The organism is Penaeicola halotolerans (assembly GCF_016464625.1).
Lineage (GTDB): Bacteria > Bacteroidota > Bacteroidia > Cytophagales > Cyclobacteriaceae > Penaeicola > Penaeicola halotolerans.
Window position 1 is genome coordinate 288,357 of sequence record NZ_JAEAGO010000002.1, and the last position, 114,718, is coordinate 403,074.

The 114,718-nt window shown below is 41.5% G+C and carries 113 protein-coding genes and 2 tRNA genes (2 of these 115 only partly in view); 54 read left to right on the forward strand and 61 right to left on the reverse strand.

The features are described 5' to 3' along the window. The 12 genes from I5349_RS05490 to I5349_RS05545 all read right to left on the reverse strand — a co-directional run. Positions 1-585: the beginning of a 3-hydroxyacyl-CoA dehydrogenase/enoyl-CoA hydratase family protein gene (locus tag I5349_RS05490; protein ID WP_226389739.1), read on the reverse strand. The gene continues 1,824 nt to the left of window position 1, outside the view; only the first 585 of its 2,409 coding nucleotides appear in the window; its start codon is at positions 583-585; its stop codon lies beyond the left edge, outside the window. Positions 586-592: 7 nt separating this feature from the next. After that, a complete protein-coding gene (locus I5349_RS05495; RefSeq protein ID WP_226389740.1) occupies positions 593-1,048 on the reverse strand; it encodes a MarR family winged helix-turn-helix transcriptional regulator in 456 nt (151 codons plus the stop codon). Between the two features lie 240 nt (positions 1,049-1,288). Then, the gene (locus I5349_RS05500; protein ID WP_226389741.1) at positions 1,289-1,840 is read right to left on the reverse strand and encodes a GNAT family N-acetyltransferase; all 552 of its coding nucleotides are present in this window, start codon (positions 1,838-1,840) and stop codon (positions 1,289-1,291) included. A gap of 5 nt (positions 1,841-1,845) precedes the next feature. Continuing rightward, entirely contained in the window at positions 1,846-3,606 is a 1,761-nt protein-coding gene (locus I5349_RS05505) for an AMP-dependent synthetase/ligase (protein ID WP_226389742.1), read from the reverse strand. A gap of 485 nt (positions 3,607-4,091) precedes the next feature. Then, positions 4,092-5,732: an Ig-like domain-containing domain gene (locus I5349_RS05510; RefSeq protein ID WP_226389743.1), complete on the reverse strand. Its 1,641-nt coding sequence runs from the start codon at positions 5,730-5,732 to the stop codon at positions 4,092-4,094. Continuing rightward, positions 5,729-6,616, reverse strand: a complete 888-nt coding sequence (locus I5349_RS05515) for a class I SAM-dependent methyltransferase (protein ID WP_226389744.1) — start codon at positions 6,614-6,616, stop codon at positions 5,729-5,731. Before I5349_RS05515 ends, I5349_RS05510 begins: the two co-directional genes overlap by 4 nt. A 3-nt stretch (positions 6,617-6,619) precedes the next feature. After that, positions 6,620-8,485, reverse strand: coding sequence for a tRNA uridine-5-carboxymethylaminomethyl(34) synthesis enzyme MnmG (gene mnmG / locus I5349_RS05520; RefSeq protein WP_226389745.1), 1,866 nt, complete (start codon positions 8,483-8,485; stop codon positions 6,620-6,622). Positions 8,486-8,585: 100 nt separating this feature from the next. After that, positions 8,586-9,005 carry an rRNA maturation RNase YbeY gene (gene ybeY, locus I5349_RS05525; RefSeq protein WP_226389746.1) on the reverse strand — a complete coding sequence of 140 codons (420 nt, stop codon included), beginning with the start codon at positions 9,003-9,005 and terminating at the stop codon, positions 8,586-8,588. A gap of 3 nt (positions 9,006-9,008) precedes the next feature. Continuing rightward, positions 9,009-9,410 carry an ATP-binding protein gene (locus tag I5349_RS05530; RefSeq protein WP_226389747.1) on the reverse strand — a complete coding sequence of 134 codons (402 nt, stop codon included), beginning with the start codon at positions 9,408-9,410 and terminating at the stop codon, positions 9,009-9,011. Between the two features lie 36 nt (positions 9,411-9,446). Further along, on the reverse strand, positions 9,447-10,208 hold the full coding sequence (locus tag I5349_RS05535) for an exodeoxyribonuclease III (protein ID WP_226389748.1): 762 nt from the start codon (positions 10,206-10,208) through the stop codon (positions 9,447-9,449). Beyond that, complete coding sequence (locus I5349_RS05540) at positions 10,205-10,567, reverse strand: hypothetical protein (RefSeq protein ID WP_226389749.1); 363 nt, start codon at positions 10,565-10,567, stop codon at positions 10,205-10,207. The genes I5349_RS05535 and I5349_RS05540 overlap by 4 nt, the downstream gene beginning before the upstream one ends. Then, a complete protein-coding gene (locus tag I5349_RS05545; RefSeq protein ID WP_226389750.1) occupies positions 10,564-10,911 on the reverse strand; it encodes a carboxymuconolactone decarboxylase family protein in 348 nt (115 codons plus the stop codon). The genes I5349_RS05540 and I5349_RS05545 overlap by 4 nt, the downstream gene beginning before the upstream one ends. Before the next feature lie 67 nt (positions 10,912-10,978). Here I5349_RS05545 and I5349_RS05550 point away from each other — a divergent pair, with 67 nt between their 5' ends. From I5349_RS05550 to I5349_RS05560, 3 genes are read left to right on the forward strand one after another with little or no spacing between them, the layout of a single operon-like run. Further along, on the forward strand, positions 10,979-11,695 hold the full coding sequence (locus I5349_RS05550; protein ID WP_226389751.1) for a ComF family protein: 717 nt from the start codon (positions 10,979-10,981) through the stop codon (positions 11,693-11,695). Positions 11,696-11,697: 2 nt separating this feature from the next. Continuing rightward, on the forward strand, positions 11,698-12,456 hold the full coding sequence (locus tag I5349_RS05555) for an SDR family NAD(P)-dependent oxidoreductase (RefSeq protein WP_226389752.1): 759 nt from the start codon (positions 11,698-11,700) through the stop codon (positions 12,454-12,456). Positions 12,457-12,466: 10 nt separating this feature from the next. Beyond that, positions 12,467-13,042 (forward strand): DNA-3-methyladenine glycosylase I, encoded by a 576-nt coding sequence (locus tag I5349_RS05560; protein ID WP_226389753.1) that lies wholly within the window; start codon positions 12,467-12,469, stop codon positions 13,040-13,042. Here the strand turns inward: I5349_RS05560 and I5349_RS05565 are convergent. Next, positions 13,039-13,698 (reverse strand): Tll0287-like domain-containing protein, encoded by a 660-nt coding sequence (locus tag I5349_RS05565; RefSeq protein WP_226389754.1) that lies wholly within the window; start codon positions 13,696-13,698, stop codon positions 13,039-13,041. The two genes, I5349_RS05560 and I5349_RS05565, sit on opposite strands and share 4 nt — an antisense overlap. An 88-nt stretch (positions 13,699-13,786) precedes the next feature. On the opposite strand from I5349_RS05565, the gene prfA reads away from it, so the two are divergent. Both prfA and I5349_RS05575 read left to right on the forward strand, forming a co-directional pair. Next, on the forward strand, positions 13,787-14,863 hold the full coding sequence (prfA, locus tag I5349_RS05570; RefSeq protein ID WP_226389755.1) for a peptide chain release factor 1: 1,077 nt from the start codon (positions 13,787-13,789) through the stop codon (positions 14,861-14,863). A 2-nt stretch (positions 14,864-14,865) separates the two neighbouring features. Further along, the gene (locus tag I5349_RS05575; protein WP_226389756.1) at positions 14,866-15,381 is read left to right on the forward strand and encodes a GNAT family N-acetyltransferase; all 516 of its coding nucleotides are present in this window, start codon (positions 14,866-14,868) and stop codon (positions 15,379-15,381) included. On the opposite strand, the gene I5349_RS05580 is transcribed toward I5349_RS05575, so the two are convergent. From I5349_RS05580 to I5349_RS05590, 3 genes are all read right to left on the reverse strand, one after another. Beyond that, the gene (locus I5349_RS05580; protein WP_226389757.1) at positions 15,375-16,031 is read right to left on the reverse strand and encodes a nitroreductase family protein; all 657 of its coding nucleotides are present in this window, start codon (positions 16,029-16,031) and stop codon (positions 15,375-15,377) included. The genes I5349_RS05575 and I5349_RS05580 overlap by 7 nt on opposite strands. A gap of 11 nt (positions 16,032-16,042) precedes the next feature. Continuing rightward, the gene (locus tag I5349_RS05585; RefSeq protein ID WP_226389758.1) at positions 16,043-16,942 is read right to left on the reverse strand and encodes an aldo/keto reductase; all 900 of its coding nucleotides are present in this window, start codon (positions 16,940-16,942) and stop codon (positions 16,043-16,045) included. Between the two features lie 83 nt (positions 16,943-17,025). Then, entirely contained in the window at positions 17,026-20,013 is a 2,988-nt protein-coding gene (locus I5349_RS05590) for a PAS domain S-box protein (protein WP_226389759.1), read from the reverse strand. A gap of 279 nt (positions 20,014-20,292) precedes the next feature. Here I5349_RS05590 and I5349_RS05595 point away from each other — a divergent pair, with 279 nt between their 5' ends. Beyond that, a complete protein-coding gene (locus I5349_RS05595; RefSeq protein ID WP_226389760.1) occupies positions 20,293-21,708 on the forward strand; it encodes a DASH family cryptochrome in 1,416 nt (471 codons plus the stop codon). Positions 21,709-21,762: 54 nt separating this feature from the next. Continuing rightward, positions 21,763-24,255 (forward strand): carboxypeptidase-like regulatory domain-containing protein, encoded by a 2,493-nt coding sequence (locus I5349_RS05600; RefSeq protein ID WP_226389761.1) that lies wholly within the window; start codon positions 21,763-21,765, stop codon positions 24,253-24,255. Here I5349_RS05600 and I5349_RS05605 read toward each other — a convergent pair. Genes I5349_RS05605 through I5349_RS05615 form a run of 3 tightly spaced genes read right to left on the reverse strand, consistent with a single transcriptional unit; the run spans position 24,233 to position 26,701 of the window. Next, positions 24,233-24,691, reverse strand: coding sequence for a PaaI family thioesterase (locus tag I5349_RS05605; protein ID WP_226389762.1), 459 nt, complete (start codon positions 24,689-24,691; stop codon positions 24,233-24,235). The genes I5349_RS05600 and I5349_RS05605 overlap by 23 nt on opposite strands. 1 nt (position 24,692) lies before the next feature. Next, entirely contained in the window at positions 24,693-25,271 is a 579-nt protein-coding gene (locus tag I5349_RS05610; protein WP_226389763.1) for a hypothetical protein, read from the reverse strand. A 23-nt stretch (positions 25,272-25,294) separates the two neighbouring features. Beyond that, positions 25,295-26,701: a pyridoxal phosphate-dependent decarboxylase family protein gene (locus tag I5349_RS05615; protein WP_226389764.1), complete on the reverse strand. Its 1,407-nt coding sequence runs from the start codon at positions 26,699-26,701 to the stop codon at positions 25,295-25,297. Positions 26,702-26,789: 88 nt separating this feature from the next. Between I5349_RS05615 and I5349_RS05620 the strand changes: the two genes are divergently transcribed. The 6 genes from I5349_RS05620 (at position 26,790) to I5349_RS05645 (ending at position 30,463) form a co-directional block, all read left to right on the forward strand. After that, complete coding sequence (locus I5349_RS05620) at positions 26,790-27,383, forward strand: LemA family protein (RefSeq protein WP_226389765.1); 594 nt, start codon at positions 26,790-26,792, stop codon at positions 27,381-27,383. A 6-nt stretch (positions 27,384-27,389) separates the two neighbouring features. After that, a complete protein-coding gene (locus I5349_RS05625; RefSeq protein ID WP_226389766.1) occupies positions 27,390-27,824 on the forward strand; it encodes a TPM domain-containing protein in 435 nt (144 codons plus the stop codon). Between the two features lie 9 nt (positions 27,825-27,833). After that, a complete protein-coding gene (locus tag I5349_RS05630) occupies positions 27,834-28,619 on the forward strand; it encodes a TPM domain-containing protein (RefSeq protein ID WP_226389767.1) in 786 nt (261 codons plus the stop codon). Between the two features lie 53 nt (positions 28,620-28,672). After that, a complete protein-coding gene (locus I5349_RS05635; RefSeq protein ID WP_226389768.1) occupies positions 28,673-28,909 on the forward strand; it encodes a hypothetical protein in 237 nt (78 codons plus the stop codon). A gap of 3 nt (positions 28,910-28,912) precedes the next feature. Next, positions 28,913-29,377, forward strand: coding sequence for a TspO/MBR family protein (locus I5349_RS05640; protein ID WP_226389769.1), 465 nt, complete (start codon positions 28,913-28,915; stop codon positions 29,375-29,377). A 75-nt stretch (positions 29,378-29,452) separates the two neighbouring features. Continuing rightward, positions 29,453-30,463 (forward strand): flavin-containing monooxygenase, encoded by a 1,011-nt coding sequence (locus I5349_RS05645; RefSeq protein ID WP_226389770.1) that lies wholly within the window; start codon positions 29,453-29,455, stop codon positions 30,461-30,463. Position 30,464: 1 nt separating this feature from the next. On the opposite strand, the gene I5349_RS05650 is transcribed toward I5349_RS05645, so the two are convergent. The 4 genes from I5349_RS05650 to I5349_RS05665 all read right to left on the reverse strand — a co-directional run bounded on the left by I5349_RS05650 (position 30,465) and on the right by I5349_RS05665 (position 33,027). Next, entirely contained in the window at positions 30,465-31,076 is a 612-nt protein-coding gene (locus I5349_RS05650) for a trimeric intracellular cation channel family protein (RefSeq protein ID WP_226389771.1), read from the reverse strand. 113 nt (positions 31,077-31,189) lie between these two features. After that, positions 31,190-31,396, reverse strand: coding sequence for a hypothetical protein (locus tag I5349_RS05655; protein WP_226389772.1), 207 nt, complete (start codon positions 31,394-31,396; stop codon positions 31,190-31,192). A 100-nt stretch (positions 31,397-31,496) separates the two neighbouring features. Next, positions 31,497-32,117, reverse strand: a complete 621-nt coding sequence (locus I5349_RS05660; protein WP_226389773.1) for a class I SAM-dependent methyltransferase — start codon at positions 32,115-32,117, stop codon at positions 31,497-31,499. Continuing rightward, positions 32,107-33,027: a patatin-like phospholipase family protein gene (locus tag I5349_RS05665; RefSeq protein WP_226389774.1), complete on the reverse strand. Its 921-nt coding sequence runs from the start codon at positions 33,025-33,027 to the stop codon at positions 32,107-32,109. Before I5349_RS05665 ends, I5349_RS05660 begins: the two co-directional genes overlap by 11 nt. A 71-nt stretch (positions 33,028-33,098) precedes the next feature. Here I5349_RS05665 and I5349_RS05670 point away from each other — a divergent pair, with 71 nt between their 5' ends. Genes I5349_RS05670 through I5349_RS05680 form a run of 3 tightly spaced genes read left to right on the forward strand, consistent with a single transcriptional unit; the run spans position 33,099 to position 35,124 of the window. Next, positions 33,099-33,518 carry a VOC family protein gene (locus I5349_RS05670; RefSeq protein ID WP_226389775.1) on the forward strand — a complete coding sequence of 140 codons (420 nt, stop codon included), beginning with the start codon at positions 33,099-33,101 and terminating at the stop codon, positions 33,516-33,518. A 15-nt stretch (positions 33,519-33,533) separates the two neighbouring features. Continuing rightward, a complete protein-coding gene (locus I5349_RS05675) occupies positions 33,534-33,935 on the forward strand; it encodes a DoxX family protein (protein ID WP_226389776.1) in 402 nt (133 codons plus the stop codon). Between the two features lie 43 nt (positions 33,936-33,978). Next, positions 33,979-35,124 carry an MFS transporter gene (locus I5349_RS05680; protein WP_226389777.1) on the forward strand — a complete coding sequence of 382 codons (1,146 nt, stop codon included), beginning with the start codon at positions 33,979-33,981 and terminating at the stop codon, positions 35,122-35,124. Position 35,125: 1 nt separating this feature from the next. Here I5349_RS05680 and I5349_RS05685 read toward each other — a convergent pair whose 3' ends face one another. Further along, entirely contained in the window at positions 35,126-35,689 is a 564-nt protein-coding gene (locus tag I5349_RS05685; RefSeq protein ID WP_226389778.1) for a 2'-5' RNA ligase family protein, read from the reverse strand. Between the two features lie 83 nt (positions 35,690-35,772). Between I5349_RS05685 and I5349_RS05690 the strand changes: the two genes are divergently transcribed. After that, a complete protein-coding gene (locus tag I5349_RS05690) occupies positions 35,773-38,316 on the forward strand; it encodes a M14 family metallopeptidase (RefSeq protein ID WP_226389779.1) in 2,544 nt (847 codons plus the stop codon). 51 nt (positions 38,317-38,367) lie between these two features. Here I5349_RS05690 and I5349_RS05695 read toward each other — a convergent pair whose 3' ends face one another. Beyond that, complete coding sequence (locus tag I5349_RS05695; RefSeq protein ID WP_226389780.1) at positions 38,368-40,143, reverse strand: sodium:solute symporter family protein; 1,776 nt, start codon at positions 40,141-40,143, stop codon at positions 38,368-38,370. A gap of 59 nt (positions 40,144-40,202) precedes the next feature. Between I5349_RS05695 and I5349_RS05700 the strand changes: the two genes are divergently transcribed. Beyond that, complete coding sequence (locus I5349_RS05700) at positions 40,203-41,111, forward strand: sugar phosphate nucleotidyltransferase (protein WP_226389781.1); 909 nt, start codon at positions 40,203-40,205, stop codon at positions 41,109-41,111. Positions 41,112-41,157: 46 nt separating this feature from the next. On the opposite strand, the gene I5349_RS05705 is transcribed toward I5349_RS05700, so the two are convergent. After that, the gene (locus tag I5349_RS05705; protein WP_226389782.1) at positions 41,158-42,078 is read right to left on the reverse strand and encodes a M20/M25/M40 family metallo-hydrolase; all 921 of its coding nucleotides are present in this window, start codon (positions 42,076-42,078) and stop codon (positions 41,158-41,160) included. 153 nt (positions 42,079-42,231) lie between these two features. On the opposite strand from I5349_RS05705, the gene I5349_RS05710 reads away from it, so the two are divergent. After that, positions 42,232-43,212 (forward strand): hypothetical protein, encoded by a 981-nt coding sequence (locus I5349_RS05710; RefSeq protein WP_226389783.1) that lies wholly within the window; start codon positions 42,232-42,234, stop codon positions 43,210-43,212. A gap of 2 nt (positions 43,213-43,214) precedes the next feature. Here the strand turns inward: I5349_RS05710 and I5349_RS05715 are convergent, their stop codons facing one another. After that, entirely contained in the window at positions 43,215-43,682 is a 468-nt protein-coding gene (locus tag I5349_RS05715) for a pyrophosphohydrolase domain-containing protein (RefSeq protein ID WP_226389784.1), read from the reverse strand. A gap of 185 nt (positions 43,683-43,867) precedes the next feature. Between I5349_RS05715 and I5349_RS05720 the strand changes: the two genes are divergently transcribed. Further along, positions 43,868-44,224, forward strand: a complete 357-nt coding sequence (locus I5349_RS05720) for a hypothetical protein (RefSeq protein WP_226389785.1) — start codon at positions 43,868-43,870, stop codon at positions 44,222-44,224. 70 nt (positions 44,225-44,294) lie between these two features. On the opposite strand, the gene I5349_RS05725 is transcribed toward I5349_RS05720, so the two are convergent. The 7 genes from I5349_RS05725 to I5349_RS05755 form a co-directional block, all read right to left on the reverse strand. Continuing rightward, a complete protein-coding gene (locus I5349_RS05725) occupies positions 44,295-45,821 on the reverse strand; it encodes a GH3 auxin-responsive promoter family protein (protein ID WP_226389786.1) in 1,527 nt (508 codons plus the stop codon). 5 nt (positions 45,822-45,826) lie between these two features. Beyond that, the gene (lptB, locus tag I5349_RS05730) at positions 45,827-46,558 is read right to left on the reverse strand and encodes an LPS export ABC transporter ATP-binding protein (RefSeq protein ID WP_226389787.1); all 732 of its coding nucleotides are present in this window, start codon (positions 46,556-46,558) and stop codon (positions 45,827-45,829) included. 71 nt (positions 46,559-46,629) lie between these two features. Further along, positions 46,630-48,330, reverse strand: coding sequence for a single-stranded-DNA-specific exonuclease RecJ (gene recJ / locus I5349_RS05735; RefSeq protein WP_226389788.1), 1,701 nt, complete (start codon positions 48,328-48,330; stop codon positions 46,630-46,632). Between the two features lie 48 nt (positions 48,331-48,378). Next, the gene (locus tag I5349_RS05740) at positions 48,379-49,656 is read right to left on the reverse strand and encodes a DNA recombination protein RmuC (protein ID WP_226389789.1); all 1,278 of its coding nucleotides are present in this window, start codon (positions 49,654-49,656) and stop codon (positions 48,379-48,381) included. An 84-nt stretch (positions 49,657-49,740) separates the two neighbouring features. After that, a complete protein-coding gene (locus I5349_RS05745; protein WP_226389790.1) occupies positions 49,741-50,397 on the reverse strand; it encodes an Ezrin/radixin/moesin family protein in 657 nt (218 codons plus the stop codon). A 167-nt stretch (positions 50,398-50,564) separates the two neighbouring features. Then, on the reverse strand, positions 50,565-51,965 hold the full coding sequence (gene fumC / locus I5349_RS05750; protein ID WP_226389791.1) for a class II fumarate hydratase: 1,401 nt from the start codon (positions 51,963-51,965) through the stop codon (positions 50,565-50,567). Positions 51,966-52,110: 145 nt separating this feature from the next. Next, complete coding sequence (locus tag I5349_RS05755) at positions 52,111-52,641, reverse strand: RNA methyltransferase (RefSeq protein WP_226389792.1); 531 nt, start codon at positions 52,639-52,641, stop codon at positions 52,111-52,113. Positions 52,642-52,747: 106 nt separating this feature from the next. Here I5349_RS05755 and mutS point away from each other — a divergent pair, with 106 nt between their 5' ends. The 12 genes from mutS to I5349_RS05815 all read left to right on the forward strand — a co-directional run bounded on the left by mutS (position 52,748) and on the right by I5349_RS05815 (position 62,772). Beyond that, positions 52,748-55,357 carry a DNA mismatch repair protein MutS gene (gene mutS / locus I5349_RS05760; protein WP_226389793.1) on the forward strand — a complete coding sequence of 870 codons (2,610 nt, stop codon included), beginning with the start codon at positions 52,748-52,750 and terminating at the stop codon, positions 55,355-55,357. 128 nt (positions 55,358-55,485) lie between these two features. After that, positions 55,486-56,286, forward strand: coding sequence for a LuxR C-terminal-related transcriptional regulator (locus I5349_RS05765; protein ID WP_226389794.1), 801 nt, complete (start codon positions 55,486-55,488; stop codon positions 56,284-56,286). A gap of 22 nt (positions 56,287-56,308) precedes the next feature. Next, entirely contained in the window at positions 56,309-57,106 is a 798-nt protein-coding gene (locus tag I5349_RS05770; protein WP_226389795.1) for a LuxR C-terminal-related transcriptional regulator, read from the forward strand. 12 nt (positions 57,107-57,118) lie between these two features. Next, entirely contained in the window at positions 57,119-57,910 is a 792-nt protein-coding gene (locus tag I5349_RS05775) for a LuxR C-terminal-related transcriptional regulator (protein WP_226389796.1), read from the forward strand. Positions 57,911-58,036: 126 nt separating this feature from the next. Then, a tRNA-Gly gene (locus I5349_RS05780) sits at positions 58,037-58,112 on the forward strand. Between the two features lie 80 nt (positions 58,113-58,192). Beyond that, positions 58,193-58,276, forward strand: a tRNA-Leu gene (locus I5349_RS05785). Positions 58,277-58,318: 42 nt separating this feature from the next. Beyond that, positions 58,319-58,555, forward strand: a complete 237-nt coding sequence (locus tag I5349_RS05790; protein ID WP_226389797.1) for a GIY-YIG nuclease family protein — start codon at positions 58,319-58,321, stop codon at positions 58,553-58,555. Between the two features lie 530 nt (positions 58,556-59,085). Next, entirely contained in the window at positions 59,086-59,430 is a 345-nt protein-coding gene (locus I5349_RS05795) for a hypothetical protein (protein ID WP_226389798.1), read from the forward strand. A gap of 60 nt (positions 59,431-59,490) precedes the next feature. Continuing rightward, positions 59,491-59,835 (forward strand): hypothetical protein, encoded by a 345-nt coding sequence (locus tag I5349_RS05800; protein WP_226389799.1) that lies wholly within the window; start codon positions 59,491-59,493, stop codon positions 59,833-59,835. A 437-nt stretch (positions 59,836-60,272) separates the two neighbouring features. After that, a complete protein-coding gene (locus tag I5349_RS05805) occupies positions 60,273-60,980 on the forward strand; it encodes a YebC/PmpR family DNA-binding transcriptional regulator (RefSeq protein ID WP_226389800.1) in 708 nt (235 codons plus the stop codon). A gap of 48 nt (positions 60,981-61,028) precedes the next feature. Further along, the gene (gene yjjX, locus I5349_RS05810; protein WP_226389801.1) at positions 61,029-61,598 is read left to right on the forward strand and encodes an inosine/xanthosine triphosphatase; all 570 of its coding nucleotides are present in this window, start codon (positions 61,029-61,031) and stop codon (positions 61,596-61,598) included. A gap of 43 nt (positions 61,599-61,641) precedes the next feature. Further along, positions 61,642-62,772 (forward strand): AI-2E family transporter, encoded by a 1,131-nt coding sequence (locus I5349_RS05815; protein WP_226389802.1) that lies wholly within the window; start codon positions 61,642-61,644, stop codon positions 62,770-62,772. Between the two features lie 28 nt (positions 62,773-62,800). Here I5349_RS05815 and I5349_RS05820 read toward each other — a convergent pair whose 3' ends face one another. From I5349_RS05820 to I5349_RS05830, 3 genes are all read right to left on the reverse strand, one after another. Further along, complete coding sequence (locus I5349_RS05820; RefSeq protein ID WP_226389803.1) at positions 62,801-64,357, reverse strand: Rne/Rng family ribonuclease; 1,557 nt, start codon at positions 64,355-64,357, stop codon at positions 62,801-62,803. A gap of 181 nt (positions 64,358-64,538) precedes the next feature. Then, a complete protein-coding gene (locus I5349_RS05825; protein ID WP_226389804.1) occupies positions 64,539-65,360 on the reverse strand; it encodes a tetratricopeptide repeat protein in 822 nt (273 codons plus the stop codon). A 23-nt stretch (positions 65,361-65,383) separates the two neighbouring features. Further along, the gene (locus I5349_RS05830) at positions 65,384-65,695 is read right to left on the reverse strand and encodes an HU family DNA-binding protein (RefSeq protein ID WP_226389805.1); all 312 of its coding nucleotides are present in this window, start codon (positions 65,693-65,695) and stop codon (positions 65,384-65,386) included. Positions 65,696-65,850: 155 nt separating this feature from the next. Here I5349_RS05830 and mutY point away from each other — a divergent pair, with 155 nt between their 5' ends. The 8 genes from mutY (at position 65,851) to I5349_RS05870 (ending at position 74,971) form a co-directional block, all read left to right on the forward strand. After that, entirely contained in the window at positions 65,851-66,930 is a 1,080-nt protein-coding gene (gene mutY, locus I5349_RS05835) for an A/G-specific adenine glycosylase (protein ID WP_226389806.1), read from the forward strand. A gap of 50 nt (positions 66,931-66,980) precedes the next feature. Then, positions 66,981-67,412, forward strand: coding sequence for a single-stranded DNA-binding protein (locus I5349_RS05840; RefSeq protein ID WP_226389807.1), 432 nt, complete (start codon positions 66,981-66,983; stop codon positions 67,410-67,412). Positions 67,413-67,454: 42 nt separating this feature from the next. Beyond that, positions 67,455-68,807 carry a gliding motility-associated protein GldE gene (gene gldE, locus I5349_RS05845; RefSeq protein ID WP_226389808.1) on the forward strand — a complete coding sequence of 451 codons (1,353 nt, stop codon included), beginning with the start codon at positions 67,455-67,457 and terminating at the stop codon, positions 68,805-68,807. A 2-nt stretch (positions 68,808-68,809) separates the two neighbouring features. Then, complete coding sequence (gene gldD, locus I5349_RS05850; protein WP_226389809.1) at positions 68,810-69,391, forward strand: gliding motility lipoprotein GldD; 582 nt, start codon at positions 68,810-68,812, stop codon at positions 69,389-69,391. 84 nt (positions 69,392-69,475) lie between these two features. Continuing rightward, positions 69,476-71,569 (forward strand): ATP-dependent DNA helicase RecG, encoded by a 2,094-nt coding sequence (gene recG / locus I5349_RS05855; protein ID WP_226389810.1) that lies wholly within the window; start codon positions 69,476-69,478, stop codon positions 71,567-71,569. Between the two features lie 83 nt (positions 71,570-71,652). Beyond that, positions 71,653-73,038 (forward strand): phosphoglucosamine mutase, encoded by a 1,386-nt coding sequence (gene glmM, locus I5349_RS05860; protein ID WP_226389811.1) that lies wholly within the window; start codon positions 71,653-71,655, stop codon positions 73,036-73,038. A 61-nt stretch (positions 73,039-73,099) separates the two neighbouring features. Next, the gene (locus tag I5349_RS05865; protein ID WP_226389812.1) at positions 73,100-74,236 is read left to right on the forward strand and encodes a cysteine desulfurase family protein; all 1,137 of its coding nucleotides are present in this window, start codon (positions 73,100-73,102) and stop codon (positions 74,234-74,236) included. Positions 74,237-74,431: 195 nt separating this feature from the next. Beyond that, a complete protein-coding gene (locus tag I5349_RS05870; protein WP_226389813.1) occupies positions 74,432-74,971 on the forward strand; it encodes an SRPBCC family protein in 540 nt (179 codons plus the stop codon). A 57-nt stretch (positions 74,972-75,028) separates the two neighbouring features. On the opposite strand, the gene I5349_RS05875 is transcribed toward I5349_RS05870, so the two are convergent. The 5 genes from I5349_RS05875 to I5349_RS05895 form a co-directional block, all read right to left on the reverse strand. Further along, positions 75,029-77,467: a S9 family peptidase gene (locus I5349_RS05875; RefSeq protein ID WP_438865891.1), complete on the reverse strand. Its 2,439-nt coding sequence runs from the start codon at positions 77,465-77,467 to the stop codon at positions 75,029-75,031. 172 nt (positions 77,468-77,639) lie between these two features. After that, positions 77,640-77,990: a DUF3127 domain-containing protein gene (locus I5349_RS05880; RefSeq protein ID WP_226389814.1), complete on the reverse strand. Its 351-nt coding sequence runs from the start codon at positions 77,988-77,990 to the stop codon at positions 77,640-77,642. An 11-nt stretch (positions 77,991-78,001) separates the two neighbouring features. Next, positions 78,002-78,478: a hypothetical protein gene (locus I5349_RS05885; RefSeq protein WP_226389815.1), complete on the reverse strand. Its 477-nt coding sequence runs from the start codon at positions 78,476-78,478 to the stop codon at positions 78,002-78,004. Positions 78,479-78,547: 69 nt separating this feature from the next. Next, a complete protein-coding gene (locus tag I5349_RS05890) occupies positions 78,548-80,812 on the reverse strand; it encodes a helix-turn-helix domain-containing protein (RefSeq protein WP_226389816.1) in 2,265 nt (754 codons plus the stop codon). Positions 80,813-80,912: 100 nt separating this feature from the next. Continuing rightward, entirely contained in the window at positions 80,913-81,143 is a 231-nt protein-coding gene (locus I5349_RS05895; RefSeq protein WP_226389817.1) for a hypothetical protein, read from the reverse strand. Positions 81,144-81,223: 80 nt separating this feature from the next. Here I5349_RS05895 and mazG point away from each other — a divergent pair, with 80 nt between their 5' ends. The 4 genes from mazG to I5349_RS05915 all read left to right on the forward strand — a co-directional run bounded on the left by mazG (position 81,224) and on the right by I5349_RS05915 (position 85,372). Continuing rightward, a complete protein-coding gene (mazG, locus tag I5349_RS05900; RefSeq protein WP_226389818.1) occupies positions 81,224-82,018 on the forward strand; it encodes a nucleoside triphosphate pyrophosphohydrolase in 795 nt (264 codons plus the stop codon). 66 nt (positions 82,019-82,084) lie between these two features. Next, positions 82,085-83,863 carry a chloride channel protein gene (locus tag I5349_RS05905; RefSeq protein WP_226389819.1) on the forward strand — a complete coding sequence of 593 codons (1,779 nt, stop codon included), beginning with the start codon at positions 82,085-82,087 and terminating at the stop codon, positions 83,861-83,863. A gap of 411 nt (positions 83,864-84,274) precedes the next feature. Further along, positions 84,275-84,763, forward strand: a complete 489-nt coding sequence (locus tag I5349_RS05910) for a TlpA family protein disulfide reductase (RefSeq protein WP_226389820.1) — start codon at positions 84,275-84,277, stop codon at positions 84,761-84,763. A gap of 3 nt (positions 84,764-84,766) precedes the next feature. Continuing rightward, positions 84,767-85,372, forward strand: coding sequence for a thioredoxin family protein (locus tag I5349_RS05915; RefSeq protein ID WP_226389821.1), 606 nt, complete (start codon positions 84,767-84,769; stop codon positions 85,370-85,372). Positions 85,373-85,422: 50 nt separating this feature from the next. On the opposite strand, the gene I5349_RS05920 is transcribed toward I5349_RS05915, so the two are convergent. Then, positions 85,423-85,857, reverse strand: coding sequence for a hypothetical protein (locus I5349_RS05920; RefSeq protein ID WP_226389822.1), 435 nt, complete (start codon positions 85,855-85,857; stop codon positions 85,423-85,425). 52 nt (positions 85,858-85,909) lie between these two features. Between I5349_RS05920 and I5349_RS05925 the strand changes: the two genes are divergently transcribed. Both I5349_RS05925 and I5349_RS05930 read left to right on the forward strand, forming a co-directional pair. Beyond that, positions 85,910-87,598 carry an amidase gene (locus I5349_RS05925; protein WP_317194231.1) on the forward strand — a complete coding sequence of 563 codons (1,689 nt, stop codon included), beginning with the start codon at positions 85,910-85,912 and terminating at the stop codon, positions 87,596-87,598. 50 nt (positions 87,599-87,648) lie between these two features. Then, the gene (locus I5349_RS05930; protein WP_226389823.1) at positions 87,649-88,416 is read left to right on the forward strand and encodes a type III pantothenate kinase; all 768 of its coding nucleotides are present in this window, start codon (positions 87,649-87,651) and stop codon (positions 88,414-88,416) included. On the opposite strand, the gene I5349_RS05935 is transcribed toward I5349_RS05930, so the two are convergent. The 7 genes from I5349_RS05935 to I5349_RS05965 form a co-directional block, all read right to left on the reverse strand. After that, complete coding sequence (locus I5349_RS05935; RefSeq protein ID WP_226389824.1) at positions 88,404-89,108, reverse strand: phosphoadenylyl-sulfate reductase; 705 nt, start codon at positions 89,106-89,108, stop codon at positions 88,404-88,406. The genes I5349_RS05930 and I5349_RS05935 overlap by 13 nt on opposite strands. 4 nt (positions 89,109-89,112) lie before the next feature. Then, positions 89,113-89,349: a DUF2061 domain-containing protein gene (locus I5349_RS05940; RefSeq protein ID WP_226389825.1), complete on the reverse strand. Its 237-nt coding sequence runs from the start codon at positions 89,347-89,349 to the stop codon at positions 89,113-89,115. Positions 89,350-89,438: 89 nt separating this feature from the next. Further along, complete coding sequence (locus I5349_RS05945) at positions 89,439-89,855, reverse strand: RrF2 family transcriptional regulator (RefSeq protein WP_226389826.1); 417 nt, start codon at positions 89,853-89,855, stop codon at positions 89,439-89,441. Between the two features lie 75 nt (positions 89,856-89,930). Further along, positions 89,931-90,494 carry a DUF2064 domain-containing protein gene (locus I5349_RS05950; RefSeq protein WP_226389827.1) on the reverse strand — a complete coding sequence of 188 codons (564 nt, stop codon included), beginning with the start codon at positions 90,492-90,494 and terminating at the stop codon, positions 89,931-89,933. 110 nt (positions 90,495-90,604) lie between these two features. After that, positions 90,605-90,985 (reverse strand): DUF4890 domain-containing protein, encoded by a 381-nt coding sequence (locus tag I5349_RS05955; protein WP_226389828.1) that lies wholly within the window; start codon positions 90,983-90,985, stop codon positions 90,605-90,607. 95 nt (positions 90,986-91,080) lie between these two features. Further along, entirely contained in the window at positions 91,081-91,299 is a 219-nt protein-coding gene (locus I5349_RS05960) for a hypothetical protein (protein ID WP_226389829.1), read from the reverse strand. A gap of 80 nt (positions 91,300-91,379) precedes the next feature. Beyond that, positions 91,380-92,294, reverse strand: a complete 915-nt coding sequence (locus I5349_RS05965) for a helix-turn-helix transcriptional regulator (RefSeq protein WP_226389830.1) — start codon at positions 92,292-92,294, stop codon at positions 91,380-91,382. A gap of 201 nt (positions 92,295-92,495) precedes the next feature. Here I5349_RS05965 and I5349_RS05970 point away from each other — a divergent pair, with 201 nt between their 5' ends. Next, positions 92,496-94,082: a S8 family peptidase gene (locus I5349_RS05970; RefSeq protein ID WP_226389831.1), complete on the forward strand. Its 1,587-nt coding sequence runs from the start codon at positions 92,496-92,498 to the stop codon at positions 94,080-94,082. Between the two features lie 76 nt (positions 94,083-94,158). Here the strand turns inward: I5349_RS05970 and I5349_RS05975 are convergent, their stop codons facing one another. Next, positions 94,159-94,914 (reverse strand): hypothetical protein, encoded by a 756-nt coding sequence (locus I5349_RS05975; RefSeq protein WP_226389832.1) that lies wholly within the window; start codon positions 94,912-94,914, stop codon positions 94,159-94,161. 217 nt (positions 94,915-95,131) lie between these two features. Here I5349_RS05975 and polA point away from each other — a divergent pair, with 217 nt between their 5' ends. Next, positions 95,132-97,951 carry a DNA polymerase I gene (polA, locus tag I5349_RS05980; protein ID WP_226389833.1) on the forward strand — a complete coding sequence of 940 codons (2,820 nt, stop codon included), beginning with the start codon at positions 95,132-95,134 and terminating at the stop codon, positions 97,949-97,951. 7 nt (positions 97,952-97,958) lie between these two features. Continuing rightward, on the forward strand, positions 97,959-98,906 hold the full coding sequence (locus tag I5349_RS05985; RefSeq protein WP_226389834.1) for a pyridoxal-phosphate dependent enzyme: 948 nt from the start codon (positions 97,959-97,961) through the stop codon (positions 98,904-98,906). Positions 98,907-98,977: 71 nt separating this feature from the next. On the opposite strand, the gene I5349_RS05990 is transcribed toward I5349_RS05985, so the two are convergent. The 5 genes from I5349_RS05990 to I5349_RS06010 all read right to left on the reverse strand — a co-directional run bounded on the left by I5349_RS05990 (position 98,978) and on the right by I5349_RS06010 (position 102,815). After that, on the reverse strand, positions 98,978-99,751 hold the full coding sequence (locus I5349_RS05990; protein ID WP_226389835.1) for a LytR/AlgR family response regulator transcription factor: 774 nt from the start codon (positions 99,749-99,751) through the stop codon (positions 98,978-98,980). Further along, entirely contained in the window at positions 99,744-100,838 is a 1,095-nt protein-coding gene (locus I5349_RS14275; protein ID WP_226389836.1) for a sensor histidine kinase, read from the reverse strand. Before I5349_RS14275 ends, I5349_RS05990 begins: the two co-directional genes overlap by 8 nt. A 19-nt stretch (positions 100,839-100,857) precedes the next feature. Further along, entirely contained in the window at positions 100,858-101,598 is a 741-nt protein-coding gene (locus I5349_RS06000) for a hypothetical protein (RefSeq protein WP_226389837.1), read from the reverse strand. A 133-nt stretch (positions 101,599-101,731) separates the two neighbouring features. Then, on the reverse strand, positions 101,732-102,328 hold the full coding sequence (locus I5349_RS06005; RefSeq protein ID WP_226389838.1) for a DUF4468 domain-containing protein: 597 nt from the start codon (positions 102,326-102,328) through the stop codon (positions 101,732-101,734). 10 nt (positions 102,329-102,338) lie between these two features. Continuing rightward, entirely contained in the window at positions 102,339-102,815 is a 477-nt protein-coding gene (locus tag I5349_RS06010) for a hypothetical protein (RefSeq protein ID WP_226389839.1), read from the reverse strand. 215 nt (positions 102,816-103,030) lie between these two features. On the opposite strand from I5349_RS06010, the gene I5349_RS06015 reads away from it, so the two are divergent. Beyond that, positions 103,031-104,767 (forward strand): M14 family metallopeptidase, encoded by a 1,737-nt coding sequence (locus I5349_RS06015; RefSeq protein ID WP_226389840.1) that lies wholly within the window; start codon positions 103,031-103,033, stop codon positions 104,765-104,767. On the opposite strand, the gene radA is transcribed toward I5349_RS06015, so the two are convergent. Together radA and I5349_RS06025 are read right to left on the reverse strand one after the other, a co-directional pair. Further along, complete coding sequence (gene radA / locus I5349_RS06020; RefSeq protein WP_226389841.1) at positions 104,764-106,140, reverse strand: DNA repair protein RadA; 1,377 nt, start codon at positions 106,138-106,140, stop codon at positions 104,764-104,766. The genes I5349_RS06015 and radA overlap by 4 nt on opposite strands. A 66-nt stretch (positions 106,141-106,206) precedes the next feature. Beyond that, positions 106,207-107,463, reverse strand: coding sequence for a S41 family peptidase (locus tag I5349_RS06025; protein ID WP_226389842.1), 1,257 nt, complete (start codon positions 107,461-107,463; stop codon positions 106,207-106,209). A gap of 128 nt (positions 107,464-107,591) precedes the next feature. Between I5349_RS06025 and I5349_RS06030 the strand changes: the two genes are divergently transcribed. Genes I5349_RS06030 through alr form a run of 3 tightly spaced genes read left to right on the forward strand, consistent with a single transcriptional unit; the run spans position 107,592 to position 110,615 of the window. Next, on the forward strand, positions 107,592-108,281 hold the full coding sequence (locus I5349_RS06030; RefSeq protein WP_226389843.1) for a peptidoglycan DD-metalloendopeptidase family protein: 690 nt from the start codon (positions 107,592-107,594) through the stop codon (positions 108,279-108,281). A 19-nt stretch (positions 108,282-108,300) separates the two neighbouring features. Further along, positions 108,301-109,440: an amidohydrolase gene (locus tag I5349_RS06035; RefSeq protein WP_226389844.1), complete on the forward strand. Its 1,140-nt coding sequence runs from the start codon at positions 108,301-108,303 to the stop codon at positions 109,438-109,440. 23 nt (positions 109,441-109,463) lie between these two features. After that, complete coding sequence (gene alr, locus I5349_RS06040) at positions 109,464-110,615, forward strand: alanine racemase (RefSeq protein ID WP_226389845.1); 1,152 nt, start codon at positions 109,464-109,466, stop codon at positions 110,613-110,615. A gap of 17 nt (positions 110,616-110,632) precedes the next feature. Here the strand turns inward: alr and I5349_RS06045 are convergent, their stop codons facing one another. Further along, the gene (locus tag I5349_RS06045) at positions 110,633-110,926 is read right to left on the reverse strand and encodes a winged helix-turn-helix domain-containing protein (RefSeq protein WP_226389846.1); all 294 of its coding nucleotides are present in this window, start codon (positions 110,924-110,926) and stop codon (positions 110,633-110,635) included. A gap of 136 nt (positions 110,927-111,062) precedes the next feature. On the opposite strand from I5349_RS06045, the gene I5349_RS06050 reads away from it, so the two are divergent. Next, complete coding sequence (locus I5349_RS06050) at positions 111,063-111,458, forward strand: META domain-containing protein (protein WP_226389847.1); 396 nt, start codon at positions 111,063-111,065, stop codon at positions 111,456-111,458. Positions 111,459-111,464: 6 nt separating this feature from the next. Here I5349_RS06050 and I5349_RS06055 read toward each other — a convergent pair whose 3' ends face one another. Beyond that, complete coding sequence (locus tag I5349_RS06055; RefSeq protein WP_226389848.1) at positions 111,465-114,401, reverse strand: DEAD/DEAH box helicase; 2,937 nt, start codon at positions 114,399-114,401, stop codon at positions 111,465-111,467. A gap of 103 nt (positions 114,402-114,504) precedes the next feature. Continuing rightward, on the reverse strand, positions 114,505-114,718 hold the end of the coding sequence (locus I5349_RS06060; protein ID WP_226389849.1) for an ABC transporter permease. 1,013 nt of this gene lie beyond the right edge of the window; only the last 214 of its 1,227 coding nucleotides appear in the window; the start codon falls outside the window, past its right edge — the gene reads right to left on this strand; its stop codon occupies positions 114,505-114,507.

Genomic DNA, 114,718 nt, shown 5'->3' on the forward strand with positions numbered 1-114,718 from the left:
TAGATTCAATGAGCCATAATGCATCAGAAAATCTACCACATCCTGATCTGTATCAGGACTTGGGATGATTTCGAGAAGTTTTAAATATCTCGGAGGGTTAAAGAAGTGTGTTCCGCAGAAATTTTTCTTGAAGTCCTCACTTCTGCCCTGTGTCATCAGGTGCATCGGGATACCAGATGTATTGGATGTGATGAGTGTACCTGGCTTTCTATATTTTTCTACTTTTTCAAAAAGTGACTGCTTGATCTCAAGCTTTTCTACGACTACTTCGATCACCCAATCACACTCCTTAATTTTTGCTAGATCATCATCAAAATTGCCCGTAGTGATATAGTCTGCAAACTTGGTATCGTAAATCGGGGAAGGCTTAGACTTGAGTGCAAAACTCAAAGCATCATTGACTATGCGGTTTCTCACGATCGGAGATTCGATGGTAAGTCCCTTTGCTTTTTCTGCTTCGTTTGGCTCCTTTGGTACGATATCCAATAGCAACACCTCTACGCCAGTGTGCGCAAAGTGACAGGCTATTCTAGATCCCATTACTCCTGAACCCAATACGGCAACTTTTTTAATCGCTCTTTTCATTCGTCAATTATTGGTTTATTGTTTCTGATTCGTATATTTTATTTTCTTCAATCACTTGGCTGATTTGCTTTATCACTTCAAAAAAAACCTCCAGCTTTTCTCTAGGCACCAACTCGTATATTTTATTATTGAAGAGTTTGACTACTATCTTAGAAATCTCCTTTTTCTCTTTACCCAATGGGGTTAAAAAAATCCTCACTGATCGACCATCATTTGGATCTGGTTTCTTGTAAATAAGTCCTTTTTCCTCCATGCTCTTAAGCATTCTTGTCAGGCTACGTGCTTCCAATCCCATGAGGGGAGCTATCTTAGTTGCTGGAGTGCCAGCTTGTGAATCTATATTGAGGAGTACAAAGCCTATAGAGGTTGTGATGTCTTGTTTGACTGCTTGTTGATTATACATCCTGGCGATGGCATGCCAAGCTGCTTTGATATTGTAATCGATGCTTTCTTCTCTTTTCATAAAACACCTGTTCGTTATTTCGGGTAGATCAAATATAGAAAAATATATTATGCATGCATACTATTTAACGAAAATTTAAAGTGCTTGTTTACAAGAATTATGAGTGGGTAAAATGACTTATAAAGAATATTATTTCATTAATTTCATATTGAAAAAATAATTGCTCAATTATAAAAGCTTGCTTAAATCATATCGATATTTTCTTTTAAAAATCTTCCTGAAAAAAATTCTAGTGAATCATCAATTAGTATCAAAATCTTCCTTTTTCAATTCATATACAAAGTTTAGCTTATCAGGCTCGCCATAATAGGCGACTACTTCCTCTCCTATTTTGTGAGCACCTGTCTTGACGATGGAGCGCTGAGATCGAAGATTTTCCGCACCAATGTGAAAAAGAATACGTGCTACATACTCAAAAGCATGACTAGCCATGAGTTGCTTGATCGATAAGTTGTATCCCTTTCCCCAAAATAATCGATCGATGAAAGTGTAACCAATAAAAACACTGCTAGTATGAGCATCCCAATCATAAAACCTAGTACTACCGATCACTTGTCCAGTAGCTGCATCATGAATAAGAAATGCTCCACCAGAAGCCATAGCACCCTCAAAGAACTTTTCGAATACTGGCCTCTGATACCTGGACTTATTGGGATGCTGTTCCCATATCAGCGGATCACTCGCTACTGCATATAACTTATCGAGATCCTCTTTCTGGAGTGGAACTAGTTTGACAAGTGTGTTACTTAGTATTGGCTGAAAATCAAAAGACTTTCTCTCGCTCTCAATCATCAATATCAGCTGTACAGCTCTTCTATGTCCTTACCAAACTTATCCATGATCACCCTTCGCTTTAGCTTAAGTGTTGGTGTCAGTTCACCTGTGTCTATACCCCAAGGATGCGTGAGTACTTTGAACCTTTTGATTTGCTCCCACTTCCCAAAGTATTTATTATACTTATCCACTTCGGCTTGAAACTTATTGATCACTTCTGGTTTTTGGATCATTTCTTCATCCTCTGTGTAAGGGATCTGGTGGATTTTGCACCAGTCTTTAAGTCCATCAAAACTTGGTACGATGAGCGCCACTGGGTAATTTCTATTTTCTCCGATGATCATCAGTTGCTCGATGAGTAGTGACTCTTTGAATTTATTTTCCATCGGCTGAGGAGCTATATACTTTCCGCCAGAGGTTTTGAACATTTCCTTTTTACGGTCAGTGATTTTGAGATAGACGCCTTCTTGGATCTCTCCTATATCCCCTGTATGGAACCAACCGTCCTTGATCACCTCTGCTGTTAGCTCAGGCTGCTTGTAGTATCCCATCATGACATTAGGTCCTTTCACTAAGATCTCACCGTCTGCTGCTATTTTGATCTCCACATCCATGATTGGTTTTCCTACCATTCCTATTCGCATCTCCTCCTCATTAGCTACTGAGGCAGCGACTACTGGTGAGGTCTCTGTCAATCCATAACCCTCGCAAACGCGGATTTGCGCTGCCCAAAACACCCTTGCCAGTCTAGGCTGCAGTGCAGAAGCTCCTGAATTAATGGTTTGCACATTTCCTCCCAGTGCTTCTCTCCATTTACTAAATATTAATTTATTGGCTAGCTTCAGTTGACGATCATACCACCAGCCTTGAGGTTTATTAGGTTCGTATTTGAGACCAAGATTCAACGCCCAAAAGAAAAGTTTCTTTTTGATCCCACTAAGCTCGTATCCTTTGGCCACGATTTTGTCATAGACTTTTTCAAGGAGTCGTGGCACTGTATTGAACATGTGTGGTTGTACTTCTTTGAGATTTTCTCCAATGGTCTCCATGCTCTCCGCATAATATACGCTGACACCATTGTACAGATAAAAGTAAACACCCGTACGCTCATAGATATGACAAAGTGGTAAGAAACTCAATGCCTTACTTTTTCCCTTTTCTACCATCAGACGATCCGAGACAGACATCGTATTGCTGAGGACATTGCGATGACTCAGCATCACACCCTTAGGTCTGCCCGTGGTCCCTGATGTGTAAATAATTGTCAGGAGATCTTCCCCATTTATATTTTCTTTGATCGCCTCGAGATCTGCCAGATTTGACTCTTCTCCCTTTTCCAAAAGTTTTGTCCAGTGGTCTGCACCATCAATCTCATCAAATGTGTAAATCTTTTGTATCGTAGGTACTGAAGCTGCGGCTTCTTTAGCTTTCTCGTAGAGTTCTTGATCTCCTACAAAAACCATCTTGGTCTCCGAATGCTCAAAAATATAGATAAAATCATCTACAGTAATAGTAGGATACATAGGCACACTGACCACACCTATTTGCTGCATGCCTAGATCTACAAAGTTCCACTCCGGCCTATTGTTAGAAATGATCGCTATCTTATCTCCAGGTTTGATTCCTTCTGCTAGTAGACCCAAGCCGACATTTCGTGTGTACTCTAAAAGCATTTTACTAGAATATTGCTTCCATTCTCCGTCCACTTTGTAAGCGAGGGCATCTTTTAGCTTGTAAGTTCTCAGCTGGTAATCAATCAAATCAAAAACTCTAGTAATTTCCATTGCGATCTTATTTTAGGTTTATCTCAAGATTTACTTCATCAATTTAGAGAATGTCGCTGATTAATAAAAGTTCTATTCACTCTCCACTATCCACAGGGTAACAATCACTATTATTTTTATTTAAATAAAAAGGTATTATAAACTATTAAGATGTGGATACGTGGATAAGTTTTTCAAGTTTATTTCTCCACAGTGAATTCAGATTTTTAAGTTTTGATTTTACAATTTTACAAACAGTTTATCCACATCTAAGTATTTGAAAAATAAGTACTTGTAAGTTGTTCACTTTTTTAGCTTCCAATGTGTAGAAGTTTACTGAGGATAAGTATCAGTGGATAGTATTGTGTGTTGAATTGTGATAGTTTCCACTTTTGAGATTAGTGAATAAAAAGAAAGCTAAATCTGGGGATAGATTTAGCTTTTAGACGACTTATACTTACTGAACTCACACAAGATGTGGAAAAAAACTATGGATTATCCACAAATTAATTAGTGTCAACTGTGATATTGATGTCTATTACCTCCCAGTTTTCTCTTACTTGTATGTCTTGTTTACTGGTCTTGGGATCTACGAAGTATTGAATTTTTTCAGGTGTTTGCCATCTGTTGATGTTTCCTACATCCCATTTGCCATTGTTATTTTCATCTATGATCACTCGAATTTGATAGGAGCCAGCTGGTATCTCAGCAAAGTGATAGGTCTTTTGATTAAAGAGCTCTCTGATTACTTTGTCTTTATTGAGTAATTGGATGATAAAGTTGGGTGCTTCTATCTTTATATTTCCTTTGATATCACCCATTTTTTCTAGTAAAAATTTTTGATGTCTGATAGTCGTTTTTTCTAGTGTATCACCGTCTACAGCTATAAATGCCCCAGGTCTGATCTCTAAACTAAATTTGGTTATACTATCTAGAAGTGGAAGTTGTTGACTTATTGAAAGGGATGTTAGATTTTCATTCCATTCTATGGTTGCTTCTTTAAAATCAATTTTGGTCAATGAATCAAACTGAGCAAAGAGACTATCTGGATTAAAATATTTGATGGGTTTACTAAAGTTAAAGACATTGGAATAATTCGGTTTGACTGCACTGTTATCTGCATTTTCTGCTTTTAGAGTTAGACCTGATACCTTTTTATCAGTCTCTTCAAACTTCACATATACAAGAGTATCTAATGTACTTTTGATGGAATCTTCGAAATGTAAATTCAATCCTAAGCTGTCATAAGTGAATTGCTCACCCTTATAGAATCTAAGAATTTTACGGTCATCATTGAAAGAATAGTAGATTGATTGATTTAGCTGAGTTGTGTCAAATTTAACTTCGTTGACGCTTTTACTAAGTGTAATATCGAAATATTGATCTCTTGGTGCTGCTCTGCGTATTTCTATCTTTGAGATATCAGCTCTGATCATTTGTATATTTACATCTGTTGTATTTTCATTTAGTGATAGTGTGTCTTTGTAAAAGCCATACGGTTCTGATCTGAATTCAGCTTGTAGATTTTTATTTTTATCAGCAAACGCATAAAGTCTGTAGCTGTCAGGCTTTAGATTTTCAAACTTGTATTGACCAAAATCATCTACAATAGCGATATATGTAGGTTTACCAGTAAATACATCTAAAGTATCTGATGCTCTATATAGACCTACTATGATAGGGTCTTTTGTTGTTTGAGATATGGCAAAGTTGACTTTTCCCTCTAGACTTAGTGAATCTAAATAGTCTCCTGTACTAAATGTGATAATTAGATTTTCTGCGGGATTTGATTCTGAGATATCTTTTATGCTTTCCCTGAAGTTAAATGTATAAGTTGTGTTTTCTGATAATTCTTGTTCTAGTTTGATGATGACTGTTTGAAGTTTATCTCTTAACTCTGTTTGAATGATATTTTTGTCCAAATAGGGAGCTATGATTAATTGATTGTTTAAGTCATCAACTTTCACAGCTTCATCAAATGTTAGCGTGAGTTGTTCTGGTTTTACATTGGTAGATTGATGAGCTGGTGTAGCTACTTTGAGTACAGGTGGATCTTCATCTTTTGGTCCTCCTGTAGGTGCAGTTATTCTAGCACATGAATACAGTATAGATATTAATAAAATTATATATAATAAGTATTTTTTCATTTTTTTAATATATATATTAAACTTGAATAGTTTAATTTATTCTGTTTAGCCCAGTTATTAGACTTTAGGCCGTTTTGAAATGCTTTTAGGTAGTTTGATTTACCAGTTTTATATTTCTCACTCAGTAGACTGACATAAAATGCATCTAATTTCATAGGAATGATTTCTTTAATTTTCATTCCGTGAATTTTAGCCATTTGATGGATAGTATCTTGTTTGAAATGATAGAGGTGTCTAGGTACATCATATCCAGCCCAAAAGTTTTTATAATATTGTGCATCCCAACTCTCTGGATTGGGTACTGCTATGATGATATGTCCTTTTTTCTTAATCTTAGTTTTGATAAAATCTATCGTTTCATTAAGATCATAGACATGTTCTAGTACATGATATAGTGTGATGATATCATATTTTTTTTCTGCTTTACTGCTTTGAAGAGTAGGATAGATCAATTGATTGATTCTATTACTACTTGCGATTGCTGCCTGTTCGTTTGGTTCTACACCTACTACATTCCATCCATCTGATTTGGCTGTATACAATAAATGCCCAAGACCACATCCTATATCAAGCCATCTGCCTTTTTGATGATCATTGAGATGATTAGCTAATTTTAGTTTTTGTTTGAGCGTATAGTTTCTTGCTCTTTTATATACTTTAGCGATTAAAGTATTGTCATGATCATGATGAGAAAGGTATTGACTAGACTCGTAGTACTTACCTAATTGATCTTGATCTGGTCTCGGATTAGTAAAAATAAGACCACATTTTTTGCATTCTGAAAGGGCAAACTCCTCTTGTGAAATGCTATAGTCTTTGATGATTTGCTGGTTAAAAATTTGCCCACTTTGACAAAGTGGGCAGTTATCTAATCTTGTATACATATCTTATCTACCTAGATAAACCATGATGATGGAAATGTCAGCTGGATTTACACCACTAATACGTGACGCTTGTCCTATAGTTTCCGGTTTTATTTTTCGTATTTTTTCTCTTGCTTCTGTTGATAGTGCTTTGATATCATCTACGTTAAAGTTTGTAGGAAATTTTAAATCCTCCATTTGGCTGATTTTCTCTGCCATAGCTTTTTCTTTATTAATGTAGCTATCGTATTTGATTTGAATTTCTGCTTGCTCTAGTACATCATTACTATATTTGGCTAGATAGCTTTCTAATTCTTTATCCAAAGAACCTACCGATTTGATATCGATTTGTGGTCTTTTGAGTAGTTTTTCAACAGTTATTTTTTCTTTGATAGTTGCTGATGCTAGATGTTCTAGACCTTCATTGACATCATTTGGTTCTACTTTCTTTTGTTGTAGATCATTGATTAGTCTATTAAGATCATTCTTTTTATCTAGTAGTTTTTCTAGTCTTTGATCTGATGCCAGACCGATACGATGTCCTAGTTCAGTTAATCTCAGATCAGCATTATCTTGACGGAGTAGGATTCTAAACTCTGCCCTTGAAGTGAACATTCTGTAAGGTTCCTCTGTGCCCTTGTTGATCAGATCGTCTATCAATACACCGATGTATGCATCTGATCTCTTCAATATGAATGGCTCTAGTTCTTGTACCTTCCTGTGTGCATTGATCCCAGCGATTAGACCCTGACAAGCAGCTTCTTCATAGCCCGTTGTTCCATTTATTTGCCCTGCAAAGTATAGATTGTCGATTAGCTGAGTTTCTAGTGTTATTTTTAGTTGTGTTGGAGGAAAGAAATCATACTCTATAGCATATCCTGGTCTAAACATTTTAGCGTTTTCAAAACCAGGTATTTTTCTCATTGCTTCATATTGTACATCCTCTGGAAGAGAAGTGGAGAAACCGTTGACATAGATTTCTACTGTATTCCAACCTTCAGGTTCTACGAATATTTGGTGTCTATCTCTCTCAGCAAATCTATTGATTTTGTCCTCAATGGACGGGCAATATCTCGGACCTAGACCTTGGATGCGTCCGTTGAACATAGGAGATCTGTCAAAACCTGTTTCCAAGGTTTCGTGTACAGCCTTATTAGTATAGGTTATCCAACAGCTTCTTTGTTGTGTTAGGGGTTTAGTTTCATCAGAAAAGGAGAATTTTTCTGGAATTTCATCACCTAATTGTTCCTCCATTTTGCTGTAGTCAAGACTTCTTCCATCTACTCTAGGAGGTGTTCCAGTTTTCATTCGACCTGCCTCGAAGCCTAATTGAACCAATTGCTCTGTAATCCCTTTAGCGGCACCTTCTCCTGTTCTTCCACCACCCATTTGTTTTTCACCGATGTGTATGATGCCGTTGAGGAATGTACCATTGGTTAGCACTACTGCTTTGGCTTCAAACTCCATTCCTATACCAGTTCTGACACCAGTGACCCTACCATCTTTGACGATGATATTAGTGACCATTTCTTGCCAAAAGTCCACATTTGGTGTTTGTTCTAGTGCTAATCTCCACTCTTCAGCAAAGCGCATTCTATCATTTTGAGATCTAGGTGACCACATGGCAGGACCTTTAGACCTGTTTAGCATTCTAAACTGTATCATGGACTTGTCAGAGATGATTCCAGACATTCCACCTAGCGCATCTATTTCTCTGACGATTTGCCCTTTTGCCACACCTCCCATAGCTGGGTTACACGACATTTGAGCGATTGTATTCATATTCATAGTACATAGTAGGACCTTGGAGCCCATACGAGCAGCCGCATGCGCAGCTTCACAACCCGCATGTCCAGCACCTACTACGATAACATCATATTTTGGCAACATATCTTTGTTCCACGTGGAACGTTTATCTTATTAATTAATATTGTTTCACGTGGAACACTAGTATGTTCGAACTTTCAAACTGTTTCACGTGGAACATTGGTTATTGTCTTTTGCTTAAAGAGTTATTTTCCTTTAAGCGCATATTTATTTCTTCCTCTTCAGTTTTATCTTTGTATCCACATAAATGAAGCACCCCATGTATGAGAACTCTATCAAGTTCATCTTCAAAGGGAATGTCATGTGTCTTTGCGTTTTCTCTTACTCGATCTATACTGATGTAGATATCACTTTCTATGATCTTTTCACTTTCTGAATTGTCAAAAGTGATGATATCCGTATATGTATCGTGGTCGAGGTAGTTGATATTAATATCTAATAGATAATCATCTGAGCAAAAGACATAATTAATTTCCGCTATCTTATATCCTTCTTCTTCAGCAATTGATTTGATCCAGCTTTTTTTTGAACGTTTATTTTTTAAGTCAAACTTGATATCTTCTGTGAAAAAATGAATAGCCATCGATCAGTTGAGGTAAAAGGTCAATGAAACTTTATTTCCTTTATTCTCAAATAAGACCTCATCACATAAATGTTTGATGATGAATACACCCCTTCCTCCTATTTTTTCTAGATTTTCTGGAGCGGTTGGATCTTGTAGGTTTTCATAGTCGAAGCCTATCCCTTCATCTTCGATGATCACTCTGATCTGTTCATCATAAAACTCAATCGCTAAATCTACAGACTTGCTTGCATCCATTTTATTGCCATGTATGATAGAGTTGCTTACACACTCAGTCACTGATATCATGATGTTGCCATAGATATCATCGTTGATTTGGTACTTTTCCTTAGCATTGTCAATGAAGCTCTCTATGATCTTGATATTGTCAAGAATAGATGGAATAGAAATTTTGATTGAGTTCATAAGCTTTTTATACTAATGGCTTTAAATTTTTGAATATTATCTAAGTTCCACCATCAAAGGACAGTGGTCTGAATGCATCGCTTCTGGTAATATAATCGAACGTTTTACTTCATCTTTCATTGGCTCTGTGACCATATGATAATCTATACGCCAACCCAAGTTCTTCTTTCTTGCTCCTGCTCTGTAGCTCCACCATGTGTAGTGATGAGGGTTAGGATTGAATTGTCTGAAAGTGTCTACAAATCCACTTTCTGTAAATTGATCCATCCATGCCCTTTCTTCAGGCAAAAAGCCCGAAGAGTTTTTATTAGAGACAGGATTATGAATATCGATAGCTTTGTGACATATATTATAATCACCACTTATGAGTAAGTTCGGTATTTCTCTCCTCAAATCCTGCGTATATCCATAAAAATCGTCTAGCCATTGCATCTTAAAGGCTTGCCGCTCCTCACCACTAGAGCCTGATGGCATATAGACACTCATCACACTGTATCGATCAAAATCTACTCTGAGAACCCTGCCTTCATCATCATACTTATTTTGACCCATGCCATATTGTACATGTTTTGGTTTTATTCTAGTGAATATACCTACGCCACTATAGCCTTTTTTAACGGCTGGCATCCAATAAAGTTCATATCCTAAATCCTTGAAAACAGCTGTTTCTACCTGATCCTCAGTCGCTTTTAGCTCTTGTAGACAGATGATATCTGCATCTACTGCTTTGAGCCATTCAGCAAAACCTTTGGTAAGTGCCGCCCTGATACCATTTACGTTATAGGATACTACTTTCATTTTATTTCTGTATCAAATTCCTTTTCAAAATACTCCAATACGTGAAGTTGAAGTAATTTTTCCTGTTCTAGCATATCAAAGTGTGGAAGCTTTTTTACGGCTTTCCAGTGAGGCCAACCCTCTTCATCGAGCCCTTCTAATTCATAGAAACCTGAGTAACTTAGAACTTTGCATATAGCAATATGCATGAGATCTTGTTTTTCTTCCTTGCTGAAATGCTTTGGCCCTTTTCCCAACTCATGCACTCCTATCATAAAGAGTACAGCATTTAGATCTTTGGGCTTTTTGCCAAATATTTCAGTCAAAGCTAGAAGAAGTTTTCCCCAGCGTTTTTGTAAATCAAAATCTCTTTTGATCATGCTTTTTCATTTTCAAGCGCTTCCCAATAAGCTACTGCTCTGCGAAGGTGAGGAATCACGATAGACCCACCGATGAGTGTAGCGATAGAGAAGACTTCGAAGATTTCCTCTTTGGTCAAACCTACTTCATGGCATTTTCCAAGGTGATATTTGATACAGTCATCACATCTTAAGACCATCGAGCAAGAAAGTCCAAGCATTTCCTTTGTCTTCACATCTATGGCACCTGCCGCATAAGCATTGGTGTCAAGATTGAAAAAACGCTTGATGACCTTATTATCAGCCGCCATGATCTTTTCATTCATCTCGGCTCTGAAAGAATTGAATTCTTCTATTGGATTCATTAGATTAATAGATTATATTTTAACTAGCAAATATAAGGGCTATTCGCCAAATAGTCATTTCTTTAACATGTCGATCGCAAAGATTAGTTTGGATTTTTGGGAAGATTTTTTGAGTTTGATCTTTCCTCGCACATGCAAAGGCTGTGGCAACTCACTTTACAATTTTGAGGAGGTGCTTTGTGGTATTTGTGAGTCAAAACTGCCGATCATTTCTGAAGAGAATGAGTCGCTCAGATCCAGGATGTTACGGAAATTTTATGGATTGGTGAGAATAGCAGAGGTAGCTGTATTTTTGAAATTTACCCGAAAAGGAACCGTACAGCGACTAATGCATCAGCTCAAATATAAAAATAGTCCAGAGATAGGCCATGATCTAGGAAGGAGATTTGGGAAAGAGATGCTTAAGAATGGAGCTTTTGCAGATTATGACTTGATCGTACCAGTGCCTTTGCATCCCAAAAAACAATACAAAAGAGGCTATAATCAGAGTGAAGCTATCGCTAAAGGAATGAGTGAGGTGATGAATCTCTCACTTTCTAAGGATGCTTTACTAAGACGAAAATTCACAGAGAGTCAGACGAGAAAGTCGCGCTTTGATCGCTATCAAAATATGAATGACGTATTTCACGTGAAATCTGCAGAGATATTTGCTGGCAAAAAGGTACTTTTGGTAGATGATATCTTGACTACTGGTGCTACACTCACAGCTTGTGCACAGCAGTTGGAAAAGGTAGGTACATCGGAAATCAGCATAGCAGTACTAGCTGCAGGAGGAAGAATATGAGTATGAAAATAGATTTAAGTGGGAAGGTAGTGCTCGTCACAGGAGCGTCTAGAGGTATAGGAGAAGGTATCGCCCAAGGTCTAGCTGGGGCTGGTGCTAGAGTAGCTGTACATTACAACCATAATAAAAAAGAAGCTGAGAAAGTATCTCAAAATATTGGTAATCAAAGCTTTATCATCAATTGTGATCTAAGTGATCTTAATCAGACCACAGGATTGGTTGATGCTGTGATCCAAAAAGCGGGCAGGCTCGATGCGGTAGTTAATAATGCAGGTATAGCTATCTCAGTACCAGATACAGCCGATGATGAAACATGGACATCTGCTTGGCTTCAGACGATGAATGTTAATCTTAATTCTCTTGCGATCATTTGCAAGCAGGCTGTAGCTCATTTTAAACAGCAACAACAAGGACATATCATCAATATCAGCTCTCGCGCAGCATTCAGAGGTGATACAACGGATTATCTAGCCTATGCCGCCTCCAAAGGAGGGATCGTCTCTCTCACACGTTCCATCGCTCGCTATTATGGTAAAGATGGTGTCAAGGCATTCATCATAGCACCAGGATTTACCCGCACAGATATGGCGCAGGATTTCATGGATCAGTATGGTGAAGATTATGCCTTGAATGACATTGCACTAAATCAGCTGACCGAACCGAAAGACATTGCTCCGATGGTGGCTTTACTTTGCTCGGGTCTGGCGGATCATGCTACTGGCTGTACCATAGATATCAATGCAGGCAGTTATGTCCATTAAAGAGAATTTTATGAAAGAAGACAAAGAAAGATGTCCATGGTGCCTAGGATTCCCAGAGTATATCACTTATCATGATGAAGAGTGGGGTGTGCCAGTCTATGATGATCAGAAGCAGTTTGAGTTTTTGGTGCTTGAAAGTGCTCAGGCAGGACTTTCTTGGTCTACCATCTTAAAGAAAAGAGCTGGCTATAGGGAGGTTTTTGCAGAGTTTGACCCTACAGTGATCGTGGATATGGGTGAAGGATATGTCCTAGAACTGTTAGAAGATAAGCAGAAGAGAATCATTCGAAATAGAGCAAAAATTGAAGCCACAATACATAATGCCCGAATTTTTCTAGACTTACAAGCTAAGTTTAGCTCGTTTTCAGATTACATCTGGGATTTTGTCAATGGTAAGCCTATTGTCAATAAATGGAGAACACTGGCAGAAGTACCCGCTAGTACACCTGAGTCAGATAAATTGGCAAAAGACATGAAGAAAAAAGGCTTTAAGTTTCTAGGTTCTACTACCCTGTATGCCCACATGCAAGCTACTGGATTGGTCAACGACCATCTCGTGACTTGTTTCAGGCATAGCCAAGTTTAAAACTTAGCATTGATCACAGCGCTCTTTGGCAGTTTGATACTCCACATACCTCTAAGGCTATTAAGCTCATGTCCTGTAGCATTATCATTTGGATATAACTCATTGATCTTTTGGAGTGTTTCGGTGGATATTTCATCTTTGCCATGGCAGCTAAGGCATAGACCACTTCCTATTGTGATGGGTTTGGTATAGAGTAAAGTTTCTCCCCCATCTATTTTTTGTAGATTAGATTCACTCTTTAAGCCATTTTCTTCATTATAAACATAAGCTTCCAAGAGGATTTCTTCCATTTCTATCAGAGGAGCATCTGCTGGATTTCGGAGTTTATGACTAACTCTCCTGACAGTTACACCATAGGCATTACTAAGAGAGTCCATGAGTGGAAGTGCGGCTACATTGCAATATTCTACTGCTCCAACTGTTCCACGTGAAGCGATTGCTTCCTGAAGTGTGGTGAGTAGTGCTTTTTGAGCTTCTTGGGAGATTTCATCGCCCCACTCCATAGCTGCTTGTAAGATATCTGCTTCACGGAGGACTTTCACTTCCTGTTTTTTCATACCTTCTTGCAAGGATTCTCTATCGATGGCTCTTTCTGTACCTGCTCCGCATCCTACAAGGGTCAAAGAGAGGATTGTGCCCAAGATTTGCTTTTTCATATGACTTATCTGGATTATCCTTAAAATTAAATCATCTAACTGTAAATACGCAGTGAATTGTTAATTTTGCAAACTGATCAAAGAAGATATGTTAGATAAACTACAAGCGATAAAGGAAAGGTTTGAAGAAGTAGCACAACTCATCGTACAGCCAGATGCTATGAGTGATATGAGTAAATACACGAAGCTTTCTAAAGAATACAAAGACCTAGAGAAAATAGTTGTGAAATATGATGAGTATAAGCTCATCATGGAAAATCAGGCGAATACTAAGCAGATGCTAGCTGCCGAAAAGGACCCTGAATTTAGAGAAATGGCCAAACTTGAGCTTGACGAGTTGGCTGATTCGAGAGAGCGATTAGAGTCTGAGATCAAGCAATTGCTCATTCCTAAAGATCCAAATGATAGTAAAGATTGTATCCTCGAGATCAGAGGTGGTACAGGTGGTGATGAGGCGGCTATTTTTGCTGGGGATTTATTCAGAATGTATCAGCGTTTCTGCGAAAAACAAGGCTGGAAGCTGACCGTACTAGATTTGACTTTTGGATCGTCTGGTGGATATAAAGAAATCATATCAACTGTCTCAGGAGCAGACGTTTATGGTCAGCTAAAATATGAGTCTGGTGTACATCGAGTACAACGTGTGCCAGCTACAGAGACACAAGGTCGCGTGCATACTTCTGCAGCTTCGGTAGCAGTTCTCCCAGAAATGGACGAGGTAGAAGTGACGCTGAATATGAATGAGATCAGAAAAGACACCTACTGCTCATCAGGTCCTGGTGGTCAGTCAGTCAACACGACCTATTCTGCGGTGCGACTCACCCATGAGCCTACAGGCATAGTAGTTACTTGTCAGGATGAAAAGTCACAAATCAAAAACTTCGAAAAAGCACTCAAAGTACTTAGATCGAGAATTTATGAGATTGAGCTTGAAAAGCACAATGCCGAAGTAGGAGCTCAAAGAAGATCGATGGTAGGTAGTGGTGACAGGTCAGATAAGATACGCACATACAATTATTCCCAAAGTAGGGTGACAGATCATAGAATCGGCATGACTGTTTACAATTTGCCAGATGTGATGGAAGGTGATATTGGTGGATTTATAGAGGCCTTGAGGATAGCAGAAAATGCTGCTAAACTCAAAGATGGAGGTGTAGAAGACTGATCATGCTTCAAAAAGGAGCCATACAACTAGTCCGCTGGGAGGAGAAATTTGTGCAGGATTTGGCTCATATAGCCAATGATCCACGCATAGCTGATAATCTCAGAGATGCTTTTCCTCATCCCTACGAGATTCAGCATGCAGATGAGTGGATCATGGACAATGAGCGATTGGATCCAGCCCATAGTTTTGCGATTTTGTATGAGGATAAATTAGTCGGAGAGATTGGTTGTGAGATCGGAAGAGAAGAGCTGAGAGTAAATGCCGAGATAGGCTATTGGATAGGAAGCGACTATTGGGGACAAGGCATCGGTACTACCGCTTTATCACTCTTTGTTCCTTATTTATTTGAAACTTTTCAGGTTAAGCGTGTTTTCGCGCAGGTATATGATTTCAACCAAAACTCTGTCAAAATGCTTCAAAAAGCAGGTTTTGAACGAGAGGCCATCCTAAAAAATGCCTATATCAAACATGGAAAAATAGGTGATTTGGTACAGCTAGCCATATTTGCTCCTCAATAAAACTTAGAGATTTCTTCCAATGTCTTTCTCTTGAGATCAGGAACTTCTACTTGATCTGCCGGATAGCCTACAGGTAGTAGTAGAAAAGCTCTTTCATTCTCTGGACGCTTCAGTAGCTCAGCTAAAAAGTTCATAGGACTTGGCGTATGAGTCAGGGTGACAAGTCCTGCTTGATGTATTGCGGTGATGAGCATTCCAACTGCGATTCCTACAGATTCATTGACATAATAGTTTTGCTGTTTAGTGCCGCTATTATCTATATCATAAGGTTTTTTGAAAATGACTATAAGCCATGACGCAATCTCCAAGAAAGGCTTTTTCCAGTCTGTACCTATGGGTTTTAAGTCATTGAGCCATTCCTCGCTCATTCTCCCATGATAGCTTTTATATTCCTCTTCTTCTGCTTTGATGCGGATTTGTGTTTTCAGTGCAGGTTCTTGTACCGCACAAAAAGTCCAAGGCTGTTTGTGAGCTCCTGAAGGTGAAGTACCTGCTGTCTCGATGATTTTTTCGATGACTTCACGTGGAACAGGTCTATCTGAAAATGCACGAATACTTCTTCTTTTACTCATTTGTTGATAAAAAGCAACCGACCTCTCAAGCATTTCGTGTTCCGATACACTTTCATGATGATAACTTATCGTATTCATTTTATGGATTTTTATGGTACTTCATGACCTACGGCTGCAGTCCAAATCTCAAACCATTCTTGTCTTGAGAGTTTGATTTGATTTGCATCTACTGCCACTTGGATACGCGAAAGTTTTCCAGATCCTACGATAGGGATGATTTTAGCAGGATGTGCGTATAGCCAAGCATAGAGAATTTGATCTTCAGAAGTTTGATACTTGGCAGCAAGTCGTCCAACGGTCACTTTAAGTTTGGCAGATCCTTTGGCTTTTTCTTCGAAATATTTTCCCCCAGCTAGAGGAGACCAAGCCATTGGAGAGATTCTTTCTTTCATGCATTGATTGATCACGCCATTTTGAAAATGTTCCACGTGAAGTGCAGAGATTTCAATCTGATTGGTCACTAGAGGAAAGTCTAAATAGGACTGCAACAAGTCAAACTGATCGGTCAAGAAGTTAGAAACACCAAATTCAAGGACTTTTCCTGATTGTCGAAGCTCGGTAAATGCCTCAGCGACTTCTTCAGGATTCATGTAGGGATCAGGTCTATGGATAAGTAGCACATCAAGGTGGTCTCTTCTGAGATGACGAAGAGAGTTCTCTACTGAAAAAAGGATATGTTGATAGCTAGTATCATAGTGTTTGATGTAAGTATCAGGATACTTATCAGAGAGCAACTTGATACCACATTTACTGATGATTTTGAGTCTTTGGCTGAGTGATTTCTCCTCTGCCAGTGCATCACCAAACAGTCTTTCACAACTGTAGTCTCCGTAGATATCAGCATGATCAAAGGTGTCTATGCCCATCTCTAGACAAGCCGCTATTAGTTTGGTGGTTTCTGAAGTGTTGAGTTGCCAATCGGCCAATCTCCACACGCCATGCACGAGCCGTGAGACACTTACTTTTTCACTGAGTTTGATTTGCTCCATAGCTTCCAATATTCAAATAAATCCTTCAAAAACCTAACTTGAAGCCCATTTAACCAAAATATCAGAGAGTAGAGGCGCTTTGTTTATGGAGATTTTTTGAGGTAGACACTGAAGGTGGTACCGACACCTACTTGACTGCTTACCTCGATTTTTCCTCCCATCGATTCCACTTGATTTTTGGTGATGAAAAGACCTATCCCCTTTGCATCAGTGTTTTTGTGAAAGGTTTTATACATGCCAAAGAGTTTTTCTCCATGTCTGTTAAGGTCTATCCCCAAGCCATTGTCTTCAAAGGTGATCAATACATTTTCACCCACTTCTTGAGCAGTGATTTTTAAGGAGCATTGTGCCTTCTGAGGGTCTCGATACTTGATGCCATTGGTGAGAAAATTCAAAACTATACTATCCAAATAGGCAGGAATAGCACTGACTGAAAGCGATTCGGGTGATTGATAGTTAATGTTTACTTGGGCGTTTTTTGCGATGGTAGCGATACTATCTATATTTTTTTGAATGACGGGTTTTAGTAGAATATTCTCATGCTTTTCTTGTGCGTTGAGATTGACTTCTACGACTTCTGTGAGATGTTTGATCGTTTCAGAGAGGTTTTCTGAGGCACCTCTGAAAAGTTTGAAAACTTCCTCCTCAAATAAATCAGGCTTGTCTCCTTGTAGAAGATCCAAAAGCATGGAGATGCCTCCCGCATGGGATTTGAGGTTATGTGACACGATATGTGCGAAGTTCTTCAGTCGTGCATTTTGGTCTTGTGTGACGTTGAGGAGTGTTTTTACTTGTTGTTCGGCCTGCTTGAGTTCTGAAATATCCACGATCTGAGAAACAAAATACAGGATCTGACCTGATAAGTCTCGGACTACTGCCCCAGCTAAGATGATATTGATGATGTGGCCATCTTTGTGGATGTATCGTTTTTCTAATTGATAGTGAGTGCGTTTGCCGTCTTTCAACTCTTGAAATAAACCAAGGTCAACATCAAGGTCTTCAGGATGGGTGATCGCTTGAAATGTGAGTGCCTTTAGCTCATCAGAAGAATAGCCTACAATATCGCACAGTCTTTTATTTACTTCTATCCACTGTCCTTTTTCATTGAGGATAGCCATACCGATAGCCGCATTGTCAAAGTTGGCTTTAAAAGCTTTTTGGCTAATCAAAAACTGTTCTTCGGCTATTTTTTTATCCGTGATATCCTCCGTATACATGAGGATACCTCCGATATTTCCTTGGTCGTTTTTCCAAGGTTTCATTTTCCATTTGAGCCAATATACGCTGCCATCACTTTTGATAAATTTCTCTTCATCAGCACTATGAGTTTGCCCGTTTAGACAGGATTGGAAGTGATCATTCCAACTTTTTCTCACCTCTTTGGTCAAGTCAAAATAGCGTTTGCCATAGATCTCTTGACTTTCAAGATCATTTTGAAGGAGCCATTTTTCAGAGGCAGTGATATATCTCAGCTCCAAGTCAAACATGGCGATGGCTGATGGTGCCTGTTGTATGAAAGTACCAAGGAGTTGTGTGGTCTTTTTACTTTCGGTGATATCCTGATGTGTACCAAACATGAGTAAGGGCTTACCATCATTTGTCCAAATAAAGACCTTTCCTCTATCTTGAACCCACACCCAATGTCCGTCTTTGTGTCGCATGCGGCATTCACAGTCGTAGTATTCCGCAGTTTTGTCAAAGCAGGCTTGTAATTTTTTCTCTGATATTTTGAGGTCATCAGGATGCGCTAGTTTGAGCCACGTTTCTATGCTGATGGGTGCGAGTTCTTCTAATGTGTAGCCTACGATTTCAGCCCAGCGCTCATTGAAGATGGTTTCTCCAGTTTGCACATTCCATTCCCAAGTACCTACATTGGTACCTTCTATGACAGATTTATATCGATTTCTAGCATCTACTATTTCTTGGATAGGACGTCCTTCGGGGATGATGAAGATGACTTGACCATTTTGATCAAATACAGGCCGCAAGCTAAAAAGTATCGTCACAGGCTGTTTGTCCTTGATCCAGACAGGTACTTCATAGGCTATTTCCTGACCACTAGCGGCTATTTGGATGTTTTTACGAAGCTGTATTTTTGTTTCTTCTGATATCTGCCACCAGTAGCAGTCCCAGAAGTTTTTTCCGATCACATCCTCTGGCTTGAGTCCAGCCATGTTCATAGCAGTATGATTAGCTTCTAGTAGGACTCCTTCGGGAGTTAGAAAGCCGATAAAGGAAAAAGTAGAGTCAAATATGCCTCTAAACTTGCTTACGTTTTCTTGCAGGAGTTGCTGATTTTTTTTCTGCTCATCGATATCTTGAAATGTCCCATAGATCCCTATACACTTATTTTGAGAGATCTCTGGGATTCCTATGGTTTTCACCCATTTCCTTTGCCCGCTGAGGGTGATGATTTCCAATTCTGCTTCATAAGACTTATGTGAGTAGATGGCTTCATTGACCAGTTTTGTGATGAGATCTTCACTTTTGTCTTTTTCAAAAAATGAAATAGCACTCGTTAAATTCGGGGTGTAGTCATCAGGAACTCCATGAATTTCCTTGGTCATTTTACTCCAAGTAATGACATCATTGACCAAGTCCACCTCCCAGTAGCCGATTTTTGCCGCTGTATTGCACTGAGATAAGAACTGCTCTTTGCGCTTTAACTCGGTGATATTTATGTGTGCACTAAGTACTCTTGAAGATTTTCCTTGATCATCATGGATCGTCATACATCTGGAGCGGATCCACATGGTTTTACCAGATTTATGCTTGTAGCGTATGATATGATCCATGGTGGACATATCTTCATGGCAGTGTAGCTTGATGTGGTTTAGAGCGACCTGCTGATCTTCTGCGTAGATGAGATCGAGTGGATTTATTTGTTCATTTTGGTATTCTTCTTTTGAGTAGCCGAGCAGTTTCCAAAATTGCTCATTCATCCAGCGATTGCTTGGATTTTCGATATCTATATAGCTCATACCATCTAGCGCAGACTCTTGGAGAAAGTCCAAGACGCGCCTGTTAGAAATACTCAATTGGTAAAACTCTTTTTCTAATATATTCTTCATGTTTTCAAACTCAATAAGCAGCAGCTCAATCTAAGTGATTTGATTTTAAGGAAAAGTGACAAATGTCACTGTCAAATTGTATTTAACCAGAATAATCATTTAAAATCTCTGCTAATCTATTGTATTTTTTCTGATTTTTTTCTCTTCAAAAAAAATATAAAATACGCGCATCCCAGAGTGTGAAACTAGTGTTTAAGTAATCTTCTAAAGACTTTTTCAAAAGGAATAAAACAGATGCTTTACTGGGAGAGTTAGCCAAGGGTGATGAAGTAGAAGCAAATGAAAAAAAGAGCAATATATTGGTTTAGAAATGACCTAAGATTACATGATCAGGCTGGCTTGACGGAGGCGATGGCTAGTGCTGAAGAGATCTTGCCTGTTTACATTTTTGATACACGTCTTTTTGAGGAAAATGAACTTGGTTTAGTCAAGACTGGCAAATTTAAAACACAGTTCCTCATCGAGGCCGTAGCTGATTTGAGAGATAACCTTCAAAAGGCTGGCTCAAACTTGCTAGTCATGACAGGAAAGCCCGAGGAGCTTCTTGTCGATTTGGCTAAAGCGCATCAGATAGAAGCTATTTATGCCAGTCAAGAAGTCACTTATGAAGAACTAAAAGTAGAAAAGGCTTTAAAGAAAAAACTTCCCGCTACTTGTATACTTTCCTTGGTTTGGCAGCATACGCTATATCATTTACATGATTTGCCCTATGGAGTACAGACTTTACCAGATATTTTCACTCAGTTTCGCAAAGATGTCGAAAAGCAAAGTCGCATCAGAAAATGCTTGCCAACGCCCAAACACATTAAGACAATACCAATCAATGACTGGGGGCAAATCCCAAGCCTTGAAAGTTTTGATCTGACAGAGCCAAAAGCAGACCAGAGAGGAGTCATGCCTTTCAAAGGTGGAGAGACAGCTGGATTGGTAAGGCTGAAGCAATATTTTTGGAATCAAGACCTACTAAAAGCCTATAAAGAAACTCGAAACGGCATGCTGGGCGCAGACTATTCTAGCAAGTTTTCCCCTTGGCTTGCTCTAGGCTGCCTCTCTCCTAGATATATTTATGAGGAGGTGAAGCGCTATGAGTCAGAGCGCATCAGCAATAGTTCTACTTATTGGCTCATATTTGAGTTGATTTGGAGAGATTATTTTCGCTTTGTGGCTGAGAAGTATGGTAATAGTCTCTTTTTTACTAGCGGAGTGATGGGTAAGGAGCCGTATCTCAAAAATGACATTGGTCTATTCTTCAAATGGGCAGAGGCTAAGACAGGTGTGCCATTTATCGATGCCAACATGCGAGAGCTTAATGCTACAGGCTTCATGTCCAATCGCGGAAGACAAAATGTAGCTAGTTTTTTGGTCAAAGACCTCAAGATCAACTGGACTTGGGGAGCGATGTATTTTGAGACCATGCTCATAGACTACGATCCAGCGAGCAACTGGGGCAACTGGAACTATGCAGCGGGAGTGGGCAATGATCCTCGAGAAGATCGCTACTTCAATATCCTCACACAGGCATATAGATATGATGAGAATGGTGATTATGTCAGACATTGGCTACCGGAACTCAGTAGATTTGCAGGAAAGAGTATTCATGACTTAGGCGGAATGAGCTCAAGAGATTTTCAAAACCTTCAGATTGACTATCCAAATAGGCTCGTAGACTTTAATAAATGGAAGAAGGGTAAATAATCACAACATTTTTTAATGTTTAAAGTATATTTAGAAAATTAAAATTTCTACTATATGCGTCTACGCTTACTTTTTATCCTTTGCATTTGGACCATCAATACTTCAGCTCAGATTAGACTTTCTGGTAAGCTGATAGATGAGCAGACACAGGAACCTCTGGCGTATGCCTCGGTTAGATTGGCAGGGACTTCTCTAGGGACAAGCACCAATGCTGATGGTGAGTTTGACCTGAGGATCAATCAGTCAATAGAGCAGCGATCGCTCACATTTTCCTACCTAGGATACGCATCCAAGACAGTTCCTCTGACTGCTTTCATGACAGAAATCAATCAGTTAATCACCCTCCAAAGAGTTGATTTAGAGCTGGAAGAGTTTGTAGTCAAAAATCTAAGCCCTCAAGAGATCATCACTCAAGCTGTAGAAAAGATTCCTGATAACTATGGGAAAACTTCCTATAACATGCAGTCTTTTTACAGAGAGATGATCTATGTCAATGACACGCTCAGTGGACTGACAGAAGCCGTGCTTGAAGGATATCGCTCAGGATTTCATGTAGAGGCAGATGGCAATGCGGACCAATCTATTTTACTTTCTGGTAAAAACTTCGAAAATTTTTACGATTCGGAGCTTAGCTCTCAGATCGCAGCGGTAGTTACTCCTACTGCTATTTTGAACTTTGAGCCAGTCAGAAATAAGGGCTACTTTTTAGACAAGCGTAGTATCAAACTTTACAACTGGGAGCTGGTAGATGTCGTGAGTTTTGACGGTAGGGCAGTATATCACATCAAGTTTGATCATGATGACAAACCCGCCAAAGCGCTTTATGAAGGAGACCTTTACATAGACAAAGAGTCTTTTGCTTTCGTCAAACTGGATTATCAGTATTCTGAAAGAGGGATCGACTATATCAATAAGGAGCCTTTTTCGCTAACAAGTAAGCTTGCTAAAACAGCCTTAGGCATGAAGCTAGTCACTAAAGACATCAAGTTTAGTTTTGGGTACCAGTTTGTTCAAGATGTCTGGCGTCTTACGAGCTTTCAGATGATCAATTTCAGTGATTTTAGAAGCAACAAATTTGGAGAGAATAAGATCGCGTTGACGGTAGACTACCTGATCACAGAGATCACCAATTCTCCAGGGAAATTTTATGATAAATATGAAGCGCTGCCTATAAGAAAATCTATGGGAAGACTTGTTTCTCGTAAAGACGATCCCTTCTGGGAAAACTACAATGGACTCAAAGCTTCCAAAATACAGAATGAGCAAAGTCAGCAACTGATCCAGCAGATCAATGATAAGTTACTGGCAGAAGGGGCTTTTAACACCAAGATATCTGGCAAAGTCATCAATGAGGCCGATAAGGAGATTTGGATCACAGGCATATCAGATCCACTTGTAATGAACGAACAGCGTCTAGCAATTGCTCCAATTGAGAAAGGAGCATTTGAATTAAGCTTCGCAGCACCTTATTCAGGCTTATATAAGTTGGTGATAAATGATGAGGCGTACCCACTTTTTATCAAACAAGGAGAAAATAAAACTGTCACCCTCGATCCATCAAAAAGCCTTTTAGATCAAGAGCAAAGTTATGCTAGACTAGACACTGCGTTGTCCGAAAAGCGAGCTTTACTCAAAAGTGCTCATGTAGACTTCGATACTTGGATGGCGACACAACAGGCTTGGAAGGACACTTTAGACGCAGCTAAGTTGGATTATGATACGCGCGTATTTTGGCTAGGGCAATACCATGCGATGACATTAGATCTATTGACCGATAGCAGGGACAGGGAGTTTATCAAGACCTACTTACAGGCGCAGGATTTTAACAACAGTGCATTTATTTATACTTCAGGTTTTGCTAACTACTTCATCGCTACGCTAAAAAATAGTATTAGTGGAAATGACTTAGCGTCACTTAAAGAGTCCGAGAAGTTCATAGAACAAAACTTTGATCTGTCAATCAAGCCATTCTTGCTTGCTAAGCTTTATTATAATGCTTTTCAAATAGATGGTTTGGATGTAGTTGAATCTAACTCGCTGATCCAAGAGTATAAGAGTAATTATCCTACAGCTCCTTATCTAGCTTCTTTAGAGGAAGCATTTGCTCAGTACAAAGACTTAAAGTCTGGTAAGCCATTAATTGTAGAAGGGCTTTTGGGCGAAGACGGAAAGCCTTTTGCCTTGGACTCACTCAGTGGAAAAGTGGTGATACTTGACTTATGGGCTAGCTGGTGCTCGATTTGTCTGGAGGAGTTTAGAGATACATATCCTGACTTACAAGCAAATTTCGCTGAAGATGAAGTGGCATTCTTATTTGTCAATGTGGACGATGATCCTGATGACTGGAAGCGTACAAGAGCAAGAATCGCCCCTCCAGGAGTGCATGTCTGGGCGGAGGGTGGACTTCGATCTGCGATTGCTACTCAGTTGGGTCTAAGAGGTATCCCTAGGTATCTCATACTAGATCAGCGCAGTCGCGTGATCGATATAGACGCGAGTTTGGATGAGGCATTGACACCAAAGATCAAGGCTTTGTTGGCGCAGTGAGGTCACTGATCTTTACGGGCGTAGTGATCAAGTTACTACTTGCCTTGGCGATAAGCTTTCCCGCTTCTGACCTGATTTCTGCTTGCCAGTGGTTGACATTTTTGCCCTCTCGGACCAGCTGAGAAGTGACGAGTACGGTATCTCCCACTCTAGCAGGGCTGAGGAAGTCCACAGACAAGTTGATACTCGTCATGAGATACTCATTTCCTGTGAGAAAATTTGATGCACCGATCACTTCATCAAGCATCAGAGACATGATGCCTCCATGAAGTATTTTGCCAGGATTGGTCATCTCTTCACGCACTGTATAAGCCACGGTCACAGAGCCATGTGTAGCTTTGATGAGTTTACCTTTGAGCCAATTGCCTGCTTGAGAGGGTGATTGGTCTATGATTTTACCTTCGAGTTTTTGATAGCTAGCGAGAAATGGATGCATGTCAGTCATTGAGTTGATACTGTTCTGTCAGTCTAAAGTAGTCAAAAAAGGTTAGTCTAAGCGCTTCTCGTTGTTTTTCTTCCGTGAGAAATGGTCTCCACTCACTTTCTAGCAAGATCTCCAGCGGATAATCCGATTTGAGAGCAGGGTATATTTTTTGGACAAAATCTAAGTGTACTTCTTTAGGACCTGCGCTCCATTCGCAGGACACCTGTCCTTCTGTAGATTGATATCTAACTTTGATCGTATCTATAGTCGCGAGTTTTCCTTGAGGTTCTATGAAAATATAAGCCTTGTCTTTGAGCCAGTCCATCACAATGGCCGCTTGGATAGTAGTCACAGTGCTATCCTTAAGCCTTTTGTCTAGTCTGTATAGGGTGTAGTTAGCATCTTCTCTGTTTTCTACATCATAGTAGCTACTTCGGATATTTTTGAAGAAAAGTCTACTCGCATCTGTGATCTGACTAGGGTCTGATTCACTTTTTTCCTTTTGATTAAAAAAAGAAAGCACCAGCACCAAAGCGATTGTGCTTAGGCCAAATATTTTAAGCAAGCGCTTCATCTCTGGGCTAAATTCCATGAAGAGATAACTCTAGGAGGTGATCAATGTTGCGAATATGCTGCCTCTTGGATCAGTTGCCATACCATTTCGACATCTGTTTTTTTGACATTGGTCTGGGCGATCACGATTCGGATGGTAAAGGCTCCGTTGAGTTTTGTATGACTGAGAAAAGCTTTGCCTGAGTCATTGATCTTTTGCATCAATCGCTCATTCGCAGTATCGATATCCCCTGATGCTGGTAAGTATCTAAAGCAGATTGTATTTAGCGGCATCGGGGCTAGTAATTCAAACTGTGGATGTTCATCTAACTTCTCATAAAGCCATTGCGCTAGCTGCATGTGTTCGCGCAGTTTTTCTTGGATACCAGAGATACCATAGCTCCTGATGACAAACCAAAGCTTGAGCGCTCTAAACCTTCTCCCAAGCTGAATATGCCAGTCGCGATAGTTGTTTACCTCATCGTCTTGCTGGGTTTTTAGATACTCAGGCGTCATGCTAAAGGTATTGATCAGCGTTTGTGTGTCTTTGACATAGTAAGCAGTGCAATCAAAGTTGGTAAACATCCACTTGTGTGGATTGAAGACATAGCTATCAGCCTTTTCTATACCTTTGATCATCCACCTGTACTCTGGAAGTAGCAGTGCTGTACCCGCATAAGCAGCGTCTATGTGATGCCACACCTTGTATTTCAAACAGATGTCTCCGATGGCATCTATCGGGTCGATGGCTGTAGAACTGGTAGTGCCGATCGCAGTGACTACACAGAGCGGTGTAAAACCAGCCGCTAGATCGTCTTGTATGGCTTTTTCTAGAGCAGAGGGAATCATCGCAAAGGCTTCATCTACTGCTACTTTCACGATATTAGACTGACCGATACCTGCTATTTTGACGCCTTTGTCTATGGAGGAATGTACATGTTCTGAGCTATAAATCCTGTAGCGGTGCTCACCAGTGAAGCCATGTTGATTGATCGCAAAAGCACTGTGCCGCTCACGCGCAGAAAGAATCGCACTCAAAGTAGCAGAGGAAGCGGTGTCTTGGATGACACCTTTCCAAGAATTAGGGAGCCCTTTGGCATCTCGCAACCAGTCAAGTACCCGCTCTTCAAGCTCTGTAGCTGCTGGAGAAGTGAGCCAACTCATACACTGTGCGCCCATAGTGGCCATGAGCATCTCTGCGAGGATAGAAGGGCAACTATTATTAGCAGGAAAGTATGCCATGAATGTAGGACTTTGCCAGTGCGTCATGCCAGGAAGGATGATTTTTTCAAAGTCTTTAAAGATCTTCTCAAAACTTTCGCCTAGGACGGGGGCACTATCAGGAAGCTGTTTTTTGATGCTTCCTGGTGCTACTTGTGCCAAAACTGGATATTGAGAGACATTTTGCATATAGTCTGCCATCCAGTCAACTAGTCGATGTGCTTCTTGGCGAAATTCTTCAGGACTCATCTTTTCTATATTTGGTTTTAAAACGCAACTAATCTTTACAAAACGCGTCAATTTACGTAATTTGACAAAAATCTATTCTTAAACGGACATGAACAAAAAACTAATCATCACATTGGCCATCATTTTTGTAGTTGGCTTTATTATTTACAGAACTTTTGTGGGATCTTATAACAATATGGTTAACCGTGAAGAGGCGGTAAATTCTTCTTGGGCACAAGTAGAAAACGTCTATCAGCGTAGATCAGATTTGATTCCTAACTTGGTAAATACGGTAAAAGGTTATGCTGACTTCGAACAAGAAACGCTAACAGGAGTGATCGAAGCTAGGGCCAAAGCCACTTCGGTAAATATCAATCCAGAGAATCTAACTCCTGAGACCATTGCACAATTTGAGCAAGCGCAGCAGGGAGTGAGTTCTGCTTTAGGACGACTATTGGTTACGGTAGAGCGCTATCCAGACTTGAAAGCCAATCAAAATTTCCTAGAGCTACAAGCGCAGCTAGAGGGTACTGAGAATAGAATCACTGTTGAGCGTCAAAAGTTTAATGAAGTGGTCAATAGCTACAACGCTTACATTCGTCAATTCCCTCAAACCATGCTTGCTGGTATGTATGGATTTGAGCGCAAGGGATATTTCGAAGCGAGAGAAGGCGCAGATGTAGTGCCAGAAGTACAATTCTAAATCATCATGGCAGAAAAACTATTTAGTAAAGAAGACAAAGCGAAAATCGTAGCGGCTATCGTGCAAGCAGAGACAAGAACCTCTGGAGAGATCCAAGTTCATCTCGAAAATCACTGCAAAGCAGATGTCCTTGATAGAGCTTTGGAAGTTTTTGAGAAGTTAAAAATGCACAAAACCCGTTTTCGTAACGGGGTTTTGTTTTATATAGCTGTGGAAGATCATACGTTTGCCATTCTGGGAGACAAGGGCATCAATGATGTAGTACCAGATCACTACTGGGATGATATCAAAGATGCTATGCTAGTACATTTTAAAGAGAGACACTTTACAGAAGGATTGATCGAGGGTATCCATATGGCTGGAGAACAGCTGGCAGAGCACTTTCCTTATGATCAAAAAGGAGATACAAATGAACTATCGAATGACATTTCATTCGGGTAAACAGATTTTATGAAGCGAATTACATATTTGATATTTTTCACGTGGCTGAGTTTAGGCGTGGCCTGGGCGCAAGACATACCCGCACCACTCTCTCCTCCTCAGCTAGTCAATGATTTTACTAATACACTGAGTGCGGCAGAGCGTCAAAGCCTTGAGGCTAAGCTATTAGCCTATGAGGATACCACTTCTAATCAATTCTCTATAGTGATCGTCTCAACTACAGGCGGAGCTGACATCGCACAGTATGCTGCGAAACTTGGTGAACAATGGGGCATTGGGAAAGATCAAAAAGACAATGGCCTACTCATCTTAGTAGCACTTGATGACCGTAGGATGAATATTTCTACAGGTTATGGTCTAGAGGGAGCTATTCCAGATGCTTTGGCTAAGCGGATCATTGAGAACGTGCTCAAGCCAAACTTTCAACAGCAAGCTTACTACCAAGGGCTAGATGAAGCAACAAATGTACTGATGGGTTTGGCTTCAGGTGAGTTTACAGCAGATGAAGTCTCTAGTGGAGGTAAAAACCTTGGAGGGCTTTTGTTTTTACTATTGATCATATTTTTCATTTTCGTCTTGCCATTTTTGAAAAATAAAAGCGACAATGATAACCACATGGGTGGCAGAGGTGGAGGCGTAGATGTCTTTACTACTCTCATGCTGATGAACATGCTAGGCGGAGGCCGTAGAGGTGGCGGAGGCTTCGGTGGAGGCGGAGGATTCTCTGGTGGAGGTGGTTTTGGAGGCTTCGGAGGCGGTAGCTTCGGAGGTGGTGGAGCTAGTGGAAGCTGGTAATCGCTTAATATCAAGATTTCCTATATTACAGTCTCATCATTAGAAGTGCCGCTATGAAAACTTGGTATTTACGTTTGATCACGCTTTTATATTACATCTCTGCGATTGCGCATTTATTTGCTTTGATCAGGATACCGCCTTTGGTTTTTCTGCTCATGCCCATACCCAATGTCATCGCAGTGTTTCTTTATACCAAAAAGAATCCAGATAAGACCTTGAACAAAGCCGAGTGGATAGGCTTGGGTGTGCTCTTAATCGTGCATATATTTTTGATCTACAAACTCTTCTAAGCCATGTCAAAAATCACCAAACTGATCATATCATTAGTCTTGCCATTAGCCGTTGGTGCTCTGGGAGGGCTGGCTACGGCATCTTCTGTGGGGACTTGGTATCAGACCCTTGAAAAACCAAGCTTCAATCCACCGAGCTGGGTTTTCGGGCCAGTGTGGACTACGCTTTATATACTCATGGGCTACGCAGCCTATAGAGTATGGACTACCGAGAGTGAAGATCGACCTGGAGCCATGAAGCTTTATTGGTCATCATTGGTACTCAATGCCGCTTGGTCTCCTATATTTTTTGGTTTACAGTCTCCTCAGTATGCACTGATGGTGATTATTCCACTTTGGATGTGCATCTTGTTTATGATCATTGGTTTTAGGAGAGTAGATAAGCTCGCAGCGGGCTTGATCGTCCCGTATTTACTTTGGGTGACCTTTGCGACTGTGTTGAATGGAGCGATAGTAGGACTCAATTAAGCTTTTACATTTTCTTTGTCTCATTTTGGCTATGTATTTGTTTATCATGCCACATATTAGTTCAACTTTAGGCGTATGAAAAAGCAAATAGTCATCATAGGAGCAGGACAGGCTGGTCTCTCTCTAGGCAGGACGCTCCAGAAGTCGGGAAAGGATTTTTTAATACTTGAGAAAAATCCCTCGATAGGAGATAACTGGCGCAAGCGATTTGATTCTTTGGTGCTTTTCACTCCCGCACGCTACAGCGCACTTCCAGATTTGGAGATGGCGCTTCCACCGAAGTCGCAGCCTACCAAAAACCAAATAGCAGATTATTTTGAACGTTATGCGGCACATTTTGAACTGCCTATTTACCTCAATCATGCCGTAGAGTCTCTCACTAAAGAGGGAAATGGCTTTGCGATCAAAACCGCTCATGGGGAGATCTTTGCAGAGCAAGTAGTGGTGGCTAGTGGTTTCTGTGAACGACCTGCTATACCTAGTTGGGCAGCCGATTTGAGCATTCCATATATCCATAGTGCTTCTTATAAATCTCCTGTATCTGTCAAGGGTAAAAAGGTGCTTGTAGTCGGCACTGGAAACAGTGCAGCACAGATAGCCGCAGAGCTTACCAAATATTATGATGTCACTTGGTCGGTGAATAGAAAGCCAAACTTTGCACCACTGTATATTTTTGGGAGAAGTGTGCTTTGGTTTGCAGATAAGCTAGGTCTTATGGATAAATCGCTTTCAGAGAAAAAGCGAAAAAAGGGGGAGCAGATTTATCTTTTTGGTGACTTGAAGCAAAAACTAAAGCAAACAAAACGTAAAACTAAAATAGTTAGCGCAAGTGGTGCCTTAGTCATCGATACTAAAGGAAAGCAGGAGGTCTTTGACTTTGTAGTCTTTGCTACGGGCTTCCTGCCAAACTATGACTTTATTCAAATCCCAGGTTTTGAAAATAATCTAGATCAGCTAAGAGCGCAAGAGGGTTTTTCACTGGTAGAAGGATTGTATTTTTTAGGCATTCCACATCAGCGGACAAGAAGCTCTACTTTGATCTTTGGTGCACAGAAGGATGCTATTCATCTAGCCAAGCATTTATAAATCATTTCCACTTGCCAAGTGAAGGCAGGCTGAGTTTGTATCTGACAGCAAAGAGTCTGATCGTAATGATTAAACTCATCGAAGCGAGTAGGTTAAAATTACGCGTCACTTCAAAGTTGTCTAAAGTGATGTAAAGTATTGCTCCTGCTAGACATGCTGTGGCATAGATTTCTTTTCTAAAGATGATCGGCATCTCGTTGGTCAAAGTATCTCGTAGTACTCCTCCCATCACAGCTGAAAACATGCCCATGACGACAGCGATAGGTGGCTGCACACCTAGAGAAAGTGCCTTTTCAGTACCGAGTACTGTGAAAAATCCAATCCCAATCGTATCAAAAAAGAACATGGTCTTGCGCAGTCTTGCTACCAAGCTATAAAAAAGAAATGTAGTAACTACTCCTGCGATGATGGCATAAAAAAACCAAACGTCTCCAATCCAAACCAGCGGATAACTACCCAAGAGAATGTCTCTAAGACTACCTCCGCCAATAGCCGTGATGAACCCAGTGAAGCCCGCGCCAAACCAGTCTTGATCCTTGTCCTGCACGGCCAAAGCACCAGATATGGCAAATACATACACCCCGATCAATTCGAGTACATACTGAAGATCCATAATGCGAGATAGAAAAAAGACTTGCTGATGGCAAGTAAATGTGGGAAATACTCTAAACAAAAATAGTCCGCCACTGAGGACGGACTATCGTATCTTTTCAAATGCAACAAATATTACATTTGATCAGCTGCTGGCTCTTCTGTAGCTGGAGCTTCTTCAGTCATTGTAGTATCTTCTTCTACAACTTCGATTGGCTCTTCTACTACTACTTCTTCAGTAGCTTGAGTTTCTTCTACTGCTTGTTCTTCAGTAGTCTTTGTGCCGCAGCTAGCTAGGATAGTAGCAGCAGCAAACATCATCGCAAGGATGGATTTTTTCATAGTGGTAGTTAATTTTTAATTGTTTATTAACAGAGATATTAATCATAAAATGTGTGCCAACTTTTTCTAAAAATTCGAAACCAAAAAAATATTTTTTCGTTCAAGCCTCTTTGATGAGCATCAAGCTAGTCATTTCTCTTTGCCCTAAGACTAATACGCTTTTGGGGTTTTCTAAAAAACCGAGTTTAAACCGTTTTAAAAGCACATTTAAAAGATTTTCGGTCAAGACAAATCGTTCACTTCCATCTGGCAATAAAAATCTTCCTTCGCCTAAATTTTTTGATTGAGCACTGAGTCCTCCAAAATCTCCTACCGTTCGGATAAAGAGTGATCCTCCAGGCTTGAGTACACGGCAGAGTTCAGACCACATTTGGATGAAATGTTCCTCACTTTGGGCAAAATGTAGTACAGCACTACTGATCACCGCATCAAATGCACCCTCATGAAAGAGTAGGTCCTCAGCAGCACATTCTTGAAACCGAAGAATGTCATAGTCTTTTCGAATACTACGAGCTTGCATGCGGCACATTTGGATTGCTATGGGATCTTGATCCACCCCAAATATTTGATAACCCTCTCTTAAAAAATAAATGGTATTTCTCCCCTCTCCACAGCCTACATCTAAGATTTTCATCTCAGGAGTGTAGCGGCCTTTGAGGATTTGATCTAGGAGATAGAGGTCGATATTGCCAAAGAGTTGATTTAGTGCACTAATGTCCATTTTGCTGATCAAATTTTTCTAAATTTTCAAAAAAGGCTTCTTTACCTAATTCGATGAGTTCTTTGGCTTTATAAAACTCAAAAGTACCACACTGCTTTCTAGAGACTTCGACTAGGATATCTACCCGATTGCTAGCGAGTATGAGATCTGAAAGCTTGTCTTGGATGAGATCAAAGGATAAGTTCATCACATCTAAAAAGCTCATATTCTTAGATTTAGCCGCTTTTTTATCTGCTTTTTCCTTTTTCACTTTTGGAAAGACCCCACCTACCCTTTCTTTCAAATCACTCACCCAGCTTGGCAAGGCATTGAGAGCAGATTTATTTTCAGTGTATGAATGGTTTAATGGACGAGGTTTTATAGGGGCATTCACATCAACAGCTACTACTAACCGATCTTTTCTTATTTCGATGAGATTGACTGGAATAGGATTGAGCACACCGCCATCCACTAAGTCTACACCTTCGAAGGTAAGTGGTTTGATCACAGTAGGAATCGCAGCTGAAGCCCTAATCGCTGTGTATAAGCTTCCTTTTTCAAAGATATATTCACGGCTATTGGTGATATCAGTCGCTACCGCTTTGAAAGGGATGTTTAAGTCTTCTATCTGACAGTCAGGAATGACTTTTCGGAGTTCATTGAAGACTTTTTCCCCTCTAATAAACCCTCCAGAGCTAAAGGTAAAATCTAAGAGTGAAAATACATCTATGCGGTCTAAGTGGCTCACCCACTCTTTGAACGCATCCAAATGACCAGCAGCATACATCCCACCGATGAGCGCACCCATGGAGCAGCCAGTGATTTCTTTGATTTCGTAACCTTTTTCTAGAAGTCCTTCTATCACCCCGATATGTGCAAGACCCCGAGCACCACCACTGGATAAAACTAGCGAGACAGATTTCTTTTTCATGAGGGCAATTCGATCAAAAAGCGTTTAAATTTGTGATGAAGTTTCAAAAATCACTTAAAGATAAAGCGAATATGACGAATATCCCATTTCACCTAGCTTTCCCGATCAGGGATATCGAAGAGACTAGGTCTTTTTACGGAGGTTTGCTGGGTTGTGAGATCGGTAGAAGTACTGATAAGTGGATCGACTTTGACTTCTTCGGTCATCAGCTATCCGCACACATCAAGCCTGAGGAACTCGCCATGGCCAAAACAAATGAGGTAGATGGTAAAAATGTACCCGTAAGGCATTTTGGGGCAATACTTCCTTGGGAGACTTGGCATGAGCTTGCAGATAAGCTGAAGGCACATGACATAAAATTCGTGATAGAGCCTTACATCAGATTCAAAGGGGAAGTGGGTGAGCAAGCCACGATGTTTTTCTTAGACCCATGTGGCAATGCACTTGAGTTTAAGTCGTTCAAAGATCCAAGTCAGATATTTGCCAAATAAACTTTAAACCAAACCATGAAAAAATTCTTCTTTTCGACAAAGCAGCATTTTAGTGATATAGGTCTGCTGATTTTGAGAGTCGCTGCTGGTGCCATGATGATGACACATGGATATGCTAAGCTAGACAATTTCTCAACATTGAAAGATGTATTTGGAGATCCTATAGGTCTTGGACCTTTCGTCTCCTTGCTATTGACCATATTTGCGGAGTTCATATGCTCTATTTTAGTGATGGTGGGTTTTGCTACCAGATTTGCTTTGATTCCACTGATCATCACGATGGTTGTGGCGGTATTTGTTGTTCATGGAGGAGATCCATTTGCTAAAAAAGAATTGGGACTTATATATCTGAGCATGTACGGTACTCTAATGCTTTTAGGCCCGGGCAAACTGTCTATAGATAATATGATCAAGTAAATTACTTGGTCAATCTTTTACCAATTTCAAACCTATATACTTTATGAAGCAGAGAAAGCAGCATCGCATAGCGATCAGTGCGGTGTTTTTTCTTTATGGGTTGTGTTTTGCTTCTTGGGCGAGTCGCATACCTGACTTTCAGCAAAAATTTGCTTTGGGTGAGGCTGCTCTTGGTAATCTTCTCTTTGCACTTCCGATAGGATCGCTTTTAGCGATACCTCTCGCAGGATATTTAGTACATGTTTTTGGAAGCCGCAGGGTTGTCGTCTATGCAGGCCTTTTTTATGGGTTAGTATTAGCGACTTTAGGTTGGCTGGACTCTGTTTACCTGCTCTTTGGAGCCTTACTACTCTTTGGTATGGGTGGTAATCTGATCAATATTGCTTTAAATACCCAAGCCATAGCTGTGGAAGATATGTATCAGAGAAGTATCATGAATGCCTTTCATGGTCTGTGGAGCTTAGCAGGTTTTTTTGGGGCAGGGTTAGGCGCTTTGATGATCGCATATGATTTTCTTCCTGAGACACATTACCTCTTGGTACTGGCATTGGTACTGCTAATTCTTATTTTTTCAAAAAGCAGACTTATTCAAGATCAGAATGAAAGACAAGAATCCGGAAAGGCTTTCGGTAAACCAGATGGCCTTATCATCAAAGTAGGTTTGGTTGCTTTCTGTGGGATGCTTTGCGAAGGTTGTATGTTTGACTGGAGTGGCGTTTATTTCAAAGACGTAATCCGTGCACAGCCTGGATTAGTTGCTTTGGGCTATGTCTCTTTCATGGCAGCTATGGCGAGTGGTAGATTTATAGCAGACAAAGTAGCCAACCGAATAGGTAAATACAACATGCTTCGTCTGAGTGGTACGCTGATTTGTGCAGGCCTATTGATATCCGTTTTGCTACCTTCTTTGGTGCCTGCTATTATAGGCTTTTTATTGGTAGGCGTGGGTACTGCTGCAGTAGTGCCGCTTTCCTTTAGCATTGCAGGGAGATCTCAGACATTGGCACCGAGTGTTGCCTTGGCGATGGTTTCAAGTATTTCATTTTTTGGCTTTTTACTAGGACCACCACTGATCGGTTATATCGCTAGCTGGCTAGACTTGAAGGCTTCTTTTGCCATCGTAGCTGGAGTGGGTGCCATGATAGCAGTGCTTGTGACTTTATCCAAAAAAGAACTCAAAGCACTTTAGATTATTCATGGCCTAAAGTAAAAGTCTCGATTACTTGCCAATATTTGCCATCGTGTTTGAGCAAGCAGAGTTGGTTACAAATCCAGTTTTCATGAAAGCTTTTTTCCTTAAAATGTGCGAACGCCTGATCGAAATGTGCTTTTTTCAAATCTCTAAAAGCAATGGTCATGTGTGGATGAAAAGGTCGTTCTATGAAAGCATCATTGAAAATATGGAGCTTCAATCTCAAAGCTTTTTTCAGGTCAGCTTGCATCATTTTGAGAGGATTATTTTCTCCGACCTTGATGTAGATGACACGATCCCCAAAGTGTCCAAAGCCACCTAATCGGAGCTCTAGTGGTTTTTGTTCTAGGGAAAATGCATGAAGCATACCTGAGAGTTGCGCGTATTTTTTATTCTTCCAAAGAAATGGCATTTGCAAGGTGATGTGCGCGGGTGATCTGAGGGCCTGTTTGCTATTAAAAAGTGTAGCGACTTCATTTTTAAAAGCCATCACTTCTGCTTGAAGCACACCTTCTGGTACTAGTGCTATGAAATAGAGCGATTCATCCTTTGGGTTGGGCATCAGTATAAGATTAATTGTAAGTCGGTCAAATTAAGTGTATTTTTCACAATTAAATAAAAATCAAACTGAAGACCTTTTAGAAGATGATCAAAAAGATTTACACAGGCTTATTTGCGATGTGTCTTGCCTTGGGTGCGGTAGCACAGCAGCAGACCAAGAGTCCGGAGCAGTTTCTAGGCTATGCACTGGGTGAGCGATTCACGCCACACCACAAGATCGTGGCCTACTATGAGCACGTAGCTGCGACTAATTCAAATGTCAAACTAGAATACTATGGAGAGACAAATGAGCTGAGGCCTTTGATGGTAGCTTTTATATCCTCTCCATCCAATATTGACAACTTAGAGCAGATTCGTACAGATAACTTGAAGCGCACAGGCGTACTAGAGGGAAATCCAGTAGGTCCAAAGATGCCTATCGTATGGCTGAGCTATAATGTCCATGGCAATGAAGCAGTGTCTTCTGAAGCGACCATGCTGACATTGTACGAGCTAGTCAATCCTGCCAATCAGGAAACTAAGAAATGGCTAGAAAATACCCTCGTGGTAATGGATCCATGTATCAATCCTGATGGTAGAGACCGCTATGCGATGTGGTACAACCAAAAGATGCATGCTCAGATGAATGTGGATATCAATTCGACAGAGCACAATGAACCATGGCCAGGAGGAAGAGCTAATCACTATTTATTTGATTTGAATAGAGACTGGGCTTGGCAACAGCAAATAGAGTCTCAGCAACGTATGAAACTTTATAATAAGTGGCTGCCACAAATACATGTAGACTTTCACGAGCAAGGAATCAACAATCCATACTATTTTGCGCCAGCAGCTGAGCCTTTGCACAAGCAGATCACACAGTGGCAGAGAGATTTCCAAGAAGTGATTGGTAGAAATCACGCCAAATATTTTGATAAAAACAGCTGGTTTTATTTCACAGGGGAGGTTTTTGATCTGCTTTATCCTAGCTATGGAGACTCCTACCCTATCTTCAATGGTGCCATAGGGATGACTTATGAGCAAGGAGGTTCTGGCCGAGCGGGCATTGGCGTCTTGACCGCTGAGGGAGATACCCTCACACTAAAGGATCGAATAGCACATCACCACACTACGGGTCTCTCTACGATCGAAACATCTTCTGTCAATGCCACGAAGCTAGTAGACGAGTTTGAGAAATTCTTCAAAGAAAATGCTGCTGCGCCAAAAGGTAAGTACAAAGCTTTTGTCATCAAAGGCAACCAAAATGTGGATAACTTGAAATCCCTAGCAGAGCTAATGGACAAGCAAGGAATCAAATATGGTACTGCAGGAAGCAAGTCAGGACTGAAAGGTCTCAACTATCAAAGTGGGAAAGCAGCGACTTTTTCTCTTGAAAAGGGCGACATGATCATCAGCGCTTATCAGCCTAAGTCTGTATTGGCACAAGTATTATTTGATCCGAATCCTACGCTACAAGACTCGATCACTTATGACATTACTTCATGGGCACTTCCTTATGCTTATGGGTTGGAGGCTTATGCTTTAGAGACTAGACTTGATCCATCTGAGGCCTTGACTTTTGAGTCAATAGAAAATAAGCTGATCGCTGAAAAGCCCTATGCCTACATGGCAAAGTGGAATAGCATACAGGATGCACGTTTCCTTTCAGACCTGCTTAATGCAGGTATCAAGGTTCGTTTTGCAGAGTTGGCTTTTGAGCTAAAAGGCGAGAAATATGATGCAGGTACACTGCTGATCACTAGAAGAGGCAATGAAGTGATGGGAGATAAATTCGACCAAGAAGTTACAAGACTCGCTAATGCACATGCGCGTAAATTGACGCCTGCTTACACAGGTTTTGTGGATAAAGGTAAAGATTTCGGCTCATCAGATGTCAAGTTTATCCAAAAGCCAAAAGTAGCTGTACTTTCTGGTCAGGGTACTTCTTCGCTTTCTTATGGAGAGATCTGGCACTACTTCGAGCAAGAGCTAGGCTATCCGATGTCAGCGATTGAGTTGGGAGACTTTGCTAGAGCAGATATGAGTGAGTATAATGTGCTCGTGATGCCATCAGGCTATTACAGTGCACTTGGTGAAAGCGGAACCAAAAAGCTCCAAGCTTGGGTAAGAGAAGGAGGCAAAGTCATCGCAGTTGAAAATGCGACTTCTTTCTTTGCGGATAAGGAAGGTTTTGGACTGAAGAGATTTGCAAGCGACTCTGATAAGAAAGCTCTTGATGAAAAAAATAAAGCTTGGGATGAAAAGGAGCAGTTGATGGCCTACGACTTGCGTGAGCGACTTGGCATTTCTACCAGTATTTCTGGCGGGATTTTTCAGGTGACTTTAGATAAGTCTCACCCACTAGCCTTTGGACTGGGAGATCATTATTACACCCTTAAAAATGGAGCTAGCAGATATAGCTATCTTTCTGGAGGCTGGAATGTAGGAACTATAAAAGGGATGGAAGCACATAGAAGTGGTTTTGTCGGATATAAGGCAGCCGAATCTCAAGAGAGCACCTTGAACTTCGGTGTGGATAACGTAGGTCGCGGACAGGTCATTTACTTTGTGGATAACCCCATCTTTAGATCATTCTGGCATCAGGGAGAGTTCTTATTTGCCAATACCCTTTTCATGGTAGGACAATAAGCGTCACTAAACCTAAATCAAAAGAGCGACTGAATTTCAGTCGCTCTTTTTTTATAAGAACTTTATTTTTTTCCAGTTTTTGAGCAAATAAGCAGCCCCTAATAATGCCACGATAGTGGAGGGAATTGCTGCTGAGAGATTGCCATAGATCCAATATCCAGTGGCAAAGAGCGCTCCATAGACCATGAAGCAAGCTACAAACATCATCCCTATCTCAAATCCAAGCTGACTCTTTGAGGCTACAAGGCTTTTATCCTTGTCGATGACTTTTTGCCAACCCCATGCAGCAGGTTTTACTTTTTGATAAAAGCTAGCCAATACCTCTTGACGCTCAGGCTGTGTAAGTAGAGTGACGATCAGCCATGCGGCAGTGGTAATACCCACACTTAAGACAAGTGTAACATGGTCTGGGATGGCTTCAAAGCCAAATACTTGTCGGTGAAGAAGTTCAAAATAGATAGCCAGTAAAAAGGATACTACCATACCTGTAATCTCCGTGTAGGCATTGATCCTCCACCAAAACCAGCGCATAATAAAAACTAGACCAGTACCAGCACCGATTTTGAGCAGCAGGTTAAATGACTGTAACTGGTTTTCTAAAAGCAATGCAATCACGGCAGAAACGGCCATCATGATGACGGTAGATAACCTTCCAACTAGGACCAGCTCTTTATCAGAAGCACTCGGCTTGACAAAGCGCTGATAAAAGTCATTCACTACATAAGAAGAGCCCCAATTAAGGTGAGTAGATATCGTAGACATATAGGCTGCCACTAGTGATGCTATGACTAATCCCAATAGGCCTGTTGGTAAAAATGTCAACATAGCGGGATAAGCCAAATCATCATTCACTTTATCAGCAGGTAAGTTTGGATAGGCAGCTTGAAGAGATTCTATATTGGGAAAAAGCACCAAAGAAGCCAATGCGATAATAATCCATGGCCAAGGTCTCAAAGCATAATGCGCAATGTTAAAGAACAGGGTAGCTCCTAGTGCATTTTTTTCATTTTTGGCAGAAAGCATACGCTGAGCAATATATCCACCCCCACCTGGCTCTGCTCCTGGATACCATACTGACCACCACTGTACTGCGAGTGGTATGACTAGAAGCGGTATCAGCGTCTTGCTGTCGCTAAAATCTGGTAAAAGAGAAAGCTTGGCACTGACTGCTGGCTGAGCGACTAAAGCTGATAAGCTACCGATCTCAGGCATGTCTAAAACATACCAAGCGGCACCTATAGAGCCTGCCATTGCAATAAAGAACTGAAAGAAGTCTGTGAGTAAAACTCCCCTCAAGCCACCCAATGAACTATAGATGACAGTGACGGAGGAAGCGATGACAACCGTTTCTACAGGGCTGAGATTGAGCATGACCGCCCCGATCTTAATAGCCGCAAGAGAGACTGTTGCCATAATCATGATATTAAAAAAGACACCAAGGTAGATCGCTCGGAATCCTCTTAAAAAAGCAGCTGACTTGCCACCATAGCGGATTTCATAAAACTCTAGATCTGTGGCTACACCCGATCTCCGCCATAGCCGTGCATAGACAAACACAGTAAGCATACCGGTCAAAAGGAAAGCCCACCAAGCCCAGTTACCAGAGACACCATTTTTTCGCACGATATCTGCTACTAGTGTGGGCGTGTCGGCAGAAAAGGTAGTCGCTACCATGGAGATACCTAGCAGCCACCAAGGCATATTTCTCCCAGATAGGAAAAATTCTTTGGTGTTTTTACCAGCAGATCGGGCAGCATAGAGACCGATGCCCATAGAAACTAAGAAAAAAGCAGCGATGATCAGCCAATCAATCCTATCTAAAATCATATATTTGAAGGAGAAGTTTAAGCGCAACTATATTACTAAATTAATAGACAATTAACAGTATGAGTCAACAGAAACCAACACTTTTAGTCCTAGCCGCAGGGATGGGCAGTAGATATGGAGGCAATAAGCAGATAGATGGCTTCGGACCCAATGGAGAGACGATCGTAGAGTATTCTATTTTTGATGCGATTAGGGCTAGGTTTGGTAAGGTTGTCTTTATCGTCAGAGAAGAGATTTTAGACTTGGTCAAAGATAAGTTCGTCCCAAAGATAGAGGGAAAAATAGCTTATGACTTTGTGATCCAATCACTCCAAAGTCATGTGCCAGCAGCTTATCAAAATCCAGATAGGGTGAAGCCTTATGGTACTGCTCATGCAGTACTTTGTGCTAAGGATGCTATAAATGAACCTTTTGCAGTGATCAATGCAGATGATTTTTATGGCCAAGAGGCTTTTCAGATTTTGAGTAAGTTTTTGACCGAAAATAAGGATGCTAATAGACATGCGATGGTGGGCTATGCACTCAAAAATGTGCTTTCTGAAAACGGAACAGTTTCAAGAGGCATTTGTGATACGGACGCTGAAGGATTCTTAGCAGGCATGACAGAGCGAACCTCTATCGCTAGAGTTGGTGATAAAATCATCAGCAAGGAGAATGATGGAGAGTTGGTGCTTTCACCAGAAGTAGCTACTTCGATGAATTGTTGGGGATTCAAGTCATCCTTTTTTGATGCGGCCACAGCTCTCTGGGAAGACTTCTTGAAAGATAATCACACCAATATCAAATCTGAATTTTACATTCCAACGGTCGCTAATCATTTAATCAATTCTGGAAAATCAAAGATTGAGATTTTGAAAGGTGGGACTACTTGGTTTGGAGTGACCTATACAGAAGACAAACCTGAAGTCATCAGTTCTCTTAAAAAACTACATGATCAAGGTACTTATCCTAAAACGCTTTGGTCATAAAAAAAGGCTTCCTCATAATGAAGAAGCCTTTTTGTTTAATTGATGATTAAGGGGTTACTTTTTTCTTGTAATGCTGATCAAACTCAATGATACAGGCTAAAATCGCTTCTGCAGCACTGATAAAGAAGGCAGGCTTGATCTTGTCTACTGTATCGGTTGGTTTGTGGTAGTCTGGGTGGTCTTCTACACCAAAGTAGATGAAGGGAACTCCCTCTGCGAAAAAGGGGCCATGGTCTGAAGAATAAGACCAGTCGTTTGAACCGGTTCCTGGCTCATCATGACCCGTTTTCAGATTAATTTTGCTGACTGTGGCTGCGACTTTATCGATATGTGGCTTTAGCTCAGGAAAGTGGTATGTCCCTACAGCATAAAGTTCTTCTTTTTCACTTCTGCTCACCATGTCCATGTTGAGATTGAGCACTACCCGATCAAAGGCCACAGGAAAATCTGCTATCAAAGCTCTAGCGCCCTGCAGTCCCATCTCCTCTGCATCTAGTGCTGCGAAAACCAAGGTATGTTTAGGTTTTTTGTCTTTAAAGTACTCTGCAAAAGCCATTAGTGCAGCTGTACCTGAGGCATTGTCATCAGCACCATTGTAGATCTGTCCATCTCGTTCGCCTAAATGATCATAGTGGGCAGTTATCACGATCACTTCTTCACTTTCTCCTGGGATGAAGCCTACTATGTTGACGCAGCTATCCATCTTGGCACGTCTATTCTCGAAGTTGAAATATTGCTTATAGCCCTGATACTGTGTGAGCAAGCCTAACTTTTCAAATCGCTGGGCGATGTAGTCCTGAGCCATTTTGTTGCCTTCCGTACCAGGCTTTCTTCCTTTGAGCTCATCACTAGCGAGATAGTGGAGGTCTTTGACTAATTGATCCCCATCAATGCTACCTTGCTGTGCCCATGCAGAGATAGAAAGTAAACTGAAAATTAAGACTTGTAAAATGAGGTTTTTTCTCATGATCTTGATTGATTAGATTTGTTTGAGGTGAAGAGATTAGCGCTCAGCTTTCTTGCTTATCTAAAAAATGTTCGCCAGCTTTCACCGTTGTTTGTTTAGCAATTTAAGGTAAAAATGCATAAATCTTTCCTGACGAATCTTTTTATTCTAATAATGAGTGCTTCATCACTGATGGGGCAGTCTTACTTTCAAAGTCAACAAGTGCCCAGTACGGTGAGGAGTAGCAAGACGGCTGTGCTGATCTCTAGTAGTGGGGATAAATGGCAACAAATCGCAGCAGAGATTCATCCATATTTCAGAGAAGCTGGAATAGATGCTGTGGCCTACTATGATTTTGAATCAGTAGTGGTCTCAGAGCAGACTCGTAACAGCTATTCGGAGGCATTTAAGCAGAGACAGCTAGACAATATCGCTATTGTAACGGTGACCGAAAGTCCTAAAGGAGCCTATTTGCAGTTGGGGACTTTCACTTATAATAATACGATTTTAAATCCACAATCGGGACTGACGCTATCAAGCAGTAATGTAGAAGAACTAGGGGCGCTTTTACGAAACACCTTAGACAATACAAGCATCGCTAAAGAAAATCATTTGATCTTAGAAGTGCCAGAATTCTTTTCTGCAGAGACCAAAGTACAGGCAAATGCCATCTATAAGAACTACCCGTCTAATTTGCCAAGTTTTAAATTATCGGTAGAGCGGACCGCAGAAGTCAATGCAGCCAATGTGAGCCTAGCAAGCTTAAGTTACCGCTTGATGGGCAAAGATGCTCAAGCGATCAGCGCAGATCTAGAAAGAGAAAGTAGCTACCTATCCAATATCATGGATCGCTACCCTTATAACTTTGCCTATGTTCCTGCTGGGCTCACTTATGCTAATTTACGTGCTCAGGGCTTTCAGTTTGCTTTGGTCAAGGTCGAAGGTAAAGAATCTGATCTGATGAAACTCTTCAATATTCCAGCTGCTCAACGAAAAACCAAAGATGATGCCCTCGTGACCAAGTACTACGTCTACTCGCTCAATCAAAATGAGATATTCATAGGGCCAGTTTGGGATGTATCAGAGCAATGGTACGAAGCATTAGAAAATTTCCTCAAACCACTGCTCAGACAGCCAGCACCAGTAGAAGAGTAATATCAACTATTGACTATACTTGCCAAGTCCGCAGGCGAGTAGGCCACAGACTTGAGCGTTTTGTTGTCAGCCTTTCTAAAGACCAAGTACAAGTCCCCTTCTTGTTTGAAGTAGGCCTCTTCACCTTTGGCTTGATAGTGGGCTATAGTCGCTTCTGCTTCTGCTTGACTTTTACATGCTTTGCTCATATTGGAGCGCTGCACTTCGTCAAAGATCGCTTTGAATTTATCGGCAAGTCCAAACTCCAAAATCGCTCCAGAGAGTACATACTGTAAATCTGCTAGCGCATCAGCGACTTCTACGATATCCTTGTTTTCGATTCCCTCCTGAAGTTCTTTCAACTCTTCTGCCAGTAACGAAACACGCAGCTTGGCTCTTTGCTCAGCAGGGATTTGGGGAGTGGGTAAAATGGGATGTTTAAAAGTGCGGTGAAAATCAGCGACTGATTTTAGGCATTTAGGGTCTTCCATAGAGTGTATATTTAGAGATGCAGTCTAGTACATATTTATCAAAATTGAAAATGCTAAATAAATGATTCTCTACTTAAACACTTGTTTGATAAAGCCGTTCTAGAGAAGTGATTTCAAAAAAATTTTATATCTTAGATATCATTTTTAACTATTCGATTATTCACTGATTTTAAAACAAAAATTACATGAAAAAGCACCTAATAGTATGCGCAGTAATGATTGGTTCTGTTTTTACATCATCTAGCTTACAAGCAGCTACTGGAGATGGAGATCCTAAGGAAACCTCGAGCCTAGCCAGTGTAGTGGAGCGTATGGAAGAGATCAGGTCTATGGATATATCTATCCTTACTAAAGAGGAGAAAAAAGCACTCAAAGCAGAACTGAAGGCAATGCATAAAGAGGTGAAGAATAACTTCACAACTGCTGAGAATAAGGCAGAAATGAAAGAGATGAAAAAAGAACTAAAGGAAATGTCTAATGGTGTATATCTATCTACAGGAGCTATCATCATTATCCTTTTGATATTGATCCTGATTTTATAATTGATTAGATACCGAGAAGCATTAATCATCAAAAAGCCTCAGCAAATCACTTGCTGAGGCTTTTGTTTTTTTATGAGATCATCTTGAGTAGTTCATCGATATATTCTCGGGTATTGCTTAGCCTAGGGACTTTATTTTGTCCGCCTAGCTTACCACGACTACGCATCCATTCATTGAAGGTGTTTTCCTGAACACTGTGAATGATGGGCTTGACTAGAGCCAAATCTTTGTAACGCTTAGCATCATAGTCTGAGTTGATTGAGCGAAGGTGTGTATCCAAGTGATCAGTGAAAGTTTCGAGACTCTCAGGTTTTTTGATAAACTCGATGATCCACTCGTGCCCTCCTTTTGATTTGCTTTCTGCCCCTTCAAAATACACAGGAGCAGCCGTGAAATTACTCATGATAGCTCCAGTTTGTTCACAGGCGTAGGCGATAGCTTTTTCGGCATTTTCTACGATCACTTCTTCTCCAAAGGCATTGATAAAATGCTTCGTACGTCCTGAAATCTTAAACCTATAAGGTGTCTTAGAGGTGAATTTGATCGTATCTCCTATCATATAGCGCCATAGACCAGCATTGGTACTGATGACTACTGCATAGTTTTTGCCAATTTCGATTTCCTCTAGCGGAATCGCCTTAGGGTGCGTATCATCCAATGCTTCCATGGAGATAAACTCATAGAAGATCCCGTAGTCTAGCATCAAGAGCATCTCTCCTGAATTAGCCTGATCCTGTATGCCGAAGAAGCCTTCTGAGGCATTGTAAGTTTCTAGGTAATTCATGCCTTTCTTAGGGATTAACTCTTTGAAAAGCTGTCTATAAGGTCCGAAAGCTACTGCCCCGTGAATGAAAAGCTCTAAGTTAGGCCATACTTCTAGGATGTTTTTGGCACCCTTAAGCTCTACGATACGCTGGATCAAAACGATAGTCCAAGTAGGCACGCCAGCGATATTGGTGACATTTTCCTCAGAAGTCACTTTGGCCATTTTCTCTATTTTGGCTTCCCACTCATCCATGAGCGCGATCTCTAGGCTAGGTGTTCGAACAAACTGCACCCACAGGGGGAGGTTTTTCATGATCACGGCAGAAACATCTCCATAAAAGGAGTTGGCATTAACATCAAACTGATTGATCTGATGACTGCCCCCTATCGCAAGGCTTTTTCCCGTGAAGAGTTTCGTCTCAGGATTATTATTGCAGTAGATAGAGAGGAGATCTTTACCCCCTTTGAAGTGGCAGTCCTCTATGGCTTCTGGTGATACAGGGATGAACTTACTGCGTGCATTAGTAGTACCGGATGATTTGGCAAACCACTTAGTCTCGGTAGGCCAGAGGATGTTTTGCTCACCCTTCATGAGGCGATCTATATAGGGAAAAAGGTCTTCATAAGAAGAGATAGGCACACGCTCTTGAAAGTCGCGATAAGTTTTGATGTCTTTGAAAGCATACTTTCTACCAAACTCAGTGTCTTGAGCAGTAGATAGTAGCTTTCTGTGGAGCTCTTGTTGTACGTCTGAAGGATACTTCATGAAAAGCTCGATCTGATGGATGCGCTTTTTCATGATCCAGGTCATGAGAGAGTTGAGAATTTCCATGAATCTTAGATTTTTCGCTTCAGTTCAAAATGCTTTCCTAGATAAACTCTTCGGACTTGTTCATCACTGGCGAGTTCTTCAGCTGTACCCGCTTTGAGGAGTTTTCCTTCAAACATCAGGTAAGCACGATCTGTGATGGAGAGTGTTTCATTGACATTGTGGTCAGTGATGAGGATACCGATATTTTTTTCCTTGAGCTTGGCTACTATAGTTTGGATTTCCTCTACAGCTATCGGGTCAACCCCAGCAAAAGGCTCATCGAGCAGCACAAACTTAGGATCTACCGCCAGTGCTCTCGCAATCTCAGTACGCCTACGCTCACCACCTGAGAGCACGCCACCCTTATTTTTGCGCACATGCTTGAGACTAAACTCTTCTAGGAGTCCTTCCATTTTCGCTTTTTGCTCAGCCTTGCTCAATTTAGTCAGCTCTAGTACCGCCATGATATTTTCTTCCACAGTCAGGTTTCTAAATACAGAAGCTTCTTGAGCGAGATAGCCCACACCAAGCTTAGCTCTACGATACATAGGAAGAGACGTGATGTCTTCTTGGTCAAGATATATGTGTCCAGTATTTGGCTTGATCAGGCCTACGATCATGTAAAACGAAGTTGTCTTTCCGGCTCCGTTGGGGCCAAGAAGCCCTACGATTTCACCTTGTGCTACTTCTACTGAGATGTGATTGACGACCGTTCGGCCCTTGTATATCTTGACTAAGTTATCTGCCCTTAATATCATGTCTTAAAAATAAGGTTTTCTGATGCAATCTCTAGCCTTAAGTGTAAATAGAATGTAAGTGCGGCAAGAGATCATTCAAACTTGATATCTTTAACGCGCAATTGAATAGAAACTTTGTCCCGAAACCAATTTTCTTCAATATAAAAAGCCATTTGAAAGCGCATGCCACTAGCGATCATCTCATAATATGGGGCAAACTGAAATGCGATACAGTCTATCGCATTTCCTTGATGGTCTTGTCTGACAGTGAATTTTAAGTGCTGCTCTTTTAAGAGACGGACATTTTCAGCATAGAGATCTTGTGCATAGAAAAGTGGCATAGTGTTTTCAGGGCCAAAAGGCTGCATTTGCTCGATGATCTTGTACATCTTACTGTGGATTTGGTCTAAGCGCACCTTTTGATCTATGCTGATCTTTGGTGTGAGCATGTCTTCCGTGATGCGCTCAGAGACTACCGCTTCAAATTTCTCTCTAAAAGCAGGAATGTTTTCTAAAGGCATGGTTAGTCCTGCAGCATATTTATGTCCACCAAACTGATCTAGCAAGTCCGCACAAGCTTCTATCGCTTCATACACGTCAAAGCCATCTACTGATCGCGCTGAACCTGTCGCTTTTTCATTTGAGGCAGTCAAAATGATCGTGGGCTTGTAGTATTTCTCTATGCAGCGAGAAGCCACTATGCCGATGAGTCCTTTATGCCAGTCTTCTTTGAATAGGACGGTGCTTTTAGCTTGAACCGCAGCTTCATCTTGTTCGATGAGTTCGAGCGCATCTTTTGTGATACTTTGGTCAAAAACTCGCCTCTCCTCGTTACTTTTATTGATAGAGGCAGCCAGCGTGTCTGCTTCTGCTCTCGTATCGGCTAGCAAAAGTTCTACCGCAAAGTGTGCATGTTTGATACGGCCTGAGGCATTGATCCTAGGACCGATGGTAAAGACAATGCTATTGATATCTATAGACTTTCTATAATCGCTCAAGTCAATGAGCGCTTTGAGTCCAGGTCTTGGCTGATTGTTTAATTTGGTTAGGCCAAAGTGCGCTAAGACACGATTCTCCCCAGTGATCGGGACGATATCCGAAGCGATGCTCACTGCCAAAAGGTCCAGATAGTCTAAGGGAATACTTTCCTCCAACTGCAATTTCTTAACAATGGCCTGGATTAGCTTAAAGCCCACCCCACAGCCACTGAGTTCTTTGTAGGGATAGGAACAGTCTGTACGCTTAGGATCTAATACAGCGACTGCTTCGGGAAGTTGTTCTCCTGGTGTATGGTGATCACAGATGATAAAGTCTATGCCTTTAGACTTAGCAATGGTCACTTTTTCTACAGCTTTGATACCACAGTCTAAGCTGACGATAAGCTTGACACCTTGCTCCTCAGCAGTCTCTATGCCTCTGATAGATACACCATAGCCTTCCTTGTATCGATCAGGGATGTAATAGCAAACATTGTCATACTGGGACTTGAGGAAACTGTAGAACATGGCCACAGAGGTAGTACCATCTACATCATAGTCTCCATAGACCATGATTTTTTCACTTTTTTGCATGGCTTGCAGCACTCGATTGACAGCTGCCTCCATGTCTTGCATCAGAAATGGATCATGCAACTGATCTAGAGATGGCCTGAAAAATGCTTTGGCTTGATCAAAATCCTCAATGCCTCTATTAATCAAAAGGGCAGCAAGTATCGGACTGACATTGATTTCCTGAGCGAGCTGATCTACTTGTGCTGCTTCAGGTGATGACTTTATTTCCCAACGGTACTGCATAAATCTAAATTAATCAAAAAAAGGCATTTGAAGCATCAAAAAAGGACATTATTCAAATTTAGCGCTGTCCAAAGACTTCTTTGGGTTGACACCCAGCTCTTTAAGTTTTTCTGCACGATCGATGAGGTTACCCCTTCCTGTTTTTAGTTTATTTACTGCATCATCATAGCTTTTTTGACTTTGTTGGAGGCCTTTTCCTATCTTTTCTACATCTTCTACAAAGCCTACGAGCTTATCATAGAGTTTAGCGCCTTCATCAGCTATTTGTAGGGCGTTTCTTTGCTGCTTCTCATTCTTCCAGATAGAGGCGACCGTACGCAGTGTAGCCAGCAAAGTAGTAGGGCTAACAATGACAACCTTTCGCTCCCATGCGTAATTGAATAGATCATCCATGCCAGACTGAACAGCCACACTAAAGGCAGCTTCCATTGGTAAAAACAGCAGGACAAAGTCAGGCGTATTGAGTTTGCCCTGACTTTGATAGTACTTTTCAGAGAGGCCTTTTACATGGTCTTTGATAGATTTGACATGCAGGTTTAGCAATTTTTGCTTCTCAGTATCTGCATCTGAATTGACAAATCCTTCATAGGCTTTGAGCGATACCTTGGCATCGATGATCAGGTGCTTTTCATCAGGAAGTAAGATGATCACGTCTGGCTTCTGATGCTTCCCCTCGGCAGAGTAGAGAGACATGTCTTGACCTTGTGTGATGTATTCGGAGTTTTCGTGGAGGCCAGAGTTTTCTAAAATCCTTTCAAGCACCATCTCTCCCCAGTTACCTTGTGTCTTCTGATCTCCCTTGAGTGCAGAAGTCAAGTTCTTAGCATCTTCACTGATTTGGAGGTTGGCCGCAGCGAGTTTTTGGAGTTCCTCTCTGAGTAAGGCCGTTTTGAGAGAGTTGTCTTGGTGAGCGCTCTCTACTTTTTTCTCAAAGGAGGCAATTCTCTCTTTGAGTGGGTCAAGCAGTAGCCCAAGCTTCTCTTGGTTTTCTTGGCTGAGTTGTACTCGGCTATTGTTTAAGATGCGATTTGCGAGATTTTCAAACTGTTCGGTGAGTTGCTTATGGAGTTGTTCCAATTGTTGTTTTTGGGTGTTGAGCAGCGCTTGTTGGGCTTTTTCTCTCTCGCTAAGTGTTGCCAGTTGGCTTGTTTGATGACTGATCAGGAGTTCTCTTTTTTCAAGTGTAGCTTTGAGTTCTGAGAGGCTATTTTGCAGCCATTGGTTTTGCTCGGCTAGCTTTACTTGCTCTTTGTTTGCGGAGGATTTGAGGAGATATCCTAGTAGAAAACCAACGATGACTGCAATGATGAGATAGATTATTTCCATGCTAGAAACCCTTAATTTTTCAAATGAAGCAATAAAAAAGCAGTGTACTTGCGCACACTGCCAGTTTGTGTCTCAAAGATCACATTATTTTATTTCCTCTACAGGAGCTTCTGTGCCTTTACCCATTTTAGCATTTTCTTCTTTGAGTTGCTCTACTGTAGTGTCGAGCACTTGGTCTAGCGGTACACGCTGCCCATCTTTGAATGGCACTATCCAAGCATCTCCTACTCCTACTTTGCGGAGGTATTTTTTGAGTTCATTGGCATCGTTGTAGTTTCTGAAGTTACCTACGATATACTTTCTGATACCTTCGTCTTCTTCCCACTTGAGATCATCAGCACTACCGATATACTTCTCAAAGTTTACTTTCTTGAAAGCCCCAATCTGAACTCGGAAGGCTACACCTTTTTCCCAGTCTTCCTCTGGCACTTGCGCAGTAAGCTGCTGTCTGAGAGAGTTGAGACTTGCTTCAAGCGTACGGATTTCGTTTTGAAGGGCAGTGATACGACTATCCTTTTCACTGACACTGCTTCTGAGAGTGGATAGCTCGGCAGTCAGTGAGCTCGTCTCTGCTTGTAGCGTAGTGACTTGATCATTGAGCGCCTTGAAGTCCTCAGGGGTCATTTTTTTCTTTTTCTTCTTCCATTCTTTGCGCTCTTTTTTATCCATCTGCGCATGAGAAGTCTCTGCTACGAGTAGGCAGGCAAAAAGAATAGCGAGTCCTAAAATGTACTTTTTCATAGTTTTCAAATTTTCATTTCCATTAAATCTGCTCTAGCAATTCAAGGTTTTGTTTCAACTTTTGTCAAGAGACACGATTCTTTTTTAGAAAATAAATTAAAAAAGGAAGCATATCCGTACCAAAGTACAAAATATACTTCCTTCTGAAAACGAAATAAGACAAAATTTTATTTCAGGCTTCCAATCATGTCTTGTGGTTTTACCCACTCGTCAAACTGCTCTGAGGTCAATAGTCCCAACGCGATAGCTGCTTCTCTGAGAGATGTCCCCTCTTTATGTGCCTTTTTAGCAATAGCAGCGGCATTTTCATAGCCTATGTGCGGGTTCAAGGCTGTCACGAGCATGAGAGAATTCTCTAAGTGTCTCGCAATCATTGGGCTGTTAGGCTCTATACCTACTGCACAGTTTTTGTCAAATGAGTCACAAGCGTCTCCGAGCAACCTAGCTGAGTTGAGCAAGTTGAAGATCATCATTGGCTTGAAGACATTCAGTTCGAAGTGACCATTCATACCTCCTACAGAGACTGCTACATCGTTACCCATCACTTGTGCGCAGACCATGGTCATAGCCTCTACTTGGGTAGGGTTTACTTTGCCTGGCATGATAGAAGATCCTGGCTCATTTTCTGGAATAAGGATCTCTCCGATACCTGATCTAGGGCCAGAAGATAGCATACGGATATCATTGGCGATTTTCATCAAGCTTACTGCGATTTGCTTCAGCGCTCCGTGTGTCTCTACGATAGCATCATGGGCAGCGAGTGATTCAAACTTGTTGGGCGCGGTGACCATCGGCTGACCAGCATATTCTGCGATCTTTTTGGCTACGAGCTCTGAATAGCCCTTAGGTGTGTTAAGACCTGTACCTACTGCGGTACCTCCTAGCGCTAGCTCTGATAAGTGAGCTAGTGTATTTTTCAAGGCCTTGATCCCATGGTCTAGCTGTGCCACATAGCCAGAAAACTCTTGTCCTAAAGTAAGTGGTGTGGCATCCATAAAGTGTGTTCTACCGATTTTAACCACATCTTTGAAGGCCTTGGCTTTGGCATCAAGGGTATTTCTTAGTTTGAGGACATTCGGGATCGTATGCTCTACCACCATCTTGTATGCAGCGATGTGCATAGCAGTTGGGAAAGTATCATTAGATGACTGAGACTTGTTCACATCATCATTTGGGTGAATTTTCTTTTTCTCATCTTCCAAAGAACCACCTAACAATACGTGCGCCCTGTAAGCCACTACTTCATTGACGTTCATATTAGACTGCGTGCCCGAACCTGTTTGCCATACGACTAGTGGGAACTGATCGTCTAGCTTGCCTTCTAGGATCTCATCACATACTTTGGCGATGATATCTGCTTTGTCTTGTGCCAATACACCAAGCTCTGCATTGGTAATGGCAGCTGCTTTTTTGAGAATGGCAAATGCACGAATGATTTCGATAGGCATTTGGTTTTTGTCACCACCGATGGTGAAGTTGTTTCTAGAGCGCTCTGTCTGTGCACCCCAGTATTTATCTGCAGGAACCTGCACTGGACCCATCGTGTCCTTTTCTATTCTGTACTGCATGTGTGTTGGTTATGATTGATAAATATTCGCTCAAAATTTCTGATCGCTAAATTACATCCTCAAGTGTAGATTCCATAGAATCTGAGGATTAAATGTAGTAACATCAATAAGACGCAGTGAGGGAGATTTTGTTTTTAAAAGGATTTCATTGACTCAGTTTGGCTACCAAATCCCAAGAGACGATACCGATCGTGACAGCGATATTGAGAGAATGCTTCGTCCCAAACTGAGGGATTTCTATTACATAGTCACTGTTTTGGATGACCGCTTCTTCTACACCAAAGACCTCATTGCCAAAGACCAAAGCATACTTCTTGTTTTTCTCTGGGATAAATTTATCCAACATGATACTCTGATCGACTTGCTCGATACTACAGACCGTATAGCCTGCGGATTTGAGTTTTTGGATGGTTTCTAGTGTGCTTTCATGATGCTCCCAAGTGACAGTTTCGGTAGCTCCGAGAGCAGTCTTTTGGATATCTCTGTGTGGAGGAGTGCCCGTGATCCCGCAGAGGTATATTTTTTCTAAAAGAAAAGCATCTGCGGTTCGAAAAGCGGAGCCTACGTTATTGAGACTGCGGACATTGTTTAAGACGATCACTAAGGGATTTTTATCCGTTTCTCTGAATTCTTCGACCGAGAGCCTATTTAGCTCCTCCATACTCAATTTTTTCATTTGCTTTTTGCTTAGCTTTAGGACTTAGCGTAATTTCAAGTTTTAGAATCTATATCCACGCATATAGCTACAAAACTAAGCTAAATTTTCTCAAAAGAACTTCAAAATGGCCAAGACCAAGGCAGTAGATAGCAAAGAAACACCCCTCATGAAGCAATACAATGCAATCAAAGCCAAACACCCGGGGGCTTTGTTGCTGTTTCGTGTGGGAGATTTTTATGAGACCTTTGGAGAAGATGCCGTCAAGGCGAGTAAAGTACTTGATATCGTACTTACCAAGCGCGCCAATGGAGCTGCCTCACACATAGAGTTGGCGGGTTTTCCTCATCACTCGCTAGACAACTATCTGCCCAAGCTCGTACGTGCGGGCAATCGAGTGGCCATCTGTGATCAGTTAGAAGACCCCAAGTCTGTCAAAGGTATCGTCAAGCGTGGTGTCACCGAACTCGTCACTCCAGGACTGAGCTTCAATGATAATGTGTTGGACAAAAAGCGTAATAACTACTTGGCGTCTATCCACTATAGCAAAAATGAGCTGGGCATCGCTTTTCTAGACTTATCCACAGGAGAGTTTATGACTGCTCAGGGCAGTGCAAGCTATATAGAGAAGTTGGTACAGAGCTTTGCACCATCTGAGATCATCTACAGCAAAGCTTGTAAGGCCTATTTTCAAGATTTATTCAAAGACCGATACAATACCTATCACCTAGAGGACTGGGTATATGCTTATGATTATGCCCATCAGCGATTGATTGCGCATTTTGGCACCAATAGTCTCAAAGGTTTCGGTGTGGACAATATGCCCGAAGGCATCACAGCGGCTGGTGCGATCCTTTTTTACTTAGAAGAAACGGAGCACAAAGAGATTAAGCATATAGCATCTATCGCTAGGATAGCAGAAGAAAAATACGTGTGGCTAGATAAGTTTACGATTAGAAACTTAGAGCTTGTCTATCCGCAACAGGAAGGTGGTGTGCCACTCATAGACATCCTAGATCAGACAGTAACTCCAATGGGTTCGCGCATGCTCAAAAAATGGATGGTGCTTCCGCTCAAAGAAGAAGCTGCTATCCAAGAGCGCTTACTGATGGTAGAGGCACTGATCGCACAGTCTGAGTTACGGACACATGTGCTAGCACACCTCAAGCCGATTGGTGATCTGGAGAGACTGATCTCCAAAGTAGCAGTTGCGCGGATTAATCCTCGGGAGCTCAATCAGCTGAAACGAGCACTTAAAAACACACTGCCGATTAAGGAACAGCTTTTGGCAAGTGATAATGCTGCTCTGAGAAAGATAGCCGATCAGATGCATACCTGTGAGTTTTTGATCTCAGAGATAGAGAGAGTGCTCCAAGAAGATGCGCCTATGCTCGTGCACCAAGGCAATATCATCAAAGATGGCGTAGACCAAGAGCTTGATGAGCTGAGAGCTATCTCGACTTCAGGCAAAGACTACCTCGTGCAAGTCCAGCAGCGAGAGGTGCAGCGGACAGGCATTTCTACTTTGAAAATTGCGTATAACAAGGTCTTCGGTTACTACTTAGAAGTGACTAATGCACACAAAGACAAAGTGCCCAATGACTGGATCAGAAAGCAAACCCTCGTCAATGCCGAGCGATACATCACCCCAGAGCTCAAAGAGTACGAAGAGAAAATCCTTAATGCAGAGGACAAAATCTCTAGCATAGAGCTGCATTATTTCAATAAACTCGTCCTCGATGCTACGGAGTACGTGACGCAAATCCAGCTAAACGCCCGACTCATCGGTATGGTAGACTGCTTGCTGTCCTTTGCGGAAGTAGCAGTGCAAAATAAATATGTGAAGCCTCACATCTCTGATACAGATGCTCTAGAGATCAAGGATGGCAGACATCCTGTGATCGAGCGACAGCTACCCGTAGGAGAAGAATACGTACCCAATGATATCTACTTAGATGGGGATAGTCAGCAGATCATGGTCATCACAGGACCAAACATGGCGGGTAAATCTGCCTTGCTGAGACAAACAGCCCTGATCGTTTTGATGGCTCAAGTGGGTAGCTTTGTGCCAGCTTCCTATGCAAGGATCGGTATCATAGACAAAGTTTTCACCAGAGTAGGCGCATCGGATAATCTGTCCAAGGGCGAATCTACGTTTATGGTAGAGATGACAGAGACGGCTAGTATCCTTAACAACCTCTCTGACAGGTCACTGATCCTCATGGATGAGATCGGAAGAGGGACCTCTACCTATGATGGAATATCCATCGCTTGGTCGATCGTGGAGTATCTGCACAATCATCCCAAGTACAAAGCCAAAACACTCTTTGCTACCCACTATCATGAGCTCAATCAGTTGGCGAGTGATTTTCCTAAGATCAAAAACTTCAATGTGGCTGTCAAAGAAGTGGGTAACAAGGTCATCTTTATGAGAAAACTCAAGGCAGGAGGAAGTGAGCATAGCTTTGGTATCCACGTAGCGCAAATGGCGGGCATGCCCAACCCTGTGGTATTGAGAGCAGCTGAGATCATGCAGCATTTAGAAAAGGACAAAAACCTTCAAAAGAATCAAGAGAGAATGAAGGATATGCCTAAGCAGACTTATCAGCTCAATCTCTTTGAGATGGACCCTAAATTCAAGGCGGTGAAGGAGCTTTTGGATACACTAGACATCAACACCATGAGTCCAGTGGAGGCGCTGCTTAAGTTGAATGAGATAAAGAAGAAATTAGAATAATTTTACAAAAGTGATCTACTGCCAATAAAAAGGGATCTTTTTTGTAATGTAATTGCTTTAAAAATGGGTAGTTAGTAGATTTTACCCTATTAGTTACTTATCATTGTTTGAATTAGGGCTTAAGAATTATGAGTTTAGAGAAAGTAGATCTAGATCTTGCAGGAACCAACTATGTGGATTTCTACAATAAATGGAAGAATAGAGATTTTGCAGATATACCTGAAGAAGCGGAGATCATCAAAGAACTGAAGGAAGCTTGTAAACTATTGGAAAACAATGAGAACCTGATTATTGGTTGTTTTGATTTTCGCACTTTTGCCATCCCTTTTGTCACTGAAAACCTCAAAGATCTCATTGGCTATCCAGCATCTTACTTGAATAAGCATGGCATGGAAGCTACTCTTAATATGATGCATCCTGTGGATAGGGAGTTGTCTTATGAGTTTCAAGAAAAGCTGATCGAGACCTATGATACCTTGACTTTGGAAGAAAAGAAAAGTTTCGAGTATAGCTATACCCTCAGGTGGAGACATGCGGAGACAGGAGAGTACATTTGGTTTTTGGATAAAGTTCGCCCCTACATACTCGATGAAAAGGGCAATATCGTCTATGACCTCAACTTTGTGTCTAAAATGCCAGCCCCACCTAGCCCGGCACATTATCAGTGGGAGTTTTCTTACATAGATCAGACGGGCAAAAAGGTAGTGGTGACCAGTGTGGCGAAAGATTTTCCAGACGTCAAGCTTTCCAATAGAGAGTTGGAAATAGCCAATCTCTTGATCAAAGGCAAAACGTCTACAGAAGTGGCAGATGATCTGATGCTGAGTCTCAACACGGTACAGACGCATAGAAAAAACATCATGCAAAAAATAGGCGGTAAAAATGTCGCAGACTTGATTAAGTTTGCAGTAGATAAAGGCCTGATCTAGTTGTTGGGTGTAAATTTTCTGAATGAAGGAGATCAACAAATTACTTAAGAAGGAACAATACACCGCTTTTTTCAAAGATTGGAGTAAAAGAGACTTTACAGGCATCCCGGATGAGTCGCAGATATTCCAAGAACTTACGAGGGCTTGTGAGGTACTTGGTGGCAAAGACACGATCATCGTAGGGTCTTTTAACTACATCAAGTTTACCCTGCCATTTGTCACCGAAAACATCCAAGATATCACGGGTCATCCCCTAACTTTTTTCAAAAAATACGGGATGGAAGGTGCGCTTAGCCTCTATCATCCCAATGATCGCGAGGAGGTCTTTAAATTTCAAAAGCTCGTATTGGATACTTTTTATACATTGAGTATGACAGAGAAAAAGCGCTTTGAGTTTGGCTACATCGTCCGATGGATCGATGGAGACAAAAAAGGCTACAGCTGGTATTCTACTAAAGTAAAACCATACTATATCGACCAAAAGGGCAACTTGATCTATGATCTCAACTTTGTGATGAAGCTACACACTTCCCCGATGCCACCGGTATTTAGTTGGGAGTATAGCTATGTAAAAGATGATGGAGAAAAGGTCGCTGTCCAAGGCACGACCGTAGATGGCTTGCCTGCAGTGAAGTTTTCTGCACGAGAAAAGGAAGTGATTCAACTGCTTGCTTCTGGAAAGACCTCAGCCGAGATCGCTGAGGAGCTAGAAGTGAGCTTCAATACTGTGCACACCCATAGAAAAAACATCATGAAAAAAATCGATGCGAATAACTTGGCTGATGTGATCAAGTATGCAGTGCATCATGGATTACTCTAAAGTCTATGAGTCATGGGAGATAGCTTAAGCCAAGAACTAGACAAAGCCCTCTACGCCCCTATCTTTCACAAGTGGCAGCAGAGAAGCTTTCAAGAAGTACCTACACGAGAGGCTATTTTTAGCGATTTGGCGCAGTCTTGTCAGCACCTAGGTGGGCAGGCTACTGTAGTGATCGGCTGCTTTGACTACAGAGATTTTAGCATTCCCTTTATCACAGACAATGTCGCCACCGTGACAGGACATCCTGTGAGCTATTTTAGAGAGAAAGGCTTAGAAGGGACCTTAAGCTTATTTCATCCTGAGGATAGAGAGGAGGTCTTTAAGTTTCAAAAGATCGTCTTGGAGGTATTTGACAAGCTAAGTGATGCAGCGAAGAAAACCTTTGAGTTTAGCTATACCTATCGCTGGATAGATCCTGACGGTGAGCAGTACAGTTGGTACTCGACCAAGGTGAAGCCTTACTATGTGGATGCAGAGGGTAATATCGTCTATGATCTCAACTTTGTGATGAAGCTACATGTGGCGCCCTTTCCTCCAGTCTTTAGCTGGGAGTACAGCTATGTCAATGCGGCTTGTGAAAAAGTCAGTGTCTCGAGCATGGCAGAGAAGGACATACAGCTGAGCAAAAGAGAACTGGAGATCCTCGGGCTTTTGGCCTCTGGGCTGACCTCTGGAGAGATCGCGGACAAGCTCTACCTCAGCATCAATACCGTGCAGACCCACCGCAAGAAGATCATGCGCAAGCTCTCAGCCCACAGTATGGCAGACCTCATCAAGTTTGCAGTGCTAAAGGGCATCTTATAAAAGGCTGTGACTCAGGATTACAAAGGAAAAAGCGCGATATGATTAATTTTTTTAGGGATTGATGTTTGCAAATTTAGTTTTCTGCTTTACCTTTGCATCCACAATCAGCTAATGATTGACTCTCAAGCGAGAGTAGCTCAGTTGGTAGAGCACGACCTTGCCAAGGTCGGGGTCGCGGGTTCGAATCCCGTCTCTCGCTCCAAACCGCCCTTTTTGACAAAGGGCTTCTTTATTTTAGACAAAAGGTCTAAATTGAGTAGGTAAACGCTAGTGATAGCGGATGCCGGGATGGTGGAACTGGTAGACACGCAAGACTTAAAATCTTGTGACCATTAGGTCGTGCGGGTTCGATTCCCGCTCCTGGTACGAAGAGCCCCTTTTTAGGGGCTTTTTTCGTTATATTGGAGTATGTTTATTGTATATGCTATATCTAGTTCTACGAGAAAATACATTTATGTAGGTTTAACAGCTAACCTTGAGGATAGAGTCAGAAGGCATAACTCTGGATATGAAAAAACAACTAGACCATACTTACCTTTTAAATTGATTTATACTAAGGCTTTTCCTAATAGAAATGATGCTAGAGAACACGAGAAGTATTTGAAAACAACTTCAGGCAAAAGGCTTTTATATTCTTTGCTTTAATCTTGTGGCCATTAGGTCGTGCGGGCCTGTCTACTGCCAGGTAGATTCGATTCCCGCTCCTGGTACGAAGAGCCCCTTTTTAGGGGCTTTTTTTGTTTTTAAGGCCCAAAGGGCTGAAATATAAATAGCGCAGGGTGTAGCCCTGTGTTTTAAGAGGAATATTTCCTAATAAGCGCTGTAGGCGCGAAACAGAAAAATTAATTTTATTCAGTATATTCTACGACCAACTAATAGGATAAGTATAGTAGCATTTCTGCTATGAGATTCTTCCTATCGTCAGAATGACAAAAAGGGCACGATACTTTCAATGGGTACCTCAAAACCTTGAAGTGGATCATTTATAGCACGGGGTGTCAACCCCGTGAAAAAAAAATACACACCATCACCACCGACCCTGCCTGCCTTCTGCTACAGGGAGGAAGGCGGTCGAATATGGTATTAAAATTTCCTTAAAAATTTTGATCTTCCTATTTTAAACCCTTCAAATGACCTAAATTCCCTCAAAGAAATATCTTGGACCACATACTATTATGAAAGGATTAAAGATTAGCTATCAAGGAGAAGAGACCGTCTATGGTCAACTGTCTGATGACACAGTTGTCACCTTGATCATAGGCATTAGGCGAGGCGAAGACCAATATCGCATAGAGGGTGGAGTATTCGATCCTAAAGCTAATACACATTATGATTGGATCGAATCCCTAGCAGATGAGGGGTCTAAGATGTCTATAAAGTTTTTACATGATCTTGATGTCAATGATTATACTGAGCCGATTGCGAAAAGACAGGAGGATACAGAAGATACCGTCAATCAAAAGAAGGTTGCTTACTTCTATCAATTAGAAAAAGAACTAAAGCAAAAGGGCTTGCTTTAAAGCACTGATTAAAGCTGAATTCAGCCATCAAATACTCCCATTTTATCCATCAAATACTAAATGAAAGGATTAAAGATTAGCCATCAAGAGAAAGAAACGGTCTTTGGACAACTGTCTGATGACACGGTCGTCAACTTGATCATAAGCATTGGGCATCATGAAAATCACTTTCGCATAGATGGCCGCGCGGTTGATCCAAAGAATAATATGCGATACAGTTGGATCAAGTCCCTAGCAGAAGACCAATCTGAGATGTCCATCGAATTTGTAGATGATCTTGATATCGATGATTATCATGAGCCGATCGAGAAAAGACAGCGGGAGACAGAAGAGAAGGAAAATCAAAGGAAGGTAGCCTACTACTATGAGTTAAAAAAAGAACTAGAGGAGAAGGGCTTGATTTAAAGCACCAATTCGCTTCGAAATCATAACAGTCTCTGCCATATTTAAAGTGGTCGCCTCCTACTTCACTAATCCAAATCCCCATGTACTCATCCAAGAGCGTTCAAAACGATCTTTTCGGATAGCCTTGTTGCGGATAAAGGTGGTGGAGGAAAGAGAATGTTCAATTAGTATTTTTAAATGAAATATTTACCAAATCAACAGCGTTTCCCCCTCCTCTCTCCCTAGGGTTATCCCCTAGTCATCCTCTACTTATCCCCTAGTTATCCTTTAGTCATCTTCTAGTATAAGGTTAGTCGGTCCTATGTCTTTTAGGGGGTAAAGGGTAAGATTTAGCGGACTAATCCGCTCCCCACGATTCTCTTAGGATTTTGGGGGAGGTGTTTAGCCGTTTCACGAAGATTTCATTATTTTTACACACCAAAATGTAGCACATATCCATGGGAAGAGCATTTGAATTTAGAAAAGAGCGTAAGTTTAAGAGATGGAGTAAGATGTCCAAGATCTTCACCCGTCTCGGCAAAGAGATAGTCATGGCGGTCAAAGCAGGGGGTCCTGATCCTGCCACCAATGCCAAGCTCCGCACGGTCATGCAAAACGCCAAAGGTGCCAGCATGCCCAAGGACAGGATAGAAGCAGCCATCAAGCGCGCATCCAATAAGGAAGAAAAGGATTATGAAGAAGTAGTATATGAGGGCTATGCACCTCACGGCATCGCAGTGGTGGTAGAGACATCTACAGACAATACCACACGTACCGTAGCCAATATCCGTCACTACTTCTCCAAGGCAGGCGGTTCACTCGGTACTTCAGGCTCACTCAATTTCTTGTTTGAAAGAAAGGCCGTTTTCCGCTTCCCAGCAGAGGGTCAAGACATGGAAGAACTCGAGCTTGAGCTCATCGACTATGGCTTGGTAGACATCGATGAAAACGAAGGGGAGATCTTCGTTTACACGGAGTTTGAGGATTTTGGCAACATGCAAAAGGCCCTAGAAGAAAAAGGCATAGAAGTGACCAATGCCGAACTACAGCGCTTCCCGGTCTCTACCGTGGAGGTGACCGAAGAGCAAGAAGAAGAGATCAACAAAATGATCGAACGCATGGAAGAAGACGATGATGTCAATCAGGTCTTTCACAACATGGCATAAATACACACAAGGGCTTCGATGATCGAAGCCTTTTTTAATGAGCTCAAGATGAATTTTCCCCAAAGACAAAATATCCAAAGACAAGCGAATAGCCAACTGATCATCGTAGGGAGTAAAAATCCTGTGAAGATAGAGGCTGCTGAGCAGGCATTTACCCAGGCGATGCCTCAGGAGCGCTGGCTCGCACAGGGCCTAGACGTGCCCTCAGGCGTATCGGAGCAGCCGATGACAGATGCAGAGACCCTACAGGGCGCGATGACTCGCATGCAAAATGCACAGAAGCTATTTCCTGAAGCAGACTACTGGGTGGGCATAGAGGGCGGTATTGATCGACAAGGGTCAGAGATGCATGCCTTTGCTTGGATAGTGGTCAGCGATGGGCGGCAAGTGGGCAAGGCTCGGACAGGGACTTTTGTCCTACCACAAGCGATCACGGATTTGATCGATCAAGGGGTAGAGCTGGGAGAGGCAGATGACCGTGTTTTCAATAGGGAAAACTCCAAGCAGGGGAGTGGGGCTGTGGGAATCCTCACACAGGGAATGATCGACAGGAAGGCCTACTATACACATGCGGCTATTTTAGCTTTGGTGCCATTCTTGCACGACAGCTTGTATTAGCCTTCTCGCTGATATTTTTATACCTTGTCAAAAACCCCTTTTTATGGAAAGTAAAAAAATTCCTTCGTACATCAGTGTATTTTTTGTGTTAGCGACTATCCTATTGCTAGGCTATGTGATGGTCATCGGCAAAAGTGTGTTGATCCCTCTCCTATTGGGAGGCTATATCGCCATGCTCTTAGTGCCTATCTGTAATCGTCTAGAAAGCTGGAAATTTCCTCCCGCCCTAAGTGCTTTTACCGCTTTGGCTGTTTCGATCATCGCCTTGTTAGGCGTGTTTTACTTCTTCTTCGTTCAGATCAAAAGTTTTTCCAAAGACTTTGATGATATCGAGGGCAGACTCACTAAGCTCCTATCAAGTATCAATGATTGGTCTAACAGTACTTTTGGGATAGAGCTGGGGGTGACGCTGGACATGCCCAAGGAGCAGTTACTCAATTTGCTTAAGAATAATAGTGAGAGTTTGGCAGATGCCGTGCTCAATACGGCTGGTAGTCTGACGATCATCATTTTATTGCCTGTATTTATCTTTTTATTCTTGATCTACAGGGATCATTTAGAGCATTTTGTGATCAAAGTTTTCTACCATGAGGATCAGTCGCATGTCAAGAATGTCTTACTAAGCACACGTAAAGTCATCCAAAGCTATATCATAGGGATGTTTAAGGTGATGGGGATATTGGCAGTATTGTATACGATTGCCTTTTTTATCCTAGGCTTAAAGCATGCCGTTTTCTTTGCAATGTTCGCTGCGATACTTAATATCATTCCTTATGTAGGGCCATTTATAGGGGCTATTTTCCCGATACTATTTGCGCTACTGACCAAGGATAGTCTGCTCTATCCGCTAGGTGTACTGATCGCCTACAATGTGATCCAGACAGTGGAGGGCAATGTACTCACGCCTAAGATCGTGGGGTCCAATGTCAGCCTTAATCCACTTTTTGCACTCTTGGCTTTGCTGATCGGTGGGGCTATCTGGGGAGTGATCGGGATGATCGTCTTCATCCCTACAGCAGCTATTGTTAAGCTACTGCTAGACTTGCATCCTACTACGAAGCCCTATGCTTACCTGATGGGAGAGGATGTAGATGAGGATGATCAAATCAAGCGCCCAAGTAAATTGGTTAGAAGAAACAAAAGGGCTGCCAAGGAAGAAAATTCTGACACATAAAAAAAGCCTCCATCTGGAGGCTTTTTCATTAGTTGTTTAACTCTATTTCTTCGTTTAGCTGATTGCTAAAGCGATATTCTGTGATCGGGAGTGAGGTATCTTTTTCGATATTGACCCACTTGAAGTACTTAAAAAACCATTTCATCCTGATGGATGGAAATCCCGATGTGAAATAGGCATAGAGGTAAGGGTGTAAAGCAATTGTGATGTTTTTATCATTCTGCTTTTCCATTACGTATTCCAAATTTTTCGTGATCTGATCCGATACTAGTATCGAAGCAGTGATTTTGCCTGTGCCGTTGCACGTAGGGCAGATTTCTTTGGTGGCGATGTTCATCTCAGGTCTTACGCGCTGTCTGGTGATTTGCATCAGACCAAACTTAGATAGCGGTAGCACTGTGTGCTTAGACCTATCATGCTTCATCGCTTCTTTCATCGCGTCATAGACTGCCTTTTTGTGTTCGGCTTTTTTCATGTCTATGAGATCTATCACGATGATACCACCCATATCCCTGAGTCGGAGCTGTCGAGCGACCTCTTGTACAGCTTCTATGTTGACTTTCAGGGCAGTAGTTTCTTGGTCAGATTCAGAGTTGGACTTGTTGCCACTGTTCACATCTATGACGTGTAGGGCTTCTGTGTGTTCGATGATCAGGTAGCCACCATGTGGGAGGCTGACTGACTGACCAAAGAGACTCTTGATCTGTTTTTCTATACCAAAACTTTCAAAGATCTTTGCTTTACCAGTGTAAAGCTTTACGATTTTTTCTTTGTCTGGAGCGATTTTTTTGATGTAAGATTTGATCTCTTCATACATCAGTTCATCGTCTACCGTGATCGAATCAAATGATTCATTGAGCAGGTCTCTGATCAGAGAGGATGCCTTGCTCATTTCGCCTATTACCTTTTCTTTAGGTTTGGCTGAGGCTAATCTTTTCACTCCTCTTTCCCAGTTTTCGAGCAAGTTGCGCAGGTCTCTGTCGAGTTCTGCGACATCTTGTCCCTCGGCTACGGTCCTGATGATGACCCCGAAGTTTTCAGGTTTGATGGAGGTGATAAGTCTTACCAGTCTTTTTCTTTCTTCCGAGTTGGCGATCTTTTTAGAGACGCTCACAGAGTGAGAAAAAGGAACCAGAACTAAATATCTTCCGGCAATAGACAGCTCGCATGAGAGCCTAGGCCCCTTGGTGGAAATGGGTTCTTTTACCACCTGAACGAGGATTTGCTGATTTTTAGAGAGCACTTGGGATATTTTTCCCAGCTTGTTGATCTCAGGTTCTAGCTTGAATCCATTCAGTTTGTGGTTGTTATATTTACTGCTCTGAACCATCTTAGAGAACTTCATCATGGATTGAACAGCGGGCCCTAGATCCAAATAATGGAGAAAGGCGTCTTTTTCATATCCGATGTCGATGAAGGCTGCGTTCAGGCCAGGTACTACTTTTTTGACAGTACCTACATAAATATCCCCCACTTTAAACTCTGTACCTCCCCCATCTGTGTGGTATTCTGAGAGGCTTCTTTCCTTTAAGAGGGCTATGCGACTTTCATTTTGAGCAGAATTGATTACTAATTCCGTACTCAAAGCTTCTGTCATTTAAATGTGGAAAATAAGACTTCCTATAAAAGGAATAAGAAGAAGTATATTACTTCTTCTTATGTCTGTTCTTTCTTAGTCTCTTTTTACGCTTGTGCGTAGCAATCTTATGTCTTTTTCTTTTTTTACCGCAAGGCATAGTCTTGTTGTTTAAGTTGTGAATATTTTTTTATAATGATTTCAAATAGCTGTCGACCGATGATTGTAGTACCGGATCAGCGTCCATTTTCTTTACTTTTTCAAACTGCTCTTTGGCCTTTTTCTTTTGCTTGGCCTCAAAGTAGCTGACTCCTAGGTAGTAGTTACCCTGCACATGGTCAGGATAGTAGCCTACAAACTCTTCAAATCGCTCCACAGCTCTGTCATACTGAGTAGATTGGATAGCAAGTAACCCCATATTGAACAATGCCTGTTCGTTTTTAGGATCAGCTGCCAGTACCTCTCTGAGCATCCCTACACCCTGCATAGGGTTAGAAGATACCATATATGTCATGGCTACTTTGGTCTTTAGATCAAGTCTGTCTGGCTTGGCATCTAATACCTTGTTGAGGTAAAACCTCGTTTTGTCACCGAGCTCGTTTAGCTTGGTCTCATTCATAGCAAAGCCGAATGCCTCATAATAAGCGTTTCCAGCTTTTTCCCACATAGTCAGTTCATTAGCAGCATCTGCTGCGATCCCTGCATAGTAGGCAGTGCTATCTAGCTTGCCAATGCGCTGATAAACAGTCGCTATCGAGTCTGCAAAGATAGTGGTTTTTTTCGGATCTTCCTTATAGTTGGCTAATTGACCGATTAGCCTATTGAGGATGTCTTGGTCTGCTTCGGTGATTTGAACTTGATGCAGACTGTCTGGTGATGAACCCATGTCTACACTTTGCTCATCTGCTAGTGAAGTAGTGTCAGAGTTGTCCACGACAGACTTAGGAAGTGAAAATAAGATCACGACCAAAACTAAGGCGGCTCCTACTAAAATGATGCTTTGTTTAGACATGGGCTGGGGACTAACTTACAAGCTTAGGCTTGTACGGCTGTCATTTTGTTTACTTTCTTACTGTTTTTGATCTTCTCTATGAAAACCTTAGATGGTTTAAAAGAAGGCACAAAGTGCTCATCGATTACAATAGCCGTGTTTTTAGAGATGTTTCTAGCGATTTTTTTAGCTCTCTTCTTGTTGATGAAACTACCAAAACCTCTTACGTAGATATTTTCTCCTTCTGCCATTGAGTTCTTTACTACACTAAAGAATGCCTCAACTGTAGTAGCTACATCTTCTTTCGCTACACCTGTCTTCTCCGCGATTTGCGTGATTACCTCTGCTTTTGTCACTTTGCTTAAATTTTAGTTATTTCAACCTTAATATTCTACTAACCAAGTATTTTTGGGACTGCAAATTTAGAGGATGCTTTCTAATTAAAAAACAAAAGCGCTCAAATTTCCATTAAATCTCTAACGCATATCTCATTCAAAAAATTTCTTTCTTCTTGAATAACAAGCATTTTGCCAAACTCCTCATCGACTGGTATGAGACAAATAAAAGGGCGCTTCCCTGGCGAGAATCATCGGATCCTTATCGGATATGGCTTTCTGAGGTCATTTTACAGCAGACGCGTGTAGCGCAGGGGCTTCCCTATTATGAGGCCTTTGTCAGCAAATATCCAAAAGTCGAAGACTTAGCGGCAGCTCCTGCAGATGAGGTGATGCGTACTTGGCAAGGACTAGGCTACTACAGTCGTGCGAGAAATCTCCATGCTTGTGCCCAGCAAGTGGTCGATTTATATGGAGGGAAGTTTCCTGAGACCTATGAGCAACTTTTGCAGCTGAAAGGCATCGGATCTTATACAGCAGCAGCCATTGCTTCTTTTGCTTTTAAGGAAGTCGTACCAGTTGTAGATGGCAATGTATATAGGGTATTGGCTAGGATATTTGGTATTGAGGCAGATATCGCAGACGCTAAGACTAAGCAAATATTTGAATCAAAGGCTGCTGAACTCATCAGTCAAGAGCATCCAGATGCCTTCAATCAAGCGATCATGGAGTTTGGAGCCCTTCACTGCACTCCTCACAATCCGCTCTGTATGACTTGCCCTTTTCAGCAAGCTTGTGTCGCCTATAGGGGTGGGCTACAGCGTGCCTTACCCGTGAAATCCAAAAAAGTGAAGGTAAGAACGAGGCATTTTTACTATTTGATCATGAAAGATGAAAAGGAACGGCTACTCGTCAAGCAAAGGCAAGCAGGTGATATCTGGCAGGGATTGTATGACTTTCCCTTGATAGAAAGTGAGTCGCCATTAGACACAGAGCAGTTGAAGGCAGCACTCAAGACTACTTTTGGTTTAGATAGAGTAACCACAGTGGAGGATGTCGCAGGAAAGACTTTCAAACATATATTGACACATCAGAGAATATATGCGAGCTTTGTTTCGATTAGTCTGACACAAAGTGACATTTCAAAAATCAATCAAAACCCGCAAATAGCTCATAATGAGTGGGTAAATGAAGCAAAACTAGAGGAGCTTCCTAAGCCGATTCTAATTGAAAAATTTTTGAAAATAATGATATAGTGTTTAGATTGTAAGACGAAATTTAATTTTTAACCTAAAATCTAAAAGATATGGCAGGTGTAAACAAAGTAATTTTAGTAGGAAATCTCGGTAAAGACCCTGAGGTAAGACATTTAGATAATGGGCGTGCAGTGGCTAGTTTTTCTATCGCTACAAGTGAGACTTATAAAAATAAAAGTGGAGAGCGAGTCACCAATACCGAGTGGCACAATGTGGTACTTTGGAGCCCTTTGGCTGAGATCGCAGAGAAGTATCTTAAAAAGGGAGGCCAAGTCTATATCGAAGGCAAGCTGACGAGCAGATCATATGATGATAAGGATGGTAATAAGAAGTATATCACAGAAGTAGTGGGTAGAGAAATGACACTACTAGGCTCTAGAGATAGTGGTGGCAGTTCAGACTCTGATAGTAGTAGTTCTGTGGCTGCGGCTCCTCAGGTAGATTACTCTGCGGAGAGTGATATCGATGATCTTCCATTTTAAGTTGATTATTTAGTACCTTTACGAAAAATAATAATAACAAGAATGGACGACCCATATCCGAGTATGTTGGTGACTGAGGTTGCAAGCACAAGCTCAGTCACATTTTTCTTTGTAAATAGTCTCATACTCCTCGTGCTGTTGACTTTATCAGCACTGATCTCAGGCTCTGAGGTTGCATTTTTTTCTTTTAAGCAAGATGATCTCGAAAAGATCAAAGAAGAAGGCACTAGTGCTGGCACCAAAATCCTTTCTTTACTAGATAGACCTAAACGTTTACTTGCTACGATATTGATCTGGAACAACCTTGTCAACGTAGCGATTGTCACCCTATCTACCTTCATGACATGGGAGTTTTTTGGCACTCAAACTCCTGAAGGAGCAATTGTTTTAGTGTTGACTGTTGTGATCACATTTGCTATTGTGTTTTTTGGGGAGATTGTCCCTAAGGTCTATGCCGCACGTAATGGATATGCCTTTGCAGCTGTCACAGCAGGTATGCTTAAGGTGGCTGACAAGATGGTCTATCCCCTAGCTTGGGTACTGATGAATATCTCCAATGTCATCGAAAAAAGAATAGACCGAAAAGGCTATACCATTTCTGTAAATGAACTTCATCATGCCCTTGAGATGACCTCAGATGAAGATACCACCGAAGAGGAAAAAGACATCTTAAAAGGAATTGTGAATTTCAGTACCCTGAATGTCCGCCAAGTCATGCGCTCTAGGGTAGATATCATGGCGGTGGATTTTGAGACAGACTTCCACGAACTGATGGATAAGGTCAATAAATCTGGTTACTCTAGAATACCCGTTTACAGAGAGACTATCGATAAGATAGAGGGCATTCTCTATATCAAAGACTTACTTCCCTTTATAGAAGAGAATGAGGGTTTTGTATGGCAGGATCTGATCAGGCCTGGTTTTTTTGTGCCAGAAAACAAGAAAGTAGATGGGTTACTCAAGGACTTCCAAGAGAAGCGCGTACATATGGCCATTGTAGTGGATGAATATGGAGGAACTTCTGGCTTGATTACCCTAGAGGACCTCATAGAGGAGATCATCGGTGAGATCAATGATGAGTTTGATGACGAGGATGATGTCAACTACACGAAGTTGGATGAGTCCACGTTTATTTTTGAAGGCAAGGTCTCTCTCAATGACTTCTGTAGAAAGATCGATGTATCTTCCAATATCTTTGATGAGGTCAAAGGGGAAAGTGAGTCGCTTGGTGGTCTGCTACTGGAGCTCAACACTAAACTTCCCAAGTCGGGTACTAAGATCAAGTATGAAGAGTTTGAATTCACCATCTTGGCAGTAGATACTCGTAAGATCAAAAAGGTCAAAGTGACCATCAAATCAGAAAGTGAGAAGAATTTAGGGCATTACGAAGACTGAAGATGAGAAGTGTGAAGCGATATTTAGTAGCCGTTGTGTTACTGATTTTGAGTGTGTCTTGCGAGGAGGACTACCTGCCTAAGCCAAAAGGATATAATAGGATCGATCTTCCTGACCATCGTTTTGAGCCGCTTTTGGGGAGTTTTCCTTATACTTTAGAAAAGTCTCAGCTAGCTACTTTCGTCCCAGACACTAGCCGATATAGTGAGCCTGGCTGGGGGAATATCCGCTATGAGCTTTTTGATGCGGAGATTAATCTGACCTATAAAAAGATCAAGGATAAGCAAAGTCTCAAAGACTACATGGAAGATTCGTACAAGCTTACCTCCAAGCATCAAGTCCGAGCTTATGCCATAGAAGAACGTGCTCTGATGACCCCTCAGGGATACACAGGGGTAGTATCAGAGCTCGAAGGACAAGTGCCCACTCAGTTTCAGTTTTATCTGACAGACTCTACAGAGAACTTCATCAGAGGGGCTTTGTATTTTAATACCGCTATGAAAAACGATTCGCTCGCGCCAGTGATCGAATACATCAAAGTCGATATGGCACATCTGATGAACACGCTCAAGTGGAAAGAGTAGTTTTCCAGAGCAATTTCTAAGCATCCCCTCTTCCTTCCTATCAAATCTTTCTTAGATTAGTATTTCTATTCAAAAGGATATTTAGTGGCGAGTTTTTTTGATACCAGCATCGAGTACATCAAGGGGGTTGGTCCCCAAAAGGCACAGTTGCTCAACAAAGAGCTGAATATCTTCACCTATGCTGATCTGCTTCAATACTATCCTTTTAGATATGAAGACCGCACGAAATTTTACAAGATCAATGAACTCCATGGAGAGCTCTCTGGTGTACAGATCAAAGGGACTATCAGACAAGTAGAAACGATCGGAGAAGGCAGGAAAAAGCGACTTGTTGCACACTTCCAAGATGAAACAGGTCAGATAGAGCTTGTTTGGTTCAAAGGGATCCAATGGGTGCTTAAAAAAATTAGTTTAAAGACACAGTATGTCGTTTTTGGTAAACCCACGGAGTTTAATAGAAAGATCAACATAGCTCACCCTGAGTTGGAAGTATACGTACCTGCTGCCGAGCAGCGAAGCTTTCATCAGCCAGTATATAATACCACAGAGAAACTCAAAGCCAAATACATAGACAGCAAGGCGATCAGTAAGATGATGGCCGAACTGGTGCGAGCGGCTTTGCCTCAGCTACAGGAGACACTCAGTCCTGATATTCTCGCCCAATACAAGCTCATGTCCAAGGCAGAGAGCATTCGGCAGATTCATTTTCCCCAAGGAGAGGAACTACTCAACAGGGCGCGCTTTAGACTGAAGTTTGAAGAGTTTTTTTATGTCCAACTGAGGTTACTCAAGCTTAAGCTCACACGAACCGAAAAATACAAAGGGCAAGTACTTGCTGACACCCAGCTGCTCAATACTTTTTATAAAGATCACTTGCCATTTGAGTTGACTGGCGCACAAAAGCGTGTGATCAAAGAAGCTTATGCAGACATGCGCTCTGGCAAGCAGATGAATAGACTGGTACAAGGAGACGTAGGAAGCGGTAAAACCATGGTGGCGTTTATCTGCATGTTGCTGTCGGTGAGTTCTGGAGCACAAACATGCTTGATGGCGCCTACGGAGATACTTGCTCAGCAACATTATATTGGCTTGAAGGAATATGCAGATATGCTCGGCTTGAAGATAGCCCTGCTCACAGGCTCTGTCAGGACAAAGGCACGAAGAGAGATCCACGCTGGCTTGGAGTCTGGGGCACTCCATATTTTGATTGGTACGCATGCCTTGCTAGAAGATAAGGTACAGTTTAAAAACCTCGGCTTGGCGGTAGTAGATGAGCAGCATCGTTTTGGTGTAGCTCAACGTGCTAAGCTTTGGACCAAAAATGAAAACTACTATCCACATGTCTTGGTCATGACGGCTACTCCGATACCAAGAACTTTAGCCATGACACTCTATGGAGACTTAGACCTATCGGTCATAGATGAGTTGCCCGCTGGCAGAAAGCCGATTCAGACAGTACATCGGTATGAAAAGGACAGATTGCGTGTCTTTGGTTTTATCAAAGAAGAGATAGAAAAAGGCAGACAAGTATACATCGTCTATCCACTCATAGAAGAGTCCGCCACGCTAGATCTCAAGCATGTGCACGATGGTTATGAGAGCATCACGAGACATTTTCCCCAGTATCCTGTCAGCATTGTGCATGGGGATATGAAGTCAGAGGCGAAAGACTTTGAGATGCAGCGCTTCATCAAAGGCGAGACTAAAATCATGGTCGCTACTACAGTGATAGAAGTCGGGGTCAATGTACCTAATGCATCTGTGATGATCATAGAAAATGCAGAGCGATTTGGCTTGGCACAGCTTCATCAGTTGAGAGGTCGCGTGGGTCGTGGCGCAGAGCAGTCCTATTGTATCCTGATGACTAAGTATGAACTGTCCAAAGATGGTAAAACGAGAATCGGTACCATGGTCAGGACAAATAATGGTTTTGAGATAGCCGATGTAGACCTTCACCTCAGAGGGCCTGGAGATCTGATGGGGACTCAGCAGAGTGGGATTGCAGATCTACTCATCGCTGATATCAGTAAGGATGGACCTATATTATCGCTTGCAAGAGATGCCGCTACAGCAGTTTTGGAGGCAGACCCACAACTTGCCAAACCAGAAAATCAAGCGATACTTCGTCAGGTAAGAAGCATCAAGAAGCACACAGTCAATTGGAGTCGGATTAGTTGATACGAGATCTGTCTTTCAAATCATTTCGTCTGATGCTTTACACAAAAATTATTACATTTGCCGACAATAAAATTTAGAAGCAAGTGACTTTAATCAAATCAATATCAGGCATCAGAGGTACCATCGGAGGAAAAGTGGGTGATGCATTGACTCCACTAGATGTGGTGAAATTTACCGCTGCTTACGGTACTTGGATCAAGCAAAATTCGAACAATCATAGAATAGTCATCGGAAGAGATGCCCGTATCTCGGGTGAGATGGTCTCTAAATTGGTGGCAGGTACACTACAAGGACTTGGTATCGATGTGATCGACCTAGACTTATCCACTACGCCTACTGTAGAGATCGCAGTTCCTGAGGAAAATGCTGGTGGAGGAATCATCCTCACAGCTAGTCATAACCCTATTCAGTGGAATGCGCTCAAGCTACTCAATAGCAAAGGAGAGTTTATCTCAGATGCAGAGGGAAAAGCTATTTTGGAGATTGCAGAAAGAGAAGCCTTTGATTTTGTAGAGGTGAAAAAGCTAGGAAGCTATCAGCGACTTGATGGCTATTTTGAAAAGCATATTGAAAAAGTACTGGCACTACCACTCGTAGATGTAGAGGCGATCCGTGCTAAAAACTTTCGTGTAGTGATAGACTGTGTCAACTCCACGGGAGGTATCGTACTTCCCATGCTACTCAAAGCACTTGGCGTCACAGATGTGAAAGAGCTATACTGTAAGCCTGATGGGCATTTTCCACACAATCCTGAGCCACTACCTGAGAACCTCAGAGAGATCTCTAAAGTACTCGAGCAAGGTAAATATGACCTTGGAATCGTAGTAGATCCAGATGTAGACAGATTGGCCTTGCTGTCTGAGGACGGGACACCTTTTGGCGAAGAATACACACTAGTAGCAGTAGCTGACTATGTACTTCAGCATACTAAAGGTAATACCGTCTCTAACTTGTCTTCTACCCGAGCACTCAAAGATGTCACCCTAAAACATGGCGGAAACTATGAAGCAGCGGCTGTTGGAGAGGTAAATGTGGTCAACAAAATGAAGGAGACTAATGCCATCATCGGAGGAGAAGGTAATGGAGGCGTGATCTATCCTGAGTCTCACTATGGTAGAGATGCTTTGGTGGGTATTGCGCTTTTCTTGACACACCTGGCTAAGTATGGCAAGCGCGTATCCATGTTGAGAGCGTCTTACCCTAATTACCATATTTCTAAAAATAAGATCGAGCTTACGCCTAGCATTGATGTGGATGATATTCTTTTAAAGATCAAAAAGAAATATGCCAAGCAGCCAATCAATGACATTGATGGAGTGAAGATAGAGTTTGATAAAGAGTGGGTACATCTCAGAAAGTCTAATACTGAGCCAATCATCAGGATTTATTCAGAATCAGAGACAGAGGCTACAGCAGATTATTTAGCTAATAAGATCATTCAGGATATCAAGGAGATCATTTCTCAATGATACTTAAACAATAATGCTCAAAGGGATAACCTCCTTTGGGCAGGAATCAAAACAAACAACAATGAGAGTATATCTAGACAATGCAGCAACAACTCCCATCGATGAGCGTGTCATCGAGGCGATGATTCCTTATATGAGGGATCACTATGGCAATCCATCTTCAGTACACGGACATGGTAGAGAAGTGCGCACTGGTCTGGAGCGCGCTCGTAAAAAAGTAGCCGAACTACTCAATGTAACTCCAGGTGAGATATTCTTCACCTCAGGAGGTACTGAAGCGGATAATACGGCTATTGTCTGTAGTATAGATACTTATGACATCAAGCATGCGATCACTTCACCTCTTGAGCATCATGCGGTTTTACATACTTTAGAGCACTTGGCTAAGATCGGTAAGGTCAAGTTGAGTCTAGTAGAGATCAATGAGAAAGGGGAAATTGACCTAGCTCATTTGGAACAATTGCTCAAGACGAATGACAAAACACTCGTTTCCCTCATGCATGCGAACAATGAGATCGGTAATCTGAATGACCTTCAGAAAATCGGTGAGATCTGTAGTCGCTATGATGCTTATTTTCATTCTGATACCGTACAGACGATGGGACATTATGTGCATGACCTAAAGCAACTACCTGTAGATGCGATCGTGGGCGCAGGACATAAGTTTCATGGGCCAAAAGGCACAGGATTTCTCTATATCAGAAAAGATAAAAAAATACATCCTTTCATACATGGTGGTTCGCAGGAGCGCAACATGCGTGGAGGAACGGAGAATGTCTATGGCATCATTGGACTTGCTAAGGCATTAGAGTTGGCCTATGAAGACATGTCTGCTCATCAAGCACACGTGGAGTCTCTTAAGCAGCATATGATCAATCGCCTACGAGAGATCGTGCCTGGTGTGACTTTTAATGGGCTTTCTGGAGATCTCCAAAAGAGCCTTTATACGGTGCTGAATGTAAGCTTTCCTCCGTCAGAGGATAGCGGCATGTTACTCTTCAATTTGGATTTGGCGGGTATTTCAGCGTCAGGTGGAAGCGCCTGTAGCAGTGGTGCGACTGTAGGGTCTCATGTTTTGAGGGCACTAGGACATCAGCCTGAGCGAGCGGCTGTGAGATTTTCTTTTTCACGAAACAATAAGATAGAAGAGATAGACTATGTGCTAGAAAAGCTCAAAGAGCAGTATGTGATGGCATAGTCTATTGCTGTGATATTATCAAAAAGGCTGCTTTAGTGAAGATAGAGCAGCCTTTATTTTTTTGATTAAGCCCCTCTATAGCATTTAAGTGACACCTCTTTTTTTGTTATGCGCTGATTTTCAGCTGCTTTAGTGAAAATATATGAATAATAGATTAAATTAGGGCTTCCACTATCATCCACTAAACCAAGACAAATGAAAGTACTAAAAAAGATTTTGATCGTGTTGCTAAGCCTTTTACTGATAGTAATTGCAGCTAGCTATGTGGTGACTACCTCTTATCAAGTAGAAAGAGAGATAGTCATCGATGAGCCCAGAGAGGCGCTTTTTGATTATTTGGTTTTGCTTAAAAATCAATCAGCATTCAGTAAGTGGGATAAAATGGATCCCAATATGAAGAGAACTGAAGCGGGTACTGATGGTCAGATAGGCTTCATGGTAGGCTGGGAGAGTGAAGATCCTAATGTAGGCAAGGGGGAACAAGAAATTATTGGGATTCAAGCTGGAGAGAGGATTGATTATGAGCTTCGCTTTGTAGAGCCATTTGAGTCAACAGATAAAGCTTATTTGAAGCTTTCATCAGTAAGTGAAAATCAAACAAAAGTAGCTTGGGGAATTTATGGCAATATGCCTAGACCGTATAATCTGATGAGTCTCTTTATGTCTATGGAAGATATGCTCGGTCCAGATCTTGACGAGGGCTTGCAAAATTTGAAACAGCTTAGAGAAAATTAAAAAGTATTTCTCTTTAAAAATTGAGCCTCGCTGATCATTCAGCGAGGCTCTTGTATTTTACTGCTTATTTTTTACGTGTTTATCTAGCCACTGGTCTTGCTCCCATAGTGTGTGGAGGATAGACTCCATGGCGGCATATCCATGACTCTCATGTGGTAAAAATACCAGTCTAGTTGTAGCACCATGACCCTTGAGGGCATTGTAGTAGCGCTCACTTTGGATAGGGAAAGTACCCGAGTTGTTGTCAGCCTCACCATGAATAAGGAGAAGCGGATGCTTCATCTTATCTGCATGGAAGAAAGGAGACATGGCTCCATAGATTTCTGGAGCTTCCCAGAAAGTACGCTCCTCAGCTTGGAAGCCAAAAGGCGTTAGCGTTCTGTTGTAAGCACCACTTCTAGCGATACCTGCTGCGAAGAGGTCAGAATGTGTCAAAAGATTGGCAGTCATGAAGGCTCCATATGAGTGACCTCCTACCGCTACTCTGTTTCTATCTCCGATACCTGCTTCTACGATGAAGTCTATAGCTGCTTCAGCATTAGCTACCAGTTGCTCTACGAACAGGTCATTTGGAAGTGTTTCGCCTTCACCGACTATCGGGAACTCCGTTCTGTCCATGATGGCATAACCCTGCGTCACCCAATAGAGAGGAGAACCCCAGTTGAGACGAGTAAACTCATACTTAGAGCCTCTCACTTGCGCTGCGACATCAGCAGAGCGGTACTCACGTGGATATGCCCACATCACGACAGGTAGTCTACCGTCTTTGGCGGGGTCGTATCCTGCAGGAGTATAGACTACAGCAGATAAGTTGAGTCCATCCTTACGCTTATAAGTTACTAGTTGCTTATTGATATTTTTGAGGGACTCATATGGGTGAGCAAAGTTAGTGACTTGCGTCATCGACTTTTTCTTGAGGTCTCTCATGAAGTAGTTTGGCTGATCTTTTTCACTTTCTCTCAGAGTGATGATCATTTTGCCATCTTTAGAAAGCACCTCTACAGGACGCTCATAGTATGGCGCTTCACATCTCCAAAGAATCGTCTGCTTCTTAGTTTTAGTATTGAAAGTAGCGATAAAAGGCATATTGCCCTCTGGAGAACCTCCTTGGCTGATCATGAAGAGATTGTCTTTCTCTCTCAAAAGGACACTTCTACCCTTTTCATTTCTTGTATAAACAGGGCTTCCCGGATCATTGTATGTGTCATTATATGACCTTTCGATCAAGACAGTTTTTGCAGCGTTTGGATTAGACGGGTTAAAGATTGATCTTCTTTCTGTCTGAGAGGCTGTCCATCTTTCATTGATGATAGCAAAGTTGTCATCACTCCATGCGATACCTCCATAGCGATAGGCAGTACCTACCAGCTTTTGTTTCTGACCAGTAAAAGGAGCACTTAGTGTAAAGACCACATCTCTTTCGGCTACTTCTTTGCGTGGATCACCGCCATCTTGTGCTTCCACCCAATAAAGTGTAGCATCGGCATCAGCTCTCCAGCCGTGGCTTCTTGGTACGTCTACTGTGGCATCAAAGCCAGTAGGCCTGTTTTCATCTAATGGAAGTTTAGCAAGCTCTTTCACCACGTTGCCAGTTGTAGCATCCCAGATTTCTATTTTAGAAGGGAATCTGCTGACAGGAACTAGATAAGAGTAAGGCTTTTCTACCATAGAGACCATCAGGTATTTACCATCAGGAGATAGGCTGTAGCTCTTGATCACACCAGCTTTACCGAGTGCTTTTGTGCTTCCATTGAGGTCAACAGTCATGAGTTGGCTAGTCATGTAGTACTCGAGTAGCTGTTCATCATAAGGGTTTTTCAAAAGATCTTGGTAAGTTCTAGAAGGTGCCGCATCACCAGAAGTTGCTTGGATGATTGGACCTTTTGGAGCAAGGGGTTCTTTTGGAGCAGGACCTCTTCCAGGCTTGACGGCTGAGATAAGCAGCGCACTGTCATCTGCTAGCCAAGTAAAGGCTGACCCATAAGTGTCGTTGATGATTTCATCTGTGAGTTTTTTAGCTTGTCTGGTAGCGACATCCACTACCCAAAGGCTGATGCCTGTGGCAGTAGTGTTTAAGAAAGCTACTTTATCTTCTTTATTAGACCATCTCACGCTGCTGATGCGTGCATTGGCAGGGAGTCCAGTTACGGCATATTCTTCTCCACCAACTACTTTTTTGAATTTAAGTCCTGAGGCACCGCCTGCTCTACTTGGGCCATTGGTAGCAGGATTGAGTCTAAGTCCGCCTATTCTAAGCTCTGGCTGTGCGAGTTCTTCGATGCTGCCATAGCCTGGACGCTCTTGGAGGAGCATCCACTCCCCTTTGCTATCGAAGTTGACAGAAGGAGTATTTGGGGCTTCGACTAGGTCAGCGATAGCCTTTGGAGGCTTCTGATAGGTGAGGTTGTCTTGAGCTGATAGACTCCCTGCTCCCATCGTGCAAATGACCAATAGACTCAGCGTAAAGCGATTGATACGGTAAGTTATTTTTTTCATGGTTCGATTAGAGTTTATTCTTGATGGAAATTAAGCAATTGTAAATAAGAATGCATCAAAAATGTGCTGAACGGCAGTGATCAACAATGAGGGTTGCAGATGTACTTGTGAGTATGAAAAAGTTAAATTAAAAAAAGACCCTGACTATGTACGTCAGGGTCTATATGATATATCAGAAAGGCAAATCATCAGTATCGCTACTAAAAGTCTCCCCAGCAGGATATGGATCTGCAGGAGCTGGAGCACTAGAACCTCCGCCATTTCCTCGAGCTACTTTCCAGACTTTGACATCTGTGTACCAGCGTCCATTGTATTCTCTGCTTTCTACTTCTATAGAGGCAGTAAGCTCATCATTGGGCTTGACTGCAAACTGATCTATTTTGTCTCCCCAGATGGCCAAGCACACCTTTTTTGGGTATTGACCAGCTGTTTCAAGGATGACTTCTTGTTTTCTCCAAGTTCCATTTCTGCCGCTACCAGATTGTTCAGGTAGCATTTGTACGATTTTTCCTGTGATTTCCATTTGTTAATTATTCAATCTTCGTCTTTTTCTCCTAATATAAATAGCCCCCAACCATCTGGAGGTGTAGTTGCTTTACTTTGTTTAAAGCCCTGTATCCAATCTACAAATAGCAGCCTCAAATCCTCAATGGCTTCTCTGAGTAGCAGCACGTGGTCTGTTGGATTGACCTCATGATGCCCTATGAGTGTGGTGGTCGCCAAAAGCTTTCTAGCATGAAGTTTTAATAGCGTAGCGTTTTCTACTTTGGTGATGTAGTTATCCACAGCATGAGCGACAGCAAATTTAGAAGCTAGTTGATGTGCATCTTCTAGCATAAACTGTCCATAGCTTTTTCGATCGGTATCACTCATTGTTTCTACCAACGTCTGTGTCAATTCATAGATTTCACTGGCTTTTTGGTGTAGTGGGTGGGCGTAGATTTCAGCACTTTTTTGGTCAAATTCACGCTCATCAGCCTCATCCCAGTCGTCATCAAATTGATCCCACATAGCCTTTGATTTTTCAGATGGGCAAGTTAGCCATAAAGAATTAAAAATGCAGAAGTTGATCCAGAGAGTCTACTCATCTTTTCTAAGATGAGCCATCACCCAGCGAACTTGAGCGTATGAGTAGCGGTTTTCGAGTTTTTCTACGATGACGGTAGCGGAGGTGTTATCTTTTCCGAAGGCTCTTTCTATTTCTTCTATAGAGCGCATATTCATCAAGCCATGTATGGAGATCCGGCCCGAAGAAATACCTCTGGCAATGTGACCCTCTATGGTAGAAGTCGCCAAGCCTCTTTCTTTGGCGATGTCTTCTATGCTTCTACCCTCTTCAAATAATTGGAAGGTGATGTCATAAGTCTCTCCTTTAGCGCGTTTAAGACTCGGTTTGCCAGCTTTCTTGACTTTCCCAGTCTTGTTTTTGGCAAACTTCGGATTTTGGCTGACGATTTCTTTGGCTTCAGAGAGGAGTTGTTGATAGCGAGACTGCTTTTTAGCTTGGATGAGTTTGAGTTTTTCATATCCATGTCCATTCATGATGGCTTGTATCACGGTACTCACTTTAGTGATGTCTTCGTATTTTTTTAGCAGTGCATGCTCTAGTGTTTGTAGCCCCTCTTGGTATTTTTTAGTTCCTGTAAATCTCGAAACTTCCGCTCGGTGAAGCAGGAGTTCTTTGAGTCGGTTTTCTAGGAAATCACTGTAGTATGTACTGCCCCTGCTCAGCCTATCGGTGAGGGCATCTTTATTTTCTTCTAAGACTAACTGAAGTAACTGCTGTTGATACTTTTGAGTGTTTTCGGTTTCTGTTAGGAGTTGCAGTAGGAGATTCGGCATGGCAGATCGCATCTCAGCATCTTCAAAGTCTAATCCAGTATCATGTGCTTGGATGAAGTCTTGCAACTCTTTGATAATTCCAGACAGGTCAAATGTTTGTCTAGTGAGCTTAACTAAATATTGTTTTTCATGGATGGGTAAAAGTGCTTCTAGGTCATTATCTGAACCGATCTCATCGATAAATCTATCTACCATAGGGTCTGAGTTGATCACCTCTTGGCGGATGCGCGAGCTGAGGATTAGTCCTTCGAGACTTTTGAGCCTACTCAGGGCTACATATACTTGACCTGGGGCAAAGGCACTCTCTACATCGATAATCGCTCGCTCAAAAGTGAGTCCCTGGCTCTTGTGCACAGTGACTGCCCAAGCCAACTTGATAGGATAATGCGAAAAAGTACCGACTACCTCTTCTTCTAGTTCCTTGGTGTCATCATTTACTAGGTACTTCTTATTTTCCCAAAGCTCTTTTTTCAATGTATAGAGTACGTCACTTTCAGCCATTTTTACGATGATTTCTTCATCATCCAGCGAGGTGACTTGAGCCAGTTTCCCATTGAAGTATTCTGACTGACCTGAGCTGTCATTTTTGATAAACATGACTTGTGCACCCACTTTGAGTGTGAGTTGCTCAGGTATCGGATAGAGGGATTCTGGAAAGTCTCTATCTATGTCTGCTGAGTAATGGTAGGCTTTGCCCGAAAGTGCTTGCAGTTCTACATGGTTTCTCTCTTCAGCTTTGTAGTTGTGAGTAGTGATTGTGATCGCAGGTGGCAGGTCTTTGATCTCAGCAGCAGTTTTAAATTGCTTGTTTAGTAGGCTGACATCTGCCGAGGTGACTTGATTGTCCCTGAAGTGATTGAGCACTTGGATGAAGGCTTCATCTTTTTGTCTGAAGATTTTGTCTAGTTCTAGGTAGACGAGGCCTGTCTTTTTGAGTGCGTGTGCCTCAAAGAAATGGATACTGCTATAAAACTGACTGAGCAAATGCCACTCTTGATCTCTGACTATCGGTGGAAGCTGGTGTAGATCACCAATGAGAAGGACTTGTATGCCTCCGAAAGGTTCTCTATTGCCAGTGACGGTACGAAGCCTAAAGTCTATCGCATCTAGCACATCTGCTCTGAGCATGCTCACCTCATCTATGACGAGTAGCTCTATGGCTCTAAGTACTTTTTTGCGCACATTATTGAGCGGATGTTTGCGTGCGAGGGTATGTTGAGTGAAACAGCCAGATTGTGAAGAAAACTTGCCCTCAGGCTCATAAGTAGGCAAAAAACTACCAAGTGGCAGCAAGAATTGAGAGTGGATAGTGACTCCTTTGGCGTGAAGTGCAGCAATACCCGTGGGGGCTACGACTAGATAGCTCTTGTGGGTTTCATGGATGAGATTTCTGAGAAAAGTAGTCTTTCCAGTACCAGCCTTACCCGTGAGAAATATAGGAGAGGCAGTGTTGTTGATGAACTTTGCGGCTAACTTTAATCGATCAGTAGATTCACTTTCCATCAAACCAAGTTAAAAAAATATGTCATATGGAACTTGAAACAGCGACAATTGATGTCAAAAATGAATAGATAAGTATTGGAAAGACAAGACAAGCTTAAGCTTACTTAAACTTAGCTAGCACTTTATCTACTTCATTATCAGGATTACCGCAAGCTTCTCCAGCGGTTACTGTTTTTCCACAGAACCCACAAGTAGCGCCTTCTTTGTTGAGAAACGGGCTTTGAGAAGCACATGTGCCTTTAAACTCGCCTCCTTTGATAAAAAGCAGTCTAACAGACATGAGGATGAAAAACAAAGCGATGAATCCGATCGTGATGAATACAGTTGTCATATTGAGTGAATTTCTACAAATTTACAATCTACTTAGCAAACGCCCATATTTTCCAAATAGTTTCTCAAATCTACAATCCAATGAAGACCACAAAAAGACAAGCCCAATTAGCCGCCTTTGATAGATTGCTTACCATCATGGATGAGCTCAGAGAGCAGTGCCCTTGGGATCGCAAGCAGACAATGGAGAGTTTGAGACACTTGACGATCGAGGAGACTTTTGAGCTATCAGATGCGATCATAGAAGGAGATTTGGAGGAGATCAAAAAAGAGGTGGGAGATATTCTACTACATATAGTGTTTTATGCTAAGATAGGTGACGAACAACAGGCCTTTGATATCGAGTCAGTGATCAATAGCCTTTGTGATAAGCTCATCAGAAGGCATCCGCATATCTACGGAGATACAGAAGCCAAGGATGAAGAAGCCGTCAAGCAAAACTGGGAAAAGATCAAACTACAAGAAAAAGGAAATAAATCTGTGCTGGGTGGCGTGCCCAAATCTCTTCCTGCCTTGATCAAAGCCATGAGAATACAGGAAAAAGCTCGAGGGGTAGGATTTGACTGGGAGGAAAAGCACCAAGTCTGGGAAAAAGTAGAAGAAGAGATGCAGGAGTTCAAGTCGGAATTTAATGTGGCAGAAGGCGCTATCGACTCACAAAAAGCTGCCGGGGAGTTTGGAGACCTACTTTTTTCATTGATTAATTATGCCCGATTTATCGATATCAATCCTGAAGAGGCGCTCGAGCGTACCAACTTGAAATTTATCAAGCGATTTCAATATTTAGAGCAAGAGGCTGCTAAGGCAGGCAAGCAACTTAGTGAGATGAGTCTGGCAGAGATGGATATTTACTGGGAAAAGGCTAAAAAATTGTAAACAATTTAAAATGAAGCTGTTAATTTGCAGCCTTACAAAATATACATTTAGACTTTTTATCTACGATTGAAAAACCAAGACCTACTTACTAGATTTCTGATTTGGAGGTTAAAGCACCTAAGCAATAAGAACTTTATCTTGTTACTAGCGGGTGTGATAGGTATAGTCTCTGGTTTAGCCGCTGTTTTACTCAAGCAAACGGTTCATGGGATCCAACATTTTTTAGTAGAGGGCTTTGACATTCAGTATGAAAACTATTTTTACTTGGCTTATCCTGCTATAGGTATTGCTCTGACTACAGTAGTGGCTCATTATGTGCTTAAGACTACTATAGGACATGGGATTCCTGACTTGTTGTTTACGATTTCTAAGAAGTCGAGTATCATTCCTGCTAAGAGCACTTACTCTAGAATCATCACTTCTGCCCTTACTGTAGGCTTTGGGGGATCTGTGGGACTTGAAGCTCCTGTGGTGGTGACAGGCTCAGCTATAGGCTCCAATGTAGGACAGCTGACACACCTCAACTATAAAAAACGAACCCTTCTGATCGGCTGCGGTGCAGCAGGTGCTATCTCTGCGATCTTTAATGCGCCTATTGGAGCAGTGATTTTTGCCATTGAAGTACTGCTGGCTGAAGTATCTCTAGCAGCCTTTATTCCCTTGCTGATTTCTTCTGTGATGGGCTCATTGGTATCCATGGTTTTATTAGGAGAAGATGCCCTTTTTCAATTCAACTTGTCGGATGATTTTGAGGCAAAACAAGTGCCCTATTATGTGATGCTTGGTGTGGCTACTGGTTTGATTGGGGTGTATTTTTCTCGTGTGGTACTTAGTGTAGAGGGGATTTTAGGAAAGTTTAAAAGTAAAACAAAGAAAATCATACTTGGTGGTCTTGGGCTTGGCTTGATCATTTTCGTGCTGCCTCCTATGTATGGTGAGGGCTATGGCGCAATCAATAACCTAATAGAAAATAGACCAGATTTACTTTTCAGCAATTCACTCTTTTTTGCTGAATTGGACAACCCCTACTTCATCATCGTTTTCTTATTATTTATCATTTTCTTCAAGCCGATCGCAGCAGCGCTTACTATAGGTAGTGGAGGAAGTGGTGGTGTGTTTGCGCCTTCTTTGTTTGTAGGAGCATTTACAGGATATTGGTTTGCTTATACTTTTAACTTTCTGGATTTCGGCATTCAGCTACCTTTAGGGCACTTTACATTAGTGGCTATGTGTGGTGTGATGGCTTGTACGCAGCACGCTCCATTGTCCGCTATATTCCTGATAGCTGAGGTGACTGGTGGTTACGAACTTTTTGTGCCGCTCATGTTGGTCTCAGCGATTTCTTTCACCTCTTATTCAGCTTTCGAAAAGTACTCTCTCTACAAAAGACAGCTTGTAGAGCAGGGTCAGCAGCTACCAGAGACTAAAGATCAAGAGGTGCTAGGACTTATCGACATTTGTAAGATCACAGAGACGGATCTATTGACCATACATCCTGATGCTAAACTGGCAGATCTGACGCAGCTGGTGAAAGTCTCTAAACGTAATATATTTCCAGTAGTAGATGATGAGCAGCGACTGCTAGGGATCATCACGCTAGATGATATCAGGGAGATCATGTTTGATGAGGTGCTTAGAGAAGAGACCGCTGTGAAAAGCCTGATGCACAGTCCTCCTGCTTTTGTATATACTTCAGAATCCATGGAGGAGGTCATGACGAAGTTTGAACAAACGGGTGCTTGGAACTTACCTGTTTTAGAAAATGAGCGCTATGTAGGCTTCATCTCTAAGTCCCGTATTTTTAATGCTTATCGAAAAAGATTGATAAGAAATAATCGCGATTAACGGATTTTCAAAAGAATTGTTTGAAAAGGCTATTATTTTTCTTTAAAACCAAAGGATTTATTAGAGACTTTCAAAAGTGGGTTTACTTATCAACATAATTTTGAAATATTTTTTGATCAATAAACAATTGTAAATCAAATGGTTATATTAAAATTAATTTTCTGTGTGGATAACTTTGATGATTTGTGGATAAATAGACTTGATTTTTAAATTTTCATTTTTTGTACAATCAGTATCTGCTTCTGTGTAGTATATGGGCGTTTTTTTGTCAGAAAAAGCCAAAATAATTCTGTTTGGATTTTTGAAATTTCGTAAAATTTTCTGTGGTGATATCTATCGAGTGATAGCTTTTAGTGACATAAGAAAACCATTAGCACACTTATTGAGTATATTAGCATGTAATGTATTCTTATGAAAAAGATCAATAGTATTTTAGTATTTGGCTTCTTGGTGTTGATGATGAGTGCTACCTCTTTAGTGAAGGATGTGCCTGTCATCAAGTGGTCTAAAATGGAGCAGCTCATTCAAGCAGAGGGAGATCAGATTCGTGTGATCAACTTTTGGGCGACATGGTGTAGACCTTGTATAGCAGAGATGCCTCTATTCGAAGCAGTCAATGCGCAAGAAGGAGTAGAAGTGGTGTTCATCAGCTTAGACAATGCCTCAGATGTGGATCCTCGAGTGACTGGTTTTATTACAAAGAGAAATATCCAATCTCAAGTGTATCTATTAGATGAAGTTGATTATAATAAATGGATAGATAAAGTAAGCCCAGAGTGGTCTGGGGCTATTCCAGCTTCTCTTTTTATCAATCAAAAGACAGGAGAAAAAGTCTTTCATGAAGGAGAGCTCAAAGAAACTGAATTACAGGAAATCATTGATAAACTTTCAAATTCATAAGCTATGAAAAAGATATTTACATTTATCACAGCCTTTTTGATGGTAGGAACTATGGCGATGGCTCAGTACCAAGTAGGTGACTACGCTACTGATTTTAAGCTAAAAAACATCGATGGAAAATATGTCTCGCTCGCTGATAATCCGAATAATAAAGGATACTTAGTGATCTTCACTTGCAATCACTGCCCATACTCCAAGATGTACGAAGATAGAATCATAGCCCTTGATAAAAAGTATAAAGCAATGGGCTATCCTGTGGTAGCGATCAATCCGAATGATCCAGAAGCTCAGCCAGAGGACTCATTCGAAAACATGAAGATCAGGGCTAAGGAAAAGGGTTTTACTTTCCCTTATCTAGTAGATGAGACACAAGAGATCACTAAGACATATGGTGCCACACGCACACCACATGTTTTTCTTTTGACTAAAGAGCGCGATAGATACAAGGTCGCCTATATCGGTGCCATCGATAATAATCATCAGGATGCTAGCAAGGCGACAGAAAGATATGTGGAGATGGCAATGACAGATGTCATGGCAGGTAAGTCAGTAAGACAAAACTTCACCAAAGCCATAGGGTGTACGATCAAATGGAAAGCTGAAGATTAACAAATCACCTAATTCATACAGAGGCTGCTTATCTAAGGCAGCCTTTTTTATTACCATTGTCCAGTCTCGATGAGGTGATTGCGTACTTTTTTGGCTCTTAAGAAGATCACTAAAAGCGGGATAAACCAAATCAGGTCATTAGCGATAAGGTGAAATATCAAGCGCTTGTTCAACTCCATATCGATCACAAAGAAGAAAAACCAAGCAGCTCCAAGTACTTTACTGGCAGCCCCTAGACCGATGACTAGATAAGATCTGATCGGATAAAAAGCACTAAACACATAAAGTATTCCAAAGAAAATCACTCCCATGCCCTGCCATTCGATGATTTTTGGCGTGTTTACTTTGGCCATCATCATCCATTGGAAAAAAGCTTCAGGAAAGAACTTAATGAAAAGTCCCCAAGCCAAATTATAAATTCCTGCCAAGAGTAAAATGCCTCTCATAGGCATCGTGAATACTGGTATATTTTCGTTTGTTTGCATCTGTGCTTATCCTTAACTTATCCCGAAATTGTATTTAACAAAAGTAGTGTCTATGAATACTAAATTAAAGCAAATAATGAGCAAGATGTTTACATGGCAGTGGATAGCCGTGATTGCCATCTTTATGCTCGGTTTCACTTTTGGACAGCGCAAGGCAGAGATTTCACAAGAAGTGATCGCTATGGCCGAGCAGTTGATTGGCTTGGAGTTTACCCCTGCAGAGCGGGACTCTATGATCGGTAATCTGAATGGCCACTTGAGAAACTATGAGAACCTTCGAAAAAATGAAATCGGCAATGAAGTGGCTCCGGCTATGATATTTAATCCTTTGCCTATAGGGTATCAACCTCGAGAGCCTCAAAAGCCAACCAACTGGGGGTTAAAGTCAAAGGTCACCCTTCCTGCAAATGATGTAGACATCGCATTTATGCCGGTTGCAGACTTAGCTGTTTTGATCAAAAATAAGCAAATCACTTCTGAAAGACTCACGCGTATCTATATCGATAGGATCAAACGATATGGAGATACGCTAGAGACGGTCATCACGCTGATGGAAAATCAGGCCATCGCCCAAGCTAGAAAGGCAGATCAAGAGATCAAACAAGGAAAATATAGAGGCCCACTTCATGGTATTCCTTATGGTATCAAGGACCTTCTGGCGGTCAAAGGTACTAAGACTACTTGGGGCGCAGCTCCCTACAAAGACCAAGTGATTGACCGTACTGCTACGGTAGTTCAAAAGCTAGATGAGGCTGGAGCAGTCCTAGTTGTGAAGCTGACACTTGGAGCACTAGCTATGGGAGATGAATGGTATGGAGGGACTACTCGAAATCCATGGAATCTGAGACAAGGAAGTAGTGGTTCATCTGCAGGCTCTGCGTCTGCGGTATCTGCTGGCTTGGTGCCATTTGCGATTGGTACTGAGACTTTAGGTTCCATAGTGTCTCCCTCTACGCGCAATGGCGTGACAGGTATCAGACCTACATTTGGTCGAGTGAGCAAGTACGGTGCTATGGCACTTAGCTGGAGTATGGACAAAATAGGTCCTATAGGAAGAGACGCCCTTGACTGTGCGATCGTACTCGATGCTATAAGTGGTCGAGATGAGTTGGACCCATCGACTATCGCAGCCCCGCTCAATTATGATGCAAATTGGGATATTAAGAAAATGAAGATCGGCTATTTTTCAGATTATTTTGAAGGAAGATATGCGAGTAAAAGACAGGATTCTACAGCTCTGGAAGTATTCAAAAAGCTAGGTGTTGAACTGATCCCTGTGAAGATGGATGTAGGTTTTGATCCTAGTCCTCTGATCACGATTTTGTCAGCTGAGGCAGGAGCTGCTTTTGATGAGCTGACGAGAAGCAACCAAGATGACCTCCTCAAAATGCAAAATAAAGGTGCTTGGCCAAACTTCTTCAGAGCAGCTCGATTTGTGCCAGCGGTCGAGTACATCCAAGCTAACCGTATGCGTAGTATACTCATAGAACGTATGAATGAGCTAATGAAAGAGTATGATGCGATCATCACACCTAGCTTTGGTGGAAGTCAGCTCTTAGTGACTAACTTGACAGGCCATCCTGCCGTGGTGATGCCAAATGGCTATAATAATCAAGGCTCTCCAACTTCATTTACCATCATAGGAAACCTCTTTGAAGAAGGGAAAATCGCTAGAGTAGCTAAAGCCTATCAAGATCAAACGATCTTTGATGAAGCTAAACCTCCTCTTTTTGCCAAATAATAAAGTGGCTCGTTTTATTAAAACTAGCCACTTCTATAAAATTTTGATCCATGTTTTTAGCTATTGATGCAGGTAATTCTAATGTGGTTTTTTCCTTTTATAAAGAAGGACAATGGGTCTATACCTATAGGATGGAAACCAAACCATTCAAAAAGACAGCAGCAATAGAAATGCAGCTGAGACTTTATTTTTTAGAAAAAGGGATTAAAGTTAGCGATATTTCTTATGTAGGGATTAGTTCGGTAGTACCTGAGATCACAGATTCACTGATCAAAACAGCTAAGGATTTGTTTGGTATTCAAGCTCACCTCGTAGGTCCTGATAGTTACGAGAAACTACCTGTGAGCACGCCTAATCCTCAGCAGATGGGGACAGACTTGATGTGCAATGTCATGTCAGCATATGCTAAATTTAAAGAGGCTTGTCTGATCATTGATTTTGGGACGGCTTTGACCTTTACGGTAGTGAGTGAAGGTGGTGCTGTACTAGGAGTCAGTATTGCTCCAGGACTCAAAACAGCTATCAAGGCACTTTCTGGTAATACTTCTAAGCTGCCAGAAGTTCCGCTAGTACTTCCTGAATCTGCTATCGGCAAAGACACTGTTCATGCGATACAAGCTGGGATTTTATATGGCTATACAGGCTTAGTGGAGGGGATGATCCAACGAATAAAAGCGGAGTTGAGTGAAGAACTTAAGGTAATAGCTACAGGGGGGCTATCATCTATCTTGCAGCCACTGGCTTCTAGTTTTGATTTGGTAGATGAAAATCTGACAGTAGAAGGTATTCGTCTGATTACGCTTCATCAAGAAGCATGAAGCCCACATTCCTTTTGTGAGCTTTCCCACCACCAGCGACCTGCTCGGGCTGGCTCTCCAGGACTGATCGCTCGAGTACATGGTGCACAGCCTATACTGATAAAGCCCTCATCATGCAGTTTATTGTAAGGAATGCTGTTTTCTGATATGTAGGCTCGTAGCTGTTCGTAAGTCCAATGAAGCAGAGGGTTGTATTTGATGATCTGATTTGCTTCGTCCCATTCAATTACTTGGAGAGATTGTCTGCTTTCGCTCTGCTCTGCCCTCAGTCCAGTGATCCACACCGCATTTCCTTTGAGCCCCCTTTTTAGAGGAACTACTTTTCTAGTGAAGCAGCAAGCTTTTCTTTGCGCGATCCCGTGATAAAATCCATTGATTCCCTGTTTTTTGACCAGTTCCTCTACATCCGCTTGGTTGGGAAAGAGCACCTCTATATCAACTTTGTATCTACTAATAGTCCTCTCTAATAAATCGTAACTTTCATTGAATAGTCTGCCTGTATCTAGGGTGAAAAGCTTCACAGCCAATTTGTTTTTTGCGATGATTTCAGTGATTGCCTGATCTTCTTGACCTAGAGATGTAGAGAAGACCACTTGCTCTGGAAATGCGTTGATCAGATACTTCAGATCTGCTACGGTATCATTTCCTTTGATGTATTTTGATAGTTCGCTGAGTCGCTTTTTGTAATCCATCACTTTAAGCTAATTTTTCCCACACACGCTCGTGCAGATAGTACAAAATGATTTTAGTCACCACCTCTATAGATCCGATAGACACTGCTAGATGTAGCTGCCCAGTGATCAAATACGAGATGACGATCGTATCTATGGTGCCACAGATTCTCCAAGAAATGGATTTTGCAAGGCTTTTGAGATTACTGTCTTTGCCTTCTTTATTCTCAAACCATCTTTTTAATGTCTGATCTAGGAGCATATAGTTTTCATTGAATTACAAAAGTATATAAAACCTATCAATATTATAGGGAATTAGAGAAAAAACGTGATCATCTTAAATTTGTTTGATCAGTAAGCTTCTATGATATCTGCGAGACTTTTGTTTTCGAGGATTTTGAGTGTCTCATCTCTGACTTGCGCCATTACTTTATTTAGTCCACACTGTGTCTCTTCTTTACATTCTTCGCAAGGTTCATAGTAGTTGAGACTCACACAGGGAAGCAGGGCTATAGGGCCATCTAGCAATCGGATGATTTTTGATAGTTGAATTTCTTCTGGCTTTTTGATGAGATAGTATCCCCCACCTTTTCCTTTTTTACTACCCAAAAAACCCGCTTTTCTTAATTCTAAGAGGATGTTTTCTAAAAATTTATGCGATATCTGATGTGCTTCAGATATCTCTTGGATCAATACTGCTCCTTGTGCTTGGTGTTGTGCCAAGTAAATCAGAGCATGAAAAGCATATTTAGTCTTTTTGGATAGCATAAACAAAAATACAATAAAAATGCAAACTCTAATCCTAGCAAGATAGAGATGAAAAAAGCCCAGTATTGACTGAGCTTATTTAAAATTCACCGACTTTGCTTCTTGATCATCTTTATCCGTGAGTCTGACAGTATTTTGAGGCTCTGTCAGCTCTTTTAGCAAGTGATACTTCACCCCAAGTTGCCCCGTGGCTTGTAGGATGCTGACTACAGGGTTGGCATGCATGCTTTCTTTGAACAACTGACCGAAGAAGTGCGCGAGACCAAATAAGTAGATCTTTTCAGTATCAGTTGCTCCAATGACCACTTTATAGGCATCCAATGAGTTGAACGCTAGCTTGACATCCTCTACAGTCATATCTGCATAGCGGCTATCTATAAAAAGGGCTTGGTCGTAGCCTAAGAAAAACAAGTTTTTAAAGGCGTGCTCTAGCTTTTTATGAAATGAGTTACCCTCTTGAATTTTCAGTCTGTTTTGAATACCAGCAAAAGTATAATCTGGGAAATGAGTAAAATAAATAAAAGTCGGCAAGTTTAGTTGCTGTGATAGCTCATAAGCCTGCATTTGTCTTTTTATTTTATCCATATCTCTACCAGATGGGTAGTTATCGATAAAAAGTATAATGGCTTTCTTTTTCATATGACCACTTCTTTGATATATGTTTTCTTATACATACGATGTGCCAAAAGCCTTGGATTTCAAATAAGTTTTCAAAAGAACCTTGGTTAGAAGGTTCTTTTGAAAAAAGATTATTGACGGGATCCTCCGCGCCTTGGTCTATTATTTTGTTGTCTTTCACGCATCTCAACAAGCTTTTTGTATTGATCTGGTGTCAGTATTTTTTTCATTTCCTCGTCAGACTTTTGTTGCTGTTCGGCTCTGATTTTCATCAGCTCCTCTCTATTAGCTTGTCTGTACTGCTTCAGGGCTTCGCGATTTTCTTTGCTTATTTTGAGTTGAACTTCCTCAACTTGTTGCTTTTGCTCAGCACTAAGTTCCAATACTTTCTCAAGTCTATCTGCCATTCTTTTGGCAGTTTCTTCTGGAGGGGGCATTTCTCTTCTTTGTTGTGCATTGACTGCGACTACAGCAAAGAGTGCCATTGCTAGGAATAAGGTTTTTTTCTTCATGATCTTAAATTTTATAACCCTTGGATACTATTTAGTAACCCAAGGTTTAATCAACTATAGAAAATGAAGATAGAGACTGCTCGGTATAGAGAGGTCTAAGCGAAGAATACTAAGACAATAGAGGATAAAATGTATCCTGTAAAGAGTGCATAAAACAAGACTTCCTTCAAGTGATGCTTGACTTTCACTTCAGCTACTTGTGGATTGGCAAACCTTTTTCTGATCCTATCCAAATAGCTGTTTGGATAGTTGCCAAGTATGGTCATGCCATAGAGCAAGGTAAGCAAGATGAGCAATATAAACTTAGCAGTCATTTGGGGTTTTTATTTAGTAAAGCTAAGTTAATGTATATCAGCACTTTTTAGTGTGCAAAGCTCAAATACTTATCCACTTTTTATCCACCAAGAGGAAGTTTGGACTGCGCTTCTAACAACTTGAAGCGAAGTAAAGAGATCAGTTCATCTCCTTCTATAACCTTGATTTCGTCCATAAGTCCTAAGATAAATCTAGCTATCCCAGTCAATTCTGGAAGAGCTGCCTCGAGATAATAGTAGTTTTGCTTTTCGTCTTTTTTAGTAAAAGGCATCGCATTGGGATGTTCCTCTTTGAGTAAAGTATAGGCTGTGAGAGACAGTTGTAGCTTTACCTTAAAACGAGACTTTCCCGAAAAACCAAAGAGGCTGTTCTCTGGCACTTCATGAAGTTTTTGAAACTTCCAAAGGTGCGGAGTGATCTCTACGTCTCCTATGCGTTCTATTTTAAATACTTTAGTAGTACCGCTTGCTACTTCGAATGCATGGACTTTGTCATAATTTTCTGAGAAACCAACTGGTTCGACAAGTCTATCAGATACTTGCTGACTGTTGAGTGACAGATAGTCTTTGAGTACTACTTGCTGCTCTAGCCTGATGGCATCAGATAGTCTAGAGACGATCACACTCAAGTGCGCTTTAAAAAGATTAGAGGCAAGTTGGGTATTTTCTGATTTGATATTGATTTTTCTCAAAAGACTGTCTTTCAAGGCACTTTTACTTCCCATCGACTGTATCATCTCTGAGAGTTGCCTTGTCTCTTCTTCGGTAAAGCGCAGATACTCCATAGGAGCACTTTCGCTGTCTAGGAGCTTGTATAGTCCAAACTCAGTTTTGATCACCTGAAAACCAAGCTCCTCTAATAATTCGAAATACCTGTACACAGTACGCTCTGTAGCATCTATGGTACGTGCGATATTTTTGACACTTTTCCCATTGGCAGATTTGAGTGTGGTGATGAGCTTGAAGACGCGAAGAATTTTTTGCTGTGCGATCATGATCGTGTTTATTTGATAGACCTAATTTAACGGATAATTTTCGGAAGCAGACAATTGTTTGTCAGTAATTGTCAGACATTTTGTGACTTATCGTCTTTAGTAGACTTATTCTATTGATTCTTCATCATTTCTTCGATTTTACTCGTATTTTGGAGTAACTAAATATTAGCTAGAGTATCTCTTTTATTAAGACCTATGAACATGAAAAGAAGCATTTTATCATTAATTCTACTTTTAGCGCTTAGCATTTCCACTTTTGCGCAGCAGGCCAATCCTGCCAACTGGTATAATTTAGATCCTAAAAAGGACAAGGCACTAGGGGTCAGCACGGAGCGAGCTTATCAGAAGCTCATCAAGAAAAAATCGGGAGAGGATATCATCGTAGCAGTCATAGACAGTGGTATCGATATCCACCATGAAGATCTAAAAAATATCATCTGGGTCAATACTGGCGAGATAGCTGGTAATGGTAAGGACGATGATGGCAATGGCTACATCGATGATGTCTATGGTTGGAACTTCATCGGAGGGGCCAATGGCAATGTCAAATATGATAATCTAGAGCTCACGAGACTTGTAAGAAAATATAGTGAGCAGTTTGAAGGCAAAAGTGTGAGCGCTCTCACAGCCCAAGAGCAAGAAACCTATGAGCGCTATCAAGCCTTAAAGAAAGAGCTTGAGCAAGAGCGTCAGGAACTAGCTCCGCAGGCGGGTTTTTACAAAGCACTCTATGAAGCCCTCGTATCACTCAAAGGGAAAATGGGGAAAGATGAACCTACCAAAGAGGATGTTGCAGCTGTAGAAGCAGCTAACCAAGCAGAAGCTCAAGCGAAACAAATATTGACTTCTGCGCTAGATCAAGCTAGCTATAATGACCTGATGGATGAGCTCAAAGAAGCGGTAGATTACTTTTCATCTAGGGTAGATTATCACCTCAATTTGGACTTTGATCCGAGAGAGATCGTAGGAGATGACTATGATGATCCTACCGAGCGATACTATGGCAATAGCGATGTGATCGGAGAAGATGCTAGACATGGTACACACGTAGCTGGCATCATCGCTGCACAGCGCAACAACCAAATCGGTATCAATGGAGTGGCACAAAATGTACAGATCATGGTGATCAGAGCAGTGCCTGATGGAGATGAGCGAGACAAGGACGTAGCTAATGCCATCCGCTATGCAGTGGACAATGGCGCCAAAGTGATCAATATGAGCTTCGGAAAAGCCTACTCATGGAATAAGGCAGTTGTGGATGAGGCGATTGCTTATGCGGCAGAGAAGGATGTACTACTCGTACATGCTGCTGGTAATGACAATAAAGACAATGATGTAACGGATAACTTCCCCAATGACGAAGTCTTAGAAAAGCCTGACTATGCCAATGTATGGCTTGAGATCGGTGCTAGTACTATTCATGAAGATCAACGCATTCCAGCCTCTTTTTCGAATTATGGTAAGACTCAAGTAGATGTTTTTGCGCCAGGTTATGAGATCAACTCCACTGTACCAGGCTCTAAGTATGAAAACTTGAGTGGTACTTCTATGGCAGCGCCTGTTGTTTCTGGAGTGGCTGCTTTGATCAGGTCTTATTATCCAAATCTCACCGCGGCAGAAGTTAAGGATATCATCCTACAGTCAGCAAGAAAAATCGAAGAGCAAGTTATCCTTCCCGGAGAAGAATCCGTGAAAGTTCCATTTGCAGATTTGAGTCAGACAGGAGCTGTGGTCAATGCGTTTGATGCGATGAAGCTGGCCAAAAAAGTAAGTAAAAAGAAGAAGTAATTTGAAGTGAAGAAAATAAAAAGGGGTAACTGTGGTAGTTGCCCCTTTTTTGGTTTAAATGTTTGGACAAGAATGTTTAGTCGTTGTCGTCATCATCATCATCATCGTCATCATCAAATTCGATTGCGTCTTCGAGTTGATTTCTGAAGATTGAATAAAGTGCACCATTGCCATCTATGTTTCCTGGACCTATTTCGATGATGCCATCATCATTACCATCTGTAGCTGTTGAGAAATCAATATTTGCCAACATACGATCTACATAAAACTGGAGAATGAACTCTGCATCACCTTCTAAGACATAACCGCCATCTTCTTCTTCAATCTCAAAGTCTTCAGATACATCTGTCCAGATAGAAAATATTCTCCCGTCTAAGTTTCCTTCGATTAAGATAGATTTGTTTAACATAGGGTCTGTGCTAGATACTCCCGTAGTTCTAGTGATTTCAAACTCGACTTCTTCTAGACGACCGTTTGGTGTTTGGCCAATACCTAGGTCGACAGTTTGAGCTGCGCCAGACCTGATAAGAGATAGATTGAATGGTCCGCGAAGTTCAATTTCTAGGTCTGTCACACGGTCATTGATGAGGACGTCTTCATACTCAAACTCTACATCAGTGACATTTACATTAAAAGTCGTCACATCAAAGCCATTGCTAATGACAAGGCTATTTGCTGATGCCGTTTGGGCAGAACTAGTGGCAGCAGTCGCTTTCACAGCTACTCTACTAGCATTTGGATCATTCACTTCATCGTCATTACATGCTGAGAATGTAACAAGCGATGCGATAGCCAAAAGGCTAACATTTTTGGTTAGATTGAATTTGTTCATAAAAATAAATGATTTGGTTTACACATCGACATTACCAAGTTCAATGCCAAAAAGTGCCTTTAAATAATAAATTCAAACTTTTGGTAACCTCACACAACATTCATGTGAACAAAGCGTTTTAAGAAACTTTATGTTTTTTCGGTTCTAGAGTGAACTTTTACGACTAGATTTGGCTCCCATCATCAGCCCAATTGGAGATTTTACTTACCTTTAGGTTATGAGTAAAAAAGATAAAAAACTGTTTCTACTGGATGCTATGGCACTCATCTACCGTGCTCACTTTGCCTTCAGTAAAAATCCTCGTATCAACTCCAAAGGTCTCAATACAGGGGTAATGATGGGTTTTACCAATACACTTCTTGAAGTCCTCAAAAAGGAAAACCCCACCCATATCGCGGTAGCTTTTGATACCAAAGCGCCTACTTTTAGACATCAGCAGTTTGAGACTTATAAGGCAAATAGACAAGAACAGCCAGAAGATATAGAAAAAGCGATCCCTTGGGTTAAGGAAATCGTGAAGGCATACAATATTCCCTGCATAGAACTAGATGGCTACGAAGCTGATGACATCATCGGGACGATTGCCAAAAAAGCTGCGCGTGCTGACTTTGAGGTCTATATGATGACGCCTGATAAGGATTACGGGCAGTTGGTAGAGGAGCACATATTTTTATACAAGCCAGCATTCATGGGCAATGGTGTAGATGTGATGGGGCCTAAGGAGGTCTGTGCCAAATGGGACATCGAAAGTGTAGATCAGGTGAGAGACATCTTAGGGCTCATGGGAGATGCAGTGGATAATATCCCAGGTATCCCAGGCATCGGAGAAAAGACTGCTGTCAAACTGCTTAAAGAATACGGAACCATAGAAAATCTCCTGCAGCATACAGATGATTTGAAGGGTAAACAAAAGGAAAATGTGGTCAACTTTGGTCCTCAAGGCTTATTGTCAAAAGAGCTGGCTACCATAGAGATCAATGTACCTGTGGAGTTTGATGAGGCAGCTTTACATTATGATGGACCAAATGAGGATCAACTCAAAGCAATATTTGAGGAGCTTGAATTCAGGACACTTTCTAAGCGTGTTTTTGGTGAAGATGTAGTTAAATCTACTAAGAAAAATGCGACTCCGGATCAGTTGGATATGTTTAGCGCAGCTCCAGCCAAAGAAGAAGAGACTGCAGTCGAAGAGACTTTGCCCTATGATGTCCAAGCGACTGGCAAAGACAACATCCATACAGTAGCGCATGACTATTATGTGATGGATAGCCCTGCCAAAAGAAAAATGCTAATTAGCTATCTGCTCAAGCAAAAAGAGTTTTGCTTTGACACAGAGACTACAGCACTTGATGCTTATGAGGCGGAGCTTGTTGGTTTATCTTTTTCATACAAAGCAAAGGAAGCGTATTATGTGCCGATGCCAGCTGATCAAACCGAGTCAAAAGCTATCCTAGAAGAGTTTAGACCAGTGTTTGAAAATGAGCAAATTCTTAAGATAGCGCAGAACATCAAGTATGATATGCTGGTATTGAAAAACTATGACATGGAAGTGAAGGCTCCTATCTATGACACGATGGTCGCACACTACCTCATAGATCCCGAGAGTAGACACAACATGGATATATTAGCTGAGAATTACCTCAACTACTCTCCTGTATCGATCACTGAGCTGATCGGTAAAAAAGGTAAGAATCAAGGCAATATGCGAGATGTGGAAGTTGCAGAGATCGCAGAATATGCGGCTGAAGATGCAGACATCACTTTTCAACTCAAACAAGTGCTTGACCCTATCCTCCGAGAGACAAATCAGACTAAGCTATTTGAAGAAGTTGAGATGAAGTTGATTCCAGTATTAGCCGATATGGAATACATGGGCGTGAGGGTAGACAATGATAACTTAGGAGAACTTTCTAAAGAGCTAGAAACAGAGAGTGCGGTGATCGAGAAGCGCATTTATGAGCTTGCAGGAGAGCATTTTAACATTGCTTCGCCTAAGCAGCTTGGAGAGATACTCTTTGACAAACTCAAACTTGATCCAAAAGCTAAAAAGACAAAAACAGGACAGTATGCTACGGGAGAGGAGATTCTCTCTAGGATGGCGGCAGAGCACGAAATCGCGCAGGCTATTTTAGATTTTAGACAGTTACAGAAGTTGAAGTCAACCTATGTAGATGCGCTTCCAGAGTTGATTTCGAAAAAAGATGGTCGCATACATACCTCTTATAATCAAACCGTAGCTGCAACAGGTCGACTAAGCTCTACCAATCCAAACCTTCAGAACATCCCGATCCGTACAGAACGAGGCAGAGAGATTCGCAAAGCGTTTGTTCCTAAGGATGATAAGCACACGCTACTAGCAGCAGATTACTCGCAGATAGAGCTTCGTATCATGGCTGCTTTTGCGAAGGATCAAGATATGATCGATGCCTTTAAAAACGGCAGAGACATCCATGCGACTACTGCGAGTAAGATCTACCAAGTACCATTAGAGGAGGTCACTTCTGATATGAGGAGAAAAGCCAAAACAGCCAATTTTGGTATCATTTACGGGATATCTGCATTTGGTCTTTCTCAGCGACTCAATATACCACGAACAGAGGCTAAAGAGATCATAGACGCTTATTTCAAGGAGTTTCAGGCAGTCAAAGACTACATGGATAGTTGCATAGAACAGGCTCGTGAAGTCGAGTATGTAGAAACGATCTTAGGTAGAAGACGCTACTTGAAGGATATCAATTCACGAAACATGACCATGAGAGGCTTTGCAGAGCGAAATGCCATCAATGCCCCGATCCAAGGAAGTGCTGCAGACATGATCAAAGTGGCTATGATACACATACATGACTGGATGAAGACAGAAAAGCTGAAATCCAGTATGATCCTACAGGTACATGATGAATTGGTCTTTGATGCACATCTAGAAGAATTGGACCTACTCAAAGAGAAAATCCCAATACTCATGTCTCAAGCGATCAAACTTGAAGTGCCAATAGAAGTAGAGGTAGGAACAGGAAACACTTGGTTAGAAGCCCATTGATAAATTTATGATCACAAAAGAAGCTATCATCGCAGCCCATGAACGCATACAGTCGCTGATTCATAGAACACCCGTATTGTCGTCTGAAGGTATAGACGCACTCGTGGGCTGTTCAGTGTTTTTTAAGTGTGAAAACTTCCAGAAAGTAGGTGCCTTCAAAATGCGCGGAGCAGCTAATGCTGTCATGCAACTCTCTGATGAAGAAAAAGCAAAAGGAGTGGCCACACACTCTTCGGGTAATCACGCAGCAGCACTGGCTAGAGCGGCTACTAAGCTTGGGATCAAATCTTATATCGTCATGCCTAGCAATGCGCCAGAGATCAAGAAGAAAGCAGTCAAAAGCTATGGCGGAGAGATTATCGAGTGCGAACCTAACTTACAAGCACGCGAAACAACCCTTCAATCTGTGGTAGATCGTACGGGGGCTACTTTTATCCATCCTTATGACAATGAAGCTGTCATCATAGGACAGGCTACTTGTGCAAAAGAATTGATAGAAGATGTGGCCGATTTAGACATCATCATGTCGCCTGTAGGTGGAGGTGGACTGCTCAGCGGAACTGCTTTGAGCACGCACTACTGGGCTCCGAGTGCTACGGTCATCGCAGGAGAACCCACAGGAGCAGATGATGCTGCTCGCTCGATGGCTGCTGGTGAGATCATCCCGATGGTGGGACCGCAGACGATCGCGGATGGACTCTTGACCTCCTTGGGGCAGCGGACATTTCCGATCATCCAAGAGTATGTCAATGAGATCATCACAGTAAGTGACGAAGAGATCATCACTGCTATGAAGATCATCTATGAGCGACTAAAAATCGTGATTGAAACTTCTTGTGCGGTACCATTTGCCGCGCTGATACAACAAAAGGAACGTTTTCAAGGGAAGCGTGTGGGTATCATACTTACTGGAGGAAATGTAGACCTTAAGAGGCTGGGGGAGTTGTTTTCGTGAATTTCAGTTTCCTTTTTCAGCACTGATTATTAAAATAACTTTCCTTGTTTTTATTTCCTTCGCTTAGAAAACTATTCTAGCCAACTGTTAAACTCACCAGTACGGTTTTGGCTGGTTTTCAGTACTGCTTTGTTATTATTGAGATAAACTGCTACCGCATTTTTACTGAAGCGCTCTATTTTGTGTATATATTGTCGCTGTAGTGTCTCACTCCTATTGATTCTGAAAAAGTTTTTAGGATTTAGATGTTCTTCAATTTCTTTTAAAGTGGCTTGAGGCATGATATGCTTTTTGTTCCATTTATCGTAAGCAAATACTACCCCTTCATTTGCTTGAAAATAGACAATGTCTTCAGTTTTGATAAAGTAGATTTCTTGTGCTGCCCTTATACTAAATTGCTCTTTGTAGATTTTTGATAGGGTATCGTTCCCTACAAACATCCGATTAATAGTGTTTAGAAAATCAGCATATTGAGTTTTTTGATGTCCTTTTAATTGTATGAACTTATCCCAAGCCTTCATGAACTTGTCAGCTGAATATGGTTTTAATAAGTAGGCTATACCGCTCGTTTCAAAGGCATTCATCAAAAACTCATCATAGGCGGTTGTGAAAATAATTGGGCAAGAAGGGGTGATAACATCAAAAATCTCGAACGCATTGCCATCTCTCAACTCAATATCAGAAATAATCAAATCTACATCCTGATGCATCTGTAAGTATTCGATAGCTTGCTCCACTGTGTCTATTTCGGCAAGGAGAGTAAAGGAACTACAAGCTTGCTCTAGATATTTAATCAACTTTTTACGCGCAGGAGCTTCATCTTCTATAATTAAAATTTTAAACATAAGCAGCAGATGTTACGACAGGTAAGTTTACACTGAATTTATTGGCTTCGTCTTGTATGGTTATGTTTTGATTGGCAATTAAGGCAAACTGGTCAGCAAGGTTTGCAAGCGCTCTACCGCCAGTTTTTTTCTTGTATTTCTTACTGATTTTGTTGTTACTCACTTCGATAGTCTTTCCTATGGAGATATTGATTACTACGGGGTTTTCAATGGTGCCCAAGTTGTGCTCAATAGCATTTTCAACCAATACTTGCAAACAAAAAGGAGGCACCTTCATATCATCACTAGATTCAATGCCTATAAAGTTTAGCTGATAACAATGAGCATATTTGTGCTCCATCATTTGAAAATAACTCTTTACAAAATCGATCTCCTCACTCAAATTAACTAACTGCTTGCCAGATGTAACTAACGAATAGCGATACAAATCAGCAAAATGATTGAGGAAGTCACTGGCTTTAGTTTTGTCTTCTTCGATAAGCTGATCGAGTGTATTTAAGTTATTAAAAAGAAAATGTGGATTGAGCTGGGTTTTAAGCTGCTCGATTTTGCTGATATCCATTGCCTTGCTTATGGATGATAGTTGTTGCTTAAAACGTACGTTTTCTACAGAATAGCAATAGGCCAAATACAAGCTACCAAAAATAATAAAATCAATAGTGATGCTTAAGTTACTCAATATCAAAGTGCTTTGATTGAAATTACGTTCAAAGGTGTCAAAAATGAGCGCAATACTTAATGACAGAACATTTGATAACATAAGATACACTACCATAGAAAGCACAAAATACCTGAAATAAAGTCTTGGACTGAGGCTTTCTGACTTTACTTTTCTGCCTCCATGGTTGATGGTGGCACGTATCAAAAACATCATCATGAAAGCTGCTAAAAAAGTGGAAATTGGACCATCAGGTAAAAAAATGACCTCTAATCTCTGACCAGCGGTTATTCGGCCACTCACTACTATTAAATAACTGATAAGAAAAACAAAGAAGGTGTAATACTTATCTATTTGGAGGTAATTCAGAATCTTTTTCACGGGATGTAAAATTAGAAACATCCGCGAAACATAATTGATTAGTTTCACGGATGTTTGTATGGGTTATTTATTGAGGCCAAGAACTCACTACTTCTCCTCGCTCATTGAAAACCTCCAGTTTTACTTTGTTTTCCTTATCGATATAGAACATCGCACGTGGCATACCTTTATCATCAAACAAAAACAAACCATTATTTTCACTTCTAGTCTTGCCTAGCATTACCCTAGGAGTGCCGCCAAGTTGGCCCTTTTCCACATACTCTTGATATTTTTGTCTACGCAGCTTTCCGTCAGCTATTCCATTTAGTTCTTCCATGATGATCGAAGTTCCTTCCTGTGTTTCATTTACTGGTCTATCATTAAAAGTTAAGGCGCTTGACACCATTCTTTTATCACCATTTCTAGAATCTGTAGTTAGTAATTGCATTACCTGATCTCCATCATATTGATCATAAGTAAGTGATAGACCAGCACTATGGCCGTTTTCATTTTTGGTACCATCGTAGATAAACCCACCACACTCGATTCCATCTTCATTGTAAAATAACATGCCTGCTCGTTTTTTACGGTCTTTGTTGGTGCCTCTATCGTTGATCTTATCATTTCCATTAGGAAACTGATCCACATTGGTAATCACCATTTTTACTGTACCATCTGGCTCAATGATATTGATACGCTCAACATCTATGGTGCTAAATCTTTGGTTTTGTACACTTTTAAAAGCAAATGCTGAAGCTAATACGATAACAGCCACCGCACACAGGGCAAAGGATCTTAGAAAGATTAGTTCTCGGTTAGTATTTTTCATAATTGTAAAGTTTTTTGTTTTAGAATATGAAGCAATACTAGCCTAAGCTGGAGACAACCAAAACAAGAAAAAAATGAACGCAGGAAGAAATCAAATGAACACAGGAATATGTGTTTTTATGATGAGCTAAAGCTTACCAGTCCTGCCTTAGTATAACAGATTCACTCTTCATGGCTTTAGTCAAATCAGTAATTAGATTATTAATGTAGACATCCATTTGGATGAGTATATAGTCAAATGATCTTCGTTCAAATCGTCTAGTCATCCTTTTAGAAGGGTTGAGCATTTCTTCGCATGGTCCAAAGTCGGGAACTGGTATTTCTTCTAAAAATTGACCTAAACCCATATGATAAAAGTTAGTGATCTCATACATAAACCTCCCATCTCTTAGATAAATAGAAAGGGTATAATTGATAAATCCATAAGGAAAATCAAGGCCAAATCCACCTCTTTTGTAAACTTGAATAAGCCCTTTGCCGACTATTAGGCCATTTTCTCTATCGTCTAACTGAATGACATCCGTGGATGTATTGTATGATTTTGCAAACCATTCTCGAGCTTTAAGATAGAGCTTATCCGCACTTAGGGTGCTGTCTACATAGACGACATCTGTGTAGGTAATTAATTGTGTTTCTTTTGAAATGGGCAACTTAGGTGGGTTCCTTTTTTGCCCCATTACAAAAGAAGTAATGGCTACAATCAGCCATAAGGTCAAGCAGCCTTTTTTCATAAACCAGCGATTAGAGGCTTTGAGGTTTGGCTTGTAGCATGTCGAGCATCATTTTTTGTGCAAACTGACTTTTGAACTCATTGATCTTGACCCAATAGACTATCCAGGTAACTAAGCTGGCAACCCCCGTAATATAATTGAGGACTGGGATGTATGCTAGCACATTTAAAACACACATAGCGATCCCTATTTCATATGCTGGGCGCCCAGTCGGTAAGTGTAGTTTTTGTTTTTCTAGTTCAAGCTTGATCGAGTCCGATATAGCGCCTACTACGATAAAATGATAGACTGTTCCAAAGAAAGGAATGAGCAGCAACCAAACATTGGTAGGCTCCATTTTTCTGTTTTCTGGGGAAATTGCCTTCAGGGTGTTTTGAAGTGTCAAAAGGTAAAAAACAAAGGGAATTAAAAAGATAGCTAAAAAGAACCCTAGCGTAATGAGTACAATAAATATCCCTGCTGATGCTTCAGTTAATAGATCGATCATATTAAATTTTTTTAGTTTGACTAAAAGTAAAATATAACATGCTTCTGTGCAATTTAATGAAGGATAAATTTTGCTCTCACCTTGATTTTAATCATTTAAGAGACGCTGAGATGTCCCTACAACTGCCAGTGTTCGCTGAAAATCACCTTTCCTCAGAAGCAAATTGTGGATTTGATTCTTTTGGCAGATATTGATTTGAAAATTAACCTAAGATCATGAGAAGAGTATTTTTAACTTTAGCATTGGCTATTTTGACCCTATGCACCTATGCACAGGAAGATCTCACAACACTTTTTGAGAAGTCAGGCGGAACAGAAACACCTCCTTATCATGAGGTAATTGCTTATTTCAAAAAGCTCAGCGAGGCTTATCCTAAGCAAATCAAAATGAAGCCTGTGGGTAAAACAGACAGCGGAGAACCTTTACACTTGGTCATATATAATGCTGAGGGAGTTTTTGACTTTGATCAAATCCATGCAGCGGGTAAGCCTGTTCTATTTGTCAATAATGGGATACACCCAGGAGAGCCTGATGGTATAGATGCGAGTATGATGCTACTGAGAGATATGGCTTCAGGCAAAGTGGTCAATAAAGAGGTAGTGGTAGCCTTCGTCCCTGTATATAACATAGGAGGGCATCTCAACAGAAGTGCTTTCAATAGAGTCAATCAAAATGGCCCGATAGAAAGTGGCTTCAGAGGCAATGCACAGAATCTCAACTTAAATAGAGACTTCATGAAAGCTGATGCGCTCAATACACTTGCTTTTTATGAGATTTTTCATGAGTTGAAACCAGACTACTACATAGAGACGCATGTGAGTAATGGGGCAGACTATCAGCATGTGATGACGCTCCTCCCCACACAGCATAATAAACTAGGAGGAACATTAGGAGATTATCTCAAGCAGGAAATGCTACCCTATTTATATGCAGATATGAAGCAAAAGGATTTCCCAATGATCCCTTATGTCAATGCTTACGGAGCGACTCCAGAGAATGGCTGGGCACAGTTTAATGACCCTCCGAGGTTCAGCTCTGGTTTTGCAGCACTTTTCCACACGATAGGCTTCATCACAGAGACACACATGCTCAAGCCATATGATCAACGGACGGCTTCAACTTATGAATTTATCCGAACAGTGATCGAATCGGCCAAGCAAGATGGCGCGCGTGTCAAGGAAATGAGAAAATCTACGGCCAATGCAGTAAAGACCCAGAAAGACTTCGCTTTAGAATACGTACCAAATAGAGAAAAGCCAAGTAAAATTGCATTTATGGGCTATGAGGCAGCTTATAAGCCAAGTGAAATATCTGGTAAGCCTAGACTATACTATGATCGTACAAAACCTTTTACTAAAGAGATCAACTTTTACGATCACTTCGAACCTAGGTTGATCATAGAAAAACCTAAGGCTTACATCATTCCTCAAGGATGGCACGAAGTCATCGGGCTTTTAGAAAAGAATGGCGTACAGTTATCTAGACTGACTGAGGATCAAGAAGTAGAGGTCGGGACGTACTATATAGAAGATTTCAAGACTGCGAGCAGCCCATTTGAAAAGCACTACTTGCATTCTGATATCAAGGTGCGTAAAGTGTCTCAAAAGGTGAAGTTTAGAAAAGGAGATTACCGCATAGAGCTTAATCAATCCGCCAATCGATACATCATCGAAGCGCTGGAACCACAAGGGCCAGACTCCTTTTTTGCTTGGAATTTCTTTGATGCCATACTCGCTTCGAAGGAAGGATATTCTGCCTATATTTTTGAAGATCTCGCAGCTGAGTGGCTCGCGCAAAATCCTGCTATCCAAAAGGAGCTAGAAGCTGCTAAAGCTGCTGATGATAAATTAGCTGAAAACGGTAATGCACAACTTAGATGGGTCTATGAACGCTCTCCATGGAAGGAGAAAGAGCATATGCGATATCCAGTCTTTAGGGTTGAAGGGAATTAAGCAAATAGGTCTTTGTAGACTTCTTCTAACTTAGAAAATGCCTTGACTTGGATGCCAAGCTTACTGGTGTCCAAGCCTTTGGTATTGTATTTAGACACATAGATTTCTTTAAAACCTAGCTTGGCAGCTTCTGCTATGCGGGTTTCGATGCGGTTGACAGCACGAATCTCCCCTCCCAGTCCTACTTCTGCTGCGAAGCATTTAGTACTATCTATGGAGATATCTTGATGGGAAGAGATCACAGATACACAGATCGTAAGGTCGAGCGCAGGGTCTTCTACTTTGATCCCTCCTGCCACATTGAGAAATACGTCTTGGTTGCCCAGCCTCATGCCGCCTCTTTTTTCAAGCACTGCGAGCAGCATATTGAGTCGCTTAGCATCAAAGCCAGTGCTGCTTCGCTGAGGCGTACCGTAGGTGGCGGGACTTACGAGTGACTGTATTTCTATCAGTAGCGGTCTATTTCCTTCGAGTGTAGCCCCTATCGATACACCGCAGAGGTTTTCATCTCGCTGTGAAAGCAATATTTCAGATGGATTGGAGACAGTACGGAGTCCATCGCTGCGCATCTCATAGATTCCTAGCTCACTTGTAGAGCCAAAGCGATTTTTAGTAGTACGCAATATACGATAGGCCATATGGCGATCACCCTCAAACTGCAACACCGTATCAACCATGTGTTCAAGTATCTTAGGTCCAGCGATCGTACCTTCTTTGGTGATGTGTCCTATCAAAAAGACAGGCACTCCAGTTTCTTTAGCATACTTCATCAGCTCGGCTGTGCATTCTCTCACTTGAGAGATACTACCAGCGGCAGACTCTACATAGCTGCTGTGTAGGGTTTGTATAGAGTCTATGACTAGCAAGTCTGGCTCAAGTTGTTCGATTTGCTGAAAAATCTGTTGAGTGGAAGTTTCGCTGAGGATGTAGCAAGTCTCCGATTTGACCGACATGCGTTCAGCGCGCATTTTGATTTGCATCTCGCTCTCTTCTCCTGATACATAGAGGACTTTTTTGCCCTGGAGAGAGATGGCGATCTGAAGCATCAGGGTAGATTTGCCTATTCCAGGTTCACCACCGATCAAAACCAATGACCCAGGAACTATGCCACCGCCCAAGACACGATTGAGTTCTTGGTCAGCAGTTACGATTCTAGGTTGGCTTTCAAAATCAATCTCTTGTAAGCGTTTTGGCTTGGCTACTCGTTTGTCACCAAAGCTACTCTGTTTCCATTGGCCTTTTTGAGGTTCATCTTTTTGGATGACTTCTTCTACATAGGTATTCCATTCTCCACAAGAGGAGCACTTGCCTACCCACTTAGCACTCTGAGCACCACAGTTTTGACAGAAATATGAGGTTTTGACTTTGGCCATATCGAATAATAAATGCTTAAAAATAGCTAAAAGCTAGTGTTTATCAAGTAAAATGAAAAGTGGAGGTCAATCTTTGAATTGTTTCTGAGCAGCTCCTATCCAGTCTTCAAAAACGGTCAGAGTGATATCTGGCTTGATGCCCACTATCTCATATTGGCTGTATTTTTTGATCCGTGTCTTCGTAGTCGTCATTTTGAAGTCAAAGCAAGGGATGTCATGTGATGGGCTTGGCCGATTGCCCAGTCCATAAGCAATCATGCCTGAGGTAGTTTCACCCATTGTGGTCACTTTATCGCTTTCTTTCATTTTGAGGATAAATTGCTCCGCAGCACTAACGGTTTTCTTATTTTGAAGGATGATGACTTCTTTGAGAGATTTGGTCTTTAGGATAAAATCTAAGAGCTCCTGATAACTTCTCTCACCGCCTCCTGTGTTGTTTCTTAGGTCTAAAATAAGCTTGCTAGATGATAGTTGAGGAAGTGTCTTGTCATAAAAGGCATCTATTTCTTTAGTCTTCCAGCCACTAAAATTACTCATGTAAATATAGTCTGTACTATCTGAGAGCTTTTCATAAAAGTAGTCTTCGCTCGAAGGCTTCACGAGCGGTTTGAAGGAGATCTGTTCATCTATCGATTTTTTATACCAGTCTCCACCATTCAAAAGCCCATCTCCATAAGTTAGATTAGCGTGATGTGGCTGATGAGCATCATCATACATAATGCCTTCTAGTTGATTTTCATCTCTTAGATACAGGATCCATTTGACCTGTCCTTTTTCCCAAAGACCAGTATTTGAGTTGGTCACGATGCCTAGAAACTTTCCTTCTCGGCTTTGGTCTTTGATGAGAGCTACTTCTTCACGTTTATATTGATCAGTATAGACACCCTCTATAGGAGAGGAAAAAGTAAACTGCTCAGGGCTAGTGCGAATACGACTCGTATTGAGGAATGCTTCAGACTCTTTGAACTTACTAAGCCTTTGTTCAAAAGGGACCTCCGTGTCAAACAGGATATTTTTGCTATTATCAGGATAGACAAAGAGATGTTTGTCTCTGTAAATCAAAAGATAACGTTCAAGATAAGCTAAACAGTTTATACTAGCTTTTGGGTCTTCTGTTATTTGACTAGCAATGTGATTCTGATAAGATTGGAGGCTGTCTAAGCCTATTCTTTTTTTAGTGTCTTTGTAGCTTTTGGCACTTTGGACGATCGTGGCTGCTTGATCCAAAGCGGTGAGACAGTCACAGTTTTGAGCCAACAGCTGTTGAGCAAATAACAAACTGATGACTAGTACTAAATATTTTGTCTGGAGGATATTTTGCATAGTTAAAAGGTTTATAAAAAAGTAAAGCAAGATTTATATCTAAAACTAGAGTGGGGAAAGGAGGTTTTCATGACTGATCTTTTCTTTCCGTTTCAAATTACTTTTATTTGTTCATAGCCACAAATCACATGCATCAAATAGCTACCATCTTAAAAGCACATCAAGCAGATATCAAGCCTATCATGGGTCAAGCGCTGTCTCAAGATCGAACAATGAAAATGGATTTTTCTCCCACTAATGGTGACCTTGAGAAGATAGATCTTTTAAATACGATCGCATTTGACGCCTATGTCAGTGAGCTTTTGGCCAAAGAGCAAAAAACTTATGGTGTGGGAGGCTACATGGAGAAGCGCGCGATCTATCAGCGAAGTGAGGTTTTTCTGACAGATCCTGGAGATTTTAGAAATATTCACTTGGGAGTAGATATATGGACCACTGCGGGACATCCTGTGTACGCCCCATTGGATGGGGTAGTACATAGCTTTCAAGACAATGCAGGTTTTGGCAATTATGGCCCTACGATCATCTTGGCACATAAGCTTAGCAATTTCACCTTTTTCACGCTATACGGACATTTGTCTTTGATTGACTTAAAGGGCCTAGCCGTAGGCAAGTCTATCAATGCTGGAGATGCTTTTTGCACGGTAGGACCTCATCCAGAGAACGGTCATTGGCCACCGCATCTGCATTTTCAAGTGATGACAAGTATGCTCAATATGACAGGTGATTTTCCTGGTGTCTGTAGAGAAGAAGATCAGGAGTGGTTTAAGCTAATTTGCCCTGATCCGAACCTGATCCTCCTGTCTGAGGTTTTATAAAGGAATCAAAGACAAACCTATGAAGGACCAATCAAGCTTTATCAAAGAACTTAGCACATTCAGAAAAACCCTACATCAATACCCAGAGGTAGCTGGTGAAGAGCAAGAGACCGCGAAAAGAGTGGTTGATTTTGTCAAAGTGTATGAGCCCGATGAGGTTATTTCTCAAATAGGTGGACATGGTGTGGCTTTTGTCTTCAAAGGCGAAAAGCCTGGGAAAAACACCCTAATCCGAGCAGAGTTGGATGCACTCCCTATCAAAGAAGCCAATGATTTTGATCATCAATCTTGTGTGGTTGGTAAGTCGCACAAGTGTGGGCATGATGGACACATGGTGATGGTGGCTGGACTTGCCAAACAGCTACAAGAAAATCGGCCGAAACGAGGTAATGTCATTTTACTTTTTCAGCCTGCTGAAGAGACAGGGCAAGGAGCACAAGCGATGGTGGTAGATGAGCAGTTTTTAAAACTACAACCAGACTATGCCTTTGCGTTACACAATCTCCCGGGCTATCCTACTGGTCAAGTATTATTGAAGCAAGGTGCCTTTGCAGCGGCTTCTCGAGGGATGAAAATCTATCTCAAAGGCAATACGTCTCATGCGGCACACCCAGAGGATGGGAATAGTCCTGCACTGGCTATGAGTCAGCTGATAGTAGGATTAGAAAAACTCCCTGATGCTTTTAAGAAATTTGCTTTGGTGACAGTCATTCATGCTCAGTTGGGTGAAGTTGCCTTTGGGACTACTCCAGGAGAGGCTGTGGTCATGGCTACATTGCGTAGCTTTGACGATGATACGATGGCAAAGCTCGTAAATGTATCGGAGGAGCTTGCACGAAGGATCTGTCGAGAGAAAGGGCTAGAAGTTTCATTTGAATATGTAGAGGATTTCTCAGCAACTATCAATGATGCAGAAGCGCAAGAAATTTTGGTAAAAGCAGCAAAAGATCTATCGATTGATACACGTACACTTACAAATCCATTTAGGTGGTCAGAGGATTTTGGCAGGTTTTCTCAAGTGGCAAAGACGGCCATGTTTGGTTTGGGTGCGGGGGAGAAGACTCCTCAGCTTCATGATAGTGCTTATGATTTTCCAGACGAATTGATTCCTACTGGATTGAGTGTATTCGGCCAAGTGATCACATCACTTCATTATTAAATTTTTCAATTAAAAATTAGAACATGTTTTCTACCTCTTATATAGAGATCAGTAAATACAATTATAAAAAGAACCTAAAGTTTATCAAAAGTCAGATCGGTGATCAGACACTATTTTCCTCCGTGATCAAAGGCAATGCATATGGTCATGGGATCGAAAATATGGTAGAAATCGCAGAGTGGGCAGGGATTCGTCACTTTTCTACTTTTTCAGCAGATGAGGCACTTCGTGCTTTAAAGTCTTCTCACAAAAAGTCAGAAATCATGATCATGGGGATGATTAGCAATGAGGAGTTGGCTTGGGCTATAGAGCATGGCGTATCTTTCTTCGTCTTTGATAGAGACAGGCTGGAGCAAGCTATCAAGCTCGGTCAGAAAATGGGCAAAAAGGCAAAAATCCACCTTGAAGCGGAGACAGGTTTTCACCGCACTGGATTTGAGCTTAAGGAGATGGAGAAAGTTTGTGACTTACTAAAGGGCTGTCCTGATGCCTATTCATTGGAGGGACTTTGTATGCACTTTGCTGGTGCTGAAAGTATAGGCAATTACTTTAGGATACAGCAGCAGATCAAGTCATTTACTGAGTTTGAAAAGTTGCTGCAGCGGTTGTCGCTTAAACCAAAGCATGTTCATATGGCCTGTTCAGCAGCTGCGCTGACATACAAAGATACGGTTAGAGACATGGTGCGTATAGGAATCGCCCAATATGGTTTTTGGCCCAGTCCAGAGACGTATATGCATATGTTCAAAGAGATAGAAATGAAGAATAAAAATCCTCTAAGACGACTAGTCACTTGGAAAAGTAGTGTGATGAGCACTAAAGAAGTTCAAAAGGGGGAGTTTATTGGCTATGGCAATAGCTACATGGCGAGCACTAAGATGGAAATCGCGATAGTCCCCGTAGGTTATGCTCATGGCTATAGTCGCTCACTAAGTAATACAGGAAAGGTACTGATCCGAGGTAGGATGGCACCAGTGGTAGGTACTGTTACAATGAATGCGATAGCCGTAGATGTAACGGGTTTTACGGTAGAAAAGGGTGATGAAGTGGTATTGATAGGTAAGCAAGGAAAGGCAGAGTTGACAGTTGCCTCTTTTGGAGAGTCTTCAAGTCAAGTCAATTATGAGCTGTTAACGAGGTTGCCAGACGACATCCCAAGATTTATTGTAAAGTAGTTTGCGGTATAAACTATCTATTTCTTGTAAATCAAATAATCCTTCAGTGCAGAGAGATATTCGCTAAAAGCACTGACCCCTGCCTCTTCTATTCTTACGATTGTCTGAGGGAGATTGCCGTTGAAAGTTTTTATCAAAGAGATGTAACCTGCTTGCTTGAGTTTATTCAACTGTACACTAAGATTGCCCGAACTAGCGCCCAGCTCATTTTTCAGATAGACGAAATCAGCTTCTGATTCACTCATCAAGATAGACATGATGCCCAGCCGCAGTTGAGCATGAAGCAGTGGGTTTAAGATTTTGTATCTCATGGTATAAATATAAATTAGTTTATAATATAAACCAAATATATTTCTTAAGCTGCTGTAGCATCAATAAACACCCATCCGTCTTGATATCATGAAAAAGAATATGAGCTTTTTGTGGATACTATTATGTATGTGCCTCATGGCATGTCAGAGAGAGAACCTTTATTTCACTGATGATGATAGGTTGTTCTCACATACTTGGCAGCTTGTCCAAATCCAAGGTAGAAAACTGGATGCTTTATCAAATTCAAATTTGAGATTTGACAAAAGGACGAATGAAGACCTTATCTATTTTGGAGCATTTGGAGTGTGCAATCAGCTTTTTGGTAAGGTAGAGATTACCGATACTTTAGGCGGCATTTCATTTTCAAATGTAGGGTCCACTTTCATAGGCTGTGATAAAGTGTCCCAAGAGCAGTTCTTAGCAAACACATTGCAAAACGTAAAGTCATATAGATTGACTGAAGGTTTTCTGATGCTTCTTGATAGAAATGGCGTAGTGAGGCTCACATATCGTCAGACTGAAGCTTCATGAGCTGCTTTAGTCTAGCAAGGCCTTGATATCATCTTGGGTTAGATTTTTCATAAAGCCTTCTTCTGTACTGACGAGTTCGTTGGCGAGTCGGAGCTTGTTCTCTTGCAGGCTCATGATTTTTTCTTCTACAGTATCCTTGGTGATGAATTTGTATATGAAGACTTTATTTTCTTGACCTATACGATGCGCACGGTCTATCGCTTGCGCTTCCACTGCAGGATTCCACCATGGGTCAAGTAGGAAAACGTACTCAGCTTTAGTCAAGTTGAGACCTACACCACCTGCTTTGAGGGAAATGAGGAATACTTTGACCTGCTCATTGTTTTGAAACTGCTCTACTTGATTCTGGCGATCTTTGGTCGTACCATCAAGATAAGCAAAAGGAATCTTCTCCTCTTCAAGGTATGCTTTGACGATGGCTAAGTGCTTGACGAACTGACTAAAGACGAGCACCTTGTGTCCTTCGGAGATGGTTTCTCCAAGCATATGGGTGATATCTTCTAACTTCCCAGAGCCACCAGTATAATCAGGGTCTGTCATTTTAGGATGGTTGGCTATCTGGCGCAGCTGTGTTAGACCTCTTAAGATCATAAATTGAGAACCTTTCATGCCCTCTTTTTCTAGACCTTCCAAGATCATATTGCGGTAGTAGGACTTCACTTCTTCATAAGCGCTCTCTTGCTCCGGAGTCATAGATGAATACTTGACTAGAGAGACTTTTTCTGGGAGATCAGTGGCTACTTGAGATTTGAGTCGCCTCATGATGAATGGCTTGACGATCGCATGTAGCTTTTGAGCTTTTTCACTGTCACTCTTTTTCTCTATTGGAAGCAGAAACTGATTTTTAAAGAAACTCTGATTGCCTAGCAGGCCAGGATTGATGAAGTTCATCTGAGACCAAAGATCCAGCGTAGTGTTCTCCACAGGAGTACCTGTCAGGATCAGTCTAAACTTAGACTTGAGGTGATTGACAGACTTAGAGATGATCGAGCCGGGATTTTTGATTGCCTGTGATTCATCTAATATGATGTAGTTGAAATAAAACTTGCTTAGCAATTCGGTATCGAGTCTGACGATACCATAGGAAGTAAGTACCAAGTCGTATTTTTCAAACTGTTTACTGTCTTTGATACGATGTGTACCTGTATAGACAAGTATGCGAAGATCAGGGGTAAACTTACGTGCTTCGAGCTCCCAGTTGTAGATCAGTGAAGTTGGCATGACCAATAGCGAGGCCTGCCTATGTTCATTTAGTTCTTTCTCAGACTGTAGCAGGGCGAGTGTTTGCACGGTCTTACCTAGACCCATGTCATCAGCTAGACAGCCACCAAATTTATATTCCTTAAGAAATCTGAGCCAGTTATATCCTGCTTTTTGATAGCTTCTGAGCGTACCCTTAAAGCCTTTTGGAATATCGTAATCGGTGATTTGCTCAAAGTCACGAAGTTTTTCTAGCTTACGATCTAGTGTAAGCTCGATTAGATTACCTTCTTTAAGTTCTTGTGCTAGTGCTAAGTGATACTTTTTGAGAATGAGCTTATCGCTGTCAGGGGCATTTTCTAGGAATGAGAATATCTCGCTGTACTGTGTGAACCACTCTTCTGGAATCACTGCAATTTCTCCATTTGGAAGAAGGACTTCTTGTTTATTTTGTACGAGCTGTTTTCGCAATTTCTCAAAAGGAATCTCAAACTCTCCAAATTTCACGATGGCATGCACATCAAACCAATCGATATTTTCAGAGATTTTAATCTCAATAGATGATTTGCCTAGAAAGTATTTTTTGCCTTTGTCAGTAGTGGACTGATTGATCCTAAATCCAGCTTTCTCCAGTGCTTCTCTGTGATCGTTTAGCCAAGAAAATGCCTTTACTTTAGGCCAGCAAAGTCGGGTATTTTTGATAGGAAGCCCTACCTCTTTGAGATAGTCCCCATAGCTTTTTTCCTTGAGCTGATCCCTAACGATCTTGTAGAAGACATAGTTATCTTCAAGTTTTTCTAACTTGACTGATGCCGCCTGTTTTTGTGATTCCTTGAAGGTGAAGCGGCCATAGTTGAAGCTCAGATCAAAAACTATCTGGTCATCATTGGTATCTTCAGCTGAAACATTTTCTTCGAAGAGAGACAAACTTTTGCTATTTGCTGGAAGATCCTGAAAGGAAAGAATCGGCTGAGGATTATGCCTTTCAACTTGTATATCGAAGCCCTTGGCATACACATCGAAGGAGGCGACTAGCTGAGTCACAAACTTCGCATAGTAGGTCTCTTCAACTGTACGAGGGATTAGGATGAACTTCTTATTCAAAAATGGAATCAATTTCTTCCCGTCAACTTCTTTTTCGAAGCTATAGAGCTTTCCTTCTATGACCATCCAAGCGGGCTCTTTGCAGATGAGATATGATCCTTTGTACTGCCAGTCTAGACGCTCATCATCATATTTGAGTGTTGGGAAATAATGCGTGTTGTCCTCATTTCGTCTGAAATGAAAAAGTACGGTTGCTTTTTTTGGCATGATCTGAATTTCACGCCAAGCGGGATTGCCATCGTTTCCCATTTCAAAAAGCCGCTTACCTGCAATGAGCTGGAGGATCATCGCACGTTTGTTTTCAAGGTAAGTCTCTATAAGTCCCTTGATCTCGGCATTTCCTTTTTGCTCGTCATATATTTTCTCAAAAAACTCTCTGGGGCGTACTTTTTTATTGTAAAAGCGCTTCATAACAGCATCCTGCTGCATAGAGTCCATGAGCTCGATCAGCTTGTAGTCATTTTCATCTAGTCCATCAGCAAATTCACGAGCATTTTTGGCAGAGATATTTTGATTCATGAGCGTGAGTCGTCCTTTATCATCTACCTGCACCACAAAGGACTCAAACAGTAAGCCTAAGAACTCATGGTCAAAGATGGAGTAGATGATCTGAAAAGGACTATTCGGAGAAACGTTCATGTTGTGAGTAAGCTATCGAAGCTGATTTTTTAAAAAGAATTCTCAAATCAATCCGCAAAATAAGGATTAATTTGAAATGGCAGGAGAAAAAAATCAAAAAAGCTTATAGCTGCGAGATGGGTTCTACTTTGGCAGCGATAGCCGCAGGTCTATATGCAGCTACTAAGGTGATGATGATGACAGATAGCGAAGTGAAAACAAAGTCCAAAAGCTCCATTTTCACAGGATAGCTATCCAGTAGAGAGCTTTGAATACCTAGTGATACGAGCCCATAAGTATCTTGGATGTAGCAAATAAAATAGCCTAGCGACAAACCT

What these genes read in the sequence shown, in the direction of transcription:
- I5349_RS05535 (WP_226389748.1), bottom strand. Translation starts at nt 10,208, where the DNA reads ATGAAAGTAGTATCCTATAACGTAAATGGTATCAGGGCGGCACTTACC.
- I5349_RS05575 (WP_226389756.1), top strand. Translation starts at nt 14,866, where the DNA reads ATGCTTCAAAAAGGAGCCATACAACTAGTCCGCTGGGAGGAGAAATTT.
- I5349_RS05865 (WP_226389812.1), top strand. Translation starts at nt 73,100, where the DNA reads ATGAGAGTATATCTAGACAATGCAGCAACAACTCCCATCGATGAGCGT.
- I5349_RS05515 (WP_226389744.1), bottom strand. Translation starts at nt 6,616, where the DNA reads ATGTATACAAGATTAGATAACTGCCCACTTTGTCAAAGTGGGCAAATT.
- I5349_RS05560 (WP_226389753.1), top strand. Translation starts at nt 12,467, where the DNA reads ATGAAAGAAGACAAAGAAAGATGTCCATGGTGCCTAGGATTCCCAGAG.
- I5349_RS05955 (WP_226389828.1), bottom strand. Translation starts at nt 90,985, where the DNA reads ATGAAGAAAAAAACCTTATTCCTAGCAATGGCACTCTTTGCTGTAGTC.
- alr (WP_226389845.1), top strand. Translation starts at nt 109,464, where the DNA reads ATGTTTTCTACCTCTTATATAGAGATCAGTAAATACAATTATAAAAAG.
- mnmG (WP_226389745.1), bottom strand. Translation starts at nt 8,485, where the DNA reads ATGTTGCCAAAATATGATGTTATCGTAGTAGGTGCTGGACATGCGGGT.
- I5349_RS05990 (WP_226389835.1), bottom strand. Translation starts at nt 99,751, where the DNA reads ATGTTTAAAATTTTAATTATAGAAGATGAAGCTCCTGCGCGTAAAAAG.
- I5349_RS05495 (WP_226389740.1), bottom strand. Translation starts at nt 1,048, where the DNA reads ATGAAAAGAGAAGAAAGCATCGATTACAATATCAAAGCAGCTTGGCAT.
- I5349_RS05620 (WP_226389765.1), top strand. Translation starts at nt 26,790, where the DNA reads ATGAACAAAAAACTAATCATCACATTGGCCATCATTTTTGTAGTTGGC.
- I5349_RS05795 (WP_226389798.1), top strand. Translation starts at nt 59,086, where the DNA reads ATGAAAGGATTAAAGATTAGCTATCAAGGAGAAGAGACCGTCTATGGT.
- I5349_RS05625 (WP_226389766.1), top strand. Translation starts at nt 27,390, where the DNA reads ATGGCAGAAAAACTATTTAGTAAAGAAGACAAAGCGAAAATCGTAGCG.
- I5349_RS06025 (WP_226389842.1), bottom strand. Translation starts at nt 107,463, where the DNA reads ATGCAAAATATCCTCCAGACAAAATATTTAGTACTAGTCATCAGTTTG.
- I5349_RS06045 (WP_226389846.1), bottom strand. Translation starts at nt 110,926, where the DNA reads ATGAGATACAAAATCTTAAACCCACTGCTTCATGCTCAACTGCGGCTG.
- I5349_RS05645 (WP_226389770.1), top strand. Translation starts at nt 29,453, where the DNA reads ATGAAAAAGCAAATAGTCATCATAGGAGCAGGACAGGCTGGTCTCTCT.
- I5349_RS05565 (WP_226389754.1), bottom strand. Translation starts at nt 13,698, where the DNA reads ATGAAAAAGCAAATCTTGGGCACAATCCTCTCTTTGACCCTTGTAGGA.
- I5349_RS06055 (WP_226389848.1), bottom strand. Translation starts at nt 114,401, where the DNA reads ATGAACGTTTCTCCGAATAGTCCTTTTCAGATCATCTACTCCATCTTT.
- I5349_RS06030 (WP_226389843.1), top strand. Translation starts at nt 107,592, where the DNA reads ATGCATCAAATAGCTACCATCTTAAAAGCACATCAAGCAGATATCAAG.
- I5349_RS05720 (WP_226389785.1), top strand. Translation starts at nt 43,868, where the DNA reads ATGAAAAAGCACCTAATAGTATGCGCAGTAATGATTGGTTCTGTTTTT.
- I5349_RS06015 (WP_226389840.1), top strand. Translation starts at nt 103,031, where the DNA reads ATGAGAAGAGTATTTTTAACTTTAGCATTGGCTATTTTGACCCTATGC.
- I5349_RS05765 (WP_226389794.1), top strand. Translation starts at nt 55,486, where the DNA reads ATGAGTTTAGAGAAAGTAGATCTAGATCTTGCAGGAACCAACTATGTG.
- I5349_RS05615 (WP_226389764.1), bottom strand. Translation starts at nt 26,701, where the DNA reads ATGAGTCCTGAAGAATTTCGCCAAGAAGCACATCGACTAGTTGACTGG.
- I5349_RS05805 (WP_226389800.1), top strand. Translation starts at nt 60,273, where the DNA reads ATGGGAAGAGCATTTGAATTTAGAAAAGAGCGTAAGTTTAAGAGATGG.
- I5349_RS05815 (WP_226389802.1), top strand. Translation starts at nt 61,642, where the DNA reads ATGGAAAGTAAAAAAATTCCTTCGTACATCAGTGTATTTTTTGTGTTA.
- I5349_RS05655 (WP_226389772.1), bottom strand. Translation starts at nt 31,396, where the DNA reads ATGAAAAAATCCATCCTTGCGATGATGTTTGCTGCTGCTACTATCCTA.
- I5349_RS05925 (WP_317194231.1), top strand. Translation starts at nt 85,910, where the DNA reads ATGAATACTAAATTAAAGCAAATAATGAGCAAGATGTTTACATGGCAG.
- I5349_RS05975 (WP_226389832.1), bottom strand. Translation starts at nt 94,914, where the DNA reads ATGAACAAATTCAATCTAACCAAAAATGTTAGCCTTTTGGCTATCGCA.
- gldD (WP_226389809.1), top strand. Translation starts at nt 68,810, where the DNA reads ATGAGAAGTGTGAAGCGATATTTAGTAGCCGTTGTGTTACTGATTTTG.
- I5349_RS05985 (WP_226389834.1), top strand. Translation starts at nt 97,959, where the DNA reads ATGATCACAAAAGAAGCTATCATCGCAGCCCATGAACGCATACAGTCG.
- I5349_RS05660 (WP_226389773.1), bottom strand. Translation starts at nt 32,117, where the DNA reads ATGGACATTAGTGCACTAAATCAACTCTTTGGCAATATCGACCTCTAT.
- I5349_RS05870 (WP_226389813.1), top strand. Translation starts at nt 74,432, where the DNA reads ATGAAAGTACTAAAAAAGATTTTGATCGTGTTGCTAAGCCTTTTACTG.
- I5349_RS05670 (WP_226389775.1), top strand. Translation starts at nt 33,099, where the DNA reads ATGACGAATATCCCATTTCACCTAGCTTTCCCGATCAGGGATATCGAA.
- I5349_RS05740 (WP_226389789.1), bottom strand. Translation starts at nt 49,656, where the DNA reads ATGGAAATAATCTATCTCATCATTGCAGTCATCGTTGGTTTTCTACTA.
- I5349_RS05545 (WP_226389750.1), bottom strand. Translation starts at nt 10,911, where the DNA reads ATGAATCCAATAGAAGAATTCAATTCTTTCAGAGCCGAGATGAATGAA.
- I5349_RS05690 (WP_226389779.1), top strand. Translation starts at nt 35,773, where the DNA reads ATGATCAAAAAGATTTACACAGGCTTATTTGCGATGTGTCTTGCCTTG.
- I5349_RS05960 (WP_226389829.1), bottom strand. Translation starts at nt 91,299, where the DNA reads ATGACTGCTAAGTTTATATTGCTCATCTTGCTTACCTTGCTCTATGGC.
- I5349_RS05885 (WP_226389815.1), bottom strand. Translation starts at nt 78,478, where the DNA reads ATGTGGGATCAATTTGATGACGACTGGGATGAGGCTGATGAGCGTGAA.
- yjjX (WP_226389801.1), top strand. Translation starts at nt 61,029, where the DNA reads ATGAATTTTCCCCAAAGACAAAATATCCAAAGACAAGCGAATAGCCAA.
- I5349_RS05605 (WP_226389762.1), bottom strand. Translation starts at nt 24,691, where the DNA reads ATGCATCCATTTCTCGCTAGCTATCAAAAACTCGAAGGTAAAATCATA.
- I5349_RS05970 (WP_226389831.1), top strand. Translation starts at nt 92,496, where the DNA reads ATGAAAAGAAGCATTTTATCATTAATTCTACTTTTAGCGCTTAGCATT.
- I5349_RS05590 (WP_226389759.1), bottom strand. Translation starts at nt 20,013, where the DNA reads ATGAAGAATATATTAGAAAAAGAGTTTTACCAATTGAGTATTTCTAAC.
- I5349_RS05675 (WP_226389776.1), top strand. Translation starts at nt 33,534, where the DNA reads ATGAAAAAATTCTTCTTTTCGACAAAGCAGCATTTTAGTGATATAGGT.
- I5349_RS05945 (WP_226389826.1), bottom strand. Translation starts at nt 89,855, where the DNA reads ATGCTATCCAAAAAGACTAAATATGCTTTTCATGCTCTGATTTACTTG.
- I5349_RS06000 (WP_226389837.1), bottom strand. Translation starts at nt 101,598, where the DNA reads ATGAAAAATACTAACCGAGAACTAATCTTTCTAAGATCCTTTGCCCTG.
- lptB (WP_226389787.1), bottom strand. Translation starts at nt 46,558, where the DNA reads ATGATATTAAGGGCAGATAACTTAGTCAAGATATACAAGGGCCGAACG.
- I5349_RS06010 (WP_226389839.1), bottom strand. Translation starts at nt 102,815, where the DNA reads ATGATCGATCTATTAACTGAAGCATCAGCAGGGATATTTATTGTACTC.
- I5349_RS05965 (WP_226389830.1), bottom strand. Translation starts at nt 92,294, where the DNA reads ATGATCGCACAGCAAAAAATTCTTCGCGTCTTCAAGCTCATCACCACA.
- I5349_RS05665 (WP_226389774.1), bottom strand. Translation starts at nt 33,027, where the DNA reads ATGAAAAAGAAATCTGTCTCGCTAGTTTTATCCAGTGGTGGTGCTCGG.
- I5349_RS05500 (WP_226389741.1), bottom strand. Translation starts at nt 1,840, where the DNA reads ATGATTGAGAGCGAGAGAAAGTCTTTTGATTTTCAGCCAATACTAAGT.
- I5349_RS05700 (WP_226389781.1), top strand. Translation starts at nt 40,203, where the DNA reads ATGAGTCAACAGAAACCAACACTTTTAGTCCTAGCCGCAGGGATGGGC.
- I5349_RS05585 (WP_226389758.1), bottom strand. Translation starts at nt 16,942, where the DNA reads ATGGAGCAAATCAAACTCAGTGAAAAAGTAAGTGTCTCACGGCTCGTG.
- I5349_RS05695 (WP_226389780.1), bottom strand. Translation starts at nt 40,143, where the DNA reads ATGATTTTAGATAGGATTGATTGGCTGATCATCGCTGCTTTTTTCTTA.
- I5349_RS05840 (WP_226389807.1), top strand. Translation starts at nt 66,981, where the DNA reads ATGGCAGGTGTAAACAAAGTAATTTTAGTAGGAAATCTCGGTAAAGAC.
- I5349_RS05745 (WP_226389790.1), bottom strand. Translation starts at nt 50,397, where the DNA reads ATGAAAAAGTACATTTTAGGACTCGCTATTCTTTTTGCCTGCCTACTC.
- fumC (WP_226389791.1), bottom strand. Translation starts at nt 51,965, where the DNA reads ATGCAGTACAGAATAGAAAAGGACACGATGGGTCCAGTGCAGGTTCCT.
- mutS (WP_226389793.1), top strand. Translation starts at nt 52,748, where the DNA reads ATGGCCAAGACCAAGGCAGTAGATAGCAAAGAAACACCCCTCATGAAG.
- I5349_RS05550 (WP_226389751.1), top strand. Translation starts at nt 10,979, where the DNA reads ATGTCGATCGCAAAGATTAGTTTGGATTTTTGGGAAGATTTTTTGAGT.
- I5349_RS05790 (WP_226389797.1), top strand. Translation starts at nt 58,319, where the DNA reads ATGTTTATTGTATATGCTATATCTAGTTCTACGAGAAAATACATTTAT.
- I5349_RS05510 (WP_226389743.1), bottom strand. Translation starts at nt 5,732, where the DNA reads ATGAAAAAATACTTATTATATATAATTTTATTAATATCTATACTGTAT.
- I5349_RS05930 (WP_226389823.1), top strand. Translation starts at nt 87,649, where the DNA reads ATGTTTTTAGCTATTGATGCAGGTAATTCTAATGTGGTTTTTTCCTTT.
- I5349_RS05650 (WP_226389771.1), bottom strand. Translation starts at nt 31,076, where the DNA reads ATGGATCTTCAGTATGTACTCGAATTGATCGGGGTGTATGTATTTGCC.
- I5349_RS05680 (WP_226389777.1), top strand. Translation starts at nt 33,979, where the DNA reads ATGAAGCAGAGAAAGCAGCATCGCATAGCGATCAGTGCGGTGTTTTTT.
- I5349_RS06035 (WP_226389844.1), top strand. Translation starts at nt 108,301, where the DNA reads ATGAAGGACCAATCAAGCTTTATCAAAGAACTTAGCACATTCAGAAAA.
- I5349_RS05950 (WP_226389827.1), bottom strand. Translation starts at nt 90,494, where the DNA reads ATGAAAAAGAAAGCCATTATACTTTTTATCGATAACTACCCATCTGGT.
- I5349_RS06005 (WP_226389838.1), bottom strand. Translation starts at nt 102,328, where the DNA reads ATGAAAAAAGGCTGCTTGACCTTATGGCTGATTGTAGCCATTACTTCT.
- I5349_RS05710 (WP_226389783.1), top strand. Translation starts at nt 42,232, where the DNA reads ATGAGTGCTTCATCACTGATGGGGCAGTCTTACTTTCAAAGTCAACAA.
- mazG (WP_226389818.1), top strand. Translation starts at nt 81,224, where the DNA reads ATGAAGACCACAAAAAGACAAGCCCAATTAGCCGCCTTTGATAGATTG.
- I5349_RS05935 (WP_226389824.1), bottom strand. Translation starts at nt 89,108, where the DNA reads ATGGATTACAAAAAGCGACTCAGCGAACTATCAAAATACATCAAAGGA.
- I5349_RS05920 (WP_226389822.1), bottom strand. Translation starts at nt 85,857, where the DNA reads ATGCAAACAAACGAAAATATACCAGTATTCACGATGCCTATGAGAGGC.
- I5349_RS05540 (WP_226389749.1), bottom strand. Translation starts at nt 10,567, where the DNA reads ATGATCAAAAGAGATTTTGATTTACAAAAACGCTGGGGAAAACTTCTT.
- I5349_RS05880 (WP_226389814.1), bottom strand. Translation starts at nt 77,990, where the DNA reads ATGGAAATCACAGGAAAAATCGTACAAATGCTACCTGAACAATCTGGT.
- I5349_RS05940 (WP_226389825.1), bottom strand. Translation starts at nt 89,349, where the DNA reads ATGCTCCTAGATCAGACATTAAAAAGATGGTTTGAGAATAAAGAAGGC.
- I5349_RS06050 (WP_226389847.1), top strand. Translation starts at nt 111,063, where the DNA reads ATGGCATGTCAGAGAGAGAACCTTTATTTCACTGATGATGATAGGTTG.
- I5349_RS05775 (WP_226389796.1), top strand. Translation starts at nt 57,119, where the DNA reads ATGGGAGATAGCTTAAGCCAAGAACTAGACAAAGCCCTCTACGCCCCT.
- I5349_RS05685 (WP_226389778.1), bottom strand. Translation starts at nt 35,689, where the DNA reads ATGCCCAACCCAAAGGATGAATCGCTCTATTTCATAGCACTAGTACCA.
- recJ (WP_226389788.1), bottom strand. Translation starts at nt 48,330, where the DNA reads ATGCAGTACCGTTGGGAAATAAAGTCATCACCTGAAGCAGCACAAGTA.
- I5349_RS05770 (WP_226389795.1), top strand. Translation starts at nt 56,309, where the DNA reads ATGAAGGAGATCAACAAATTACTTAAGAAGGAACAATACACCGCTTTT.
- gldE (WP_226389808.1), top strand. Translation starts at nt 67,455, where the DNA reads ATGGACGACCCATATCCGAGTATGTTGGTGACTGAGGTTGCAAGCACA.
- I5349_RS05755 (WP_226389792.1), bottom strand. Translation starts at nt 52,641, where the DNA reads ATGAAAAAATTGAGTATGGAGGAGCTAAATAGGCTCTCGGTCGAAGAA.
- I5349_RS05800 (WP_226389799.1), top strand. Translation starts at nt 59,491, where the DNA reads ATGAAAGGATTAAAGATTAGCCATCAAGAGAAAGAAACGGTCTTTGGA.
- I5349_RS05705 (WP_226389782.1), bottom strand. Translation starts at nt 42,078, where the DNA reads ATGAGAAAAAACCTCATTTTACAAGTCTTAATTTTCAGTTTACTTTCT.
- I5349_RS05915 (WP_226389821.1), top strand. Translation starts at nt 84,767, where the DNA reads ATGAAAAAGATATTTACATTTATCACAGCCTTTTTGATGGTAGGAACT.
- ybeY (WP_226389746.1), bottom strand. Translation starts at nt 9,005, where the DNA reads ATGGCTATTCATTTTTTCACAGAAGATATCAAGTTTGACTTAAAAAAT.
- polA (WP_226389833.1), top strand. Translation starts at nt 95,132, where the DNA reads ATGAGTAAAAAAGATAAAAAACTGTTTCTACTGGATGCTATGGCACTC.
- I5349_RS05635 (WP_226389768.1), top strand. Translation starts at nt 28,673, where the DNA reads ATGAAAACTTGGTATTTACGTTTGATCACGCTTTTATATTACATCTCT.
- I5349_RS05555 (WP_226389752.1), top strand. Translation starts at nt 11,698, where the DNA reads ATGAAAATAGATTTAAGTGGGAAGGTAGTGCTCGTCACAGGAGCGTCT.
- I5349_RS05530 (WP_226389747.1), bottom strand. Translation starts at nt 9,410, where the DNA reads ATGAACTCAATCAAAATTTCTATTCCATCTATTCTTGACAATATCAAG.
- I5349_RS05825 (WP_226389804.1), bottom strand. Translation starts at nt 65,360, where the DNA reads ATGTCTAAACAAAGCATCATTTTAGTAGGAGCCGCCTTAGTTTTGGTC.
- I5349_RS05890 (WP_226389816.1), bottom strand. Translation starts at nt 80,812, where the DNA reads ATGGAAAGTGAATCTACTGATCGATTAAAGTTAGCCGCAAAGTTCATC.
- I5349_RS05910 (WP_226389820.1), top strand. Translation starts at nt 84,275, where the DNA reads ATGAAAAAGATCAATAGTATTTTAGTATTTGGCTTCTTGGTGTTGATG.
- I5349_RS05610 (WP_226389763.1), bottom strand. Translation starts at nt 25,271, where the DNA reads ATGGAATTTAGCCCAGAGATGAAGCGCTTGCTTAAAATATTTGGCCTA.
- radA (WP_226389841.1), bottom strand. Translation starts at nt 106,140, where the DNA reads ATGGCCAAAGTCAAAACCTCATATTTCTGTCAAAACTGTGGTGCTCAG.
- I5349_RS05630 (WP_226389767.1), top strand. Translation starts at nt 27,834, where the DNA reads ATGAAGCGAATTACATATTTGATATTTTTCACGTGGCTGAGTTTAGGC.
- I5349_RS05725 (WP_226389786.1), bottom strand. Translation starts at nt 45,821, where the DNA reads ATGGAAATTCTCAACTCTCTCATGACCTGGATCATGAAAAAGCGCATC.
- I5349_RS05640 (WP_226389769.1), top strand. Translation starts at nt 28,913, where the DNA reads ATGTCAAAAATCACCAAACTGATCATATCATTAGTCTTGCCATTAGCC.
- I5349_RS05895 (WP_226389817.1), bottom strand. Translation starts at nt 81,143, where the DNA reads ATGACAACTGTATTCATCACGATCGGATTCATCGCTTTGTTTTTCATC.
- I5349_RS05715 (WP_226389784.1), bottom strand. Translation starts at nt 43,682, where the DNA reads ATGGAAGACCCTAAATGCCTAAAATCAGTCGCTGATTTTCACCGCACT.
- I5349_RS05505 (WP_226389742.1), bottom strand. Translation starts at nt 3,606, where the DNA reads ATGGAAATTACTAGAGTTTTTGATTTGATTGATTACCAGCTGAGAACT.
- I5349_RS05600 (WP_226389761.1), top strand. Translation starts at nt 21,763, where the DNA reads ATGCGTCTACGCTTACTTTTTATCCTTTGCATTTGGACCATCAATACT.
- I5349_RS05580 (WP_226389757.1), bottom strand. Translation starts at nt 16,031, where the DNA reads ATGAATACGATAAGTTATCATCATGAAAGTGTATCGGAACACGAAATG.
- I5349_RS05595 (WP_226389760.1), top strand. Translation starts at nt 20,293, where the DNA reads ATGAAAAAAAGAGCAATATATTGGTTTAGAAATGACCTAAGATTACAT.
- I5349_RS05875 (WP_438865891.1), bottom strand. Translation starts at nt 77,467, where the DNA reads ATGAAAAAAATAACTTACCGTATCAATCGCTTTACGCTGAGTCTATTG.
- prfA (WP_226389755.1), top strand. Translation starts at nt 13,787, where the DNA reads ATGTTAGATAAACTACAAGCGATAAAGGAAAGGTTTGAAGAAGTAGCA.